Annotated in this window: 107 protein-coding genes and 2 pseudogenes (2 of these 109 only partly in view); 50 read left to right on the top strand and 59 right to left on the bottom strand. The window is 60.4% G+C overall.

Going from position 1 to position 112,994, the window contains the following annotated elements; all coding sequences use genetic code 11:
- Positions 1-297, top strand: the 3' end of a protein-coding gene (locus ACA051_RS13620; protein WP_497310273.1) for a LysR family transcriptional regulator. Its footprint begins 621 nt before the window's first position; the window shows 297 of its 918 coding nt (coding positions 622-918); the start codon falls outside the window, past its left edge; the stop codon is at positions 295-297.
- Between the two features lie 2 nt (positions 298-299).
- Here ACA051_RS13620 and ACA051_RS13615 read toward each other — a convergent pair whose 3' ends face one another.
- Both ACA051_RS13615 and ACA051_RS13610 read right to left on the bottom strand, forming a co-directional pair.
- Entirely contained in the window at positions 300-1,877 is a 1,578-nt protein-coding gene (locus ACA051_RS13615) for a sensor domain-containing diguanylate cyclase (RefSeq protein ID WP_497375224.1), read from the bottom strand.
- Between the two features lie 166 nt (positions 1,878-2,043).
- Positions 2,044-2,571 (bottom strand): DUF3087 domain-containing protein, encoded by a 528-nt coding sequence (locus tag ACA051_RS13610; RefSeq protein ID WP_497375222.1) that lies wholly within the window; start codon positions 2,569-2,571, stop codon positions 2,044-2,046.
- A 225-nt stretch (positions 2,572-2,796) separates the two neighbouring features.
- Here ACA051_RS13610 and ppnN point away from each other — a divergent pair, with 225 nt between their 5' ends.
- Positions 2,797-4,170, top strand: a complete 1,374-nt coding sequence (ppnN, locus tag ACA051_RS13605) for a nucleotide 5'-monophosphate nucleosidase PpnN (RefSeq protein WP_497375220.1) — start codon at positions 2,797-2,799, stop codon at positions 4,168-4,170.
- 178 nt (positions 4,171-4,348) lie between these two features.
- Here the strand turns inward: ppnN and ACA051_RS13600 are convergent, their stop codons facing one another.
- Positions 4,349-4,594 carry a DUF2790 domain-containing protein gene (locus ACA051_RS13600; RefSeq protein ID WP_497310269.1) on the bottom strand — a complete coding sequence of 82 codons (246 nt, stop codon included), beginning with the start codon at positions 4,592-4,594 and terminating at the stop codon, positions 4,349-4,351.
- A 229-nt stretch (positions 4,595-4,823) separates the two neighbouring features.
- Here ACA051_RS13600 and ACA051_RS13595 point away from each other — a divergent pair, with 229 nt between their 5' ends.
- The 6 genes from ACA051_RS13595 to ACA051_RS13570 all read left to right on the top strand — a co-directional run bounded on the left by ACA051_RS13595 (position 4,824) and on the right by ACA051_RS13570 (position 8,424).
- Positions 4,824-5,561: a response regulator gene (locus ACA051_RS13595; protein WP_497375218.1), complete on the top strand. Its 738-nt coding sequence runs from the start codon at positions 4,824-4,826 to the stop codon at positions 5,559-5,561.
- Between the two features lie 184 nt (positions 5,562-5,745).
- Complete coding sequence (locus tag ACA051_RS13590; protein WP_497310267.1) at positions 5,746-6,087, top strand: hypothetical protein; 342 nt, start codon at positions 5,746-5,748, stop codon at positions 6,085-6,087.
- Between the two features lie 173 nt (positions 6,088-6,260).
- Positions 6,261-6,995 carry a substrate-binding periplasmic protein gene (locus tag ACA051_RS13585; RefSeq protein ID WP_497375216.1) on the top strand — a complete coding sequence of 245 codons (735 nt, stop codon included), beginning with the start codon at positions 6,261-6,263 and terminating at the stop codon, positions 6,993-6,995.
- A gap of 108 nt (positions 6,996-7,103) precedes the next feature.
- Positions 7,104-7,328, top strand: a complete 225-nt coding sequence (locus tag ACA051_RS13580) for a hypothetical protein (RefSeq protein ID WP_497310265.1) — start codon at positions 7,104-7,106, stop codon at positions 7,326-7,328.
- 245 nt (positions 7,329-7,573) lie between these two features.
- Positions 7,574-8,008 carry a YeeE/YedE family protein gene (locus ACA051_RS13575; RefSeq protein ID WP_497310264.1) on the top strand — a complete coding sequence of 145 codons (435 nt, stop codon included), beginning with the start codon at positions 7,574-7,576 and terminating at the stop codon, positions 8,006-8,008.
- A gap of 2 nt (positions 8,009-8,010) precedes the next feature.
- Positions 8,011-8,424 carry a DUF6691 family protein gene (locus ACA051_RS13570; RefSeq protein WP_497375214.1) on the top strand — a complete coding sequence of 138 codons (414 nt, stop codon included), beginning with the start codon at positions 8,011-8,013 and terminating at the stop codon, positions 8,422-8,424.
- 64 nt (positions 8,425-8,488) lie between these two features.
- Here ACA051_RS13570 and ACA051_RS13565 read toward each other — a convergent pair whose 3' ends face one another.
- Together ACA051_RS13565 and ACA051_RS13560 are read right to left on the bottom strand one after the other, a co-directional pair.
- The gene (locus tag ACA051_RS13565; protein WP_497375213.1) at positions 8,489-9,772 is read right to left on the bottom strand and encodes a Zn-dependent hydrolase; all 1,284 of its coding nucleotides are present in this window, start codon (positions 9,770-9,772) and stop codon (positions 8,489-8,491) included.
- Between the two features lie 142 nt (positions 9,773-9,914).
- Entirely contained in the window at positions 9,915-11,399 is a 1,485-nt protein-coding gene (locus ACA051_RS13560) for an NCS1 family nucleobase:cation symporter-1 (protein ID WP_497375211.1), read from the bottom strand.
- A gap of 553 nt (positions 11,400-11,952) precedes the next feature.
- On the opposite strand from ACA051_RS13560, the gene hydA reads away from it, so the two are divergent.
- The 3 genes from hydA (at position 11,953) to preA (ending at position 16,194) form a co-directional block, all read left to right on the top strand.
- Positions 11,953-13,392, top strand: coding sequence for a dihydropyrimidinase (gene hydA / locus ACA051_RS13555; protein ID WP_219094811.1), 1,440 nt, complete (start codon positions 11,953-11,955; stop codon positions 13,390-13,392).
- Between the two features lie 159 nt (positions 13,393-13,551).
- Complete coding sequence (locus tag ACA051_RS13550; protein ID WP_497375210.1) at positions 13,552-14,919, top strand: NAD(P)-dependent oxidoreductase; 1,368 nt, start codon at positions 13,552-13,554, stop codon at positions 14,917-14,919.
- Positions 14,920-16,194, top strand: a complete 1,275-nt coding sequence (gene preA, locus ACA051_RS13545; protein ID WP_497375209.1) for an NAD-dependent dihydropyrimidine dehydrogenase subunit PreA — start codon at positions 14,920-14,922, stop codon at positions 16,192-16,194.
- A 141-nt stretch (positions 16,195-16,335) separates the two neighbouring features.
- On the opposite strand, the gene ACA051_RS13540 is transcribed toward preA, so the two are convergent.
- The 14 genes from ACA051_RS13540 to ACA051_RS13475 form a co-directional block, all read right to left on the bottom strand.
- Positions 16,336-16,956 (bottom strand): TetR/AcrR family transcriptional regulator, encoded by a 621-nt coding sequence (locus ACA051_RS13540; RefSeq protein ID WP_497310257.1) that lies wholly within the window; start codon positions 16,954-16,956, stop codon positions 16,336-16,338.
- 376 nt (positions 16,957-17,332) lie between these two features.
- Positions 17,333-19,060, bottom strand: coding sequence for a hybrid sensor histidine kinase/response regulator (locus ACA051_RS13535; RefSeq protein WP_497375208.1), 1,728 nt, complete (start codon positions 19,058-19,060; stop codon positions 17,333-17,335).
- Entirely contained in the window at positions 19,044-20,207 is a 1,164-nt protein-coding gene (ercA, locus tag ACA051_RS13530) for an alcohol dehydrogenase-like regulatory protein ErcA (protein ID WP_403098548.1), read from the bottom strand. The genes ACA051_RS13535 and ercA overlap by 17 nt, the downstream gene beginning before the upstream one ends.
- A gap of 235 nt (positions 20,208-20,442) precedes the next feature.
- A complete protein-coding gene (gene pqqE, locus ACA051_RS13525) occupies positions 20,443-21,576 on the bottom strand; it encodes a pyrroloquinoline quinone biosynthesis protein PqqE (protein WP_497375207.1) in 1,134 nt (377 codons plus the stop codon).
- Positions 21,573-22,325 carry a pyrroloquinoline-quinone synthase PqqC gene (pqqC, locus tag ACA051_RS13520; protein ID WP_497375205.1) on the bottom strand — a complete coding sequence of 251 codons (753 nt, stop codon included), beginning with the start codon at positions 22,323-22,325 and terminating at the stop codon, positions 21,573-21,575. The genes pqqE and pqqC overlap by 4 nt, the downstream gene beginning before the upstream one ends.
- A 139-nt stretch (positions 22,326-22,464) precedes the next feature.
- On the bottom strand, positions 22,465-23,379 hold the full coding sequence (gene pqqB, locus ACA051_RS13515; protein WP_497375203.1) for a pyrroloquinoline quinone biosynthesis protein PqqB: 915 nt from the start codon (positions 23,377-23,379) through the stop codon (positions 22,465-22,467).
- Between the two features lie 53 nt (positions 23,380-23,432).
- Positions 23,433-23,504, bottom strand: coding sequence for a pyrroloquinoline quinone precursor peptide PqqA (gene pqqA / locus ACA051_RS13510; protein ID WP_010455123.1), 72 nt, complete (start codon positions 23,502-23,504; stop codon positions 23,433-23,435).
- Positions 23,505-23,751: 247 nt separating this feature from the next.
- Entirely contained in the window at positions 23,752-25,272 is a 1,521-nt protein-coding gene (gene exaC, locus ACA051_RS13505; protein ID WP_497310252.1) for an acetaldehyde dehydrogenase ExaC, read from the bottom strand.
- A 296-nt stretch (positions 25,273-25,568) separates the two neighbouring features.
- A complete protein-coding gene (locus ACA051_RS13500; RefSeq protein WP_497375201.1) occupies positions 25,569-27,347 on the bottom strand; it encodes a PQQ-dependent methanol/ethanol family dehydrogenase in 1,779 nt (592 codons plus the stop codon).
- A 273-nt stretch (positions 27,348-27,620) separates the two neighbouring features.
- Positions 27,621-28,559, bottom strand: coding sequence for a quinoprotein relay system zinc metallohydrolase 1 (locus ACA051_RS13495; RefSeq protein ID WP_497375199.1), 939 nt, complete (start codon positions 28,557-28,559; stop codon positions 27,621-27,623).
- A gap of 16 nt (positions 28,560-28,575) precedes the next feature.
- Positions 28,576-29,337, bottom strand: coding sequence for a quinoprotein dehydrogenase-associated SoxYZ-like carrier (locus tag ACA051_RS13490; RefSeq protein WP_497375197.1), 762 nt, complete (start codon positions 29,335-29,337; stop codon positions 28,576-28,578).
- Positions 29,334-30,212 carry a substrate-binding periplasmic protein gene (locus tag ACA051_RS13485; RefSeq protein WP_497375195.1) on the bottom strand — a complete coding sequence of 293 codons (879 nt, stop codon included), beginning with the start codon at positions 30,210-30,212 and terminating at the stop codon, positions 29,334-29,336. The genes ACA051_RS13490 and ACA051_RS13485 overlap by 4 nt, the downstream gene beginning before the upstream one ends.
- Before the next feature lie 3 nt (positions 30,213-30,215).
- Positions 30,216-30,677 carry a cytochrome c-550 PedF gene (pedF, locus tag ACA051_RS13480; protein WP_497375193.1) on the bottom strand — a complete coding sequence of 154 codons (462 nt, stop codon included), beginning with the start codon at positions 30,675-30,677 and terminating at the stop codon, positions 30,216-30,218.
- Positions 30,678-30,878: 201 nt separating this feature from the next.
- Entirely contained in the window at positions 30,879-31,001 is a 123-nt protein-coding gene (locus tag ACA051_RS13475) for a hypothetical protein (protein WP_497375190.1), read from the bottom strand.
- A gap of 159 nt (positions 31,002-31,160) precedes the next feature.
- Between ACA051_RS13475 and ACA051_RS13470 the strand changes: the two genes are divergently transcribed.
- From ACA051_RS13470 to ACA051_RS13445, 6 genes are all read left to right on the top strand, one after another.
- On the top strand, positions 31,161-32,345 hold the full coding sequence (locus tag ACA051_RS13470; RefSeq protein ID WP_497375188.1) for an ABC transporter substrate-binding protein: 1,185 nt from the start codon (positions 31,161-31,163) through the stop codon (positions 32,343-32,345).
- 35 nt (positions 32,346-32,380) lie between these two features.
- Positions 32,381-33,340: a YVTN family beta-propeller repeat protein gene (locus ACA051_RS13465; protein WP_497375186.1), complete on the top strand. Its 960-nt coding sequence runs from the start codon at positions 32,381-32,383 to the stop codon at positions 33,338-33,340.
- Positions 33,337-34,068: an ABC transporter ATP-binding protein gene (locus tag ACA051_RS13460; RefSeq protein WP_497375184.1), complete on the top strand. Its 732-nt coding sequence runs from the start codon at positions 33,337-33,339 to the stop codon at positions 34,066-34,068. The genes ACA051_RS13465 and ACA051_RS13460 overlap by 4 nt, the downstream gene beginning before the upstream one ends.
- Positions 34,065-34,856, top strand: coding sequence for an ABC transporter permease (locus ACA051_RS13455; RefSeq protein ID WP_497375182.1), 792 nt, complete (start codon positions 34,065-34,067; stop codon positions 34,854-34,856). The genes ACA051_RS13460 and ACA051_RS13455 overlap by 4 nt, the downstream gene beginning before the upstream one ends.
- 229 nt (positions 34,857-35,085) lie before the next feature.
- Positions 35,086-35,643: a PQQ-dependent catabolism-associated CXXCW motif protein gene (locus tag ACA051_RS13450; RefSeq protein ID WP_497375180.1), complete on the top strand. Its 558-nt coding sequence runs from the start codon at positions 35,086-35,088 to the stop codon at positions 35,641-35,643.
- Positions 35,644-35,699: 56 nt separating this feature from the next.
- Positions 35,700-36,365: a response regulator transcription factor gene (locus ACA051_RS13445; protein WP_094471953.1), complete on the top strand. Its 666-nt coding sequence runs from the start codon at positions 35,700-35,702 to the stop codon at positions 36,363-36,365.
- Positions 36,366-36,497: 132 nt separating this feature from the next.
- Here the strand turns inward: ACA051_RS13445 and nahK are convergent, their stop codons facing one another.
- From nahK to ACA051_RS13425, 4 genes are all read right to left on the bottom strand, one after another.
- Complete coding sequence (gene nahK, locus ACA051_RS13440; RefSeq protein ID WP_497375551.1) at positions 36,498-39,092, bottom strand: hybrid sensor histidine kinase/response regulator NahK/ErcS'; 2,595 nt, start codon at positions 39,090-39,092, stop codon at positions 36,498-36,500.
- Complete coding sequence (nosP, locus tag ACA051_RS13435) at positions 39,061-40,224, bottom strand: nitric oxide-sensing protein NosP (RefSeq protein WP_497310236.1); 1,164 nt, start codon at positions 40,222-40,224, stop codon at positions 39,061-39,063. The genes nahK and nosP overlap by 32 nt, the downstream gene beginning before the upstream one ends.
- Before the next feature lie 275 nt (positions 40,225-40,499).
- Positions 40,500-41,684: a porin gene (locus tag ACA051_RS13430; RefSeq protein WP_497310235.1), complete on the bottom strand. Its 1,185-nt coding sequence runs from the start codon at positions 41,682-41,684 to the stop codon at positions 40,500-40,502.
- 209 nt (positions 41,685-41,893) lie between these two features.
- The gene (locus tag ACA051_RS13425; protein WP_497375178.1) at positions 41,894-42,700 is read right to left on the bottom strand and encodes a sulfite exporter TauE/SafE family protein; all 807 of its coding nucleotides are present in this window, start codon (positions 42,698-42,700) and stop codon (positions 41,894-41,896) included.
- Between the two features lie 162 nt (positions 42,701-42,862).
- On the opposite strand from ACA051_RS13425, the gene ACA051_RS13420 reads away from it, so the two are divergent.
- Positions 42,863-43,726: an MBL fold metallo-hydrolase gene (locus ACA051_RS13420; protein WP_497375176.1), complete on the top strand. Its 864-nt coding sequence runs from the start codon at positions 42,863-42,865 to the stop codon at positions 43,724-43,726.
- Positions 43,727-43,771: 45 nt separating this feature from the next.
- Here ACA051_RS13420 and bkdR read toward each other — a convergent pair whose 3' ends face one another.
- Positions 43,772-44,260 carry a Bkd operon transcriptional regulator BkdR gene (gene bkdR / locus ACA051_RS13415; RefSeq protein ID WP_008005367.1) on the bottom strand — a complete coding sequence of 163 codons (489 nt, stop codon included), beginning with the start codon at positions 44,258-44,260 and terminating at the stop codon, positions 43,772-43,774.
- Positions 44,261-44,445: 185 nt separating this feature from the next.
- On the opposite strand from bkdR, the gene ACA051_RS13410 reads away from it, so the two are divergent.
- The 5 genes from ACA051_RS13410 to ACA051_RS13390 all read left to right on the top strand — a co-directional run bounded on the left by ACA051_RS13410 (position 44,446) and on the right by ACA051_RS13390 (position 50,740).
- The gene (locus tag ACA051_RS13410) at positions 44,446-45,681 is read left to right on the top strand and encodes a 3-methyl-2-oxobutanoate dehydrogenase (2-methylpropanoyl-transferring) subunit alpha (RefSeq protein ID WP_497375174.1); all 1,236 of its coding nucleotides are present in this window, start codon (positions 44,446-44,448) and stop codon (positions 45,679-45,681) included.
- Position 45,682: 1 nt separating this feature from the next.
- Positions 45,683-46,741 carry an alpha-ketoacid dehydrogenase subunit beta gene (locus tag ACA051_RS13405; RefSeq protein WP_497310231.1) on the top strand — a complete coding sequence of 353 codons (1,059 nt, stop codon included), beginning with the start codon at positions 45,683-45,685 and terminating at the stop codon, positions 46,739-46,741.
- Positions 46,742-48,013 carry a dihydrolipoamide acetyltransferase family protein gene (locus tag ACA051_RS13400; protein WP_497375172.1) on the top strand — a complete coding sequence of 424 codons (1,272 nt, stop codon included), beginning with the start codon at positions 46,742-46,744 and terminating at the stop codon, positions 48,011-48,013.
- Positions 48,014-48,029: 16 nt separating this feature from the next.
- The gene (lpdA, locus tag ACA051_RS13395; protein WP_497375170.1) at positions 48,030-49,412 is read left to right on the top strand and encodes a dihydrolipoyl dehydrogenase; all 1,383 of its coding nucleotides are present in this window, start codon (positions 48,030-48,032) and stop codon (positions 49,410-49,412) included.
- 308 nt (positions 49,413-49,720) lie between these two features.
- A complete protein-coding gene (locus ACA051_RS13390; RefSeq protein WP_497310228.1) occupies positions 49,721-50,740 on the top strand; it encodes a branched-chain amino acid aminotransferase in 1,020 nt (339 codons plus the stop codon).
- 53 nt (positions 50,741-50,793) lie between these two features.
- On the opposite strand, the gene ACA051_RS13385 is transcribed toward ACA051_RS13390, so the two are convergent.
- The 3 genes from ACA051_RS13385 to ACA051_RS13375 form a co-directional block, all read right to left on the bottom strand.
- Complete coding sequence (locus tag ACA051_RS13385; RefSeq protein WP_497310227.1) at positions 50,794-51,630, bottom strand: TIGR03915 family putative DNA repair protein; 837 nt, start codon at positions 51,628-51,630, stop codon at positions 50,794-50,796.
- A complete protein-coding gene (locus tag ACA051_RS13380) occupies positions 51,627-52,847 on the bottom strand; it encodes a putative DNA modification/repair radical SAM protein (RefSeq protein WP_497310226.1) in 1,221 nt (406 codons plus the stop codon). Before ACA051_RS13380 ends, ACA051_RS13385 begins: the two co-directional genes overlap by 4 nt.
- An 80-nt stretch (positions 52,848-52,927) precedes the next feature.
- On the bottom strand, positions 52,928-53,683 hold the full coding sequence (locus ACA051_RS13375; RefSeq protein WP_497375168.1) for an ArsR/SmtB family transcription factor: 756 nt from the start codon (positions 53,681-53,683) through the stop codon (positions 52,928-52,930).
- Between the two features lie 82 nt (positions 53,684-53,765).
- Between ACA051_RS13375 and ACA051_RS13370 the strand changes: the two genes are divergently transcribed.
- Positions 53,766-54,878 carry a cytochrome P450 gene (locus ACA051_RS13370; RefSeq protein WP_497375166.1) on the top strand — a complete coding sequence of 371 codons (1,113 nt, stop codon included), beginning with the start codon at positions 53,766-53,768 and terminating at the stop codon, positions 54,876-54,878.
- 128 nt (positions 54,879-55,006) lie between these two features.
- Here the strand turns inward: ACA051_RS13370 and ACA051_RS13365 are convergent, their stop codons facing one another.
- Positions 55,007-55,834 (bottom strand): LysR substrate-binding domain-containing protein, encoded by an 828-nt coding sequence (locus tag ACA051_RS13365; RefSeq protein ID WP_497375164.1) that lies wholly within the window; start codon positions 55,832-55,834, stop codon positions 55,007-55,009.
- Here ACA051_RS13365 and ACA051_RS13360 point away from each other — a divergent pair.
- Together ACA051_RS13360 and ACA051_RS13355 are read left to right on the top strand one after the other, a co-directional pair.
- Positions 55,779-56,159, top strand: a pseudogene (locus tag ACA051_RS13360) (pyridoxal-phosphate dependent enzyme); the annotation flags it as partial. The gene ACA051_RS13365 and the pseudogene ACA051_RS13360 sit on opposite strands and share 56 nt — an antisense overlap.
- A gap of 150 nt (positions 56,160-56,309) precedes the next feature.
- Positions 56,310-56,657 carry a pyocin S6 family toxin immunity protein gene (locus tag ACA051_RS13355; protein WP_497375162.1) on the top strand — a complete coding sequence of 116 codons (348 nt, stop codon included), beginning with the start codon at positions 56,310-56,312 and terminating at the stop codon, positions 56,655-56,657.
- Between the two features lie 72 nt (positions 56,658-56,729).
- Here ACA051_RS13355 and ACA051_RS13350 read toward each other — a convergent pair whose 3' ends face one another.
- The gene (locus ACA051_RS13350) at positions 56,730-57,068 is read right to left on the bottom strand and encodes an FKBP-type peptidyl-prolyl cis-trans isomerase (protein WP_007895103.1); all 339 of its coding nucleotides are present in this window, start codon (positions 57,066-57,068) and stop codon (positions 56,730-56,732) included.
- Between the two features lie 164 nt (positions 57,069-57,232).
- Here ACA051_RS13350 and ACA051_RS13345 point away from each other — a divergent pair, with 164 nt between their 5' ends.
- Entirely contained in the window at positions 57,233-58,306 is a 1,074-nt protein-coding gene (locus ACA051_RS13345; protein ID WP_497310222.1) for a diguanylate cyclase domain-containing protein, read from the top strand.
- A 10-nt stretch (positions 58,307-58,316) separates the two neighbouring features.
- On the opposite strand, the gene ACA051_RS13340 is transcribed toward ACA051_RS13345, so the two are convergent.
- Complete coding sequence (locus tag ACA051_RS13340; RefSeq protein ID WP_497310221.1) at positions 58,317-58,625, bottom strand: RcnB family protein; 309 nt, start codon at positions 58,623-58,625, stop codon at positions 58,317-58,319.
- Between the two features lie 346 nt (positions 58,626-58,971).
- Between ACA051_RS13340 and ACA051_RS13335 the strand changes: the two genes are divergently transcribed.
- Complete coding sequence (locus tag ACA051_RS13335) at positions 58,972-60,783, top strand: monovalent cation:proton antiporter-2 (CPA2) family protein (protein WP_497310220.1); 1,812 nt, start codon at positions 58,972-58,974, stop codon at positions 60,781-60,783.
- A 110-nt stretch (positions 60,784-60,893) separates the two neighbouring features.
- Here ACA051_RS13335 and hcnC read toward each other — a convergent pair whose 3' ends face one another.
- From hcnC to ACA051_RS13310, 5 genes are all read right to left on the bottom strand, one after another.
- Positions 60,894-62,144 carry a cyanide-forming glycine dehydrogenase subunit HcnC gene (gene hcnC, locus ACA051_RS13330; RefSeq protein WP_497310219.1) on the bottom strand — a complete coding sequence of 417 codons (1,251 nt, stop codon included), beginning with the start codon at positions 62,142-62,144 and terminating at the stop codon, positions 60,894-60,896.
- Complete coding sequence (gene hcnB / locus ACA051_RS13325) at positions 62,137-63,546, bottom strand: cyanide-forming glycine dehydrogenase subunit HcnB (RefSeq protein ID WP_497375160.1); 1,410 nt, start codon at positions 63,544-63,546, stop codon at positions 62,137-62,139. Before hcnB ends, hcnC begins: the two co-directional genes overlap by 8 nt.
- Positions 63,543-63,857: a cyanide-forming glycine dehydrogenase subunit HcnA gene (hcnA, locus tag ACA051_RS13320; RefSeq protein WP_497310217.1), complete on the bottom strand. Its 315-nt coding sequence runs from the start codon at positions 63,855-63,857 to the stop codon at positions 63,543-63,545. The genes hcnB and hcnA overlap by 4 nt, the downstream gene beginning before the upstream one ends.
- A gap of 236 nt (positions 63,858-64,093) precedes the next feature.
- Positions 64,094-64,633, bottom strand: a complete 540-nt coding sequence (locus ACA051_RS13315) for a hypothetical protein (RefSeq protein ID WP_497310216.1) — start codon at positions 64,631-64,633, stop codon at positions 64,094-64,096.
- 304 nt (positions 64,634-64,937) lie between these two features.
- Positions 64,938-65,879, bottom strand: a complete 942-nt coding sequence (locus ACA051_RS13310) for a hypothetical protein (protein WP_497375158.1) — start codon at positions 65,877-65,879, stop codon at positions 64,938-64,940.
- A 376-nt stretch (positions 65,880-66,255) separates the two neighbouring features.
- On the opposite strand from ACA051_RS13310, the gene ACA051_RS13305 reads away from it, so the two are divergent.
- Together ACA051_RS13305 and ACA051_RS13300 are read left to right on the top strand one after the other, a co-directional pair.
- Entirely contained in the window at positions 66,256-66,939 is a 684-nt protein-coding gene (locus tag ACA051_RS13305; protein WP_010455216.1) for a response regulator transcription factor, read from the top strand.
- Complete coding sequence (locus ACA051_RS13300; RefSeq protein ID WP_497375156.1) at positions 66,917-68,311, top strand: sensor histidine kinase; 1,395 nt, start codon at positions 66,917-66,919, stop codon at positions 68,309-68,311. Before ACA051_RS13305 ends, ACA051_RS13300 begins: the two co-directional genes overlap by 23 nt.
- A gap of 179 nt (positions 68,312-68,490) precedes the next feature.
- Here the strand turns inward: ACA051_RS13300 and ACA051_RS13295 are convergent, their stop codons facing one another.
- Genes ACA051_RS13295 through ACA051_RS13285 form a run of 3 tightly spaced genes read right to left on the bottom strand, consistent with a single transcriptional unit; the run spans position 68,491 to position 70,744 of the window.
- Positions 68,491-68,901, bottom strand: coding sequence for an SRPBCC family protein (locus ACA051_RS13295; protein ID WP_497310213.1), 411 nt, complete (start codon positions 68,899-68,901; stop codon positions 68,491-68,493).
- A 26-nt stretch (positions 68,902-68,927) separates the two neighbouring features.
- On the bottom strand, positions 68,928-69,725 hold the full coding sequence (locus ACA051_RS13290; RefSeq protein ID WP_214384449.1) for an SDR family NAD(P)-dependent oxidoreductase: 798 nt from the start codon (positions 69,723-69,725) through the stop codon (positions 68,928-68,930).
- 11 nt (positions 69,726-69,736) lie between these two features.
- Complete coding sequence (locus ACA051_RS13285) at positions 69,737-70,744, bottom strand: aldo/keto reductase (RefSeq protein WP_497310212.1); 1,008 nt, start codon at positions 70,742-70,744, stop codon at positions 69,737-69,739.
- Positions 70,745-70,862: 118 nt separating this feature from the next.
- On the opposite strand from ACA051_RS13285, the gene ACA051_RS13280 reads away from it, so the two are divergent.
- From ACA051_RS13280 to ACA051_RS13270, 3 genes are all read left to right on the top strand, one after another.
- The gene (locus ACA051_RS13280) at positions 70,863-71,768 is read left to right on the top strand and encodes a LysR substrate-binding domain-containing protein (protein WP_497375154.1); all 906 of its coding nucleotides are present in this window, start codon (positions 70,863-70,865) and stop codon (positions 71,766-71,768) included.
- 599 nt (positions 71,769-72,367) lie between these two features.
- Complete coding sequence (locus tag ACA051_RS13275) at positions 72,368-72,727, top strand: DUF6124 family protein (RefSeq protein WP_094471914.1); 360 nt, start codon at positions 72,368-72,370, stop codon at positions 72,725-72,727.
- 313 nt (positions 72,728-73,040) lie between these two features.
- On the top strand, positions 73,041-73,961 hold the full coding sequence (locus tag ACA051_RS13270; protein ID WP_497375151.1) for a LysR substrate-binding domain-containing protein: 921 nt from the start codon (positions 73,041-73,043) through the stop codon (positions 73,959-73,961).
- On the opposite strand, the gene ACA051_RS13265 is transcribed toward ACA051_RS13270, so the two are convergent.
- From ACA051_RS13265 to ACA051_RS13255, 3 genes are all read right to left on the bottom strand, one after another.
- On the bottom strand, positions 73,882-74,475 hold the full coding sequence (locus tag ACA051_RS13265; RefSeq protein ID WP_497310209.1) for a DinB family protein: 594 nt from the start codon (positions 74,473-74,475) through the stop codon (positions 73,882-73,884). The genes ACA051_RS13270 and ACA051_RS13265 overlap by 80 nt on opposite strands.
- A gap of 396 nt (positions 74,476-74,871) precedes the next feature.
- Positions 74,872-75,660 (bottom strand): SDR family oxidoreductase, encoded by a 789-nt coding sequence (locus tag ACA051_RS13260; RefSeq protein WP_497310208.1) that lies wholly within the window; start codon positions 75,658-75,660, stop codon positions 74,872-74,874.
- Between the two features lie 64 nt (positions 75,661-75,724).
- Positions 75,725-76,663 (bottom strand): cyclase family protein, encoded by a 939-nt coding sequence (locus tag ACA051_RS13255; protein ID WP_497310207.1) that lies wholly within the window; start codon positions 76,661-76,663, stop codon positions 75,725-75,727.
- A 702-nt stretch (positions 76,664-77,365) separates the two neighbouring features.
- On the opposite strand from ACA051_RS13255, the gene ACA051_RS13250 reads away from it, so the two are divergent.
- The 6 genes from ACA051_RS13250 (at position 77,366) to ACA051_RS13225 (ending at position 84,250) form a co-directional block, all read left to right on the top strand.
- The gene (locus tag ACA051_RS13250; RefSeq protein ID WP_497310206.1) at positions 77,366-77,641 is read left to right on the top strand and encodes a hypothetical protein; all 276 of its coding nucleotides are present in this window, start codon (positions 77,366-77,368) and stop codon (positions 77,639-77,641) included.
- A 286-nt stretch (positions 77,642-77,927) separates the two neighbouring features.
- Complete coding sequence (gene mgtA, locus ACA051_RS13245; protein ID WP_497375149.1) at positions 77,928-80,648, top strand: magnesium-translocating P-type ATPase; 2,721 nt, start codon at positions 77,928-77,930, stop codon at positions 80,646-80,648.
- Positions 80,649-80,836: 188 nt separating this feature from the next.
- Complete coding sequence (locus ACA051_RS13240; protein ID WP_497375147.1) at positions 80,837-82,492, top strand: Na/Pi cotransporter family protein; 1,656 nt, start codon at positions 80,837-80,839, stop codon at positions 82,490-82,492.
- A complete protein-coding gene (locus ACA051_RS13235; RefSeq protein WP_497375146.1) occupies positions 82,480-82,833 on the top strand; it encodes a DUF2493 domain-containing protein in 354 nt (117 codons plus the stop codon). Before ACA051_RS13240 ends, ACA051_RS13235 begins: the two co-directional genes overlap by 13 nt.
- A 222-nt stretch (positions 82,834-83,055) precedes the next feature.
- Entirely contained in the window at positions 83,056-83,826 is a 771-nt protein-coding gene (locus tag ACA051_RS13230) for a PA4824 family protein (protein WP_497375144.1), read from the top strand.
- Positions 83,827-83,932: 106 nt separating this feature from the next.
- Positions 83,933-84,250, top strand: coding sequence for a DUF2388 domain-containing protein (locus ACA051_RS13225; RefSeq protein WP_403101891.1), 318 nt, complete (start codon positions 83,933-83,935; stop codon positions 84,248-84,250).
- A gap of 63 nt (positions 84,251-84,313) precedes the next feature.
- On the opposite strand, the gene ACA051_RS13220 is transcribed toward ACA051_RS13225, so the two are convergent.
- Complete coding sequence (locus ACA051_RS13220; protein ID WP_497375142.1) at positions 84,314-85,234, bottom strand: pyridoxal-phosphate dependent enzyme; 921 nt, start codon at positions 85,232-85,234, stop codon at positions 84,314-84,316.
- 101 nt (positions 85,235-85,335) lie between these two features.
- On the bottom strand, positions 85,336-86,127 hold the full coding sequence (locus ACA051_RS13215) for an SDR family NAD(P)-dependent oxidoreductase (protein ID WP_497375140.1): 792 nt from the start codon (positions 86,125-86,127) through the stop codon (positions 85,336-85,338).
- 124 nt (positions 86,128-86,251) lie between these two features.
- Between ACA051_RS13215 and ACA051_RS13210 the strand changes: the two genes are divergently transcribed.
- Entirely contained in the window at positions 86,252-87,199 is a 948-nt protein-coding gene (locus ACA051_RS13210) for a GlxA family transcriptional regulator (RefSeq protein ID WP_497375138.1), read from the top strand.
- 42 nt (positions 87,200-87,241) lie between these two features.
- Here the strand turns inward: ACA051_RS13210 and ACA051_RS13205 are convergent, their stop codons facing one another.
- From ACA051_RS13205 to ACA051_RS13175, 7 genes are all read right to left on the bottom strand, one after another.
- On the bottom strand, positions 87,242-87,910 hold the full coding sequence (locus ACA051_RS13205; RefSeq protein WP_497375136.1) for an HAD-IA family hydrolase: 669 nt from the start codon (positions 87,908-87,910) through the stop codon (positions 87,242-87,244).
- 47 nt (positions 87,911-87,957) lie between these two features.
- Entirely contained in the window at positions 87,958-88,365 is a 408-nt protein-coding gene (locus ACA051_RS13200; RefSeq protein ID WP_497310197.1) for a response regulator, read from the bottom strand.
- A gap of 113 nt (positions 88,366-88,478) precedes the next feature.
- Complete coding sequence (locus ACA051_RS13195; RefSeq protein WP_497375134.1) at positions 88,479-90,086, bottom strand: GMC family oxidoreductase; 1,608 nt, start codon at positions 90,084-90,086, stop codon at positions 88,479-88,481.
- 162 nt (positions 90,087-90,248) lie between these two features.
- Positions 90,249-91,466, bottom strand: a complete 1,218-nt coding sequence (locus ACA051_RS13190) for a mandelate racemase/muconate lactonizing enzyme family protein (RefSeq protein ID WP_497375132.1) — start codon at positions 91,464-91,466, stop codon at positions 90,249-90,251.
- A 1-nt stretch (position 91,467) separates the two neighbouring features.
- Positions 91,468-92,787, bottom strand: coding sequence for an MFS transporter (locus tag ACA051_RS13185; protein WP_497310194.1), 1,320 nt, complete (start codon positions 92,785-92,787; stop codon positions 91,468-91,470).
- A gap of 84 nt (positions 92,788-92,871) precedes the next feature.
- A complete protein-coding gene (gene aldA / locus ACA051_RS13180) occupies positions 92,872-94,296 on the bottom strand; it encodes an aldehyde dehydrogenase (RefSeq protein WP_497310586.1) in 1,425 nt (474 codons plus the stop codon).
- Positions 94,297-94,441: 145 nt separating this feature from the next.
- Entirely contained in the window at positions 94,442-95,374 is a 933-nt protein-coding gene (locus ACA051_RS13175; protein ID WP_497375130.1) for a LysR substrate-binding domain-containing protein, read from the bottom strand.
- A 184-nt stretch (positions 95,375-95,558) separates the two neighbouring features.
- Between ACA051_RS13175 and ACA051_RS13170 the strand changes: the two genes are divergently transcribed.
- Together ACA051_RS13170 and ACA051_RS13165 are read left to right on the top strand one after the other, a co-directional pair.
- Positions 95,559-96,737 (top strand): hypothetical protein, encoded by a 1,179-nt coding sequence (locus ACA051_RS13170; RefSeq protein WP_497310192.1) that lies wholly within the window; start codon positions 95,559-95,561, stop codon positions 96,735-96,737.
- A 214-nt stretch (positions 96,738-96,951) separates the two neighbouring features.
- Entirely contained in the window at positions 96,952-97,827 is an 876-nt protein-coding gene (locus tag ACA051_RS13165) for a LysR substrate-binding domain-containing protein (protein ID WP_497310191.1), read from the top strand.
- Positions 97,828-97,997: 170 nt separating this feature from the next.
- Here the strand turns inward: ACA051_RS13165 and ACA051_RS13160 are convergent, their stop codons facing one another.
- From ACA051_RS13160 to fae, 4 genes are all read right to left on the bottom strand, one after another.
- Entirely contained in the window at positions 97,998-99,362 is a 1,365-nt protein-coding gene (locus ACA051_RS13160; protein WP_497310190.1) for an MFS transporter, read from the bottom strand.
- Positions 99,363-99,515: 153 nt separating this feature from the next.
- Positions 99,516-100,949, bottom strand: a complete 1,434-nt coding sequence (locus tag ACA051_RS13155) for an NAD-dependent succinate-semialdehyde dehydrogenase (protein WP_497310189.1) — start codon at positions 100,947-100,949, stop codon at positions 99,516-99,518.
- On the bottom strand, positions 100,946-101,980 hold the full coding sequence (locus tag ACA051_RS13150; RefSeq protein WP_497310188.1) for an aldo/keto reductase: 1,035 nt from the start codon (positions 101,978-101,980) through the stop codon (positions 100,946-100,948). Before ACA051_RS13150 ends, ACA051_RS13155 begins: the two co-directional genes overlap by 4 nt.
- Before the next feature lie 10 nt (positions 101,981-101,990).
- A complete protein-coding gene (gene fae, locus ACA051_RS13145; RefSeq protein ID WP_403101851.1) occupies positions 101,991-102,503 on the bottom strand; it encodes a formaldehyde-activating enzyme in 513 nt (170 codons plus the stop codon).
- A gap of 293 nt (positions 102,504-102,796) precedes the next feature.
- Between fae and ACA051_RS13140 the strand changes: the two genes are divergently transcribed.
- Together ACA051_RS13140 and ACA051_RS13135 are read left to right on the top strand one after the other, a co-directional pair.
- A complete protein-coding gene (locus tag ACA051_RS13140; protein ID WP_497375128.1) occupies positions 102,797-103,738 on the top strand; it encodes a class I SAM-dependent methyltransferase in 942 nt (313 codons plus the stop codon).
- A gap of 83 nt (positions 103,739-103,821) precedes the next feature.
- Positions 103,822-104,397: pseudogene (locus ACA051_RS13135) on the top strand (P1 family peptidase); the annotation flags it as partial.
- A gap of 48 nt (positions 104,398-104,445) precedes the next feature.
- Here ACA051_RS13135 and ACA051_RS13130 read toward each other — a convergent pair.
- Positions 104,446-104,898, bottom strand: coding sequence for a cupin domain-containing protein (locus tag ACA051_RS13130; RefSeq protein WP_497310186.1), 453 nt, complete (start codon positions 104,896-104,898; stop codon positions 104,446-104,448).
- A 145-nt stretch (positions 104,899-105,043) separates the two neighbouring features.
- Entirely contained in the window at positions 105,044-105,229 is a 186-nt protein-coding gene (locus tag ACA051_RS13125) for a hypothetical protein (RefSeq protein ID WP_497375126.1), read from the bottom strand.
- 138 nt (positions 105,230-105,367) lie between these two features.
- Between ACA051_RS13125 and ACA051_RS13120 the strand changes: the two genes are divergently transcribed.
- The 5 genes from ACA051_RS13120 (at position 105,368) to msrA (ending at position 108,562) form a co-directional block, all read left to right on the top strand.
- A complete protein-coding gene (locus tag ACA051_RS13120; protein ID WP_497375124.1) occupies positions 105,368-105,730 on the top strand; it encodes an SDR family oxidoreductase in 363 nt (120 codons plus the stop codon).
- Positions 105,731-105,900: 170 nt separating this feature from the next.
- The gene (locus tag ACA051_RS13115; protein WP_497294106.1) at positions 105,901-106,320 is read left to right on the top strand and encodes an organic hydroperoxide resistance protein; all 420 of its coding nucleotides are present in this window, start codon (positions 105,901-105,903) and stop codon (positions 106,318-106,320) included.
- A 549-nt stretch (positions 106,321-106,869) separates the two neighbouring features.
- Positions 106,870-107,322 (top strand): Ohr family peroxiredoxin, encoded by a 453-nt coding sequence (locus tag ACA051_RS13110; protein ID WP_497310184.1) that lies wholly within the window; start codon positions 106,870-106,872, stop codon positions 107,320-107,322.
- A gap of 110 nt (positions 107,323-107,432) precedes the next feature.
- Complete coding sequence (locus ACA051_RS13105; protein ID WP_497310183.1) at positions 107,433-107,885, top strand: Ohr family peroxiredoxin; 453 nt, start codon at positions 107,433-107,435, stop codon at positions 107,883-107,885.
- Between the two features lie 170 nt (positions 107,886-108,055).
- Complete coding sequence (gene msrA, locus ACA051_RS13100) at positions 108,056-108,562, top strand: peptide-methionine (S)-S-oxide reductase MsrA (protein WP_497375122.1); 507 nt, start codon at positions 108,056-108,058, stop codon at positions 108,560-108,562.
- Between the two features lie 46 nt (positions 108,563-108,608).
- Here the strand turns inward: msrA and ACA051_RS13095 are convergent, their stop codons facing one another.
- Together ACA051_RS13095 and ACA051_RS13090 are read right to left on the bottom strand one after the other, a co-directional pair.
- Entirely contained in the window at positions 108,609-109,697 is a 1,089-nt protein-coding gene (locus ACA051_RS13095) for a polyamine ABC transporter substrate-binding protein (RefSeq protein WP_497375120.1), read from the bottom strand.
- A 38-nt stretch (positions 109,698-109,735) separates the two neighbouring features.
- On the bottom strand, positions 109,736-111,037 hold the full coding sequence (locus ACA051_RS13090; RefSeq protein WP_497375118.1) for an NAD(P)/FAD-dependent oxidoreductase: 1,302 nt from the start codon (positions 111,035-111,037) through the stop codon (positions 109,736-109,738).
- A gap of 148 nt (positions 111,038-111,185) precedes the next feature.
- Here ACA051_RS13090 and ACA051_RS13085 point away from each other — a divergent pair, with 148 nt between their 5' ends.
- Positions 111,186-112,070 (top strand): LysR substrate-binding domain-containing protein, encoded by an 885-nt coding sequence (locus ACA051_RS13085; protein WP_497375116.1) that lies wholly within the window; start codon positions 111,186-111,188, stop codon positions 112,068-112,070.
- A gap of 121 nt (positions 112,071-112,191) precedes the next feature.
- Here the strand turns inward: ACA051_RS13085 and ptrR are convergent, their stop codons facing one another.
- Positions 112,192-112,994, bottom strand: partial view of a putrescine utilization regulator PtrR gene (ptrR, locus tag ACA051_RS13080; protein WP_497375548.1) — the 3' portion only. Its footprint extends 76 nt past the window's final position; only the last 803 of its 879 coding nucleotides appear in the window; the start codon falls outside the window, past its right edge; it ends in the stop codon at positions 112,192-112,194.

Genomic DNA, 112,994 nt, shown 5'->3' with positions numbered 1-112,994 from the left:
AGCACGTATGGAGTCTCCGGCGGCCAACCGGTCCTCGCGGTGCCGACCATGCGCGCGAAGATTCTCGCCCAGTGCGCTGGACTGGGCGTAGGCTGGTTGCCCCGGCATCGGGTCGGCGCGTTACTAAAAGACGGAACGCTGATGGAAAAACAGATGGCTGATCCGCGAGAGCCCAACATCCTGTACGCCGGCTGGCGCGGCGATCATGACGGCCGTGCGCTGGGCTGGTGGCTGGAAAAACTCAAGCAATCGTACCTGTCCACCCAATTGGTCCAGGGCAGTGACCGCTTCGTTTGAAGTCAGTTTGCGATGACGCTCATGTTGCGCCCACTGGCCTTGGCCACATACAACGCTTTGTCCGCAGCGCTGACCAGGTCGTCGGGCTGATCCTGCGAGGCCGGGTTGTAAGCGCAAACCCCCACGCTGACGGTCACCGTACCCTCCGCGCATTCGCTGTGTTCGATCCCGGCCTGCTGGACCGCACGACGAATTTTTTCGGCGACCAGAAACGCCCCCACATAGTCGGTGCCGGGCAGCACCACCGCGAACTCCTCGCCACCATAACGGGCGGCCAGATCGCCGGGGCGTTTGATGTTGTCCTTGATGATCGCGCTGATTTTGCGCAGACACTCATCACCCGCTACGTGCCCATAACGATCGTTGAAGCTCTTGAAGTGATCGACATCGATCATCAGCATGGCGAGGTGGGTCACCGTGCGCCGGGCCCGGCCCATTTCCGCGAGAATGAACAGATCGAACTGACGCCGGTTGGAGAGCCCGGTGAGTGCGTCTTCGAGCGCCAGCAATTCAAGGCTGCGGTTGACCTCGATGAGCTTTTCCTGGGCATCGAGCAACACGCTTTGAATGTGGTTCTGCTGCTTCATGAAGCGAATGAGGCGATAGCCGAGCCCTACCAGAAACACCAGCAGCAACAGCACGATGGCGGCACTGAGGATTGACTCCTCACGCCAGCCGGCCAGGACATCATCCTTGTCCAGCGCGGCAAAGATAATCAGCGGATAACCCTCGACCCGCCGAAACCCCACCACTCGCTCGACACCATCCACATAAGACTTGACGGTTGCCGTGCCGGAACTGCCCTTGGGCAACAGTTGCGTGAACAGCGGCCCCTTCGCGACGCTGGTGCCGACTTCTGCTTCGTTGAATGGCCGGCGAACGACGATGCTGGCGTCGTCGGCGATCAGGTTGATCACGCCGTTTTTGCCCATGTCGATGCTGTCGTACAGCCCGAGGAAATGGTTGAGGTAGATCGTTGCCAGCGCCACACCGGCGAAGCTGCCATCCGGATGATTGATCCTGCGTGACACGGTCATGATCCATTCGCTGGTCGAACGACTTTTGATCGACGGACCGATATGCGGGCCGCGGTCAGGATGATCGCGATGGTAAATGAAATATTCACGGTCGGAATTGTTCGCGCCGGGTATATCCGCACCGTTGGAATTGGCGATCCACCCCCCTTTTTCGTCAAATACGAACAAGCCATGGAGCTGAGTCAGCTCACTGCGCTGGGCGGCGAGCAAACGTCTGAATCTGGGCAACTGCGCCGGGGCCACGCCCTCGTTTTCGACGCGGTCCACCAAGGCAAACAGCAGCGTATCGGCTTGTTTGATCGACGACTGCGCTTGTGACGCCAAGGTCTGGGCGAGGTTGGACATCGTCACTGCTTTGTCATGCAAGTGGTACTGACGCGAGTTCCAGACTTCCCAGATCACAATGGCCGTCAAAGACAGGCACACGGCCACGAGCAAAACAACCGCGTAACGGACCCTGAGCCTGGACTCAATCTGCTCCGGCACCCAAGGCGCGGTGGGCCGGGTGTGTTCAATACGGTCGTTGATGGACGGGTGTCCCATGACGCTCCCTGAATCGTTATGACATGGCGAATTTTCCCGTTCGCCCTTTTAGCGCCATCCAGTCGTGTTTGACACTCGGACCGCTAGGCCCCACCAGAAACAAGATAGGCGATTCGCTCGCGTTCTGACGGGTTTGTGTGGGGGTGTCGAGGCCGCCCCACGGGATTTACTTCGGCGGCTGCTTCACCGCTTCAAGCCAGGCGGGATTCAACTGCGTCTGTTCGGTGTCGAGGCCCAGCGCTTCCATCCGCGCCTTGTGTTGCTCCATTTCCCGGCTCAATTGCCCATGGTCGCTGGAGTTGCCGTCCAATTCGTGCATCTGGCTCAAGCCCAGATGGTAGAAACGCAGCAACTTCATGGCCGTCGGATCACCCGTCTCCACCGCCGCTGTCACCTGATGCATCACATTGGTGATGCTCATCAGGTTGCGCTTGAGTTGCCAGCCGTACACCGCTGGCGCCATCCAGGCCTGAGACCAGAATGTGCCGCGCATCAGCGCCGCCATCAGCAGCACCGCGACAAACACGCCGCCAACATTAAATCGCAGGTTGTCGCCCCCTGGCTCGCCAAACAACGCCACCGCCGCGGTGGACAGCACCATCGCCAGCGCCAGGAATATCAGCGCAATAATGACCGTGCTGCGCCGCGTCTGCTTTCGAAAGAGTTCGGCGTTCATCGGCTGGATTTCGAACATCGTGACGGGGTTCCTTGCATCAATGGTAAAAGGATCGGTGAGCGAAAAGACTGCGGGGCATTATCGCCCCTGTGCAGGATTTAGCTATGCTGGGTGTCTCTTCATCTTTTCATCGTCACCTTGGAACATGGCGATACAGCGCAGTTCGTGCCATCTTCTTTCATGGATACACACTATTCGGATGCCATTCGCCTGTATGAACAGCATCGTTTTAAGGATCATTGAATGACCCAACGACAAGTAATCAACGCCTCCGTCAGCCCTAAAGGCAGCCTGGAAACCCTTTCTCAACGTGAAGTACAGCAACTGAGCGAAGCCGGATCCGGCAGCACTTACACCTTATTCCGCCAGTGCGCCCTGGCCATCCTCAACACCGGCGCCCACGTTGATAACGCCAAGACCATCCTCGAAGCCTACAAAGATTTCGAAATCCGCATCCACCAGCAGGACCGCGGTGTACGCCTTGAACTGCTGAATGCCCCGGCCGACGCCTTCGTCGACGGTGAAATGATCGCCAGCACCCGGGAAATGCTGTTCAGCGCCCTGCGTGACATCGTCTACACCGAAAACGAACTCGATGCCCAGCGCATCGACCTGAGCACGTCCCAAGGCATCAGCGACTACGTCTTCCACCTGCTGCGCAACGCGCGCACCCTGCGCCCGGGTGTCGAGCCGAAGATCGTGGTGTGCTGGGGCGGTCACTCGATCAACACCGAAGAATACAAATACACCAAGAAAGTCGGCCACGAACTGGGCCTGCGCAGCCTCGACATCTGCACCGGTTGCGGCCCTGGCGTGATGAAAGGCCCGATGAAAGGCGCGACCATCGCCCACGCCAAGCAACGCATCCACGGTGGCCGCTACCTCGGCTTGACCGAGCCCGGCATCATCGCCGCCGAAGCGCCTAACCCGATCGTCAACGAACTGGTGATCCTGCCGGACATCGAGAAACGCCTGGAAGCCTTCGTCCGCGTGGGCCACGGCATCATCATTTTCCCGGGCGGCGCCGGCACGGCCGAAGAGTTCCTGTACCTGCTCGGCATCCTGATGCACCCGGACAATGCCGGCCTGCCCTTCCCCGTGGTCCTCACCGGGCCGAAACATGCCGCGCCGTATCTAGAGCAACTGGACGCGTTTGTCGGCGCAACGCTGGGTGACGCCGCGAAACAACACTACGAGATCATCATCGACGACCCGGCAGAAGTCGCGCGCCAGATGACTCAAGGCCTCAAAGCGGTCAAACAGTTCCGCCGCGAGCGCAATGACGCGTTCCATTTCAACTGGCTGCTGAAAATCGACGAAGGCTTCCAGCGCCCGTTCGACCCGACCCACGAAAACATGGCCAACCTGAAACTCAGCCGTAACCTGCCACCTCACGAACTGGCAGCCAACCTGCGCCGCGCGTTCTCCGGCATCGTCGCCGGCAACGTCAAGGACAAGGGCATCCGCCTGATCGAAGAACACGGGCCTTACCAGATCCGTGGCGATGCAGCGGTCATGCATCCTCTGGATCAACTGCTCAAGGCCTTCGTTGCGCAGCACCGGATGAAACTGCCGGGTGGCGCGGCTTATGTTCCGTGTTATCAGGTGGTTGCATAACAAAGCTAATGTGAACCGTAACCTCGCGAGCCGGCCTTGTGGGAGCGAGGCTGCTCGCGATGAGGCTGGCACATCCAACATTGATGCTGCTTGATCGACCGCCATCGCGAGCAGGCTCGCTCCCACAGGTTGACGGGTACATCGGGGGTAAACCTGGTCAGCCCGAAGGCCGCCAAGGTCAACCGCCCTGATTGCCACACGCCGCAAACTTACTGTAATCCAGTACCTTCTGCGTACCACTCGAATCCAGATACGTCATCCGCGCATTCACAATTCCGCAATTCGCCCCGCCGTCTTCTACAGTAGAAATCACCTTCTTGATATCCAGCTGGGTACTGTGGGCCTGAGCATCCGCATGGGCCGAAAACGCTGCAACGTTCAGGACAGCAAAGAAGCCAGCGGCAACCCGTTTGTTCCAGTTCATGATGATGTCCTCTAAGTCGATGGGCAGTGGAGCGAGGCAAGTCGTCCTGTCTCGATGGAACCCATTTAATCGGCCTGAGGTATCCGCCATGTGTCCTAAAATCGGGACTATTAAGGCGTAAGGTGTCACACAAGGCACCCGATACAGTGAGATACAAAGGCCGGCATGCAGGCAGGCGCGGCGCGGCGCCCTAGAATGCGCGACATGCGAATAACAAGAGGGTTGAGCAATGGAACACGTGAACCACATCCTGATCGTCGATGACGATCGCGAGATCCGCGAACTGGTCGGTAATTACCTGAAAAAGAACGGCCTGCGCACCACGGTGGTCGCCGATGGCCGACAGATGCGCAGCTTTCTTGAAACCAACACCGTGGACCTGATCGTGCTCGACATCATGATGCCCGGTGATGACGGCCTGCTGCTGTGCCGCGAACTGCGCTCGGGCAAGCACAAAGCCACGCCGATCCTGATGCTCACCGCACGCAACGACGAAACCGACCGCATCCTCGGCCTGGAAATGGGCGCCGACGACTACCTGACCAAACCGTTCGCCGCCCGCGAATTGCTGGCGCGGATCAATGCCGTGCTGCGCCGTACCCGGATGCTGCCGCCCAACCTGCTCATCACCGAAAGCGGCCGGTTGCTGGGTTTCGGCCGCTGGCGCCTGGACACCACCGCCCGCCACTTGCTGGACGAAGACGACACGATGGTTGCACTCAGTGGCGCCGAATACCGCTTGCTCCGGGTATTCCTCGATCACCCGCAGCGAGTGCTCAGTCGCGACCAGTTGCTCAACCTTACGCAGGGCCGCGACGCCGACCTGTTCGACCGCTCCATCGACTTATTGGTCAGCCGTCTGCGCCAACGGCTGATGGATGATTCCAGGGAGTCGACCTACATCAAAACCGTACGCAGCGAAGGCTACGTGTTCTCCTACCCCGTGGAGTTGCTCGGCGCGCCGTGAAATGCTCCCTTTGATGACCATAGGGGTTTTTGTATCCGTCTGTATAAGAACCCCGATCCGATACGTAGATGCCGATTTCAGCGCGTTCAAACACACATCACCGATACACCCGAGCGTTTAACTGTGTTCACCGGATAGCAGCTGCTACCGCCCCACACACACTCAAGCGCTCGGAGAATCACCCATGTTCAACTTCTCGAAAGTCTCGTCCCTGGCACTCGGTCTGGCACTGGTTGGCGGCCTCGGTCTGTCGAACCTGGCATCGGCCAATACCGTCAACGTTGCGTCCCACAGCCAGATCCAGCAACTGTTGGTGGAAGGTGGCTCGGACCGGTTGCAACAGAATCGTGTGGCTGAAGGTGGTTCCGATCGCCTGATCGAGAACCGCGTCGCGGAAGGCGGCGCTGATCGTCTGCAAGAACAGCGCGAACGTGTCGCGTCGATCAGCCCGAAGAATGCCGTACAAGGGGGTGTGGTCGTCGCGGAGAATCGCCCTGAGTTCGGTTCGAAATATCAGCGCTACTGATCAAGCTCTACGAACCGGCAGAGATCAAATGTGGGAGCAGGCTCGCTCCCGCAGTTATTTAGTGTTTACAACGCCCCTAAATCCTCAAGTTTGACGAAATGGTCCGACAAATTCTCGGGACAGTTGAATGAGCGCGTACTAAGATTTGCACCTCATTCGATCAAGGACGATTCATGAAGCGCATTGCCGGTTGCCTGCTGTCTTTCCTGACATTCACTGCGGTGGCGGCCGATTTGAACCTGCTCACCGACAACCATCCGCCCCTGCATTTCCAGCAAGGCAACACAATGGTGGGGTTTGGTGTCGATGTGGTGCAGGCGCTGGCCGAAAGCGCCGGAGACCGGGTGCATCTCCAACAAGTCCCTTTGCTGCGCGCCTTGCGTGTCGCCACCACAGAGCCTGCCACTGGCGTATTTACTGTGTTGCGCACCGCCGAGCGCGATGGCCAATACCAGTGGGTCGGCCCGTTGATGGAAGTGGAAACGGCGCTCTATTCCGCCAACGGCACCCAACAACCGGTGCACAACTTGCAGGACGCCGGCAGCCTGGGGCGCATCGTCGTCCCGCGAAAATGGCTGGTTTACAGCTATTTGCAGAAACAGGGTTTGAACAATTTATACGGCGTGGAAACGCCCGAACAAATGATGCGCCTGGCGCGCCTGGGTCGTACCGAATTCGTGGTGGCGGACACCCTCTCCATCACCACCCTGGCGCGGGAAGAAGGCCTGGCGCCCAGTCAGTTGCATTATCAAATGCCACTGATGAAGCAAGGCACCTACATTGCGTTTTCCCCGCTCACCGATGCTCATCAGGTGGCGCGCTGGCAGCAGGCGCTGGATGAGATGAGACGCGACGGACGGCTCGAACAACTCAAGCAGCGTTGGCTCAGCGACACCACACCCCGCTGACAGTGGATCAACGCGCTCGATATCAACTATGCGCAAGGGTGTTTTTTCATCGCGACGCTCCAGCACTACAGTGGCCACATCTTCTCCCCACACTACTGGAGCAACATCATGAAAAGCATCATTGGTCTTGGTTTCGCCCTGTCGGTTCTTGGCGCAGCATCCGCCATCGCTGCCCCACATGCCACCTCGCAAGTCGTTGCGGCAGCCAAAGTCAGCCAACCGGCAACACTGAACGTGAACACTGTCGGCGCTGATCACAAAGACAGCCAGGCCAGCAAACTCTACGTCGCTGAAAACCGCCCTGAGTTTGGCTCGAAGTATCAGCGTTATTGATTAACAGCTTTGCGCTGCTTGAAACAGGAAACCCCGGGTAGATCCGATCTACCCGGGGTTTCTTCGTATCAGGTAATCACCGCTACGGACGGGGGATTCAATAAGGTGACGATCCAGCACCGAGGTTTGTGACGCGCCCGCAGAAATCGGGATCTTTCGTCGTAGGGTTTTCTCGCAAGCACTGCTCTAAGCTCAAGCAAGCGTGTGCTTGCAGGCTGATTTTTTTACCGGCCAGGAGAATGGCGATGATGCTCGATACGATTAACTTCACCCCGTGGTCCGCGTTGGCCGGTGGTGCGCTGATCGGCTTGGCGGCGAGCGTGATGATCGTAGCCAATGGACGGGTTGCCGGGATCAGCGGATTGCTGGGCAGCCTGATGTCACCCGACGATTCCGGTCGAGGTGAAAAAGCCTTGTTCATCCTCGGGCTACTGGTCGCCCCCCTGCTATGGGCGTTGTTTCAGGTATGGCCGACCATTGAATTCAAGACGGGCGCCGTGGGGCTGATCATCGCTGGATTGTGTGTCGGGATCGGCACCCGATATGGCTCGGGATGCACCAGTGGCCACGGGGTGTGCGGCATCTCGCGACTGTCGCCCCGTTCCATCGTCGCGACGTTGAGCTTCATGTTCACAGGCTTTGTGACCGTGTTTGTGATGCGTCATCTGTTGGGATTTTGAGCATGAAAAAACTGACCGCTTTCCTCGCCGGCCTGGTGTTCGGCATCGGCCTGCTATTGGCCGGTATGGCCAACCCGGCGAAGGTGCTGGGGTTTCTCGATATCACCGGTCGATGGGATCCCTCCCTGGCACTGGTGATGATCGCTGCCATTGCGGTGGCCTGGGCGCCGTTTCATTGGGCGATGAAACACCCCACCTCTTTGCTGGGCGCTCCGATGCAATTGCCGGTCAGTCGTGAACTGGATCGACGCTTGATCGCTGGCAGCCTGCTGTTCGGGGTCGGTTGGGGCATTGCGGGCATCTGCCCCGGGCCCGCGCTGGTGTTATTGCCAACCGGGCATTGGCAAGCCTGGGTATTTGTCATCGCAATGTTCGCGGGGATGCTGATCTTCAAAGCGCTGCAGGCGCGCCACTGAGTCACCGTAGATCGTAGACTTTGGCGGCGCAGGTGCTGCCAAAGTCTACGATCGTGTTCGCGCTTCAGGCCGCCAACTGGCCGCTGGCAATCGCCGCCGACGCTGCCAGCATGGCTCGCAACAACACCGCACACCCGGCTGCCAGATCATCCGGCGCGGCGTTTTCGATTTCGTTGTGGCTGATGCCGCCTTCGCACGGTACGAAGATCATCCCGGCCGGGCCGAGTTCGGCGAGGAAGATCGCGTCGTGCCCTGCTCCGCTGACGATGTCCATGTGCGACAGCCCCAGGCCTTGGGCAGCCCCACGTACCGCGTCGACGCAGCCCTTGTCGAAGTACAGCGGCGGGAAGTCCGCGGTGGGTGTCAGTTCGAAGGTCAGGCCGTGTTCCTCGCAGGTGGTTTCGATGACTTCACGGACTTCGGCGATCATCGAGTCCAGGCGCGCCGGTTCCAGATGACGGAAGTCCAGAGTCATGCGCACTTCGCCGGGGATGACATTACGTGAGCCGGGATAGGCTTGCAGGCAACCAACGGTGCCGCAGGCGTGCGGTTGATGGCCGAGGGCAGCGCGGTTCACTGCGCCGACGATCACTGCGGCGCCAACCAAGGCATCCTTACGCAGGTGCATCGGCGTCGGGCCGGCGTGGGCTTCGACGCCACGCAGTTTCAGATCGAACCATTTCTGGCCGAGGGCGCCCATGACGATACCGATGGTTTTGTGTTCGTCTTCGAGGATCGGGCCTTGCTCGATGTGCGCCTCGAAATAGGCACCGACGGCATGGCCGCTGACCTTGCGTGGGCCGGCGTAGCCGATGGCATTCAACGCTTCGCCAACGGTGACGCCCTCGGCATCGACCTTGGCCAGGGTTTCTTCGAGGGTGAATTTTTCCGCGAACACGCCGGAGCCCATCATGCACGGGGCGAAGCGCGAGCCTTCTTCGTTGGTCCAGACCACCACTTCCAGCGGCGCCTCGGTTTCCACGCCGAGGTCGTTGAGGGTGCGCAGCACTTCGACGCCGGCCAGTACGCCGAAGCAGCCGTCGAACTTGCCGCCGGTGGGTTGGGTGTCGATGTGGCTGCCGGTCATTACCGGCGGCAGGTTCGGATTGCGCCCGGGGCGACGGGCGAAGATGTTGCCGACGGCGTCGATGCTGACGGTGCAACCGGCCTCTTCGCACCAGTTGACGAAGATGTCCCGAGCCTGACGGTCCAGATCGGTCAGGGCCAGGCGACAGACGCCACCCTTGACCGTGGCACCGAGTTTGGCCAGTTCCATGAGCGACTGCCACAAGCGGTCGCGGTTGATGTGCTGATGGGTGGACTGCAGAACGTCTACAGCAGCGTTCATGGTGATCTCCTCAGGCAGTTCTTAGGGATTTTTTCAGGCAATTTTTGGGGCGTCTGGAAGGCCGTCTTCGCGAGCAAGCCCGCTCCCACAGGGGAATGCATTCCAAATGTGGGAGCGGGCTTGCTCGCGAAGGGGCCATCCCTCACACCGGAGATTTCGCGATAGACGGGTTAGGCCGCATCGAGCACAACCCGTAATAAATCAGCCCCCCCAGCGCCGAACCGGTAAACCAGCCGTAACTGTAAAACCAGCTGAACGCATCGCTGCCCAATGACAGCAGCGTCAACGCCACCGGCACGCCAAACGCGATAAACCCGAACCAGTTCCACGCCGGGTACACGTCATCGCGATACAACCCAGCCAGGTCCAGTTGCTGTTTCTTGATCAGGAAATAGTCCACCACCATGATCCCGGCGATCGGGCCCAACAGGCTCGAATAGCCCAGCAGCCAATTGGAGTACACCGTCTCCAGGCTCAAATCCGAGACGATCAACCCGAGCTTCTTCAACAACTCATGGGCCATCAGCGCCAGGCCAACCAGTCCGGTGAGGATCACCGCTTTCGTGCGGTTGATAAGCTTGGGCGCAACGTTCTGGAAGTCATTGGTCGGCGACACGATGTTGGCCGCTGTGTTGGTCGACAACGTGGCAATGATGATCAGCGCCATGGCCAACGCGACCCAGACCGGGCTCTGGATATGGCCGATCAGGGTGACCGGATCGGAGACGGTAACGCCCACCAGTTTGACCGAGGCGGCCGTCATTACCACGCCCAGCGATGCGAACAGAAACATGGTCAGGGGCAAGCCGATGATCTGCCCGACGATCTGATCCTTCTGGCTTTTCGCATAACGGCTGAAGTCCGGAATATTCAGAGACAAGGTGGCCCAAAACCCGACCATCGCGGTCAGCCCGGCGGCAAAGTAACTGACCACGCTTGCCCCTTCTGTGCGCTTGGGCGGGATCGCCATCAGTTCGGTCATCGACACGTTCGGCATGGCCCACACCAGCAGCCCCACGCCCACCAGCACCAACAACGGCGCCGAGAGGGTTTCCAGCCATTTGATCGAGTCCGCACCGCGAATCACCACCCACAGGTTCAAGGCCCAGAACACCATGAAGCCAATCACTTCACCGGTCCCGCCGAGGGCTTTCCAGCCGTCGAACACCGAGCCGAGAAACAAGTGAATGGCCAGCCCGCCAAACATCGTCTGTATGCCGAACCAGCCACACGCCACCAGCGCACGAATCAGGCAAGGAACGTTGGAACCGAGGATGCCGAAGGACGAACGCAGCAGCACCGGAAACGGAATGCCGTACTTGGTTCCGGGGAAGGCGTTCAGGGTCAGCGGGATCAATACGATGATGTTGGCGAACAGAATCGCCAGCAACGCTTCGCCGACGCTCAAACCGAAATAAGCGGTGAGCACGCCGCCTAGCGTGTAGGTCGGCACGCAGATCGCCATGCCAACCCACAGGGCAGTGATGTGCCATTTGTTCCAGGTTCGTTCACGCACCTTGGTTGGTGCCATGTCGTGGTTGTAACGGGGACTGTCGAGGACGTCGCTGCCGGCTTCGAGCTCAAACAAGCCGTCGCGCTCGGTCACTTGCGATCTGATCTGTTGCATGGCCGCTCCACTGTTCTTTGAATTATTTTTTGCTCATCAGGGGCTGGTGGCATCAATAAGCGTGCCGGGCACCCCGTTTGCGCATCGGGCAGTTCCACAAAAACTTCGCAACCAACTGATGTTTATCAGTTTTTATATATCGCGCCGATAAGTCCCCGATTACTTGCCTGTTCACTCAGGCCGAATGCCAGGCAAGTTGTCCGAACCGTCAGGACTCAATCTGGTGCATGGGTCCTTTTTTCAAAGTCGCGCATCAACCATAGACCATCCTCAAGCAGCTGATTTCACATAAGAAATCTCGTTCATTTTAAGAACCTGTCAAGTGCGTCAAAATGGTTCGAGGCCACACCATTTTGGTGATTATCAGTTTTAATCGTTATTTATCAATATGTTAAAACAGAAATAAGCTTATAAAAAATATTCTTGCTCATTCCATAAACTCAGACTAGTTTCTATTCCTGACAGCGCTGACAGGAATACACCTGTTTGCGCAGGCTTCATATAAAACATTTAGAACCGACATAAGTCGGTCATTGCCTGCGAGGAACTCGGAATGTCTCTGTTGATCCGTGGCGCCACCGTTATTACCCATGATGAAAGTTATCGCGCCGACGTCTATTGCGCCGACGGCGTGATCAAAGCCATCGGCGACAATCTTGATGTACCGGCCGGAGCCGAAGTGCTCGACGGCAGCGGCCAATACCTGATGCCCGGCGGCATCGACCCGCACACGCACATGCAACTGCCCTTCATGGGCACCGTGGCCAGTGAAGACTTTTTCAGTGGCACCGCGGCAGGCCTTGCCGGTGGCACCACGTCAATCATCGACTTCGTGATTCCCAATCCGCAGCAATCCTTGATGGAAGCCTTTCATCAGTGGCGCGGCTGGGCCGAGAAGTCGGCATCGGATTACGGTTTCCATGTCGCCATTACCTGGTGGAGCGAACAGGTTCGCGAGGAAATGGCGGAGCTGGTCAGCCAGCACGGGGTCAACAGCTTCAAGCATTTCATGGCGTACAAGAACGCGATCATGGCGGCCGATGACACCTTGGTGGCGAGTTTCGAGCGCTGCCTGGAACTCGGCGCAGTGCCGACCGTGCACGCGGAGAACGGTGAGTTGGTGTATCACCTGCAACGCAAATTGATGGCCCAGGGCATGACCGGGCCCGAGGCGCATCCCCTCTCCCGGCCCTCCCAAGTGGAAGGCGAAGCCGCAAGCCGGGCGATCCGCATTGCCGAAACCCTGGGCACGCCGCTGTACCTGGTGCATGTCTCGACCAAGGAAGCGCTGGACGAAATCACTTACGCCCGCAGCAAGGGCCAGCAGGTCTACGGCGAAGTACTCGCCGGGCATCTGCTGCTGGACGACAGCGTCTACCAACACCCGGACTGGCAGACCGCCGCCGGTTACGTGATGAGCCCGCCCTTCCGTCCTCGCGGCCATCAAGAGGCGCTTTGGCATGGATTGCAATCAGGCAACCTGCACACCACCGCCACCGACCACTGCTGCTTCTGTGCCGAGCAAAAAGCCGCCGGCCGGGATGACTTCAGCAAGATCCCCAATGGCACCGCCGGTATCGAAGACCGCATGGCTGTGCTTTGGGATGAAGGGGTCAACACCGGCCGTCTGTCGATGCAGCATTTCGTAGCGCTGACCTCCACCAACACCGCAAAGATTTTCAACCTCTATCCGCGTAAAGGTGCGATCCGCGTGGGCGCGGATGCGGACCTGGTGCTGTGGGACCCAGAGGGGACGCGGACTATTTCGGCGAAGACTCACCACCAGCAGGTCGACTTCAACATCTTCGAAGGCAAGACCGTGCGCGGTGTGCCGAGCCATACCGTGAGCCAGGGTCGGGTGGTGTGGGCCGATGGTGATCTGCGCGCTGAGCGTGGCGCCGGGCGGTATGTCGAACGGCCGGCGTATCCGGCGGTATTTGATTTGCTGAGCAAGCGGGCTGAGTTGAACAGGCCGACGGCTGTGAAGCGCTGAGATCGAGGCCTTCGGCCTTCGCGGGCAAGCCTCGCTCCTACAGGGGAATGCATTCCAAAAAGTAGGAGCGAGGCTTGCCCGCGAAGAGGCCGGCCCAGACAACACGAATACCAATGCCCATCAGAGGCAGCACCTCAATAACCGTGAGGCAAAAAAACCGTGATCAAATCCCTGAACCACCTCCCGCATCCCTATGAGAATGCGGCCGCCCTCGACGGCCATTTCACCGACCTGGCACCACCACTCAATGACCGTCAGGCGCATCTGGAAGCCTCGCGCTGCCTGTATTGCTACGATGCGCCGTGCGTGAATGCCTGCCCGAGCGAGATCGATATCCCGTCGTTTATCCGCAATATCCATCAGGAAAACGTTCAGGGCGCTGCGCAGAAAATCCTCTCGGCGAACATACTCGGTGGCAGCTGCGCCCGGGTGTGTCCGACGGAAATCCTCTGCCAGCAAGCCTGCGTGCGCAACAACGACCACGAGTGCGCACCGGTATTGATCGGCCTGTTGCAACGTTACGCCGTCGACAACGCGCACTTCAGCGAACACCCCTTCCAGCGCGCCGCCGCCACCGGCAAACGCATCGCCGTGGTCGGTGCCGGCCCGGCCGGTTTGTCCTGCGCTCACCGCAGTGCGATGCATGGCCATGACGTGGTGATTTTCGAGGCCCGGGAAAAGGCTGGCGGCCTCAACGAATACGGGATCGCCAAGTACAAACTGGTGGATGACTACGCGCAAACGGAGCTTGAGTTCCTGCTGCAGATTGGCGGCATCGAAATCCGCCACGGCCAGAAACTCGGCGAGAACCTGACCCTCAGCGAACTGCATTCGCAATTCGACGCGGTGTTCCTTGGCCTCGGCCTGGCCGCCAGTAAACAACTAGGCTTGCCTCACGAAGACGCACCCGGCCTGCTCGCTGCCACCGACTACATCCGCGAACTGCGTCAGGCGGATGACCTGAGCCAACTGCCGCTGGCGGACCATTGCATCGTCCTCGGCGCCGGCAATACGGCCATCGACATGGCCGTGCAAATGGCCCGCCTGGGGGCTCACGACGTGAATCTGGTGTACCGCCGTGGTGTCGAGGAAATGGGCGCCACCGGCCACGAGCAAGACATCGCCAAGGCCAATCAAGTGCGCTTGCTGACATGGGCACAGCCCGAAGAAGTGCTGCTCAATGACCAAGGCAAGGTGCGCGGCATGCGCTTCGCCCGCACGCATCTGGTAGACGGCCGCCTGCAAACCACCGGCGAAACCTTCGAGCTGGCCGCCGACGCGATCTTCAAAGCCATCGGCCAGGCCTTCGATTCCAGCGCCCTCGCCGACCCTCTGGCACGTGAACTCAAGCGCCAGGGCGACAGGATCCAGGTCGATGAACAGCTGCGCACCAGCATCCCCGGCGTGTATGCCGGCGGCGACTGCACCAGCCTCGATCAGGACCTCACCGTGCAAGCCGTGCAGCATGGCAAACGGGCTGCCGAGGCAATCAACGCTCAACTGATGCTCAACGTGGAGGCTGCGTAAATGGCCGATCTTTCGATTGTCTTCGCCGGCATCAAGTCCCCGAATCCGTTCTGGCTGGCCTCCGCGCCGCCGACCGACAAGGCCTACAACGTGGTCCGAGCCTTCGAGGCCGGCTGGGGTGGCGTGGTCTGGAAAACCCTGGGTGAAGACCCGGCGGCGGTCAACGTGTCGTCACGTTACTCGGCGCACTTCGGTGCCAACCGTGAAGTGGTGGGTTTCAACAATATCGAGCTGATCACCGACCGCTCGCTGGAGATCAACCTGCGGGAAATCACCCAGGTCAAAAAGGACTGGCCGGACCGCGCGCTGATCGTTTCGCTGATGGTGCCGTGCGTCGAAGAGTCGTGGAAATTCATCTTGCCGCTGGTGGAAGCCACCGGCGCCGACGGCATCGAGCTGAACTTCGGTTGCCCCCACGGCATGCCGGAACGGGGCATGGGCGCGGCGGTTGGTCAGGTGCCGGAGTACGTCGAGCAGGTCACCCGCTGGTGCAAGACGTATTGCTCGCTGCCGGTGATCGTCAAGCTCACGCCGAACATCACCGACATCCGCGTCGCCGCCCGCGCGGCCCATCGCGGCGGCGCGGATGCGGTGTCGCTGATCAACACCATCAACTCGATCACCAGCGTCAATCTGGAGCGCATGGTCGCCAACCCTGCCGTCGGCAGTCAAAGCACCCATGGCGGTTATTGCGGTTCGGCGGTGAAGCCGATTGCGCTGAACATGGTCGCCGAAATCGCCCGTGATCCGCAGACTCAGGGCCTGCCGATCTCCGGCATTGGCGGCATTGGCAGCTGGCGTGATGCCGCGGAATTCATCGCCCTGGGCAGCGGCTCGGTGCAGGTGTGCACGGCGGCGATGCTGCATGGCTTCCGCATTGTCGAGGAGATGAAGGACGGTCTGTCACGCTGGATGGACAGTCAGGGTTACGCCAGCATCCCGGAATTTTCCGGCCGCGCGGTGGGCAATACCACGGACTGGAAGTACCTGGACATCAACTATCAGGTGATTGCGAAGATTGATCAGGACGCGTGCATTGGCTGCGGACGCTGCCACATTGCTTGCGAAGATACCTCGCACCAGGCAGTCGCCAGCCTGAAACAGGCGGACGGGACGCATAAGTACGAAGTGATTGAGGATGAATGCGTCGGCTGCAACCTGTGCCAGATCACCTGCCCGGTGGAGGATTGCATCGAGATGGTGCCGATGGAGAACGGCAAGCCGTTTCTGGATTGGAATCATGATCCGCGAAATCCCTACCATGTAGCCGTCTGAGATCTGCATCGCCTGAGCCTACGCCTTCGCGGGCAAGCCTCGCTTCTACAGGTTTTGTGTCGATCCACGATTAATTAATCGACGCTGGCCCTGTAGGAGCGAGGCTTGCCCGCGAAGAGGCCGTCAGCTGCACCGCAAACCTCAAGGCTCCAACCCGATCCCCCGCAATATCACACTCGTCACCGTCTGCACCGCCCGCTCGAACTGCATGTCCGACAGCGGCTGATGGTCATTAAGGATATTCACCTGATGATCAAAGTCCGCGTAATGCTGGGTCGACGCCCAGATCATGTACAGCAGGCTTGAAGGCTCCACCGGCAGGATCCGTTTGTCGTCCACCCACTGGCGGATTTTCGCTTCTTTCATCTTGGCCCAGTCGTACAGGCTCTCGTCCAGCGCCACGCCCAGGGTGGGGGCGCCGTGGATGATTTCATTGGCCCAGACTTTCGACCCATAAGGCCGGCTGCGGGAGTGGTTCATCTTGGCGCGGATGTAGCTGCTGAGCACCACGCGCGGATCGTCGAACAGCTCGAAGCACAACGCGTCCTGCTTCCAGACTTCCAGCAGATCGAACAGCACTGCGCTGTACAGTTCGGTCTTGGTGCTGAAGTAGTAATGCAGATTAGAGCGCGGCAGTTGCACTTGCGCGGCAATGTCGGCCATGGCGGTGCCGCCGAAGCCTTTTTCGGCGAAGACCTTTTCGGCCCCCAGCAGAATTTTCTCGACGTTACTGCGACGAATCTCGATCTTGTGATTGCCCATGAGGGCTCCCTGACAACAGCGTTGGCCAAGACTAGCATCCGCTCTACCACGCGGCGACAAGGGAAACGGAAACTTCGTACACCCAGGTGCTCGCAAGTAAACTGACGCGCCTTTCGACCTGCCTCCGAGGTATTTACGATGCTGCTCAAGAAAGCGCTGACCACCGCCGCCCTGCTCGGCTCGCTGCTCACCGCATCCTCGGTGTTTGCCCACGCCCATTTGAAAGACCGGACCCCGGCCACTGACAGCACAGTGGCCTGGTTTCTTTCTGCATCGAACCCGGTGAACGCACACCACATACCCGGCCGGGGTTGCGCCTGCTGGAGTAAGGTCAATCTGCCGAACTGGGTTTCAGCCTGCACTACCGCAAACTTGACTAGCCCAACATCTGACTCAGCACCGCACGCAACTTGCCGGGCTTTACCGGTTTATTCAGCAGCGGCGCGCCAAGTCGCTGCAACGAGCGCCGACATTGGTCGGTGCGGTCGGCGGTGATAATCACCGCTGGAATCGTCTGGCTGAAATGCTCGCGCAAATGCCGCACCACATCACACCCCACCACCCCGTGATCAAGGTGGTAGTCGGCCAGAATCAGTTCCGGCGCCCGTCCCTGCAAAGCCGCCAGCGCTGAGTGCTCATCCGTGGCAATGACCACCTCGCAGCCCCACTGCCCGAGCAGCGCGTTCATGCTTTCAAGAATGCTCACTTCGTTGTCCAGCACCAGCAGGCGCCGGCCCGGCAACGGATTGCCGGTGCCCGGCAGCGGCGCTGCCAGGCTGATCGGCAACGGAATCTCATTGGAAATCGGCACGTCGATGCTGAACATCGAACCGCGTCCCGGCCGCGAGAAAACTCCGATTTTATAGCCGAGGATCTGGGCGATACGCTCGACAATCGCCAGCCCGAGCCCCACGCCCTTGCGGTCGGCGGCGCGCCCGACATCCAGCTGGTTGAATTCGAGGAAGATCGAGTCCAGCCGGTCCGCCGCGATCCCGCGCCCGGTGTCCCACACTTCCAGGCGCAGCATGTCGCCGCGCCGTCTGGCCCCCAGCAGAATGCTGCCCTCATCGGTATAACGGCAGGCATTGCTGAGAAAGTTACGCAGGATGCGTGTCATCAAGCGCAAGTCGGTATGAATGGCGTAGTCGCCCATGTGAACCCGCAGGTTCAACCCGGCAGCCTCGGCCACCGACTGGAATTCCGAGACCAGCGGCGCGAGCAATTCGTCGAGGCGGTACAACGCGACGTCTGGCTTGACGGCGGCCTGGTCGAGCCGGGAAATGTCCAGCAAGTCGGTGAGCAAATCTTCCGCGCCTTCCAGGGCCTGGTGCGTGCGCTCCACCAACACCTGCTCGACATCCGGCAATTTGCGCTCGCGCAACGTCGATATCAGCAAACGGGCGGCGTTGAGTGGCTGCAGCAAGTCATGGCTGGCAGCAGCGAGGTATTTGTCCTTGCTGCGATTGGCGGCTTCGGCGGCATCCCGGGCGTCGCGCAAAGCTTCTGCGATCTGTTTACGCTGGGTGATCTGCTGTTGCAGGTTGCGATTGGCTTCCAGCAATTCGTCGGTGCGCGCGGTGACCCGCTGCTCCAGTTCGTCATTGAGTTGTAGCAGGCGCTGCTGGGCTAGTTTGCGTTCGGTGATATCGGCGACGAAGCCCTCCACCAGCCCTTCCTGATCGGGCTTGAGCAGCAGGTTCATCAGCACATCGAGGCTACTGCCGTCCTTGCGCCGCAACTGGGTTTCATAACCGTGCAGGCTGCCCTGATGCCGGAGGATCTCGCCGATGTTCTCCAACTCCCGGGCACCGCCGACAAACAGGTTGCTCGCCAGGTCCGCCAGTGAAAACAGCACCTCTTGCGGGTCCTGATAGCCAAGCATCCGCGCCAGGGCCGGGTTGGCGGCGCGCATGCCTTCCATGAGGCTGGCCTGGAAGATCCCGTGCACGGCGTTTTCGAACAGCCATTTATAGCGATTGCGCTCGGCTTCCAACTCGTCCAGCCGTGCGGCGAGTTCCGGGTAATGGCTCTTGCGCGCCGAGTGGCGGCCTAATCCCAGTAGCCCGGCGAGCGCGCGTTGCTGCTCGTCAGAGGGCTTCGCCATAGACGACCTCGACATCACGCTGGCTGGATTCGCGCGGGTTGGTGAGGATGCACGGGTCGTGCATGGCGTGTTGCGACAGGAACGGAATGTCCGCCATGCTAACCCCGTGCAAACCCAGGGTTTCATGGAAGCCGATCGCGTGTTTCAGGGCGATCAGGTGTTCGACCAGACGCCCGCAGATCTGCCGGTGATTGAGGCCACGGCAATCGATGCCGAAGGTCTCGGCGATCACCTTGAAGCGATCCGGCGCTGAACTGTAGTTGAACGCCACCACGTGTTCGACCAGCACCGCGTTACACAAGCCGTGGGGCAAATCGAGGAAGCCGCCGAGGCTATGGGACATGGCGTGCACCGCGCCCAGAATCGCGTTGGAGAACGCCAGCCCGGCCTGCATGCTGCCGAGCATGATTTTCTCGCGCAGGGCAATGTCCGTCGGGTTGGCGATCATCTGCACCAGGTTGCCGTTGATCAGGCGCATCGCTTCCAGCGCATGCGGGTCGGTCAGCGGCCCGTGACCGGTGGAAACGAACGCTTCGATGGCATGCACCAGCGCATCGATGCCGGTACAGGCCGACAGGAACGGGTCCATGCTCAGGGTGGTTTCCGGGTCGATCAACGACACGTCTGGCACCACGGCTTTGCTGACGATGGAGAACTTCATGCGTTCTTGCTGGTTGGAAATGATCACGAATTGCGAGACATCGGCCGAGGTGCCGGCGGTGGTCGGTATCAGGATCAACGGCGGGCTGGGCACGCGGATGGTATCGACGCCTTCGAACTCAAGGATGTTGCGCCCGTGGGCGACGACGATGCCGATGCCTTTGCCACAATCCATCGGGCTGCCACCGCCGACCGCGACGATCACATCGCAGTGGTTTTCCTTGTACAACTCGGCGCCGAGCATGACCTCCTCGACCCGCGGGTTGGGCGACACGTCGCTATAGAGGAAGTAATCGATGCCCTGGGCTTGCAGGCTGGCTTCGACATCGGCCACCCAACCGGCGGCAATCACACCGGGGTCGCTGACCACCAGTACCTTGCGGGCACCAAAGGTCTTGGCGCAGTTGCCGACGTTGTGCCGGCAACCGGCACCGAAGATGATTTCAGGCGAAACGAATTTACGCAGCTGGCTGAGACTCTGGCTCATTGGAAAGCCTGTTTTTATTGTTTTGAAGGTAGAACCACACTAACCCATCCCGCCGCGAATGCAATCAGACCAATGGGTAGCAATCGCCGGGGTGTACACAAATTCTTCACCAGTGAAAATCCCTGTGGGAGCGGGCTTGCTCGCGAAGGCGGTGTGTCAGGCAATAGATATGTCGAATGTGCCGGCGCCTTCGCGAGCAAGCCCGCTCCCACAGGTTTTTTTGTCAACTTTCGATTCAGCCGCGATAGATCAGCCGCGAAGCCTTCTCGTTACGTAACGTCAGGTGTTCCATGCCCTGCCCCGGCGCGTCCGCTTCGTCGCGAGCCTTGAGGATCACTCCGTGGTGCGCGGACTTGCTGCACACCGGGTCGGCGTTTTCGGCATCGCCGGTCAGCATGAACGCCTGGCAGCGGCAGCCGCCCAGGTCCTTGTGCTTTTCATCGCAGGAGCGGCACGGCTCTTTCATCCAGTCATCGCCACGAAAGCGATTGAAGCCGAAGGATTCGGTCCAGATGTGCGAGACGCTGTGCTTGCGCACATTGGGGAACTCCACCGGTAACTGGCGGGCGCTGTGACAAGGCAACGCCGTGCCGTCCGGGGTGATGTCGAGAAACAGGTTGGCCCAGCCGTTCATGCAGGTCTTGGGGCGCTCTTCGTAGTAGTCCGGGGTGACGAAAATCAGCTTGCAGGGATGCCCCTGAGCCTCAAGACGCTCGCGATACTCGTTGGTAATGCGCTCGGCACGCTGCAATTGTTCGCGGGTCGGCAGCAGGCCGACGCGGTTGAGTTCGGCCCAGCCGTAGAACTGACACGTGGCCAGTTCGACAAAATCCGCTTCAAGCTCCAGGCACAGGTCGATGATCTGCGCGATCTGGTCGATGTTGTGCCGGTGGGTGACGAAATTCAGCACCATCGGGTAACCCTGGGCTTTCACCGCCCGGGCCATGGCCAGCTTCTGGGCAAAGGCCTTGCGCGAACCGGCGAGCATGTTGTTGACCTGCTCGTCGGCGGCCTGAAAGCTGATCTGGATGTGGTCCAGCCCGGCGACCTTGAAGTCGCGGACTTTCTGCTCGGTCAGGCCGATGCCCGAGGTGATCAGGTTGGTGTAGTAACCCATTTCCCGCGCCGCTTTGATCAGCTCGGCCAGGTCTTGGCGCACCAACGGCTCACCACCGGAAAAACCCAGTTGCGCCGCGCCCATCTCCCGGGCTTCGCGGAACACCCGAATCCATTCTTCGGTGCTCAATTCCTCACCTTGCTGGGCGAAATCCAGCGGATTGGAGCAATACGGGCACTGCAACGGGCAACGATAGGTCAGCTCGGCCAATAACCACAAGGGCGGACCGGGTGGCTGTTCGATCAGGCTCACAGGGCGATCCCCCGGTGCCAGACATTCTCCGTGGTCACGGTGTGATACGGCGCACGGCCCAACTCGTAGGCCATGCTCATTGCGTCGAGCATGCTCCACAGCACGTCGAGCTTGAACTGCAAAATTTCCAGCATGCGCTGCTGGCCTTCGACGGTGACGTAGTGCGCCAGGGTGATGCGCAAACCATGCTCGACATCACGCCGCGCCTGGCTCAGGCGCGTGCGGAAATAGTCGTAACCGGCCGGGTCGATCCACGGGTAATGCGTGGGCCACGCGTCGAGACGAGACTGATGGATCTGCGGCGCGAACAGTTCGGTCAGCGAACTGCTGGCCGCTTCCTGCCAACAGGCGCGACGGGCGAAATTGACGTAGGCGTCCACGGCGAAGCGCACGCCGGGCAGCACCAGTTCCTGGGAGAGGATTTGCTCACGGTCCAACCCCACCGCTTCTCCCAGACGCAGCCAGGCTTCAATGCCGCCTTCGCTGCCGGGGACGCCGTCATGGTCGAGGATGCGTTGCAGCCATTCACGGCGCACGTCGCGGTCCGGGCAGTTCGCGAGGATGGCGGCATCCTTGAGCGGGATGTTCACCTGGTAGTAGAAGCGATTGGCGACCCAGCCCTGAATCTGCTCGCGGGTAGCGCGGCCAGCGTACATGGCTTGGTGGAACGGGTGGTGGATGTGGTAATAGGCGCCTTTGGTGCGCAGGGCTTGTTCGAATTCGGCTGTGGACATTGGTTGGTCAGTCATTGCGGTTCTCCGGATTTCGCGGTGTTACGGCTGACGCCTTCGCGGGCAAGCCTCGCTCCTACAAGGTTTCGCCGACCGCAGAAGTGGCGCACACCACAAAACCTGTAGGAACGAGGCTTGCCCGCGAAGAGGCCATGAGCTACAGCACAAGACTCATCCCATCAAAAGCCACTTCAATCCCCCGCCGCTCCAATAACGCCCGCTCAGCCGAGTCTTCATCGAGGATCGGATTGGTGTTGTTAATGTGGATCAGCACTTTGCGCTGGCGTGTAAACCCCTCCAGCACTTCAAGCATCCCGCCAGCACCGCTTTGCGGCAGATGCCCCATTTCACTGCCCAGGCTATGGCCGACTTCGCACACGCGCATTTCGTCGTCGCGCAACAAGGTGCCGTCCAGCAGCAGGCAATCGGCGCGTTGCATCCAGCTCAGCGCTTCGTCGTCGATTTGCCCAAGGCCTGGGGCATAGAACACGCTGGCGCCGCTGCGCCGGTCTTCGATAAACAAACCGATGGTGTCGCCCGGTTGCGGATTGCCGCGATTGGGCGAATACGGCGGCGCGTTGCTCACCAAGGGAATCGCGCGAAACTGCAGGTGCTCGCAGGCCGCAATGCTGAACGGTTCACGGTCCAGCCCGACGGGTTGCCACTGCAAGCCACCGTTCCAGTGCTCAAGCATGGTGAACAAGGGAAAGCCACTGCTGAGGTCTTGATGAACGCGTTCCGTGCACCAGACCGAATGCGGACACCCTTCACGCAAGCTCAACAGGCCGGTGCAATGGTCGATCTGGCTGTCCAGCAGGACGACCGCGGCGATGGCCGTATCGCGCAAGCGGCGGGCCGGTTGCATTGCCGGGAAACTTTCAAGCTGAGCACGAATGTCCGGTGACGCATTGCACAGCACCCACTCCACACCGTTGTCGCTCAGGGCAATCGACGATTGCGTGCGCCGTTGCGCCCGCAGGCTGCCATCGCGCATCCCGGCGCATTGGCGGCAGTTGCAGTTCCATTGCGGGAAACCGCCACCAGCGGCGGAACCGAGAACACGAATGTGCATGGGAGGCTCCAGAAGGCAGGCCCGGCCAACGCGACGGCTGGCCGGGTGGACAATCAACGGTTGGCGAAATACATCGTCACTTCAAAACCAATGCGCAGATCGGTAAACGCGGGTTTATTCCACATGGGTCAATCCTCTTCTTGTGCCGGGACATTCCGGTAAAGCCATTAATGCACGGGGCGCCAAGTGATCGAATGCTACTTTGGAACGAGGTGGCGGCGTGCGTTGGTAGGGGGTCTTCAAGCACACAAAAAACCAATGTGGGAGCGGGCTTGCTCGCGAAGGCGGTGTGTCAGTCAACCCATATGTTGAATGTGACGCAACCTTCGCGAGCAAGCCCGCTCCCACAGGGTTTTGCGGTGTTCTTGCGGGTTAGAAGAACCCCATCGGGTTGATGTCGTAGCTCACCAGCAGGTTTTTGGTCTGCTGATAATGGTCGAGCATCATCTTGTGGTTTTCACGGCCGACACCGGACTTCTTGTAGCCACCGAACGCCGCATGCGCCGGGTACAGGTGGTAGCAGTTGGTCCACACACGTCCGGCCTTGATCGCCCGGCCCATGCGGTAGGCACGATTGATGTCGCGGGTCCACAGACCGGCGCCGAGGCCGAATTCGCTGTCGTTGGCAATCGCCAGGGCTTCGGCTTCGTCCTTGAACGTGGTGACGCCTACTACCGGGCCAAAGATTTCCTCCTGGAACACGCGCATTTTGTTGTGGCCCTTGAGCAGGGTCGGCTGGATGTAATAACCGCTGGACAAGTCGCCCTCCAGACGCTCGGCCGCGCCGCCGGTGAGCAGCTCGGCACCCTCCTCCTGGGCAATTTTCAGGTACGAGAGGATCTTGTCGTATTGCTGCTCGGACGCCTGGGCGCCAACCATGGTTTCAGTGTCCAGCGGGTTGCCGCGCTTGATCTTGACGATCTTCGTCATCACCACTTTCATGAAGTCGTCGTAGATCGATTCCTGCACCAGAGCCCGGGATGGACAGGTACAGACTTCGCCCTGATTGAAGAACGCCAGCACCAGGCCTTCGGCGGCTTTCTCGATGAACTGCGGCTCGGCTTGCATGATGTCTTCGAAGAAGATGTTCGGCGACTTGCCGCCCAGCTCTACAGTACTTGGAATGATGTTCTCGGCCGCGCATTTCATGATGTGCGCGCCAATCGGCGTGGAACCGGTGAAGGCGATCTTGGCGATGCGCTTGCTGGTGGCCAGCGCCTCACCCGCTTCGCGACCGAAACCCTGGACGATGTTCAGCACGCCGGGTGGCAGCAAGTCGGCGATCAGCTCGGCGAAGACCATGATCGACAACGGCGTCTGTTCGGCGGGTTTGAGCACCACGCAGTTGCCGGCAGCCAGGGCCGGGGCGAGTTTCCACGCGGCCATCAGCAGCGGGAAGTTCCAAGGGATGATCTGCCCGACCACGCCCAGCGGCTCGTGAAAGTGATAGGCGGTGGTCAGCTCGTTGATCTCGGCGGCGCCGCCTTCTTGAGCGCGGATGCAACCGGCGAAGTAACGGAAGTGGTCGGCGGCCAGTGGAACGTCGGCATTCAGGGTTTCGCGCACGGCCTTGCCGTTGTCCCAGGTTTCGGTGACGGCGAGGATTTCCAGGTTCTGTTCGATGCGGTCGGCGATTTTCAGCAGCACCAACGAACGATCCTGGGCCGAGGTCTTGCCCCAGGCATCCGCCGCCGCATGGGCTGCGTCGAGGGCTTTTTCGATGTCGGCGGCGTTGGAACGAGGGAATTCGGCGATCACTTCACCGGTGACCGGCGAGGTGTTGGTGAAGTACTCGCCATTGACCGGGGCAACGAACTCGCCGCCGATGAAATTGCCGTAGCGCGCTTTGAAGGAAACGACGGCGCCGGGTGTTCCAGGTTGTGCGTAGATCATGGTGGGCCTCTGTCTGGGTCGATGCCTGTCGGGCAAACAGGCGATGAACCGATAGTAGAGAGCCCCGCGTGCCAGACGAATGCGCCGTTGGCAGGGGGATTCTCGTTATTTGGTAGTAGAAGGTGCCCCGGTATCAGCAGGCTTTTGTGGCGAGGGAGCTTGCTCCCGCTGGAGGGCGAAGCACTCCCAAACCCAGACGCTGCGGTTTATCTGTCACACCGCGCTGGCCGGTTTACGACTGCTTCGCAGCCGAGCGGGAGCAAGCTCCCTCGCCACAGGTTGTGTAGGTATTTAGATCAGTGTTTGGCCACGACCAGGTCTTTGGGCAGCTTGAAGGTCCAGAGCATCCCGCCCTGGTTGAAGTCCTTGATGCGCTTGGCCACTTCACCGCCCCACAGCGGCACAGCACCGCCCCAGCCGGACAGCACCGAGACGTACTGTTCGCCATCCATTTCCCAGGTCACAGGCGAGCCGAGGACGCCGGAACCGGTCTGGAATTCCCAGACTTTCTCGCCAGTCTTGGCGTTGAACGCCTGCAGGAAACCTTCCGGCGTACCGGTGAACACCAGGTTGCCCTTGGTGGTCAGCACGCCGCCCCACAGCGGCGCGTAGTTCTTGTGGCGCCAGACTTCCTTGCCGGTCTTAGGATCGATGGCGCGCAGCACGCCGATGTAGTCTTCGTTCAGCGGTTTGATGGTGAAACCGGCGCCGAGGAACGCCGCGCCTTTCTTGTAGGCGATGCCTTCGTTCCAGATGTCCATGCCCCACTCGTTGGACGGCACGTAGAACAGCCCGGTGTCCTTGTTGTAGGCCATCGGCATCCAGTTTTTCGCGCCGAGGAACGCAGGTGCTACGAACACCGAACTGCCTTTGGCTTCGGTGCCTGGCGCACCAGGGCGGCTGGCTTCGTTGTAGATCGGCCGGCCCTCTTTATCCAGGCCGGTGGCCCAGGTGATCTTGTCCACGAACGGGAAGCCGCGAATGAATTTGCCGTTGGTGCGGTCCAGCACGTAGAAGAAACCGTTACGGTCGGCGGTCGCAGCGGCTTTGATTTCTTTGCCGCCTTCGGTGTAGTTGAACGACACCAGCTCGTTCACGCCGTCATAGTCCCAACCGTCGTGGGGCGTGCTCTGGAAGTGCCACTTGATGGTGCCGTCGTCCGGGTTGAGCGCCAGGCGCGACGATGAGTAGAGGTTGTCGCCAGGACGCAGGTGCGAGTTCCACGGTGCCGGGTTGCCGGTGCCGAACAGCAGCAGATTGGTTTCCGGGTCGTAGTAACCGCCGAGCCAAGGTGCCGCGCCGCCGGTTTTCCACAGGTCACCCGGCCAGGTCTTGCCGGCTTCGCCGCCGGAGATGCCGTTCTCTACCGCTTTACCGTCCTTGTAGGTGTAACCCATGTGGCCTTCCACCGTGGGTCGGGTCCACAGCAGGTCGCCGTTTTTCGGGTCGTAGGCTTCGATCTTGCCGACCACGCCGAATTCACCACCGGCCACGCCAGTGATCAGTTTGCCGTTGATCACCAGCGGCGCGGCGCTGATTGAATAGCCTTCTTTGTGGTCGGCAACTTTCTTGCTCCAGACCACTTTGCCGGTGTCCTTGTTCAGGGCCACAAGCTTGGCGTCGAGGGTGCCGAAGAACACCAGGTCGCCGTACAGCGCGACGCCACGGTTGATCACGTCGCAGCAGGGACGGATGTCATCGGGCAGGCGCGCATCGTATTGCCAGAGCTTCTTGCCGGTGCGCGCATCCACCGCAAACACCCGCGAATAGGAACCGGTCATGTACATCACGCCGTCCTTGATCATCGGCTGTGCTTGCTGACCGCGCTGTTTTTCCCCGCCGAAGGAGAACGCCCAGACCGGGCGCAAGTCCTTCACGTTGTCGACGTTGAGGGTGTCCAGCGGGCTGTAGCGCTGACCCTGGACGCCCAGACCGTTGGTGACGATCTGCTCCGGGTTCTTGGGGTCCTGGAGAATGTCCTGGTCGGTGACGCCGGCCAGCGCGGTGGCGGACAACAGCATGGCGCTGAGCAGTAAGCTCAAGACGAAGGGTTGGCGACGTGCGGGTTCGGTCATGACGGCTGCCTCTGCGGTTTTTGTTATACCCGGGAAATTTTCCCGGTCTGGTGCAGATTCTTCGGCGCCGCCGCCTTTGGAACAATTGCCCGCAGTGTTGAGATTGCTAGTTCCTTAGTACCGGGTCGGAGGAGATCAACACCGAATTGGGTGATCGACACCAGTCCCCTGTGGGAGCGGGCTTGCTCGCGAAGGCGGTGTATCAGTTGATATTAATATTGCCTGACACGACGCCTTCGCGAGCAAGCCCGCTCCCACAGGGATTTGTGTGAGTCATTTGTCGGCGGTGGAATCGACTCGGGTCATCTGTGCGCGCTCATAGCGCGGATACAGATGACTGACGCTGCGAATCAGCTCATAGCGACTCAGGCTGATGCCAGCAAACCGCTCGGGAATGGGACTGCGGATCATCTCGCTCATGTCGCTGCCATTGGAGGCGCCGTCGCGCATGATCTGATCGAGCCAGCCAAGATAGTCGCGCATTTGCTCGAACGGTTGCTGATCGCTGGCCACCGGTCCATGGCCGGGCACGATCAGCGTCCACGGCAGGCCTTGAAGCGTGGCGATGTCCGCCAGCCACACCGACAGCCCCGGGCTGTTGGGCGTGGTCAGCGCCCGTTGGTAAAACACCAGGTCCCCGGCAAACAGCACGCCGGTTTTCTGGTCGAGAATAGCCAGATCCGCACCGGTGTGCCCACCCAGGCTCAGCAGGCGCAGATCGTGATTCCCAAAACTCAATACGCCGGGGTTCAGCGTCCGGGTCGGTAGCACCACTTCGGTGCCGCGCATCCAGTCCCCCACCAGTCGATACATATTCTCGGCCATGGCGTCGCCCTGCCGATGCAACAGCTCGGTGGTGCCGGCCAATGCACCGATCGGCACATCACTGAAGGCCAGGTTGCCCAGCACATGGTCCGGGTGGTGATGGGTCAGCAGAACCTCAATCACCGGCTTATCGGTGGTCGCGGCAATGGCTTTGCGCATCGCTTCGCCATAGCGTCTGGACGGCCCGGTGTCGATCACCACCACCCCGCGTTCAGTGACGATAAACGCGGTATTGACGATGTTGCCGCCGTTGGCCTTGGCGAAATTGTCGGTGTTGCCTTCTAGCAGCCAGGTATCTTGGGCGATCTTTCGGGGCTTGAGCACGTAGTCGAGGTCCGCCAGTGCCGGCAGGCTCAGGCTCATGAACAACAGCAGCATCCAGCGCATCACGCGCTCCTTGGGGTCAGGGTATGGCCGCATCGAATTGATTGCCGCTGTTGTCACGCAGCAACAGGCGCGTCTGCCCTGCCCCTTCGATGTCGAAGGCCAGGTTGGGGTTTTCGCTGACGGCGGGAAACAGCTCCAGTCGGGCCAGCAGCTGATCGTTCCCGTCGCGCAGCTCGGCATGGTTGATGAAAAATTCCGGGATGCCGCTGACCATGCCGTTGTCCATCGGGTGCGCCACTTGCAAGCGCACCCGGCTGAACTCACCGCGCGGATAACGACCGCCCAATACTTCGCCGACGTGGTCTTCCCAGCCTGGCTCGGTGCGCACGACGCTGGGCGCGGTGCATCCGCCGCCCGCCGCATCGATCAACGTAGAGCCGACATGCCAGAGCCCATCGCGGGTCAGCACCGCCGCGCGCAACGGCGTGGCTTGCTCGATACGGATGCGGATCGACAGCCACGGCAGCACGCGGTCTATCGGTTGGAAATCGACAATCTTCGGCAGCGGATTGAGTTCCGCCCAGGCGAGGATTTTCACCACTTCGCCTTTGAACGCCCGGGCGTCGATTTCCAGCGGCACTTGCCGGGCATCTTCGGCGAACGGCGGCGCCAGCAGCTTGACCCGGTTATCGAACACGAACGGCGCATTGCCAAGTATTTGCTTGTGGTAGAAGGCCCACATCACCGAGGGCACCGGGTCTTTGCCCGGTTCGATATCGCCAGCGTGCGCCGCCAGGGGCAACCAGCAGAGCAACAGGCAACTCGCTCGCCAGTTCACGGTTGGTACATCTCGGGCACGTCATAGCGCAGGCCGTAATGACCATAAATGGTCTTGACCACCTCCTCGCGGATCAAGCCCTCCAGCGCCTCTTCCACGGCGTAGGCCAGTTGCCGGTTGCTTTCGTGCACCGCCATGCCGATCTCCCAGAGTTGCTTGCCCATGTTCGGGTAGGCGTTTTCCGCCAGCGCCACTTGCGGATCGTGGGCTTCGTGCACTTGCCAGTCGATCTCGCCACGCATGGCCATCACCGCATCGACTTCACCGGCCTTCATCGCCGCGAAGGCTTGGGGTACACCGGGATAGTGGTGGGTTTTGCCGGCGAGCATGCCGTTGAACACCGAGGTCAGGTAGAACGACGGCACGCTGTCGACTTCGACGCCAATCGGGTGGTGCTCGAACACCGCGACGCTGCCCACCTTGTCGAGACGGCGGCGATCATAGGCGACTTGCCATTGTTCGTTCTGGTACGGCCCGAACATCACCACATGACCGTTTTCCAGCTCACCCAGTTCGTTGCGTTTTTGCGCGTAATCGCGATCGTAGGGCACGCGCATCATCAGGTCGGCCAACTGCAAATCGTGCAGCTGACTGGCCCGCCAGATGTAGTCCCGCAGGTCGTCATCGAGCTTCTCGCCGGCGGGCGCCCAGATCAGCGTCAGGCGCACGCCAAGCGCTTTGGCCAAGGCTTCGGCGAGTTCGACATCAACCCCGCGAGGCCGGCCGGCATCTTCAAAACTGTAGGGAGCGAAGTCCTTGTAGACCGCCACTTTCAGCTCCCCGGCAGCGATCATTTCGTCATAGGTACGGACCTGCGCCTGCACCGTTTGGCAGCACAGCAACACAGCGCTGATCAACACAGCGAGCAGGCGCATGGATTACTCCTCGACGTGAACGCTGTCCAGGTAGGTGCGCACAGCCCATAACGCTTCCTGGCTCAAGTAATCCGCCATCTTCGGCATGTAGACCCGGCCATCTCGTACCGCACCGTTACGCACGCGCTCGACAAACCATTCATCGCCCGCGTCACCGACATCGAGCATGCGCAGATCGGGGGCGATGCCGCCGGACTTGGCTTCCAGGCCATGACACGCGGCGCAGTTCTGGTTGTAGGCCGAAGAGCCGATTTCCACGGCCTTATCGTGTTCCGGGGTGGAGCGGTAAGGGTTCACCGCTGCCCAGCCATCTGCATCGACCTTGACGCCTGCGTCCTTGATCGGGGTCAGGCCAGACGTTTCGACAGCCTGGGGGACCACGTTGCCGTGGGCCCAGACCGAACCTGCACTGATGAAACCTGCCAGCACTCCGGCAACGAGTAAGGCGTTGCGTTTTGTTGTCATTGTTATGCCCTCAAGATTGCACGCAAAACCTCGTTGAAGAGGCTATGGCACCCATCTTGGTACCGGCCTCGCACAATCCCCATACTGCTTTGGTGGCCGCCGTCTAATCCCTTGGTAGTAGGGCTTGTGACGCACCACCCGCATGATCACGGCGAAAAAACCGCAGACTCGCAGGTTGATCCACCACAGTGACTGACACGCCTAGCGCTCCGGTGTCGCGGGCAAGACCAGCAACGGCGCCGGGCGGGGGCCCTGGAGCTTGTCGACACCGATCAGGGTCAGGATCAACAACAACGGCAGGAGCAGCGCTTTGAGAATTCGCATGGTCGATCTCCTCCAGTGTGATGCCCGTGATTGCCCATGCTAGAACCGCGCCGCCCCGGGCGAGCTACTACCTTGGTACTGCCTGACTGGTACTTTCTGCATATTTCATTCTGCCTCGCAGGCTTCCTATGCTGGCGCTACCTGTAATGGAGTGCCGTTATGCGAAAGCTTGCCCCTTACGCCCTGATCTACCTGCTGGCGATTGCCTGCGCCGCCGGGCTCGCGACGCAGAGCCAGGCCGCGGATGCGCCGTTGCAGGTGCAGATCGGCTACCTGGGCTATCGGCCTGACCCCGGCCCGCTGCTGTCGAACGTGATTCCCGAACCGGTCGATGCCGGGCTTCGCGGCGCCGAACTGGCGATCACCGACAGCAACAGCACCGGGCGTTTTCTCAACCAGAGTTACAGCCTCGTCACCGCCAATGCCGACAGCCCGGATGCCCTGATCGAAGCGGCCAAGGCCCAGCACGCACGGGGTCTGCGCCTGTTTGTGGTGAATGCGCCGGTGGAGACACTGCGCCGGCTCAGCGCCGTGCTGACCGACAGTTTGCTGTTCAACGCCGGTAGCCCGGATGACAGCCTGCGCACCACCGACTGCTTGCCAAACGTGCTGCACAGCCTGCCGAGCCGGGCGATGCTCGCCGATGCCCTGGCGCAGTTTCTGGTGGTGCGTAAATGGCAACGGGCGCTGCTGATCGTCGGCCCGACCCCGGACGATCAGGCCTATGCCGCCGCCCTGCGCCGCGCCGCCAAACGCTTCGGCCTGAAACTGGTTGCGGAAAAAGCCTGGAGTTTCGACAACGATCAGCGTCGCAGCGCCCAGGCCGACATGCCGCTGTTCACCCAGACCGCCGAATACGATGTGGTGCTGGTGGCGGACGAACGCGGCGATTTCGGCGAGTACGTGCCCTACCAGACCTGGTACCCACGGCCGGTCGCCGGCACACAGGGCCTGACCCCGGTGGGATGGCACAAAACCGTGGAAACCTACGGCGCCGCCCAATTGCAGAAACGCTTCGAAGCCCTGGCCGGGCGCTGGATGAATGACCGCGACTTCGCCGCCTGGATCGCCGTGCGCAGCATCGCCAGTGCGGTGAGCAAACTGCGGCAGGTCGATCCGGTGGCGATCCGCACGCTGGAAATCAGCGATCAATTGCCGCTGGACGGATTCAAGGGTCGCAAGCTCAGTTATCGCCCGTGGAACGGCCAGTTGCGCCAACCGATTCCCATCGTCCAGCCCCGGGCCTTGGTCAGCACGTCGCCGCAAGACGGTTTCCTGCACCCCGTCAACGAAATGGACAGCCTCGGCTACGACAAGCCCGAGGTCAGCTGCCGCTTCCCCTGATCCGCCACAACAACTACAACAAAAAGGAATCCATCATGCGCCGCACCCTGCTCTCTTGCGCCTTGCTGCTCGCCGCCGGGCACGCCGTCGCCTCTACCGCCTGGGTCTCCAACGAAAAAGACAACAGCCTGAGCCTGATCGACCTGCAAACCCTGCAAGTCACCGACACCCTGCCCGTCGGCCAGCGCCCGCGCGGTTTGCTGCTGTCCCACGACAACAAGCTGCTGTACATCTGCGCCAGTGACTCGGACCGGGTCCAGGTGATGGACGTCGCCACGCGCAAGATCATCAAGGAATTGCCATCGGGCAAGGACCCCGAGCAGTTCGCCCTGCATCCCAACAATCGCTGGTTGTACGTTTCCAACGAGGACGATGCGCTGGTGACCGTGATCGACACCGAAACTTCCAAGGTGCTGGGCCAGATCAGCGTCGGCGTCGAACCCGAAGGCATGGCCGTCAGCCCCGACGGCAAGTGGGCGGTGAACACCAGCGAAACCACCAACATGCTGCACTGGATCGACACCAGCACCCAGACCCTGGCTGACAGCACCCTGGTCGATCAGCGGCCGCGTTTCGTCGAGTTTTCACCTGAAGGTTCGCAACTCTGGGCCTCGGCGGAAATTGGCGGGACAGTGACGATTCTCGACGTCGCCACCCGCAAGGTCCTCAAGACCCTGACCTTCCAGATCAAGGGCGTGCACCCAGACAAAGTCCAACCGGTGGGGATCAAGCTCAGCGCCGACGGCAAGTACGGTTTCGTCGCGCTCGGGCCGGCCAATCATGTGGCGGTGATTGACGCCAAGACCTTCGAGATTCTTGATTACCTTTTGGTTGGCCGGCGCGTCTGGCAGATGTCGTTTACCCCCGATCAAAAGCAGTTGCTGGCCACCAACGGCGTCAGTGGCGATGTGTCGGTGATTGATGTCGACAGCCTCAAGGTCACCAAATCGGTAAAAGTCGGGCGCTATCCGTGGGGCGTGGTGGTGACGCCATGAACGCACTGGAAGTCAGCGAACTGAGCTTCGCCTATGGCGCGCGGGAGGCCTTGCGGCAGGTGAGTTTCAGCCTGGCTCCCGGGCGATTCGCGGCGTTGCTGGGGCCGAACGGCGCGGGCAAATCGACGCTGATTGCCCTGCTCACTCGGCTCTATGATTTGCAGCGCGGAGACATCCGGGTTGGCGGCTGTTCGTTGCGCAACGCGGCACGTCCGGCGCTCAAGCAATTGGGCGTGGTGTTTCAGCAAAGCACGTTGGACCTGGACCTCAGCGTCGAGCAGAACCTGCGTTATCACGCCGCGCTGCATGGCATGTCCCGGCGTCAGACTGGCCTGCGGGTCGACGCCGAGTTGGCCCGCCAGGCGCTGACCGATCGCCGTCGCGAACGGGTCCGCGAACTCAATGGCGGCCACCGTCGCCGGGTGGAAATTGCCCGTGCCTTGCTGCATGAGCCACGGCTGTTGCTGCTCGACGAGGCCAGCGTAGGCCTCGACCCGGCCAGCCGCCTGGCGCTCAATCAACACATCCGAGGTCTGTGCCGCGAGCAGCACATCAGCGTGCTCTGGACCACCCATTTGCTGGATGAAGTGCAGCCGAGCGACGACTTGCTGATTCTTCATCAGGGCCGTCTTGTGGCCAGCGGGCGGGCTGATGCCTTGAGCCAGGCGCATGGCGGCGACCTCGGTTCGGCCTTCACCCGTTTGACGACATCAGGAGCCGTCCGATGAATGCGTATTGGCAATGCTTCAGCGGCATCGTGCTGCGTGAATGGCTGCGTTTTGTGTTGCAGCGCACGCGGTTTCTCAGTGCGCTGGTGCGGCCACTGCTGTGGCTGCTGGTGTTCGCCGCCGGTTTTCGCGCGGCCCTCGGGATCGCGATCATCGAGCCCTACGACACTTACATTCCCTATGAGGTCTACATCATCCCGGGGCTGGCCTGCATGATCCTGTTGTTCAACGGCATGCAGGGTTCGCTGTCGATGGTCTACGACCGGGAGATGGGCAGCATGCGCGTGCTGCTGACCAGCCCCTTGCCCCGGACTTTCCTGCTGTGCAGCAAACTGCTGGCCACTTCGCTGATTTCGCTGTTGCAGGTGTATGCCTTTCTGGCGATTGCCTGGGTGTACGGCGTGCAGCCACCGGCCATGGGGCTGTTGCTCGCCTTGCCGGCGTTGTTGCTGGTGGCGTTGATGCTCAGTGCGCTGGGCCTGCTGCTGTCCAATGCGATCCGGCAACTGGAGAACTTTGCCGGGGTGATGAATTTCGTGATCTTCCCGTTGTTTTTCCTGTCGTCGGCGTTGTATCCGCTGTGGAAGATGCGCGAGTCCAGCGAGTGGCTGTACTGGCTGTGCGCGCTGAACCCGTTTACCCACGCGGTGGAGCTGGTGCGGTTTGCCTTGTATGAACGCTTCAATCCGCTGGCGCTGGCGGTGTCCGCGGGGCTGACGTTGCTGTTCGCCCTGCTTGCCGTCCTCACCTTCAACCCGCAACACGCCGCCCTGCGCAAAACCAACTGACACCACAACTCCCCCTGTGGGAGCGGGCTTGCTCGCGAAAGCGGTGTGTCAGACACATCGTTGTCGACTGAATGGACGCTTTCGCGAGCAAGCCCGCTCCCACAGGGGATTTGTGTTGGACAGGCAGGGTGAAATTACTACTTTAGTACTGGTTTTCCTGTCTATCGTCGCATTCCCAATGCCCCGAGACTGGCATGTAATGGGTTCATAACTATAAGGATTGAACCCCATGCCGCGTGCCCAACGTTGTCTGTTGCGCCCTTCCCTTGCTGTGCTGTCGCTGAGCCTGTTGCTGGGCGCCGCGCACGCCGATACGCCGCTGTTCTCCGCCGACGGCTATCGCATCGGCCTTTACCGCAGCCCGACCCCGAATCAGCTTCAAGGCGCGGCCATCATCGACACCGCCGCCCTGCAAACCCTGCTCACCCAGACACCGCGTCCGGTGCTGATCGACGTCTACCGCCGCCAATGGCTGCAAGGACGTTTCATCGAAGACCAACCCCACGAGAACCTGCCCGGCAGCCATTGGCTGGCCAATACCGGCGACGGCGACCTGACACCTGACTGGCAGGGCTATTTTGCGCGTAACCTGAACGCATTGACCGCAGGAGACCTCGCGCAACCGCTGGTCTTCTACTGCCGCGCCGACTGCTGGCTGAGCTGGAATGCGGTAAAACGCGCCGCGGCCATGGGCTATAAGACACTGTATTGGTATCGCGACGGTCTGGATGCCTGGCAAGCCGCCAATCTGCCCGTGACGCCCGCCCAGCCCGAGCCCTTCCCCTGACCTTTACGCGTGCGTGTTGTTGCCACACCCTAATCAAAATAATGAGGTGAAAGGCTATGTACAAAATTCTGATTGCCGACGATCACCCGCTGTTTCGCGAAGCCATTCATAACGTCATCAGCGATGGTTTTCCGGGCAGCGAGGTGATGGAAACCGCTGACCTGGACAGCGCCCTGCTGCTGACTCAGGAACACGACGACCTGGACCTGATCCTGCTCGACCTGAACATGCCCGGCATGCACGGCCTCAATGGCCTGATCAACCTGCGCAACGAGGCGCCGACCATTCCGGTGGTGATCGTTTCAGCCGAGCAGGACAAGCAGATCGTGCTGCAAGCCATCACCTATGGCGCGGTGGGGTTCATCACCAAATCCTCGCCCCGGGTGCAGATGACCGAGGCCATCCAGCAGATCCTCAATGGTAATGTGTACTTGCCGCCGGACATCATCCGCACGCAAAAATGCGGCACCCACCGGCGCATGAATGACAACCCGAGTTTCCCGCCGGAACTGCTACAGGCCTTGACCCGCAAGCAGTTGCTGGTGCTCGAACGCATGACCAAGGGCGAATCGAACAAGCAGATCGCCTACACCCTGGAAATCGCCGAAACCACGGTCAAGGCGCATGTTTCGGCGATTCTGCGCAAACTCAACGTGCACAACCGGGTGCAGGCGATTCTGAGTGCCGGGGATATTGATTTCGGGTCTTATCTGCGGCGTTGAAACCGCGTCGATTTCATCGCGAGCAGGCTCGCTCCCACATTGAACTGCATCGGTCACAGAATCTGTGTACGACGCAGATCCACTGTGGGAGCGAGCCTGCTCGCGATGAGGCCAGCACAATCACCAGAAAATTCAGGGCCGGCCTAGCAGATGACTCATCGCGGTCTTGAGCTTCATCGGCCTTACCGGTTTGTGCATCAACGTGTGCCCCAACTCACGAATCTGCTGCTTCAGCTCATTGCTGTAGTTGGCGGTAATCATCATCGCCGGGATTGCTGAACCGCGCCGGGCGTTGATCCGGGCCACAGCATCGACGCCGTTCTGCTCGTCATCCAGGTGATAGTCGGCGATCAGCAGGTCGGCTTCCTCGTGATAGTTGTCCACCTGCCGCGCCAAGTCTTGCTCCGACAGGGCCGTGACCACCCGGCATCCCCACCCTTCCAGCAACGTGCGCATGCCCGCGCATATTGCCGCGTCGTTATCCAGCACCCACACCCGCGCCCCGCGCAGGCGTTCCAGCATCGGCTCACTCATCAGCAATGCCGGTTGAGCCTTGGGTGCCGTGGCGCTCAAGGGTACTTCGACGGAAAACATCGAACCCCTGCCCGGCCACGAACGCACATGAATGCGGTGACCGAGAATCCCGGCAATCTTCTCGACAATGGCCAGCCCCAGACCCAACCCACGGTCCTGGTCCGGGCGCTGCACATCGCCGCGCTTGAACTCCTGGAAAATCTCTTCCAGTCGATTTTCGGCAATGCCCATCCCGCTGTCCCAGACCTCGATCGTCAACCGCTGATGATGACGCCGACACCCGAGCACCACGCGACCGCTGTAGGTATAACGAATGGCGTTGCTCAACAGATTGCGCAGGATCCGCGCGAGCAACTGGATGTCGCTGCGCACCAGCGCCGAACACGGGATGAAATGCAGCTCCAGCCCTTCACTGCGGGCCACCTGGGTGTACTCGGCCGCAAGGTTTTCCAGCAGTTCGCTCAGGGCGAACGGCGCAATGTCGGCCTTGATCACCCCAGCATCCAGTTTGGAAATGTCCACCAGCGTGCCTAGCAGGTTCTCCACGTCCTCCAGCGAATTGCTGACATTGCGCACCAAAATCGCATTGGCCACCGGCTCGCGCCGTTCCAGCAAAGCGCTGGTGAACAGTCGAGCCGCGTTGAGCGGTTGCAGCAGGTCGTGACTCACGGCGGCAAGAAACTTGGTCTTCGACAGGTTGGCCTGCTCCGCCTCAAGCTTGGCCTCTCGCAAACGCGATTCCACGCGTCGGCGCTCGTCGATTTCGCGCAGCAATTGGTCATTGAGGGTGGTCAGTTCGGTGGTGCGTTCGCGCACCCGCAACTCGAGATTCTGATAGGCCTGGTGCAGCGCCTCGGCCGTGCGGCGGCGCTCGGTGATGTCGCGGATCAACACGAAAATCCCCACCACTTCCCCGGTGGCCAGGCGATTGGGCACGTAGGAGCGCAGCATGTAGCGTTCCTGATTGTTGATGTTGGTTTCGGCGAACTCGAACGTCACGCTCTCACCGGCCAAGGCCCGGGCCACGTAGGCCTCAAGTCGCTGGTAATGCTGCTCGCTGTGAACTTCGCGCAGGCTCTGCCCGAGCATCACGCCGCGAGGCCAGCAGTACCATTCTTCGTAGACCTTGTTGGTGAATTCGTAGACCAGATCGGCATTGAGGTAGGCGATCAGCGCGGGGACATGGTCGGTGATCAGGCGAATCCAGCGCTCGCTTTCGCTGAGGGCTTCGGCGTGCTGGTAGCGTTCGGTGATGTCGGTGAAGGTGTTGACGAAGCCGCCAGTGGGCAACGGATGCGTGCGAATTTCCAGCACCCGGCCATCGTAGAGGCGCTGCTCGCATTCCTGCACGTGCCGCCCGTTGGCATCGCGACTGGCCGGGGTCAGCAGGTTCAACTCGCTGTCGGCAATCACTTCGGCAAACGGCCGATGGGCCGCCACCGGAGCCAGCCCGCTGAGTTCGAGGAAACGCCGGTTCCACAGTTCCAGGATGCCTTCGGCATTGACCATGGCCACGCCTTGGGACAGGTTGTCGACCGCCCGTTGCAGCAAGTGCGATTTCTGCGCCACGGCTTGCTCGCGGCGCATGGTTTCGCTGAGTTTGACGTCGGTTATGTCGGTAAAGAGGATCACCCGCCCACCTTCCTGGGTGGGCCGTTCGCTGACTTGCAGCCAGCGGCCGTCCTGCAAGCGATAGATGAGGTTTTCGTCAGCATGCCCGCGCGGTTCTTCAGTGAACAACCCGGTGACGGACATCAGGCGCTTGACCTCGACCAGGCGCATGCCGGCGTTGATGCGCACCCGGCTGTTGCTCCAGAACGCCTTGAAACGGCTGTTGAACAAGACGATGCGCTGGTCGGCATCGAACAGCACAAAGGCATCGGAGATGCTCTCGATGGCATCGATCAAATGCTGATGCGCGGTTTCCGCCCGCAGGCGCGCTTCGCTGAGCAAGTGATTGCCCGACTTGAGTTCGGCCATGGCCTGGTTCAAGGCGTCGGTGCGCTCACGCACCTGTTCGGCCAGCACCACCGAATGCTGGAAGGCCGCGTAGGGATCATTGCCGCGCGTGACGCCGGATTCGATCCGTTCGATCAGCGCGCCGTTGATGCGCTGCAGTTTCTGATTGTCGTGGCGCAGGCTGGCGAGCTGCGCCTGGAGCTCAGCGATGTCCAGGGGACCGGCCTCGGGCAATGGCAACCCCGGTGAAGGTCTGGTTGATGTGCATGCCATTGAACTGTTCTCCGTAGGTGTTGAAACCCATCACCCGTTGGTCACGCAAAAACGTGCCGATCTGCTCCAGGCTGCCGCCGTCTTCCAGTTCCAGACGCCTGAGAAAGCAGTCGCAGCCGATGGTCAGCAGTAGATCGCCAAGACGCTCCTGCAAGCCTTCAAACAGGGTTTGCAGGTTCGGCAGCATCGGGCCGGGAGTCATGACGGTGAGGACGATGCCGTTTTCCACGGCGCAGTAGAAACTCAGGCTCAGGTCTGGATGGACCTGCTGGATCGCCCGCACGTAATACTGATCGTTGATCCGCACCGCCAAGGGGTGTGCGGCAAAGACCCGGTGATCGAGTTCGGCCACCGGCACGCCGATGTGTCGGGCGTACTCCTCGGCAGCCGGCTCGGCGTTCAGTTCAAAGACCCGGCGCGAGGCGCTGTCGGCTCCGGTGACCACCAATTTTTCTGCTCGGGGCAGAATGTGATGGGTAGTGAAAACTTCGAAATCCAGCCAGGTGTTAACCAGCACCACCACCGCCGCGCCGCTGTGGAACTCGCCATTAAAATAGACGTGGGTGTGGGTCAGGTAGTTGTCGTCGCCGGCCGAACCGCCGAAATGCGGGATGTCGCCCAACGCCGCGCTCAACGCAGCGAGGACCATTTCTTCACGGCTGGACAGACCATCGAGCAAGGTCAGGGCAAAGCTGTTGCCCTTGATCGGCGCCAGGGTGTTGCTGCGACAGCCACTGACCAGGCGCTCGACCATTTGCTGGGCGTCGATCAGGCTGAAGCGTTCCATCTCGCAGATCAGTTCAGCGTCGATGGAAAAATGCCGATGGTCGAACCCCACCGCCGTCACGCAATTGCGGCCGTAGCCCAAGGGCGTGATTTCCCCGGCGCTGGTGCAACCCACCAGGCGAATGCCGCCGAAGCTCTGTTGCAAGGCCTGGCCCAGCGCCTGCAAGTCGTACTCGGCGGAGCAGAAGAACAGCACGAAACCCAGATGCGGGTGCAATAACTGCCGCGCGAGCTCCTGAGCCACTTCCTGGGCATCGGTGGCCTGGGACATGCCGCTGACCACCCCTTCACTCTGGACCTGCTGCATGACCACCCCCGCAGGTGCGCGTGTATGAGACACGAGTGTACGAAGCCTGCGGGCTGCGACGTATGCTACTTGGGTAGCGGTCAGGCGCTTCGATGGGATGAGAGTCGGCGGGGCGGGCGCTTGATGGCTGATGCTTTTGTGGCGAGGGAGCTTGCTCCCGCTGGACTGCGCAGCAGTCCCCCAACCGGCCGATGCGCGACCAGAATAGGGACCGCTACGCGCTCCAGCGGGAGCAAGCTCCCTCGCCACAGGGGTAGGGTTCGCAGATCAGCTTGTTACCAGTTCAACACCGCCCCCACCGCAAAGGTATCGGTGTCTTCGTTCTGGGCGCTGGTGTCGTGGCCGTTGATTTCGAACTGGTTGTACTCGGCCACGAGTTTGAGGTTGTCATTGACGTCATGGAACAACGCAATGCCGCGGGTTTCATAGTCCGCGCCGCTGCCGACCACACCATTGCCGTCGTCATTGGTCTTGCCGTAAGACAAGGCCAGGCGGTTTTTGCCCAGTTTGTACGAGCCCTGCAGCAAGTAACCGTCGCTGTCGACGTTGCGCAGGGTCGGTTCGCCGGCGTTGTTGGTGAAGAACGGATTGATGCCCTTGGCCTGGAAACCGGAGCCGGTCAGCGACAACCCACCCATCTTCGCCTGCACACCGTAGCCGACGCCTTTGGAGGTGACGGACTGGACGGTGGAGTCGGTATTGTCCGAGGTCTGGTAGCTGCCGTTGACCCAGCTGTAAATCTTCGCTCCGGCGACGTCGAACTGATAGGTGACCTCGCTCTCGGTACGCGGGTTCTCCTGGTACGCCTTGCCCAACGAGCTGCTGTCGTTGGTGTCCACCGGGTCGAGAATCCCCACGGCCACCCGCAAACCCTCCATCACCGGGGTGCGATAGGTGATCTGCGAGGTCGGGAACGGGTACGGATAACCGGTGCCGATATTGCCGAACGACACGCCGCCACCATCTACCAACCCCAGGGTATCGCTGACCTGGCCGTAACCGGCGAGCATTTCATCGAGCAGAATGTTGGAGCGGGCGAATAGGCCAAAGTCCTTGCCGATCAGCACCTCGCCCCATTGCGGATTGGCCACGGTGCCGTAGAACTGCCGCACGTCGATGGCGGTGTCGGTGCCGTTGGTCTGGCTGTCGTTGATGGTCACCCAGAAGGAGGCCCGGGCACCGAGCTTGAGGTCATCGACCTGCTTGCCCATGTTGAAGCCCAGGTAGTTGGGCAGATAGCCCATTTTCACCCGTGCCTGACGACGATCGTACTGGTCGCCGGCACGGTCTACATCGCTGTTCACGTAGAAGGCGTTGATGTAACCGTCGGTCGAGAACGTGGTCTGGTCCTTGTCGTACAGCACGATCTCGGCCTCGGCCATCGTGCTCAAACCGAGGGTCGACAGGCTGACGATAAAGGCAGGCAAGTAACGATGCTTGAAGTTCTTATTGTTGTGCATGACGCGCTCCGCAGCGGGGGACTGGATGTCGGAGGCGATTATCGAAAGGTGACCGGCGGCGGCATACGCTGCCTTGGGGGCGGTTTTGAAGTGCTTTGGAGTGGCCGGTGATGCGCGGAAAATTCGGTGTAAGACCGGGTCGCGCCAAGACCCGGAACTTAGGATGTACGCCTGCCCGGCAGACTGGCGGCCACAGGAACCGGTACTCCCTAGGCGCCCGCTCTGAACAGCATGTAAGCGGCGACCACGACACACACGCTGGCGAAACCGACTTGCAGGGACCGCGCCGGGACGCGCGCGCTCAGTTGTCGGCCGACGATCATGCCGATCACGCTGGCAACAATGAACGTCGCACCCAATGCATCAATCCTGACCCCGGCATGAAACGCGCCGATCACCCCGATGGCGGAAATCAGGCTGATCACCATCAAGGACGTGGCGACGATGCCGCGCATCTGCACATCGGTCAGTTGCTTGAACGCCGGGACGATCAGGAAGCCGCCGCCCACCCCGAGCAGCCCGGAGACCACACCGGTCACCGCGCCTAATGCCGCGAGGGTCGCGGTGCATTTGGCGGTCCAGGAAAAGCGCCCGGTCTGCTGATCGAGCATGCAGTTCTTCTGGCCCCAGTTGGCGTGGCCGTGGTCGCTCGGTCCTTCTTCCTGGCGCTCGCGACGCAACATCCGCCAGGCCACCATGACCATCAGCAGACTGAACAGAATCATCAGGATTTTTTCCGGCAACTGATGAGCGAAGTAGATGCCCACCGGCGAAAAAATCGCCCCCAGCAGTGCGATCAACAACGCGGCGCGATAGCGCACCAGGCCATGGCGCAAACCATCAATGGCCCCGACCGCCGCCGCACTGCCCACCGCAAACAACGCCACCGGAGCGGCCTGAGTCATGGTCAAACCCAGCCCCAGCACCAGGGCCGGCACCGCCAGAATGCCACCCCCTGCCCCGGTCAATCCCAGGACCAGGCCCATCACCACCCCAAAAAAACTAGCCAACAACATAAAACGCTCGAGATCTGTGAAAAATAGCCGGGAACGCCCGGTATCGATGACTGACAGGATAGAGCCCGTGCGGCTTTTTTCCTTCATCAATTAACACGGGGGCTGGTCAGCGCAGGGAAAATGACACTACCCTCATGCCTTGTCCTGAAAGAAGCGGCCACCATGCCTGCCTTGATTGAAGCTTTTTTAGACCCTGCCTCGTCGACCTACAGCTACGTGATTTACGAAGGTGACGGCGGCCCATGCGCCATCGTCGACCCGGTCCTCGACTACGACCCCGCTGCCGGGCGCACCGCCACCACACAGGCGGATAAAATCATCGCCTTCGTTCGCGAGCATCAGCTGCAGGTGCAATGGCTGCTGGAAACCCACGCCCATGCCGATCACCTGTCCGCCGCACCGTGTTTGCGTCGGGAACTGGGTGGGAAAATCGCTATTGGCCAGTCGATCAGCAAGGTTCAGGGCGTGTTTAAGACCCTGTTCAACCTTGAGCCGGAATTTCGCAGCGACGGTTCGCAGTTCGACCATCTGTTCGCGCCGGACGAATCGTTCATGATCGGCAACCTCAAGGCCACGGCCCTGCATGTGCCCGGCCACACTCCGGCGGACATGGCTTATCTGATCGACGGTGATGTGATTCTGGCGGGCGATACCTTGTTCATGCCGGACGTGGGCACTGCCCGTTGCGACTTCCCCGGCGGCAACGCCCACCAGATGTTCGCCTCGATCCACAAACTGCTGGCCTTCCCCGCCAGCGTTCGGCTCTACGTCTGCCACGACTACCCGCCCGAAGGCCGCGAATCCCGCTGCATGACCACGGTGGGCGAGCAACGCAAAAGCAATATCCACGTCCATGACGGCATCGATGAAACGGCATTCGTCGCCATGCGCACCCAGCGCGATGCCGGGCTGGGCATGCCGACGCTGCTGCTGCCGGCGATTCAGGTGAATGTACGGGCGGGGAATCTGCCGCCGGCCGAGGACAATGGCGTGACCTACCTGAAAATCCCTCTGAATAAACTCTGACTTCCCCCTCTGCAGCAGCTGTCGTTGTGGTGAGGGGGATTTCGCTTAGTTGTTGAGGGTTAGGCCGTTGGCGGGTAATGGCAGCGCGGTTTTGTAGCGCACCTGCTTGAGCGCAAAGCTCGAGCGGATGTTGGCCACACCTGGCACTTTGGTCAGGAAGTCCATCATGAAGCGTTCCAGCGACTGAATGGTCGGCACCAGCACCCGGATCAGATAGTCCGGGTCGCCCGCCATCAAATAGCATTCCATCACTTCCGGGCGATCCGAAATCGCTTCCTCGAAATGCTGAAGCGCCTCCTCTACCTGTTTCTCCAGGCTGACATGAATAAACACGTTCACGTGCAGCCCCAGCAGGTCGGCGTCCAGCAGCGTCACTTGCTCGCGAATCAGGCCCAATTCTTCCATTGCCTTGACCCGGTTGAAGCACGGCGTTGGCGACAGGTTCACCGAGCGTGCGAGGTCGGCATTGGTGATACGGGCGTTCTCCTGAAGGCTGTTCAAAATGCCGATATCGGTACGGTCCAGTTTGCGCATGAGACAAAACCACCTGTTTTTTATGTTTATGCAGGTTTTTTATCCTCAAATGATCTCCGGCGCAACGAAACAGAGATAAATATTCTTCTGCGCCGGGCCTATGATTGTTGTAGGACAAGATTTCTTTTATCGAAGAATGACGGTCAGCTCACTACAAGAAATTCACAAGATCGAGCGTAGAAGCCATGAACCAAGCGTATGAACCGCTGCACCTGCACGTTCCCGAACCTTCGGGCCGTCCTGGCTGCAAAACCGACTTCTCCTACCTGCGTCTGACCGATGCAGGCACGGTGCGCAAACCCCCAATCGACGTTGAACCCGCCGACACCGCCGACCTGGCCAAGGGCCTGATTCGCGTGCTCGACGACCAGGGCAATGCCCTCGGCCCATGGGCTGAAGGCGTGCCGGCCGAGATCCTGCGTAAAGGCATGCGCGCCATGCTCAAGACGCGGATCTACGACAACCGCATGGTCGTCGCCCAGCGTCAGAAAAAAATGTCGTTCTACATGCAGAGCCTTGGCGAAGAAGCCATCGGCAGCGGCCAGGCCCTGGCCCTGAACGTCGATGACATGTGCTTCCCGACCTACCGTCAGCAAAGCATCCTGATGGCACGCGATGTACCGCTGGTAGACCTGATCTACCAACTGCTGTCCAACGAGCGCGATCCGCTCAAGGGACGTCAATTGCCGATCATGTATTCGGTCAAGGACTATGGCTTCTTCACCATTTCCGGCAACCTCGCCACCCAATTCGTACAAGGTGTGGGCTGGGGCATGGCCTCGGCGATCAAGGGCGACACCAAAATCGCCTCGGCCTGGATCGGCGATGGCGCCACCGCTGAATCCGACTTCCACACCGCCCTCACCTTCGCTCACGTTTACCGTGCGCCAGTGATCCTCAACGTGGTCAACAACCAGTGGGCGATCTCGACCTTCCAGGCGATTGCCGGTGGTGAAGCCACCACGTTCGCCGGTCGTGGCGTCGGTTGCGGCATTGCCTCCCTGCGGGTCGACGGCAACGATTTCGTCGCGGTCTACGCCGCCTCTGCCTGGGCCGCCGAACGCGCCCGCCGCAACCTCGGCCCGACCATGATCGAATGGGTCACCTACCGCGCCGGTCCTCACTCCACTTCCGATGATCCGTCCAAATACCGTCCTGCCGACGACTGGAGCTACTTCCCGTTGGGCGACCCGATTGCGCGCCTCAAGCAGCACCTGATCAAGATCGGTCACTGGTCCGAAGAGGAACACGTCGCCGTCAGCGCCGAACTGGAAGCCGAAGTGATTGCCGCGCAAAAAGAAGCCGAGCAGTACGGCACCTTGGCCGGTGGCCAGATTCCAAGCGCCGCGACCATGTTCGAAGACGTCTATAAAGAGATGCCGGAGCACTTGAAGCGCCAGCGTCAAGAGTTGGGGATCTGACATGAACGACCACAACACTAATATTGAGCTGGAAACCGCCATGACCACGACCACCATGACCATGATCCAGGCCCTGCGCTCGGCCATGGATGTGATGCTTGAGCGTGACGACAACGTGGTGGTGTTCGGCCAGGACGTCGGTTACTTCGGCGGCGTGTTCCGCTGCACCGAAGGCCTGCAGACCAAGTACGGCACTTCCCGGGTGTTCGACGCACCGATCTCAGAAAGCGGCATCGTCGGCGTTGCCGTGGGCATGGGTGCCTACGGTCTGCGTCCGGTGGCCGAGATTCAGTTCGCGGATTACGTTTACCCGGCCTCGGACCAGATTATTTCCGAAGCTGCGCGCCTGCGCTATCGCTCGGCCGGCGAGTTCACCGCACCGATGACCCTGCGCATGCCTTGCGGCGGCGGCATCTACGGCGGCCAGACCCACAGCCAAAGTATCGAAGCGATGTTCACCCAGGTCTGCGGCTTGCGCACGGTCATGCCGTCCAACCCTTACGACGCCAAAGGCTTGTTGATCGCCTCCATCGAAAACGATGACCCGGTGATCTTCCTCGAGCCAAAACGCCTGTACAACGGCCCGTTCGACGGCCACCACGACCGCCCGGTAACCCCGTGGTCGAAACACCCGGCCGCCCAGGTCCCGGACGGTTACTACACCGTGCCGCTGGACGTTGCCGCCATCGCCCGTCCCGGCAAGGACGTGACCATCCTGACCTACGGCACCACCGTTTACGTGTCGCAAGTCGCGGCGGAAGAAACCGGGATCGACGCTGAAGTCATCGACCTGCGCAGCCTTTGGCCGCTGGACCTGGACACCATCGTCAAGTCGGTAAAGAAAACCGGCCGCTGCGTGATCGTTCACGAAGCGACCCGCACTTGCGGCTTCGGCGCCGAACTGGTCGCCCTGGTGCAAGAGCATTGCTTCCATCACCTGGAAGCGCCGATCGAACGCGTCACCGGTTGGGACACCCCCTACCCGCACGCGCAAGAGTGGGCGTATTTCCCTGGTCCGTCCCGAGTGGGCGCGGCGTTGAAACGGGTTATGGAGGTCTGAATGGGCACGCACGTTATTAAAATGCCGGACATTGGTGAAGGCATTGCAGAAGTTGAATTGTCGGTGTGGCACGTCAAGGTCGGCGACATGGTCGTCGAAGATCAGGTGCTGGCCGATGTGATGACCGACAAGGCGATGGTCGACATCCCTTCGCCGGTGCATGGCAAGGTGATTGCGCTGGGCGGACAGCCAGGCGAAGTCATGGCGGTGGGCAGCATCCTGATCAGCATTGAAGTCGAAGGCGCAGGCAACGTTAAAGAGTCGGCTCAGCCGGCACCTGTTAAAGAAGCACCGGTTGCGACGCCGAAGGTTGCAGCGGTGGTGGAAAGCAAGCCAGTCGCTGCTGCAGCGCCACGAGCTGCCGTTTGCCAAGGCCCAATGGTGGCTCGCGAGGCCGACGAGCGCCCGCTGGCCTCCCCGGCCGTGCGCAAACATGCGCTGGACCTCGGCATCCAGTTGCGTCTGGTCCGTGGCACCGGCCCTGCCGGTCGCGTACTGCACGAAGACCTCGATGCTTATGTGGCCCAGGCTCAGCAGCCGCAATCGACCGTGGCCGCCGCTTACGCCCAGCGTAACGACGAAGAGCAAATCCAGGTGATCGGCATGCGCCGCAAGATCGCCCAGCGCATGCAGGACGCTACGCAACGCGCCGCTCACTTCAGTTATGTCGAAGAAATCGACGTCACCGCCGTAGAAGAACTGCGCGCACACCTCAACGAAAAACACGGTGCAACCCGTGGCAAGCTGACGTTGCTGCCGTTCCTGGTCCGTGCCCTGGTTGTCGCCCTGCGCGACTTCCCGCAGATCAATGCCCGTTACGACGACGAAGCTCAGGTCATCACCCGCCTCGGCGCGGTTCACGTGGGCATCGCCACCCAAGCCGACATCGGCTTGATGGTGCCGGTGGTGCGTCACGCCGAAGCCCGCAGCCTGTGGGACAACGCTGCCGAAATCTCCCGTTTGGCCACGGCCGCACGGAATGGCAAGGCCGCCCGTGATGAACTGTCCGGCTCGAGCATCACCCTGACCAGCCTCGGCGCCTTGGGCGGCATCGTCAGCACCCCGGTGCTGAACCTGCCGGAAGTGGCGATCGTCGGCGTCAACAAAATCGTCGAACGCCCGATGGTGGTCAAAGGCCAGATCGTGATTCGCAAGATGATGAACCTCTCCAGCTCCTTCGATCACCGCGTGGTCGATGGCATGGACGCGGCGCAATTCATCCAGGCCGTTCGTGGCCTGCTCGAACAACCCGCCACCCTGTTTGTGGACTAATTTTAATGGAGCAGGCATGCAAACCTTGAACACCACGCTGCTGATCATTGGCGGCGGCCCTGGCGGTTATGTGACGGCGATCCGTGCTGGCCAGCTGGGCATCTCGACCATTCTGGTGGAAGGCGAATCGTTGGGCGGTACGTGCCTGAACATCGGCTGCATTCCGTCGAAGGCGTTGATCCATGTCGCCGAACAGTTTCACCAGACACAACACCACAGCCAGCACTCGGCGCTGGGCATCAGCGTCTCCGCGCCAACCCTCGACATCAGCAAGAGCGTCGAGTGGAAGGACGGCATCGTTGATCGCCTGACCACCGGCGTCGCGGCGCTGCTGAAAAAGAACAAAGTCCAGGTCATTCAAGGCTGGGCGAAAGTGATCGACGGCAAAACCGTTGATGTGGGCGACACGCGAATCCAGTGCGAGCACCTGGTGCTGGCCACGGGCTCGAAAAGCGTGAACCTGCCGATGCTGCCGATTGGCGGACCGATCATCTCCTCCACCGAAGCCCTCGCGCCAACATCCGTGCCGAAACGCCTGGTCGTGGTCGGTGGCGGTTACATCGGCCTGGAGCTGGGGATTGCCTATCGCAAACTCGGCGCTGACGTGAGCGTGGTCGAGGCGCAAGAGCGCATTCTGCCGGCCTACGATGCTGAACTGACCCAGCCTGTGCACGACGAACTGAAAAAGCTCGGCGTGAAGCTTTACTTGAAGCACAGCGTCCAAGGCTTTGATTCTGCTAGTAATACTTTGCAAGTTCTGCAGCCGGGTGGCGATACCCTGAACCTGGAAACGGATCAGGTGCTGGTGGCCGTCGGTCGCAAGCCGAACACCCAGGGCTGGAACCTTGAAGCGCTGAATCTGGACATGAACGGCTCGGCGATCAAGATCGACAACCGCTGCCAGACCAGCATGCGCAACGTGTACGCCATCGGCGACCTGAGCGGCGAACCGATGCTCGCGCACCGGGCCATGGCTCAGGGCGAGATGGTGGCCGAACTGATCAGCGGCAAATCCCGCGAGTTCAACCCGACCGCCATCGCTGCCGTATGCTTCACCGACCCGGAACTGGTGGTCGTCGGCAAGACCCCGGACGACGTCAAGGCGGCGGGCCTGGACTGCATCGTTTCCAGCTTCCCGTTCGCCGCCAATGGCCGGGCGATGACGCTGGAATCCAAAAGCGGCTTCGTGCGCGTCGTGGCGCGGCGTGACAATCATGTGATTGTCGGCTGGCAGGCGGTGGGGGTGGGCGTGTCGGAGTTGTCGACGGCGTTTGGCCAGAGCCTGGAAATGGGCGCTCGGCTGGAAGACATTGCCGGCACTATCCATGCGCATCCGACGTTGGGTGAAGCGGTGCAGGAAGCGGCGTTGCGTGCCCTTGGCCATGCGCTGCACTTGTAACTGCGATCAACTGTGGCGAGGGAGCTTGCTCCCGCTGGGTCGCGAAGCGGCCCCTCGCTGACTTCCTGACACACCGCGTCGTCCGGATTTGCGGCTGCTTCGCAGCCGAACGGGAGCAAGCTCCCTCGCCACAGGATTTCGAACAATGAAGGATCGGAGGCAAACTTCATGAGCAAGCTAAGAAATCTGCCAATGATCCGATAGTCCGGGCTGCGAAACAGGCCCGGAATGAAGTATTGTTGTCCCCATCCAGAAAAACGTCAGAAGCCTTGAACCGTTTCGGCGGTTGTTAAGTGATAGAGGGTGTCATGGGTAACGAAAGCATCAATTGGGACAAGTTGGGTTTTGACTACATCAAGACAGACAAGCGCTATCTGTCGCACTGGCGTAATGGCGAGTGGGACGCAGGCACCCTGACCGAAGACAACGTGCTGCACATCAGCGAAGGCTCCACTGCCCTTCACTATGGCCAGCAATGCTTCGAGGGCCTGAAGGCCTATCGTTGCAAGGACGGTTCGATCAATCTGTTCCGCCCGGATCAGAACGCCGCCCGCATGCAACGCAGCTGCGCCCGCCTGCTGATGCCGCAGGTGTCCACCGAGCAGTTCGTCGAAGCGTGCAAGGAAGTAGTTCGTGCCAACGAGCGTTTCATCCCGCCTTACGGCACCGGCGGCGCGCTGTACCTGCGGCCATTCGTGATCGGCGTGGGTGACAACATCGGCGTGCGTACTGCGCCCGAGTTCATCTTCTCGATCTTCGCCATTCCGGTCGGCGCCTACTTCAAGGGTGGCCTGACCCCGCACAACTTCCTGATCTCCAGCTACGACCGCGCGGCCCCACAAGGCACCGGTGCAGCCAAGGTCGGTGGCAACTACGCGGCCAGCCTGATGCCAGGTTCCCAGGCCAAGAAAGCCCACTTCGCCGACTGCATCTACCTGGACCCGATGACCCACACCAAAATCGAAGAAGTCGGCTCGGCCAACTTCTTCGGGATCACCCACGACAACAAGTTCGTCACGCCGAACTCGCCGTCGGTACTGCCGGGCATCACCCGTCTGTCGTTGATCGAACTGGCCAAATCGCGTCTGGGCCTGGAAGTGGTTGAAGGTGACGTGTTCATCGACAAGCTGTCCGACTTCAAGGAAGCCGGCGCTTGCGGTACCGCTGCCGTAATCACGCCGATCGGCGGCATCAGCTACAACGACCACCTGCACGTGTTCCATAGCGAAACCGAAGTCGGCCCGGTCACCCAGAAGCTCTACAAAGAGCTGACCGGTGTGCAGACGGGTGACGTCGAAGCGCCAGCGGGCTGGATCGTCAAGGTTTGATCTGACATCCGTGGCATCGAAGCCCTCCATTGCCTTGGCGATGGGGGGCTTTTCTATGAACGATCCCCGGCTTCTCCCCGCGCAATACGTTTGCCTCCCCTGCCCTTGATTCCGCTCGCCTGGCCGTCCTGTTGCTTACCCGTGCGTGCCTGGGTGATCAGCCCCGGAATCAGCGCGCCTTCCGGCAGGTTTTTCCAGAACCGTGCCGGCAAGTGACCTTGCATGACCTTCGGATTCAGACGCGCAGGATTGAAGATGTGGCTGTAATAGGTCAACCACATCTCGCTGTGTGGGTCGTCGACGTTCTGTGCCAGCTGCTGCCATCCCACCGGGCACTGGCGTTGGTGGATCAACTGCTCACCGTCGTAGTAGACCCCGTCCCTGGGCGTCGCAATCAGCCAGCGATGCCGGCCCATGCGCCCGATAAAATGTTCACTGGCACTGTGCAGGATGTCGTGGGCCGGTTCATGCCAGGCGACGTATTGAGGGCCCTCACTTTCAGGCATCGCTACAAAACGCACAAATGCATGTAAGTGATGAGCCTCACGCTGTACCTGTTTGACTCTTCTATGAAATTCACTGCCTAGCTTATCGCCGGCCAGCATCGCGGTACGGTCACCATGACTGACCCGCCACAGCACTTCGTACAGCAGACTCCAGCGTTGATCACCCCGATAACGAGCGGCGCGCTCAAGGGTGTCCAACAGCGTTCGCGGTATTCGGGCGTGAAACGGACCCTGGGTTTGAGGTGGCGCATCGTCGCTGACGAACAGATCGGAGACGCCTTCACTGGCCCAACTCACGCGGCTCGGGTCGACCTCATGACTGAGCAGCCAGCGTGCCTGCTGACGCCAGGTGTCGAACAGGTCATCGCAATCCAGACTGATCATCCCCATAACCCCATTTGTTGCGGCTGCGGCCGGTCGCGCAATTGCTGATACAGCAAATGACTGGTGACCTCGGCCTGCTGCGGGTGGTAATCGCTGGTGATGAAGAACGGCTTGGCTTTGGCCAGCACGCAGCGCATTCGGGCCAGGTCTTCGTAGCGAATACGGCGCTGACGGCGCAACTCCACCAGCCGCTCGGTGGTGCGCAGGCCGATACCGGGAATGCGCGCGATCAACGAGGCCTCGGCGCGATTGAGGTCGAGCGGGAAGACCTCGCGGTTCTCCAGTGCCCACGCCAGTTTCGGGTCGATGTCGAGCGCCAGGTGCCCGGGCCCCTTGAACAACTCGCCTGCGGTGAAGCCGTAGCTGCGCAACAGGAAGTCCGCCTGGTACAAACGGTGCTCGCGCATCAGCGGCGGCGCGGCCAGCGGCACACTTTTCGGGCTGTTGGGGATAGGGCTGAATGCCGAGTAATAGACTCGCCGCAAACTGAAATTGCCATACAGCGCCTGGGCGCTGTGGAGAATAGTGCTGTCATCGGTGTCATCGGCGCCGACAATCATCTGCGTGCTCTGCCCGGCCGGGGCAAATTTCGGTGCGCGGGGCTCATTGAGCACGGTCTGGACACCGGTGTAGATGGTTTTCATCGCTTGTTTGATCGAGCCCAACTGTTTCTCCGGCGCCAGGGTTTGCAGGCTGGCGTCAGTGGGCAGTTCAATATTCACGCTCAAGCGATCGGCGTAGCGCCCTGCTTCTTCGATCAACGCCGGATCGGCTTCGGGAATGGTCTTGAGATGGATATAACCCCGGAACTCATGGTCTTCGCGCAGCAGTTTGGCCACGCGGATCATCTGCTCCATCGTGTAATCGGCCGAGCGAATGATCCCGGAACTGAGAAACAACCCGCTGACACAGTTGCGTCGGTAGAAATCCAGGGTCAGCGTCACCACTTCTTCCGGCGTGAAGCGTGCGCGCGGCACGTCGCTGGAACGTCGATTGACGCAATACTGGCAGTCATAGAGACAGAAATTGGTCAGCAGAACCTTCAGCAACGACACGCAGCGCCCGTCTGGTGTGTAGCTGTGGCAAATGCCCATGCCGTCGGTCGAGCCCAGTCCGCTCTTGCCCTCGGAACTACGCTTCGGCGCGCCACTGCTGGCGCACGACGCGTCATACTTGGCGGCGTCGGCGAGAATGCTGAGCTTATCGATGAGTTCCATGGGTCACGCCTTTTACTGTGTGGATATACAGTATAGGGTCGACCTTCAAGGCACAAGCTGTCAACGAACCCTTGGTCGGGTCAGATCACATCCTGTGCAGGCAGCGGTTGGCGTTGATCGCGGACGGGTTGCACGGTTGGCTGTGCCAGCGTCAGGTCGAACCGTGCACCAAATTCCTTGCTCCCCAGCGCCGTCAATGCCAGCGCCCGGCTGTCCAGATCCTGCGTCACCCATTTGCGCTTGATCGCCGTTTGCAGCACCGCCGCCCCCAGCGAACCGCCCAGATGCGGGCGGCGCATGCTCCAGTCCAGGCACGGGCAAGCAAAGCGGCGACGCAAGGTGCTCAGGTCGTTGACTTCGATACCCAGCCCTTGCATCAACATCTCGCCACTCTCACTCAGGCGATAAGCCTGCTCGTCGGTTTCCAGCAACCAGCCTTTTTCAAGCATCCGGTCATGCAGCAACACCGCCAGCGCCCCGGCCATGTGATCGTAGCAAGTGCGGGCGAATTGCAGCCGATCCGGTGTACGCGAGTTGAACGTCGGGGCAGTGTTCTGGCCGATCACCATCAGCGCCTCCAGCGCTTGGGCCACTCGCTTGTCGGCGAGGCTGTAATAGCGATGGCGGCCCTGCACGTGCAAACGCAGCAGCGCCAGCTCCTTGAGCTTGGCCAGGTGCGCGCTGGCGGTGGAAGCGCTGACTTCAGCAATCGCCGCCAGCTCGGTGCTGGTGCGCGCGTGGCCATCCATCAGCGAACAGAGGATTTTCGTCCGGGCCGGTTCCGCGATGGCCGCGGCCACTTGAGAGACGCCGATGTCGTGTTGTTCTACGTTCATATTTCGCTCCCGGACGAATCGAGGCCCTGTCGAGCGGGAGATAGTAGCAACACTTTCCCCACCACGAACAAGGCTGCGACCCATGGACCCGATCATCGCTGCGACTCATGCCGATCCCTATCCCTATTACGCCCGGCTGCGCGCCGAGGGTGGGCTGGTTTTTCACCAAGCACTGAAACTGTGGGTAGCGAGCAGCGCCGAGGCAGTTGCGGCGGTGCTGGCGCACCCGGATTGCCATGTTCGGCCGGCCACCGAGCCGGTGCCCAAAGCGATTGCCGACGGCATGGCCGGCAAGGTATTTGGGCAATTGATGCGGATGAATGAGGGCGAGCGTCAGCGTTGCCCAAGGTCGGCGATTGAGCCGGGTTTGGCGATGATTGATGTGGACGAGGTCAATGCGCTGGTGAGCGCGCGGCTGATCACGCCGGATGCCGATGGACTGTACAACGCCATGTTCCGCGGGCCGGTTTGCGTGGTGGCGGCGTTGTTGGGGTTTTCACCGGCGCAGGGCCGGACGATCAGCGAATTGACGGCGGATTTTGTCGCGTGCCTGTCGCCGCTCAGCGATTCGCTGCAATTGGAGACTGCCCACGCTGCAGCGGAGCAGTTAAGGGGGTGTTTCATTGAGTTGCTGGATAATTCGGGCAATAAAAGCTCACTGTTCGCCGGGATTCGGGCGCGCTTCGAAGGCGATCCGCAAACGTTGATTGCCAATCTGATTGGACTGTTTTCCCAGACATATGAAGCCACTGCGGGGCTGATTGGCAATGCGATATTGACACTGATTCGAAACACATCGTTATTACGCGATTCGACGTGCGTTGACGACTTGATCGCCGAAGTTCAGCGTTTCGACCCTCCGATTCAGAACACCCGACGGTTTGTTGCGGCATCGTGTGAGATCGCGGGTGTGAGCCTCAGTTCAAGCGATGTAATTTTGGTGTTGTTGGCCTCGGCGAACCGGGATCCGCAGCTCAATGATGATCCCGACGCGTTCATTCTGGATCGCCCGCAACGGCGCAGCTTTACCTTTGGCGCCGGACGGCATCAATGTCCGGGGCGGCAGTTGGCGTCAAGCATTGCCAGCGCTACGTTACGGGAGATCCTGGCGCATCACCCTGCGCTGGATCGATTGACCTGGGAGTACCGGCCTTCGCTGAATGGGCGTATTCCGGTCTTTCGCGACTTGCCGTAAGACCGCGTCATCGTTCTTCGCGAGCAAGCCCGCGCCCACAGGATTCTCTGTCGATCACAACTATTGAGTCACCGGAGATCCCCTGTGGGAGCGAGCCTGCTCGCGATGAGGGCCTAAAAACCGCTACATCATCTGGATCCGCAGTTCACCACCCTGTCACCCAATCGATCCGCAACAAATTCGACAAACGCCTTCAGCTTCGGCAGTGACTTCCTCGAGCGTGGATACACCATCTGCACCGGCTTGGGCGGCGGAACATAGGCGCCCATGATTCGAACCAACTCACCGCTCGCCAACGCCGCCGCCACCAGAAAATCAGGCTGCATCAAAATCCCCTCCCCGGCCAGGGCCGCCTGCAACAACACCTGACCGTCATTGCTCTTCAACACCGCGCCTTCAGGCCAGGGCACTTCGCTGGTGCCGTTCCTCAGGGGCCAGGCAAACCGGTTGTTCCAGGACGTATGAGTGAGAATTCGGTTCCGGTGCAAGTCCTCGGGGGACTTCGGTTCCTGCCATTTTTCCAGGTACCGGGGCGAGGCGCAGATCACCATGCGATACGGCGGCAACGGCGTGGCCAGCAGGTTGACGCCAATCAGCTCGGAAATCCTGAACGCCAGATCGAATGACGTCTCGTACAGATCGATCACTTCATTGCTCAAAATCAACTCGACCTGAATCTGCGGATAACGCTGCATGAATTCGGCCACCAGCGGCCCGACCAGGGAAACGCCGAGACTCATCGGCGCGGTGATGCGCAGCAGGCCGCTGGGCTCCGGATTGGACGCTTCCACCCGACTGAACGCGTACTTCACCTGTTCCAGGGCCAGTTTGGCTTCTTCGTAAAACAGCCGCCCTTCGGCCGTGATGGATTGCCGCTGGGTGGTGCGTTTAATCAGCTGGGTAGGCCGGGGAACGTCGATCGTCAAATCGTATTCGGTCTTGTCTGATCGGGACACGTCAGCGGACAGAACCGTACGATTGACCCAGGATGCACTGACGTTATTGGGCAGCAGCGCCGTCGTTCACGCGTCAGAGATTGTGATTGACGGCAGTCAGCTGGGCGAAGGTTACGGCCTGCCGACCCCCACCATGCTCGACGCGATGCGTCTGATGGCTCGCGCTGAAGGTCTATTGATTGACCCGGTGTATTCCGGGAAGGCGTTTGCCGGGCTGTTGGGTGATCTCAGGCAAGGACGCTTCCAGCGCGGTGACAATCTGCTGTTTGTGATGACCGGAGGAACGCCAGGTTTGTATGTGTATCGGGAGACGTTTCAGCTCTGATCCGAAACGCTAGCGGGAATCTGTGGTGAGGGAGCCCTCCCTCATCATAATTTGCAACACCAATCCAATATTTCAGAGAAAACCTACATCCATTTAATGCCCATTGCTATAGCGTCCGCATCGTTTACAAAAGTTGAAACAAGGACGCTCATGACTAGCAAGACAGACACACCTGCAGCTCAACTCCCAGCGTCAGGCGACGGGCACCAGGCTTGCAACACCTGCCAGGACCCATCGGGAATAGATCAGCAGACCCACTATGTTTTTTGGATCAGTGGATTTTCAAAAGGTGATGATGAGGGTGACTTCTTAAGGTACGAACTGACCGTTCTGCCTGAATTTGAAGACGTGATAATGAGTGTACTTGGCTGGAACAATCTTGATGAAAGCGCCTATGGGGATTGTTTACTGACTGCCGAACAAATTATAAAAATCGCCATAGCCATTGATGTGCAGCTACCGACTGACCTGGACCTGTTCATAGGCGTGCGGGAATAGTGGGGAAAGCTGTTTGATTGCGGCGAGGGGCTTGCCTCCTCGCTGCACATGCCATTTCTGCCCACGCGCCAATCAATCATCCCGCGTCAGCACTTCCAGCAATTCGATCTCAAAAATCAAATTCGAATTCGGCGTGATCGCCCCCATCGTCCGCTCGCCGTAGGCCAAATGCGCCGGCACCAGCAACTTGCGCTTGCCGCCGACCTGCATGCCCATGATTCCCTGATCCCAGCCTTTGATCACCCTCCCCGTGCCAATCACGCACTGGAACGGTTTGCCACGGCTGTAGGACGAATCGAATTCGGTGCCGTCTTCCAGCCAGCCGCGGTATTGGGTGGTTATCAGTGCGCCTTTGACGGCGGCTTTGCCGTCGCCCACTTCAAGATCGATTACCTGCAATTCATCATTCATCACGTTCACTCTATTGTTCCCTCACCCGACAGGGTGTAATGGGCGCCGTTTTCCCAGAATTGTGCGCCATTGGCAACCCATACGAGCGGTTCCCGGCATTAACCTCAACTAAGATAAGCAACACCACGGCACAAGGACCAATACGACACGATGGCAATTTTTGAATGAATGACGTCTGGCCCAGTGCGGCCATCGGCTCAGTGATGCTTGCCCTGATCATTGCGCTGATCTGCCGCGAGCGCTCGCTGCGAAAGCAGTTGGCCGAGCATCGCGCGCTGATTGCCAGCCTGTCCGAAGGCCTGCACATCCGCCAGGACGGCGACGCCGAGCGTTTCAAGCGCAGCCAATACTTCGCCCGCATCGGCACCTGGGACTGGGATGTCGACACCGACAAACTCTACTGGTCGGACGCGATCTACGGAATGTTCGGTTTCAAGATCGGCGAGGTGACGCCCTCCTACGCACTGTTCTGCGCCTGCGTACACCCGGACGACCGGGCCAACGTCCGGGCCGGGGAGTTGCGATGCCTGGAAACCGGTGAAAACCATGACGAGGAATACCGCGTGGTCTGGCCCGACGGCAGCATTCGCTGGCTGCGGGAAACCGGCAACGTGGTCAAGAACGACCATGACGCCACCATCAAGATGATGGGTGTGGTACGCGACATCACCGAGGAAAAAGCCTCGGCCAGTTACCTGCAACACCTCGCTCATTACGACCCGTTGACCGGCCTGCCCAATCGCCTGGTGCTTGAAGAGCGCCTGTGCGAAGCGCTCGAACAGGCACGCGTCAGCGCCACACGGGTGGCGTTGGTGTTTGTCGATCTCAACGGGTTCAAGGCAATCAACGACCACTACGGTCATGCGGCCGGCGACCGGGTGCTGATCACTACCGCTACGCGGTTGAAGAAAATCCTGCGCTCAACCGACACCGTCGCCCGGATCGGCGGCGATGAATTCGTGGTCATTCTGCAAGGGTTGCCCCAAGGCGTCAGCCTGCAAGACGAGGCTCGCACCATCTGCCAGAAAATCTTCGTTGAACTGTCACCGCCGATCACCATCGGCAACGACCAGCGCCACATCGGCACCAGCCTGGGGGTCGCGGTGTTCCCGGACCACGCGCCGAGCATGGACCGGTTGATTCATATTGCCGATCTGGCGATGTATGAGGCTAAGCGGAGCGGGAATAATCAGTACCGGTTGGGCACTGAAAGCCCGGTGCGCGCTCACAGCGAATAGTCCGTTCGACCTAACGCTCCACCGGCGTGATGTCCACAATCGTGCCGTTGGTGACCATCACCATCATGTATTTGTCATTGATCTGCACCCACTGCGCCTGTTCCTTCGGTGCTTTCAGGCCTTTCGCTTTCCAGTTACGCAGTGCTTTTTCAGTGCGTTGGTAGACGTCCGGCGCGCGGTCGCCGACCACCAGTTCGCGGGTGTTATTCACACCGGGCTGGACGGTTTTTGCGGGTGGGTCATCCGCCTGAACGAGGGGGCTGATACCGGCGAGGCCTGCGACAAGGGCGAGGCTGGCGATAAGGGTCTTGTTGTTCATCGATGAACCTCCAGTAAATTCGTGGCACCTGTACTCCGACTGCGCCTGTGTTGAATCATTCCTTACTGTCCGGATGATTCTGCAGTGGAGTGAGCGTATGTGGCTCGGGGGATGGCGCATATTGAGGGGTTTATCTGAGTCACTGGTTGTCCATTGGGCCGCTTTCGCGAGCGAGCCCGCTCCCACAGTCGACCGAGTTGTCCAGACGAACACGGTCAAAATGTGGGAGAGGGCTTGCTCGCGAAAGCGACCTATCAGTCAACATCAATTCATGCCCATGGCTGACGCCCGAAGCCTCACCCTTTATCCTTGGCACTCCGCCGTACCGAGTAGATGGAGTTTTGTCATGCCCCATGAAGGCAACCTGTTGCAAGCCGCTGTCGTGTTTCTGTTCGCAGCAGTGCTCACCGTGCCCTTGGCCAAACGTCTGCAATTGGGAGCCGTGCTGGGTTATCTGTTTGCCGGGGTCATTATCGGGCCGTCCGTACTGGGTTTGATCGGCAATCCACAAAGCGTCAGCCACATCTCCGAGCTCGGCGTGGTGTTGCTGCTATTCATCATCGGCCTGGAATTGTCGCCGCGTCGCTTGTGGGTGATGCGTAAATCGGTGTTTGGCGTGGGCCTGGCGCAGGTGTTGCTGACCGCTTCGGTGATCGGCGTGCTGGCGCTGTTTGTCTTCGGCCAGCCGCTGAACAGCGCCATCGTCCTCGGCCTTGGCCTGGCGCTGTCGTCCACCGCGTTTGGCCTGCAAAGCCTGGCCGAGCGCAAGGAACTGACCAGCCCTCATGGACGCTTGGCGTTCGCGATTCTGCTGTTCCAGGACATCGCCGCGATCCCGTTGATTGCCATGGTGCCGCTGCTGGCGGGCGGCGATCACACCACCACGGCGGCCGAGGATTTGAATCACGGCCTGCGGGTGTTGGGCAGCATCGCGGTGGTGGTGATCGGCGGGCGGTATCTGCTGCGTCCGGTGTTTCGCGTGGTGGCCAAGACCGGTTTGCCCGAAGTGTCCACTGCCACTGCGTTGCTGGTGGTGATCGGCACGGCGTGGCTGATGGACCTGGTGGGCGTGTCGATGGCGCTCGGGGCGTTCCTCGCCGGGTTGCTGCTGGCGGACTCTGAATACCGTCACGAACTGGAAGCGCAGATCGAACCGTTCAAGGGCCTGTTGCTGGGGCTGTTTTTCATCAGCGTCGGCATGGGCGCCAACCTGAGCCTGCTGCTCAGCGCGCCGATCACGGTGCTGGGCCTGACCCTGTTGCTGATCGCAATCAAACTGCCGCTGCTGTTTGTAGTGGGCCGATTGGCCGGCGGGTTGGGCAAAGTCAGCGCAATACGCCTGGGCATTGTGCTGGCGGCCGGTGGTGAATTCGCGTTTGTGGTGTTCAAGATTGGTCGCGACCAGGGTTTGTTCGAGGCGCGCCTGTACGATTTGCTGGTGCTGACGATCACCCTGTCCATGGCCGTCACACCGCTGTTGCTGCTGCTGTGCGCCCGCCTGTATTCGCCGAAGGTGCAGCCCGTGGTGGTGCCGGAGAAATTCCGCGAAATCGACACCGACACCCCGCGCGTGGTGATCGCCGGCATGGGCCGGATGGGGCAGATCGTGGCGCGGATTCTGCGGGCACAAAACATCAAGTTCGTGGCGCTGGACACCTCGGTGGAAACCATCGAACTGTCCCGCAGCTTCGGCGGCGTGCCGGTGTTCTACGGCGATCCGATGCGCCCGGAAATCCTCAGCGCGGCCAAGGTCGAGCAGGCGGAATACTTTGTCATCGCCACCGATGACCCGGACACCAACATCAAGACCGCCGAGGTGGTGCACAAGCTCTATCCGCACATCAAAATCATCGCCCGGGCCCGTAACCGTCAGCATGTGCACCGGTTGGTGGACCTCGGCGCCGAGGCGATTCGCGAAACCTATTATTCGAGCCTGGAAATGAGCCGCCGCACCCTGGTCGGACTGGGCCTGACCCAGGCGCAAGCCGACGCGCGGATCAAGCGCTTCAAGCATCACGATGAACAGGTGCTGGAGGCTCAGCATGCGGTTTATGACGATGCGGCGAAGGTGCTGCAGACCGCCCAGGAAGCCCGGGCGGAGTTGGCGCGGTTGTTTGAGGCGGATCAGATGGAGGAGCGGGAAGCGGGTAAGGTTTGAGTTATTGGGTGATGGTGATGTCGCCTTCGCGGGCAAGCCTCGCTCCTACAGGGGGCACCGGACCTGTAGGAACGAGGCTTTCCCGCGAAGAACGATAACGCGGTCTAATGTCAGGCCAACTTCTTCAGCTCAACGGTCTGCACCTCAAACCGATCCGCCAAAAACGGTGAGATATCCAGCGGCAGCGATTCGTTGTTAACCAGCTTATCCAGCAACACCCCGGTAATCGCCGACGTCAGAATCCCCGTGCGGAAATGCCCACAGGCATTGAGATACCCCTCCACCCCGTTCATCGGACCCAAGATCGGCAACTCATCCGGCGACCCCGGCCGCAGCCCTGCCCAGGTCCGTTTGAGGTTGACGTCCGCCAACTCGGGAATACACCGCACCGCCCCCTGCACCAGCCCGGCAATTTCCGGGTAGGTGGTGGTCACGTCGAAGCCTTTATCTTCCGTGGTGCTACCGATCAGGATCTCGCCATTGTCCTTCTGCGCCACATAACAATCGCTGGTGGTCAGGCAGCCGTTGAGGATTTTCGGCAGGCGCTCGGTCAGCAGAATCTGCCCCTTCACCGGTTTCACCGGAATCCGGATGCCGGTGGCCTGCTCACTCAAATCCGCCGCCCAGGCGCCCGCTGCGTTAATCAGGGTGTTGCAGTGAAACACCCCGGCCTCGGCCGTTTGCACACCGCTGACCCGGGATCCATGGTGCAAGACCCCAGTGACGTTGGTGTTGAAATACAGGTCCACGCCGTTCTGCCGCGCGCCTTCGGTGTAGGCATCGGCCAGTCGGAACGGACTGACTTGGTGGTCGCAGAGAAATTCCAGCGCCCCGCTCGCCTCATGGCTGACACTCGGCTCGGCCTCGCGCAGCGCCGCCTGATCGAGCCAGCGCACCTGATCGGCCAGGTGCGGAATGCAGGCGACGATGTGCTCGGCGTAGAGGCGGTCCTCTTCGTCATAGATGACGAATTTCAGGCCGGTCTTTTCGAACTTGAAATCCATCCCGTGATGGTCTTTCAACTCCTGGTGCAGCGCCGGGTACATCGCGTTGGACTGCAAGGCAAAATCGAAGAACGACGGCGGCAGGATGTGCGGCGTGTTGGAATCCACCACCACCGCCGAACCCTGGGCTTCGCGCTTGCGGCTGGCCGACATCATGCGAAAGAAAATCACCCCGCAGCCCAGCCCCACTGACTCGCCAATCGCCCATAAGCCGCCGGCTGATGCGCGGGTTGCGTTGCCCGGGCGCTTGCAGTCGATCAAGGCGACCTTGAGGTTTTGGCGCTTGGACAACTGATAGGCGCAGGACGCCCCGATCACACCGCCACCGGCGATGACCACGTCATAAAACTTACTCATGATTGGCGGCCTCCATGCCGACGCAGGTGAATGCAGAAAAGGGAATCGGATCGATCGGGAAGCGCGGCCGCAACCAGCCCACATCCTGGCGGCCAGTGACTTCGCGCAAGCGGTCGGTGCAATAGCCGACGCACATCCGCCCCTGGCAATCGCCCATGCTCACCCGAGTGCGCATTTTCAGGCTGGCCAGGTCTTGCACGCCCTGCTCCAACGCCCGGTCGATGTCGGCGCGGGTCGCGTGTTCGCAACGGCAAATCACCGTGTCGGCGGCTGGCAGCGCGGTTTGCCCGGCGCCGCGCTCGGTGTAGCGATCGACCGCCGCGCGAAAGCGCACGATGGCCTTGAGTTTCGACAAATAACGATTGCGCCGTACCAGGGCCAATTCCGCGTCCAGCACGTCCCGTTGAAGCAGGATCGATGTGGCCGCAATCCGTCCCGCGAGCATCGCCGCTTCGCCACCGCGAATCCCGCCCATGTCACCGGCCAAGTGCACGTGAGGCTCACTGCTTTGCTGCCAGATATTGGCACTGGCCCGCAGGTAACCGTCATCGCTGAAGCCATGGTTCAGGCCCATCTGCTGACTGAGTTGGGTGCGAGGAATGAAACCGTAACCGACCGCCAGGGTTTGCGCAGCAACCTGCTCGGCACGGCTCAGGTCTGGCACCCAGGTGCTGGAGTACGGCGCCACGGTCACACCATTCAGCTCTCCTTCGCCCTGCGCCGCCACCACGCCCCAGCCGTAATGCATCGGTATGCCATGCAGTTTGAGGAACGCAAGCATGCTCAAGCCATCGAGGAACAACTGCGGTTTGTTCAGCAGTGACAGGCTTTCCCGAGCGATCTTGCCGAACGCGCAGGCCTCGTAAACACCGGCGACGGTCACGCCGGACGCGTGCAACTGACAGGCCACCAACGGCAATAAAGGCCCCGTGCCGGCAATCACCACCGGGCCCTGAGGCTTGACCACCCCGCTCTTGATTTGTAATTGCAGGCCGCCCAGCAGGATCACGCCGGGCAAGGTCCAGCCAGGAAACGGCACGCTGCGCTCATGGCAACCGGCGGCGAGCAGCAATTGCGGATATTCGACTTCCTGCAGCTGGTCCTCGCTGTCCAGCACCACCAACGCGCGCGTACCTTCGGCGCCGACCACGCGGTGATTCAGGCGCACATCGATCAGCGATGCGTGCGCCTGAAATTCCCCATGCAAACTGGCCAGTGCTTCTGAGTAGCGCGGCCCCAGATAGTCGAGTTGCACGCCATCGCGCAACGGTCCGCGATAGACCACGCCGCCCAGCCGCGACGCTTCTTCAAGCAACGTGCAACGCACGCCGTGCCGGGCCAGTTCAATGGCCGCCGCCATCCCTGCCGGCCCACCGCCGACGATCACCGGAAGCAGGCTCATACACCCTCCTGCTCAACGAGGCGGTTGACTTGGGTTTCGACCCGCATGCCGTCACGCACCACGGTCTGGCAGGCGCGACGTTTGTGCCGGCCATTGATTTTCACCAGGCAGCATTGGCACACGCCCATGCCGCAATAGGCGCCGCTGATTTGATCGTGATCGTTTCGGGCCACCTGGCGCAGGCCAAGGGATTGAATGACCGTGAGAACGGTTTCACCGAGGGCGGCGCTGACCGGCTGGCCATTGATGTGCACAGTCATATCCGCACGCGACAGCGGCTGGATATCGAAGGTTCTTTCTAAACGTGGCATTGCGATGTTCATCCATGAGAGTTCAGGTGAGGTTCCACAGCTCCTTGCTGCACTACACCTTGCGGGCCAACGGCTAGGCAAAAAGCTCGCTCCGGTACTTCGACAGCGCAACAGGGTGCGCGTCAAAGCAATGTAGTCGAAGCCGCAGAAGGGGCTTGGATCTTTTACGGTAGGAGATATCGCGCAAGAGAATATTGATCCAGGCCAGTGAAATACGCCGCACCCCAACCTGTCGATCAGTTGGAGAACACGTACTCGCCCTTGACCTTTTTCGAGCCCACGAAGCCCAGGTCCGGGAACAACAGGTTTTTCACCCAGGCGACGAAGATCACCATGCCCAGGGTGATTGCGACGCTGACCACCGTCATCACCGGGTCTTCTTCATAGCCTTTGAACATCCGCGAAATCTGGCTGACGGTTAGAATCGCGTAAATGGTGTAGGCCTGTGCCACGTTCTTGTGGAAACCCCAGGCAAACGCCAGCGGCACCAACGCCGCAAACAGGGTAAAGAACACCACGGCACCGGGGCCGATCATCGCGCCCAGGTAAAACCCGGAGACCGCACCCAGCAATGCCTGAATGCAGGTCAGCGCGATCAGAAGGGTGACCTTGCGTGAATGCTTTTCCCGCAGGGCCGGATCCGGCCGGGCACCAATCCAGTAAGCCAGCACCCGATCCTTGACTGCCCCACCTGAGAACGCCTTGAACGTCTCGGTTTTGGAGCGCCCGGCGTCGAGCATCGCCAGCAGTTGCCGTTTGATTTCCTTCTTGTCCAACGTCCTTCTCCCCTTCTTGAATCAATGCAAAATAAATGTGGGAGCGAGCCTGCTCACGAAAGCGGTGCATCAGGCGACATCATCATCGACTGAAAGTCCGCTATCGCGAGCAGGCTCGCTCTCACAGTGGTGCATCTTCGCTTTATTGGACGCCAGAAAGCAAAACGCCGCTTCCACCAGAGGCGGAAGCGGCAGAGGCATGAGCCTCAGTCGATCAATGCATGAACAGGGCGATCAGGATGATGATCGGGATGGGCACGCCAAGAAAGAACAGCAGTAATGAGCGCATGGTAATTCTCCTGGGTTAGCGAACAGGGGGCACCGAGGTGGTGGTCACATAAGCGTCAGTTTCCACATACTCCACGGCATCCCGACGACGACCGCCGAAGGTCGCGGCAAGGCTGGCGAAAAACGCGCCGATCAGCAGCGCAATGAACATCCACAACGAAGTCCAGGCAGCAACTTTGGCGGCGGTGTCAGCCGCTTGTTGCGCAGCGAGCTTGGCGTCGGCCACGGCTTTCTGGGTGCGCATATAGACTTCATCGACACGGCGTTCGGCATCGGCCTGGGTCAGGTTGGTGCGCTGGGCGACCAATTGCGCCAGGTAAGTCCGGTCTTCGGCAGACAGTTGACCGTCGTTGCTCAGGGAGCGGACGAAGATGCGAGTCACGGTGCTACGGGCGGCGTCATCACTGACGGCAGCCGGACGATCATCGCGGAACAGGCTGTCAACGAAGTAGCCATATTGGTCGCTGTCCGTGCTGCCCGCAGCGGTGCCAGCGGCCTGAGTCGCGGCACTCGCCGCGCCACCGACCACACTCGCCCCGGCTTGCACGCCGCCGCTGACAATGCTGCTGACCGAGCCGACGACCAGCGTTGCGGTCACCAGCGTGGCCACGCACCAGGCCAGGAAGCCATGGGCCGTGTCACGGAAATAAACTTCATCGCCGTGCATGTTGGCCCACTTCACCCGCAGTCGACCGGCAATGTAACCACCGAGCCCGGACGCCACGATTTGCGTCACCGCCAGCCACACGATCGTTGAAATGCCCAGGCCCTTGGCACTCACGCCTTCGTTGGCCCACGGAGAAACGGCCGAGAATCCCAGGCCAAATCCCAGCAGCACCAGAATCAGCGACAACGCCGCCGCTGCAGCGGCACCGGCGAAGATCGCGCCCCAGGACACACCCGAGAGCGTGCTTGATTCTTCTGCGGCAGGATAGAAACCATCAGAGGATCTATTCATTGTTGTATCGCTCCAGGCAGGAAAGATGGTGTTACAACTCTTCGAAGGAGGAAGTGCAGTCACCGTGCCAGTCGCGACAATCCAATAAATTGTTTAATTTCAATGCCTTACAAAGTTTGAACTTCCAGTTTTCATGCAAATTGCAAGGAACGGGCAATAGCAGCGGGTTTTCTGCATTGAAGATCAAAAGCTCGCAGCCTCGTTTCACTCGACAGCTGCCACATAGAAATGCGTATCCCTTGTAGCAGCTGTCGAGTGAAACGAGGCTGCGATCTCTTGTCTTTCCTTTACGTGAAGTTTTATTTAGAAAGTCGGCAAGCATTTATGGGCAAAATGCCCCCTCACTCCGCCATGAACTGACTATCAGGCACGCCCTATGACCCGCATCTTGACCATCGAAGACGACGCCGTGACCGCCCGGGAAATCGTCGCCGAACTCAGTAGCCACGGCCTCGACGTCGATTGGGTCAACAACGGACGCGAAGGCCTGGAGCGTGCGGTCAGCGGCAACTATGACCTGATCACCCTCGACCGCATGCTGCCGGAGCTCGATGGCCTGGCGATTGTCACCACCCTGCGGACCATGGGCGTGGCCACGCCGATCCTGATGATCAGCGCCCTCTCCGACGTCGATGAGCGGGTGCGCGGCTTGCGCGCTGGCGGCGATGATTACCTGACCAAGCCGTTCGCCACCGATGAAATGGCCGCCCGGGTCGAAGTGCTGCTACGTCGCCAGAACACCGTGACCGCTCAGGCGACTACGCTGCGAGTCGCCGATCTTGAGTTGAACCTGATCAGCCACGAAGCCAGCCGCGACGATCAGCTGCTGACGCTGTTGCCCACCGAATACAAGCTGCTGGAATTCCTCATGCGCAACACCGGGCAGATTCTGTCGCGGATGATGATTTTCGAAGAGGTCTGGGGGTATCACTTCGACCCCGGCACCAACCTCATCGATGTGCACATCGGCCGGCTGCGCAAGAAGATCGACCCGCCAGGCAAAGTCCCATTGATTCGGACCGTGCGAGGCTCGGGTTATGTCATTGCTGAACCCCTCTAACGGCTGGCGTTCATCCAGCAGCCGCCTGCTCGCGCTCTACAGTTCGCTGTTCGTGATCTGGAGCGGGATTCTGATGGGGGTCATGTACTACGAGGTGTCCGCCTACCTGGACAACCTGGCCAAGCACTCGCTGATGCAGCGTCAGCACCTGTTTTCGCACTTTCAGGGCGAACAATTGGCCGACGCCCTCGCCGTCAGCATGACCTTCGATATTCGCGGTATCGACGCCTATGGCCTGTTCGACGCTCAACACCGCTACCTCAGCGGTGCGCTGCAGCGCATGCCCGAGGGCTTGCCGCTGGATGGCAAGATCCACATGCTCGGCGACTGTGCTGAATCTGACAGCCCGAGCCTGCCCGCCGACAGTTGCGACGCGGTCGCGACCCAGACCAAGGACGGTCGCTGGCTGGTGCTGGTGCGCGATAACGGTTCGTTGTTTGCGGTGACCCGGATCATTCTGCACGCGTTGTTCTGGGGCGTGACGCTGACCATCCTGCCCGGCATCGCCGGTTGGCATTTGCTGCGACGGCGCCCATTGCGGCGGATTCGTGCGATTCAGGCGAGCGCCGAAGCCATCGTCGCGGGTGACCTGACCCGGCGTTTGCCGCTGTCCAACCGCCGCGATGAACTGGACATGCTCGCCGCCATCGTCAACGCCATGCTCGAACGCATTGAACGGTTGATGAACGAGGTCAAGGGCGTGTGCGACAACATCGCCCATGACCTGCGCACACCGCTGACGCGCTTGCGGGCGCAGTTGTACCGGATCCAGCAGCAGGCGGATGACGGCTCGACGCTGGCCGTGCAGCTGGACTCGGTGCTCGGTGAAGCCGATACCTTGATGGCGCGGTTTCGTGGATTGCTGCGGATTTCCGAACTGGAGGATCGCCAGCGGCGTTCGGGTTTTGTGCAGCTGGATCCGGTGCCGTTGTTGCAGGAGCTGCATGACTTTTACCTGCCGCTGGCGGAGGAAGGCGAGCTGGTGTTCAAGCTGCAATTGCCGGCATCGTTACCGATGTTGAACGGCGATCGGGCGCTGTTGTTTGAAGCCGTGGCGAACCTGCTGAGCAACTCGATCAAATTTACCCCGCCCGGTGGCGAGGTGATCTTGCGCGGGGTCAATGACGCTGGGCACTCGCGAATCGAAGTGCTCGACTCAGGACCCGGCATCCCGGAAAGCGAACGTGAAGCGGTGTTCCAGCGTTTTTACCGTGCCGAAGGTGGTAATCAGAAAAGCGGGTTCGGCTTGGGCCTGTCGATCGTCGCGGCGATTGTCAGCCTGCACGGGTTTGCGCTGGAAGTGGGCACCAGTGAACTGGGCGGCGCGAAGTTGGTACTCGATTGTGGGGAGAACCTGATTCCACAGACCTGAAGCCCCGCACCATTGCGTAGCAGCTGCCGAGCCTGCGAGGCTGCGTTCGGCGACGCAGTCGTCGTGAAATCAAACCCTGCGGTGTATCAGGAAAACCGCGTTCGCAGGTTTTACGACGACTGCGTCGCCGAACGCAGCCTCGCAGGCTCGGCAGCTGCTACAAAGGTTGCGTTGTACTGCTAGGTTGGGTAGTTCGCCCGCAGGGCCTCGAGCCCGCCCTGATAAATCCCGGCAAACAACGCCTCAACCTCTGCCTCACTGACACCGACGGGCGCAAACCGCCCCGACCACGTCACCCGAGCCCCCTGCCCTTGTGCCTCGACCTTGATCGTCGCCAGGTACTCCGTCGCCGGAAACGGCGCCTGCAAAATCGAGTAGCTGTAAGTCTTTCCGGCGTTATCAAACGTCTCCAACCGCTCAACCACCACCGCCCCGTCGGACGTTTGCAGGCTGCGCACCCGCCCGCCTTCACTCAGTTCGCTTTTCGGGATAAACGGCAGCCAGTCCGGTAGCGTGTCGAAGCCGCCAATCAATTGCCACACCTCATCGGCCGAAGCCGGAATGTCGATAAACGCTGATGCCTTTGCCATGTAACCCTCTCTCTCAATCAATAAATTCAGATAGCCATGCTGTCGACGACGCCGCCGTCGACCCGCAATGCCGCGCCCGTCGTGGCCGAGGACAGCGGTGAGGCGATGTAGGCCACCAGGTTCGCGACTTCCTCGACATTCGCCACACGCTGGATGATCGACGTCGGCCGGGCCTTGCGCACAAACGCATCGGCTTCTTCCCGGACGCTGCGCCCCGATTCGGCGGTGGCGTCCTTGAGCATCTGCTCCAGGCCATCGGTCAGCGTCGGGCCGGGCAGGATCGCGTTGACCGTCACGCCAGTCCCCGCCAGCCGCTTGGCAAGGCCGTGGGACACCGCGAGGTTGGCGCTTTTGGTCACGCCATAATTGAGCATGTCGGCCGGGATTGCGATGCCGGATTCCGAGGACAGGAAAATCACCCGGCCCCAGCCCTGCTTGACCATGTCCGGCACGTAATGCCGGGACAGGCGCACGCCGGAGATCACGTTGACCTCATAGAAACGCGTCCACTCACTGTCTGGCGTGTCGAAAAAATCCACCTCGTTGAAGATCCCGAGGTTGTTCACCAGGATGTCCGCTCGCGGTTCAGCGGCGAACAACTGCTCGGCACCTTCGGCCGTGCCGAGGTCGGCGGTCAGGCCACGCAGTTGCGCGCCCGGCACGCTCTGGCGAATGCTCGCCAGCGCCTGTTCGACCTTGGCCGTCTCGCGGCCGATCACCACCACCGTGGCGCCGGATTCGGCCAGCGCCTTGCTGATGCCCAAGCCAATGCCGGCGGTGCTGCCGCTGACAATGGCGAGTTTTCCAGTCAGATCGATCTTCATGCTCAAACTCCTCAGATTGGCAATGGAGCGCGTTCGCTCACCAGTTTCGCATCGCGCATCGCCTGCCAGAACGCAGTGGGAATCACCGCCGTCAGAGCGGCAACGTCTTCAGCAATCCGGTCCGGACGGCTGGAGCCCGGAATCACTGCCGCCACGGCCGGGTTGGCCAACGAGAATTGCAAAGCGGCGGCCTTGATGTCGACACCGTGGGCAGCCGCAATGCGTTTGATCTGCTCGACTTTGTTGACGATTGCCGGGCTGGCTTTCTGGTACTCGAAATGGGTGCCACCGGCCAGAATGCCCGAGCTGTAAGGACCGCCAACCACGATTTCGACATTCTGCGCCAGGGCCGCGTCCATCAGACGTTGCAAGGCCCGGTCGTGGTCGAGAAGAGTGTAGCGACCCGCGAGCAGAAAACCGTCCGGCTGCGCTTCGGTCAGATCAAGAGTCAGTTCGCAAGGTTCGACCTTGTTCACGCCCAGCCCCCAGCCCTTGATCACGCCTTCTTCGCGCAAACGGGTCAGCACTTTGAAGGCGCCAGTGCGGGCCTGGTTGAAGTATTCAAGCCACTGGTCGCCGTAGAAATCCTGGGCGATGTCGTGCACCCAGACGATGTCCAGGCGATCGGTCTGAAGGCGCTTGAGGCTGTCTTCGATGGAGCGCATCGTCGCGTCGGCGCTGTAGTCGTTGACGATCTTGTTCGGGCGGCCGTGTTCGAACACCCCACTCTTCTCGCCCAGGTCACGGGCCGAGGCGTCTTCTATTTCGTCCAGGATGACGCGGCCGACTTTGCTGCTCAGCACGTAGTCGTCGCGGTTGTAGCGGGCCAGCGCGGCGCCCAGGCGAATCTCCGACAGGCCCGAACCGTAAAACGGCGCGGTGTCGAAGTAACGCACGCCAGCCTCCCAGGCCGCGTGCACGGTGGCCTGAGCCTCATCTTCAGGAATGGCGCGAAACATGTTGCCCAACGGGGCGGTACCGAAACCCAGCGCGCCGGGCAGTTTGTCTTTCAAGCTCATGGTTCAAATCCTCGTCAGTTTCAGAGGTCAGTTGAGTGACCGTTGGGCAGATCCTAGATTGCGATGATCGGACCGTCCAAGACATAATGTGCAGCACTTAAGTCCTGACAGGTCTGACATGATCGACATCCGCCAATTGCGCTACTTCGTCGCCGTCGCCGAAGAAGAACACGTCGGTCGCGCCGCCGAACGTTTGCACATTTCCCAATCGCCCCTGAGCCGGCAGATCGCCCAGCTCGAAGAACGCCTGGGCCTGACCCTGTTCGAACGCAGCCAGCAGCGCATCCGCCTGACCCGCGACGGCCAGACCTTCCTCGCCGAAACCCACGCCCTGCTGACCCATGCCAGCCGCCTCGAATCCCTGGGCAAACGCCTCGGTCGCGGCGAAGAAGGCGGCCTGTGCATCGGCTACATCGAAAACGCCATGCACGCCGGCGTGCTGCCCAATGCCCTGCGGGTGCTGCGCGTCGACCGGCCGAACGTGCACGTTGCGTTGTACAACCTGCGCTCCGCCGAACAGCTCGAAGGCTTGCGCCAGCGTAGTCTGGACATCGCTCTGGTCAGTGAGCCGCCTGTCGCCGACGATCCGGATTTGTTGGGTTTCCAGGTACTGGATGACCCGATGTTGCTGGCATTGCCTGAGCATCATCCACTGGCTAACCAGACAATATTGACCCCGGCCGACCTCGCCAATCAGGAGTGGATCGGTGTGCAGCACCACCAGAATGTCACCAACCGCCAAGACTTCGTCAGCGCCTGCATCCGCGCCGGCTTCACCCCGGACATCCGCATGGAAGCCACCGGCCCCTTCACTGCATTGGCTCTGGTGGCCTCGGGACTGGGCATCGCCATGATTCAGAAAGGCTTGAGCCGCAATGCACCGCCGGGCGTGGTCCTGCGGGAAGTGCCGTGGATTTGCTTCACAAGACCGCTGTGGGCGGCGTGGCACCGGATCAATCTGCGGCCGCTGGTGGAGACGTTCAGGAAGGTGCTGACGGAATCGGGGCCGGTTCACAGCAGCTAAATTTGCGCTGGGTCGACGGGCCTCTTCGCGAGCAAGCCCGCTCCCACATTTGGAATGCGTCCCCCTGTGGGAGCGGGCTTGCTCGCGAAGGGTCCGGCCCGAACAGCGCAAATCCCACGCATGAGATTTGTTCATCGCGGTTTTGTGCTTTGACCCACAGATGAAGTGGTGGTGACCTCTCAATCTGTGCAACCCACAAAGCTGGGTGGATGAATAGATGCTGTCGCGTTCGTCTGTTTAAGCCTGAAACGGTGCTTGTTTAAACACCCTCACAGATACTTCCTGAAAGCTACAAAACCTTGCGCCGTTGCCTACGGCTACGCCAGAATCCGCCGGCTTGTGCGCCTAGGGGCCGCTCGGTAACTTGATTCCCGTCACTGCTCATCAGTGATCGGGTTTAGTCGCCCGGCTAAGGTAAAGCGGTCGCACGAGCATCGTCAGTCAGGTATTCGCCTGTACTTTATGGCAGCTGTGCGCAAGGCGTCTTCGGACGCGCCGGATTTTTGCTTTTCCTTGCCGGTCGACTAACTTGCGCACGGCTGCCACCCTCCGTTTAGTCGCGAGATGGTTGCGGTCCCTACTACATAAGGGAAGCACCTATGTTCAAAGTTACGCCCAACCCACCTGAAACCGACCCGGTCTCCCCCTACGAACCCGATTCAAAAAAACTCAACGAGGCCGCCGAGCGCGCGCTCGACTTCCATTTCCCATCAAACGCCGACATCAAAGCCACCCCGCGAACCCGCAGCACTTTGTTCTCCGTAGACCCCGAGGCCACGGCCGAAACCCTGGCGGTTTATCTGGTCGAAATACTCGCCTCGGTCGACGTGATGGTCCACCAGTTGGTGGATCACTTGGAGGGAGAGTCGCGCTACGCCCTGCTGGGTATTTCCAACAGCATCATGATGGCCGAGATCACGGCGAATCGGGTGTTGGATACGATTGATCTGCCCAAATAAGTGCCGCTTGCTGTGGTGAGTGAATAACTGACGTTGAATTGTGCAGCGGTCCCTTTTTTTGGGACCGCTTCGCGGCCCAGCGGACAGATAAATAGATGCGTCCCCTTTTCTCGTGGAACTCACAAAACCCTGTGGCGAGGGAGCTTGCTCCCGCTGGGTCGCGAAGCGGCCCCAAAACCTGTAACCGCGATCAATCAGGTACACAGCATGCACAGGATTTGCGACTGCTGCGCATTCGAGCGGGAGCAAGCTCCCTCGCCCCAGGCTTTGGTGCTTTACTGAAAAGACCCCAAAACCCTGCGAGTAACCCCACATGAACCGCAACGACCTGCGCCGCGTGGACATGAACCTGCTGGTGATTTTCGAAACGTTGATGTTCGAGAAGAACCTGACCCGGGCCGGGGAGAAACTGTTCCTCGGTCAGCCTGCGGTCAGTGCTTCGCTGGCCAAGTTGCGCGATCTGTTCGACGACCCGTTGCTGGTGCGCAATGGCCGGGTGTTGGAGCCGACGCAGCGCGCCCTGGTGATTCTCAAGGAATTGCAGCCGGCGATGGACACCATCTCCGGCGCGGTCAGCCGGGCCAAGGATTTCGATCCATCCACCAGCCGCGATGTGTTTCGTATCGGCTTGTCCGACGACGCCGAATTCGGCCTGTTTCCGCCGCTGCTCAAGCAAATCCGCGAAGAGGCGCAGAACGTCGTGGTGGTGGTGCGACGGGTGAATTACCTGCTGATGTCGCCGATGCTCGCCTCCGGGGAAATTTCCGTCGGGATCAGCTACACGACGGAACTGCCGGCCAATGCCAAGCGCAAGAAACTGCGGGACCTGAGCGTGAAGATTCTGCGTGGCGATAACCGTCCCGGTCCCCTGACCCTGGATGCGTATTGCGAACGCCCTCACGCGCTGGTGTCGTTTTCCGGGGATTTGACCGGTGCCATCGACAACGATCTTGCGCGCATCGGCCGTTTGCGGCGCGTGGTGCTGGCGGTGCCGCAGTTCGCCGGGCTGCGCGCCTTGCTGGCCGGCACCGATATGCTGGCCACAGTGCCAGATTACGCGGCGTGTGCGCTGATCGAAGGCAGCAACCAGTTGCGGGCCGATGACCCGCCGTTTGACATGGTGCTGTCCGAACTGTCCATGGTCTGGAACGGGGTCAACGATAACGATCCGGCAGAACGTTGGTTGCGCTCGCGAATTGCGCAACACATGTCGGCTGAACTGCCGGTGCTCTGAGCGCGTTGAAATCCGGGTCGGTCTCGCGCAGGAAGATCGGCATGTCGGTCATCGGTGGCATCGCCGGGATGTCGAAATACATCTGGATCACCCAGCCACGGTGGTAACTGGCGTGATTGACCACGTGCAGCAGCATCGCGCCGGCGCTCATGGTGCCGCTCTCGCCCGAGACAAACGTGAACTCGACGGGCTTATCCAGCGACCTCTCGGTCTGTCGGGCACTCCAGTTGCAATACCAGTGATCGATCTCCTTTTGCGCCATGCGCAAACCAGCCAGGTCGGGATGCAGCAGATCGTGTGAGGTTTTGAAGCCGTGCCCTCGGCCTTCGAGGTGAGCCTGCCAGATGCAGTCCACGACGTAGATGTGGTTCAGGGTGCCGATCATGTTTTTGAACACCGACACCCGCTCTTTGTTGACCTCCCCCGGCGGCAGCGCGGCCAGGCTGTCAAAGAGGCGCTGATCGGCCCATTGCTGGTAATCGGCAAGCATGCGGGCAGTGCGTATGTTGATCATCAGAGTTCTCCCATTACGATGGGCGCACTGGCAAGCATAGACCGCTCGGCGGGTGGCAGCGTGAACGCTGATAACCGGCACTTCACCGCAACGCGGCGGGTGTAGCAGTTGCTGCGTTCGACTTGTAGCAGCTGTCGAGCCCCGGCGAGGCTGCGTTCGGCAGCGCAGCTGTCGTGAAATCAGGCGACGCGGTTTTTCAGGAAGTCCCCATTCGCAGGTTTTACGACGACTTCGTCGCCGAACGCAGCCTCGCCGGGGCTCGACAGCTGCTACAAGGATTGCGGTGTCAGGCGTTGCACCAGCCGATCAGCCAGCGCCAGGCCGACCACTCCGGTGCCGACCACCAAGCATTCGATATCGACGCTCACCTGCTTGCGCTCCTTTCAAGCCAAACAATCAGAACGTTCCCGGGTAACTGCCGCCGTCCAGCAACAGGTTTTGCCCGGTGAGGAAACCGGCCTGGGCGCTGCAAATGAACGCGCAATACGCACCGAACTCATCAGGCTGGCCGAAGCGCTGGGCTGGTACGTTTTTGCGCCGCTGTTCGCTAACGCTCTCGACGCTGGCGCCATTGGCCTCGGCGGCCGCGCTCAAGGTCTTGTGCAAACGCTCGGTCTCGAACGGTCCGGGTAGCAGGTTGTTGAGGGTCACGTTGTGCCCGGCCAGCCGCGACTGCCGTGCGAGCCCGGCGATGAATCCGGTCAATCCGCTACGGGCGCCATTGGACAGCCCCAGCACATCAATAGGCGCTTTGACGGCGCCCGAGGTGATGTTGACGATGCGTCCGAACCCGCGCTCGGCCATGCCGTCGACGCACGCTTTGATCAGCTCAATGGGCGTGAGCATGTTGGCATCCAGCGCCTTCAGCCAGTCTTCGCGCTGCCAGTCGCGGAAGTCCCCCGGCGGCGGGCCACCGGCGTTGTTGATCAGGATGTCGACCTGCGGGCACGCCGCCAGCACCTGTTTTCGCACCTGCGGATCACTGATGTCGCCGGTCACCGTGCGCACGTCAATGGACGGCGCCAGGCTGCGCAATTGTTCGGCGGCGACCTGCAAGGCTTCGCTGCCGCGCGCGTTAATCACCAGGTTGACGCCCTCCTTCGCCAAGGCGCGCGCGCAAGCCAGACCCAGCCCTTTGCTGGAAGCGCAGACAATCGCCCAGCGCCCCGATATAGCCAAATCCATGAGGGTGCTCCTGTGGTGTTGAGTGAATAAGTTGGTGGACGTTTCTACGTTACCACTGCTGATGTCAGTGAATTGCGACCGGGTTGATGTTGACCTGGGTCGAGCCTTTGTACAGTGGCTGTCCGAGGACGAACATGAATTCCCAGGCCTTGTCCTTCACTAGCGCGCGGCTGTCGATCAGCTCAAGGTTGTAGATGCCGTTCTTGGCCAGCATGAACTGGTTGACCGGGAATTCCTGGCCGTCTTTCGCCGGATAGATTTCCGAAGCCCAGGTGTCGCCGCCGAACGCAACGATCTGTTTGTCCGCCAGCCATTTTGCCGCCGCCATGCCGATGCCCGGCTCCACGGCGAGGAATTTCTCGTTGTCCTTGCCCAGCAGTTCAAGCCAACCGGTGTTGAACAGCACCACGTCGCCTTTCTGGATGCTGATGCCTTGCAGGTCCAGTGCCTTCTGAATGTCGGCCACGCTGAACTCGGTTTTCTCCGGCACGATGGCGCTGCCGTATACGGCGGTCATGTCCAGCACCACGCCACGGGTGACGATGGGCGGGACTTTTTCGATGCCGAGTTTTTTCACGCCTTCAACGGTGACGAAGTCCGCAGCACGGTTGCCGTTGTAGTAGACGTTGTCGATGCCGATGTGGCCGATACCGTTGAGTTGGGTACCGACACCGGTCCAGCCGACCACCAGTTCATCGTTGAAGGTGAATTTGTTCGGCCCCATCGTGGTGCCGCCCGCTTCGCCCGGCTGGATGTTGGTCAGGTGGAAGCTGCGATGACGGAAGGCTGGCAGGGTTTTGTCGATGGGCACGGCCAGCGGATAGGTTTTGCCGGTCTTGATCAGTTTGGAGGCGTTGATCACCGACTCGGCGTTCAGCAGGTTCAGCGCGCCGATTTCGTCGTTGGCGCCGTATTTCGAGGGATACCATTTTTCGCTATCCGCCGCGTGGGCGGCATGGAGGGTGAACAACAGGGCAAACGGCAGTACCAATCGGGTGAGCATGAGCGGGTCCTTGTGAGGTTGCAGTGGACCCAAGGTACGCAGCCCGTCTGCGCCGAAACAGACAGCTATCGACAATACAATTGTTCTGGATAGTCACGAGTGACACCTGTGGGAGTGAGCCTGCTCGCGATAGCGGTGGGTCATTCAGCATCGACGTTGGCTGACCGATCGCTATCGCGAGCAGGCTCACTCCTACAGGGAATGTTGTAAGCAGGAGGGCATTTAGGGGGTTGGTGGCCATTTCGTCGTTTGAAGGTTGAACTCAGTGCGGATTTGGCGATGAAGAACGCATGCGTTTTACCTTTCAGCGCAATCTCGGAATTTCGCCGAGGGATTATCGCAAACGTTTCTCTCGTTAATCACAGGTTGCAACTAACTGTCATTTAGCTGAACCGCTTTCAACTTCAATATAAAGATTCGACGTTTTTCCATTCAACTCGGCATTTAGCGGGCATTGAAGGTTGACTTCACCGACCTCCCTGAGTAAATTGCCCGGGCCTTCGACGAAGGCCTTTTTTCAACTCACAAAAGAATCCAATGGACACAGTATCTAGTCGCTGTCGGGTCACTGCGAATTCGCGGAACCTGGCACATAATCCGGTCAATGACGGGACTCGACTTATCGGTCGGGTGAGCTGCGCCAGAGCTTGATGCTCCTCCGTAACTTGCCTCACCGGCGTCCGTCCGGTCCAGAGGCATGTTATGAACTTCAAAACCACCGTAATGCCGGGCGTGCGCGCCTTTGCATCGACCATGCGGGTCAAGCTGTGCCGTGAGCGTCTGTTGACGACACGGGTCAATGCCCCGTTTTCCACCCCTTCTGCCCCTGCCAAGGCACACCCTCGTGCCAACTGGCGCGTCTGCCCGATGACGGGCCGGCTTCAGCAACGCTGGAACTTCGACGACAGCCAGGAACCACCGAGTCGGCGCATTGCGCGAATGCTCGGCCTGACCCGCGGAGCCCGCACATTCAGTTGACCTGAAGGCACTTCAAAGTCCTTCCAACAACGTTTTCCTTAATAGGGAATTCGGCAACTTCTTATTGCCTGTTAAAACACTAAGTTATCGGAGTTAGTTATGGATGAAGCCAGTAGACGGTTCGCTGCGTATCAACTTTCCATTGATACGCAGCGAACGTTAAAACACAAGAAAACAACACTTTCGAAATTGATCGCCTGTTTGCGACTCGACATACATTCGCTCGCCTATGAATAGATGAGCGGCCCGTGTGTCGTGCCGCAAGACGGCGGCAGGAGCACACACAATGACGACTGTAAAAACGCCGGATACTCGCGCCAAAGGCGCCAGCAGCGACAACGCCAAACTGTCGATGCGCGCCGCTCGGGAAGCGCAAAACGGCCTGGCCGTGACCCTCTCCAATCTCAACGCCACCCCTGACGGTTTGACTGAACTCGAGGCCGAAGGCCGGCTGGCCCGCGCAGGCTTCAACGAAGTCGCCCACGACAAGCCGCCTCACGCCCTCGTCCAACTGCTCAAAGCCCTGAACAATCCCTTCATCTATGTCCTGCTGACCCTGGCCGGCATCAGTTTCTTCACCGATTACTGGCTGCCGATCAGCCAGGGCGAAGGTGACGAGGCGGACCTGACCAAGGTCATCATTATCATGACCATGGTCACCCTGAGCAGCCTGCTGCGGTTCTGGCAGGAATACCGCTCGGCCAAATCCGCCGAAGCCCTCAAAGCCATGGTCCGCACCACCGCGACCGTGCTGCGGCGCGGACAAAAAGGCAACGGCCCGGTGCTGCGCGAAGTGCCGATGCGCGAACTGGTGGCCGGCGACATCGTCCAGCTCAGCGCCGGCGACATGATCCCGGCGGACATCCGCCTGATCGAATCCCGCGACCTGTTCATCAGTCAGGCGGTGCTGACCGGCGAAGCCTTGCCCGTCGAGAAGTACGACACCCTGGGCGACGTCGCACAGAAGTCGGCGACCCGCAGCGCCGCCGATCAATCCAACCTGCTGGACCTGCCGAACATCTGCTTCATGGGCACCAACGTGGTCAGCGGCACCGCCAAAGCGGTGGTGGTCGCGACCGGTCCACGCACCTACTTTGGCTCGCTGGCCAAAGCGATTGTCGGGTCGCGGGTGCAAACGGCCTTCGACCGCGGGGTGAACAGCGTCAGCTGGTTGTTGATCCGCTTCATGCTGGTCATGGTGCCGATCGTGTTCCTGCTCAACGGCTTTTCCAAGGGCGACTGGAGTGACGCGTTCCTGTTTGCGCTGGCAGTCGCGGTCGGCCTGACCCCGGAAATGCTGCCGATGATTGTCAGCGCTAACCTGGCCAAAGGCGCGATGGCCATGGCCAAGCGCAAAGTGGTGGTCAAGCGCCTCAATGCGATCCAGAACTTCGGTTCGATGGATGTGCTGTGCACCGACAAGACCGGCACCCTGACTCAGGACAAGATCATTCTTGAGCACCACGTCGACAGCAACGGCCGGCGCGACGACACGATCCTCGAACTGGCGTGGCTCAACAGCCATCACCAGAGCGGTCTGAAAAACCTGATGGACCAGGCCGTGGTGCAGTTCGCCAACGCCAATCCAAAATTCAGAGTGCCGTTCGCCTACAGCAAGGTCGATGAGTTGCCGTTCGACTTCGTCCGTCGGCGCCTGTCGATCATCGTCAAGGACAGCCGCGACGATCACCTGATGGTGTGCAAAGGCGCGGTCGAGGAAATGCTCAGCATCGCCAGCCACATTCACGAAAACGGCACGGTCGTGGCACTCGATGCACAGCGCCGCAAAGACCTGCTGGCCCTGGCCAACGAGTACAACGAGGACGGTTTCCGGGTGCTGCTGGTCGCCACCCGCGAGATCCCGAAAGCACAGAGCAAAAACCAGTACAACACCGCGGATGAGCGCGAGCTGGTGATTCGTGGCTTCCTGACCTTTCTCGATCCACCGAAGGAAACCGCGGGCCCGGCGATTGCCGCGCTGCGCGACATGGGCGTGACCGTCAAGGTGCTGACCGGCGACAACGCCGTGGTGACTTGCAAGATCTGCCGCGAAGTCGGGCTGGAACCCGGCACGCCGCTGCTCGGGCCAGACATCGAGAACATGGACGACACCACCCTCAAGCTGCGGGTCGAGGAGCGCACGGTGTTCGCCAAGCTGACGCCGCTGCAAAAGTCCCGGGTGCTCAAGGCGTTGCAGGCCAACGGTCACACCGTGGGTTTCCTCGGTGACGGCATCAATGACGCCCCTGCCCTGCGCGATGCCGATGTCGGCATTTCGGTGGACAGCGGCACCGACATCGCCAAGGAATCGGCCGACATCATTCTGCTGGAGAAGAGCCTGATGGTGCTGGAGGAAGGCGTGCTCAAAGGCCGCGAGACCTTCGGCAATATCATGAAGTACCTGAACATGACCGCCAGCTCGAACTTCGGCAACGTGTTCTCGGTGCTGGTGGCCAGTGCGTTCATTCCGTTCCTGCCGATGCTGTCGATCCACTTGCTGCTGCAAAACCTCATGTACGACATCTCTCAGCTGTCGTTGCCGTGGGACAAGATGGACAAGGAATTCCTGCGCAAACCGCGTAAGTGGGACGCGAAAAACATTGGCCGTTTCATGCTGTGGATCGGGCCGACCTCGTCGGTGTTCGACATCACCACCTTCGCCCTGATGTGGTACGTGTTCGCCGCCAACAGCGTGGAAATGCAGAGCCTGTTCCAGTCCGGCTGGTTCATCGAAGGGCTGCTGTCGCAGACATTGGTGGTGCACATGTTGCGCACCCAGAAGATTCCGTTCTTCCAGAGCACGGCGGCGTTGCCGGTGATCCTGATGACTGGATTGGTGATGGCGCTGGGTATCTACATTCCGTTCTCGCCACTGGGCACTTTGGTCGGCCTGCAACCGCTGCCGTGGGCGTACTTCCCTTGGCTGGTGGGCACCCTGCTCAGCTACTGCGTGTTCGCGCAGATCATGAAGACGATCTACATCCGCCGCTTCAAGCAGTGGTTCTGAAGGCCTGAGCCCCCGAAGTGCGGGGGCAAACCCAAATCACCTGAACACCACAATCCCATTGTGGGAGCGGGCTTGCTCGCGAATGCGGACTGTCAGTCAACATCGATGCTGAATGACCCACCGCATTCGCGAGCAAGCCCGCTCCCACAGGGAGACGCGCTTAACCCTACTGATAAGGGAGAGTCCTGATGTCGGGAACGACTCTACTGATCAACCTCGCAGGCTCCATCGCACTATTGCTCTGGGGCACTCACATGATTTCTTCGGCGTTGTTGCGCGGCTTCGGCACGCCACTGCGTCAGTGGCTGGGCCACAACTTGAACAACCGCTGGATGGCGCTGCTTTCGGGTATCGGCATCACCGGCATCCTGCAAAGCAGCACCGCCGTCAGCCTGATGGCGACGTCGTTCACGGCCGCCGGCACCCTGGGTCTGGCGCCCGCGCTGGCGGTGATGCTCGGCGCCAATATCGGTTCGACCCTGGTGGTGCAACTGCTCAGCGTCGACGTTTCAATCCTCACACCCATCGTGTTGCTCGCGGGTTTGATGGTGTTCCGGCTGCGCGATGACTCACGCTACGAAAGCGTCGGTTGTGCGCTGATCGGTCTGGGGCTGATGTTGTTGGCCCTGCGCATGCTCGGTTCAACACTGGCGGATGTCGAAGGCACATCGGTCTTCCAACTGATCATGCAGAGCCTGGACGGCGATCTGCTGATTGCATTGCTGGTGGCGCTGATCCTCACCTGGCTGTGCCATTCCAGCGTCGCCGTGGTGTTGCTGATTGTCTCGCTGGCCGCCACCGGCCTGCTGTCGGCAACTACCCTCGTCGCGCTGGTGCTCGGGGTGAACATTGGCGGTGCGCTGCCTTCGGTGATCAATGCCGGTTCCAGCGTCGGCCGACGCTTGCCGCTGGGCAATCTGCTGGTGCGTGCGGTGGGTGCCCTGGTGGTGTTGCCGTTTGCCGGGCTGCTGGCCGAGTTGAAGCTGGAGCCGTCGGTGCTGGTGGTGTCACTGCACACGGGGTTCAATCTGCTGCTGGCGCTGGTGTTCATCGGCCTGACCGATGTGCTCGCCAAAGGGCTCACCCATCTGCTGCCGGCACCTGAGCGGGATGTCGATCCGGGCATGCCGCACTACCTGGACGAAGCGGGCCTGGAAGTGGCCAACATCGGCCTGTCCAACGCGGCTCGGGAAGCGCTGCGCATGGCCGACATGCTCTCGGCGATGCTCGGCCGACTGGTGCAGCTGTTCCACACCTCGGCGCCCGCCTGTGCCGATGAAGTGCGGCGCATCGATCAGTCCCTGGACCTGCTGGGCGCAGCCATTCGCGCTTACCTGGCGGACATCGGCAAGGAAGGCATCAGTGACAGCGATGCCGATCGCTCCCAGGAAATCCTGCTGTTCGTGATCAACCTCGAACATGCAGCGGACATTCTTTCCAGCAGCCTGACGCAGTTGGCCATGCGCCGCTTGCGCCGTGGCGAACAGTTCTCGGCGTTCGAACTGGGCAACATCGCGCCGCTGCACGACGCGTTGCTGGAAAGCCTGAGCCTGGCGATCACCGTGTTCCTGCGTGAAGACATTGCCACCGCGCACCACTTGATCCATCGCAAGGAGACCGTCAGAAGGCTCGAAGCCCACGCCAGCCGCGAGCACTTTCGCAAGTTGCAGGAGGACAAAAATACCTGGGCCGAATCCGGCGACATCTTCCAGCGGGTCTTGCGCGATTACCGCCGCGTGCATCACCACATCGCCGCCTTGGGCTATCCGCTGCTGGAGCGTGCCGGCGAGCAACCGGTCGAGAGCACCGACCTGACCAAGGAGAATCCCTCATGCGCCTCTTGATCTGCGCGGGCCGCTATTACGCCGACAGCCGTCTGTGCCGACGGGTCCTCGACGCCTTCCAGCGCCTGCACCCGGTGCGGGTGCTGATCCATGGCGGCAATCAATACCTGGGCGGTGACATCGAGGAATGGGCCCGGGAACACGGCGCCGACATCGTGCGCTACCCGCCCAACTGGCAGCGCCACGGCAAGTCGGCTGAACGCCTGCGCAACCACTTCATGTTGCTCGACAGCCGACCTGACGTGGTGATCGCCCTGCCCGGCGGCGAAGACACCGAGGAACTGGTCGCCCAGGCCCGGATGGCCGGTTTGCAAACCTTATCGGTAGCGGATCGGGGCTGACCATTCTCAGCCACAACGCGATCGTGTCGCAGCTGCCGAGCTGCGCGAGGCTGCGTTCGGCGACGAAGTCGTCGTGAAATCAGCCCCCGCGGTGCGCCAGTAAAACCGCGTCCGCAGGGTTTACGACGACTTCGTCGCCGAACGCAGCCTCGCGCAGCTCGGCAGCTGCTACACGATCGCGTCAGGGGCTGGACACATTCAAAAAACTTCGAGGTAACACTCATGCAAAAACCCACTCGTCTATTCGCGTCCTTCGTGCGCAGTCTGCCAGCCGCCCAAGGCCGGCGCCTGCGACGCAATTTGTTGTTCGTCAGCGTCACCCTGGGCCTGATTGCGGTGCTCAGCTTCATCTCCCGCGCCAACGCTGCCGGCGGTGCGTATGCGGTGGATGACGCCGGAATCAACGCGCCCGGAGAATGCAACATCGATGCTTGGTATCAAAACGGTCGGCACGGTTCATCCAGCACCAGCGTGGTGTCACAGGATTGCACGTTCAAGGGCCTGCCCAACGTGCAACTCGGCGCCGCCGTGCAGCACAGCCGCGATGACGGGGACTCGGAAACCCAGTTGAGCCCGCAATTCAAGGCGCAAATATTCTCACGGGAAGACCTTGGCCTTGCATTGGCGCTGGCGGGTTCGACTCACTTTGCCTTCAATCGGGCCCACGCCTTCGATGGCGCCGACCTGAACCTGCCCTTCACCTACCAACCGATCGAAACCCTGCGCCTGAACCTCAATGCCGGCTGGACCCATGCCTATGACGATGGCGAGCACAACCATCGCTGGACCTGGGGCACCGGCGTCGAATACGACCTGGCCCGTTCCCTGACGCTGATTGCTGAACGCTACGGCCAGCAAGGCGGCGAACAGGCGTGGCAGGCCGGGCCGAGGCTGCATGTCGGTGAACGCATCGACGTGGATCTGATCGTGGGCCGCAACCTGACCGGGGAACGAGATCAGTGGCTGACCACCGGAGCAACGCTGCGTTTTTGAACGATAGGGCGCGCAGAACGGATCGACAGGGAACTCCTGACGATCGCCGGGCATCCTAAATGATGAGGTACTTCCTTTTTTGCTTCACGCTTCAGAGGACATCGCTATGCGCCGTCTGATTATCATCTCCTCATTCATGTTGTGTTTGCCCGTCGGTTCGGCCTTCGCCAAAGTGGACGCAGGCGATGTCGCCACCTCTGCCGGGGTTTCCGCATCGCTGTATTCGACGTTCAAGGATAACAAACTGGCGATTCCCGCCCGTGATGACGCCTCCAGCTTCGTGGCCAGTGGCGGTACGATTCGCGGTGTGTACTTGGAGTCGGTGTTGAATCAGATTCGCCAGGAAAATCCCGGACTCAAAGCCAGCGACGAAGAGCTGGCCAGAGCCATCCTCATCCAGGAAGGCGCTGCTGCGGGCCAATGAAGGTTGAAAAGGTAACGGTGGGGCTCGCGACAGCCGGATAGTCTCCAGCCCTACCCCTTTGCTTCACCCAGCGGACAAGCGCGCCCACCCGGCCACAAGCTGCGCGCTGATGCTGACCCCGCCACACACCACAATCACCACGTCATGGGCTTCGGCGATCGCCGGATGGTCCAGGTACGCCACCGCCAATGAGACACCGCACGCCGGTTCGACCAACTGGCGCAGGTCGTTGGCGTAACGCACCACGCCCATGATCGCCTCGTCATCACTGAGCACCACACATTCGTGAGGAAAGTCGAGGAGGTGCTGCACCGGCCACGCGGCCACTTCGGCAGCGCCCAGGGATGTTGCGACGGTGTCGATACGCGGCAGCCTGACGGGATGTCCGGCCTCGATGGCGGCTGCAAAGGATGCCGCGCCCTGGGTTTCGCAGGTGATGATCCGACAATCCATGCGATGGTGCCGGATCAAACCTGTCAGCAAGCCCGCAAGCAATCCACCACCGCCCACCGACGTCACCAAAGCATCGACTTCAGGACAATCCTCGAGGACTTCATCGATCAGGGTGCTGTGCCCTTCCCACAGCACAGGATGATCGAAGGCAGGCACATACTCGGTATCCGCATCCTGTGAAAGCGCTTTGGCCCGTTGATTGGCCTCGTCCCAGACCTTGCCGTGAACGATCACCTCGGCACCGGTTTTACTGATTCTGGCGCGGGTGGTTTCCGGGGTGGTGTGCGGCACAATAATGCAGGCTTTCAGGCCTAGGGCAGCAGCAGCCATGGCGGTGGCAAAACCGGCGTTGCCACCGGACGGACAGACGACTTTGCGTTTGCCTTGGGCCTTTGCCTGACTGCACAAAAGGCCCATGCCGCGCAATTTGAACGAGCCGCTGGGTTGCAGGTTTTCCAGCTTGAGCCAGATGCGCCGGGTCGGCGTTGACAAGCCTGGGTGCAGAATCAAAGGCGTTCTGATGTGAAGCATTGTGTGCTCCCTTTGGCAGCACCGGCTTGTCGAGGTTTCGACGAGCCGGTGATGAACGATCCTTATCCAAGCTTAGTTCACCCTGCCCCAGGGTTATCGGTTTACCGGTAACGCGGTGCCGCCGATGAGTGGCCGAACGAGCCTGACAGCACTTGGCGCTGGGCCTCGTAAGCGTCCCATTTGTCGCCTTCGTGCAGGCCCGGAATGGTCACCACTTCACCCTTCGCCAGGCCGACCAGCGCGGCATCGACCATGTCCTCGGCGGACATCACGATCTCTTGCGGCAGGTTTTCCACCGGGTTGCCCGCCTCGTTCCAGAAATCGGTGGCGGTTGCGCCGGGCAATACCGCCTGAACGCGAATGCCCTTGTCGGCCAGTTCGTGATGCATCGACTGACTCAGGCCCAGCACGAAGGCTTTGGTCCCGCCGTAAACGCCGTTGAGGATTTCCGGAGCGACGGCGACGATGGAGGAAATGTTGATCACAGTCCCGGTGCCCCGGTCGACGAAACCAGGCACCACGGCATAGGACAGACGCATCAGCGCGGTGACGTTGAGGGTGATCATGTCTTCCATGTCGTCCACCGGGCTGCCGAGCAACGGCATCACGCCGCCAACACCGGCGTTGTTGACCAACAAGGTGATGCTCGCGTCGTTGCGCAGAATGCTTTCAACCCGCTGCAGGTCGGCCTTGTCTTTGAGGTCGGCAGCGACCACTTCCACGGCGTGGCCGGTTTCGTTGCTCAGGTGGTTGGCCAGGGCGTTGAGTTTGCCCTGGCTGCGGGCGACCAGAATCAGGTCGTAACCCTGCCGGGCGAGACGGTCGGCGTACACTGCGCCGATACCCGAAGAGGCGCCCGTGATCAGGGCAGTGCCTTTGGTTGAGAGAGCCATGTTCAATTTCCTTCACAGTGAGGCGATAAGGTCGCCGGGTGTGATCATTTATAAATGGACTGACACTCGTCTCAAATGACGTTTAAAGTACGTTTTTCGGACATAGGCTTTTGAGGGCACCAACATGACTTCCGTGGCGTTCGTGGTTTTCGAGGGGTTCCAGTCCATGGCGCTGGCGGCGATGCCGGTGTTCGAATACGCCAACTTCAGCGCTGGCGAAGCGCTTTACGAGGTCAGCGTGATCTCTGAGGAGGGGCGCTCCCTGCAGGCTTCCGGCGGTTTGAGTGTCGGCACCCAGGCGTTCGATGAGCGGGTGTTCGACACGGTGATCGTGGTCGGCGGCGATTCGATCCTCGAGCAGGCGCCCGAGGCGGTGCTGGCGTACTTGCGCGACAACGTGAAAACCGCCCGGCGCACGGCGTCGATCTGTTCGGGGGCATTCGTGCTGGCCCAGGCCGGTCTGCTCGACGGACGGCGGGCGACCACGCATTGGGCCTATGCGCGAGATCTGCAAGCGCGGTTTCCATCGATCAAAGTGGAAGAGGACCGTATTTACGTGGTCGACGGTTCCATCTGGACCTCCGCCGGCATGACCGCTGGCATCGACCTGGCGCTGGCCATGGTTGAAAAGGACCACGGCGCCGACCTGGCCCGTGCCGTGGCGCAGAAACTGGTGATGTACCAGCGCCGCGCGGGCGGCCAGTCGCAGCATTCGGCCTTGCTGGAACTGGAGCCCAAATCCGACCGCATTCAGACCGTCCTCGGCTACGCCCGGGAACACCTGACATCGGCGTTATCGGTGGAGCAACTGGCGGAAGTGGCACGCCTCAGCCCACGGCAATTCAGCAGGACCTTTCGCGCCGAGACCGGGCAGTCCCCGGCCAAGGCCATCGAAAACCTGCGCCTGGAGGCGGCGCGGCAAATGCTCGAGCGCGGACGGCTGACCCTCGACCAGATCGCCGCCGAGGCCGGCTTCACCGACCGTCGCCGCATGCGCGAAGCCTTCCTCCGGGCGTTCGGCCAACCGCCGCAGGTGATTCGGCGTAATGCCAGGTCGCCGATGACGGCGTGAGCATTAGCGGTCAGGGGGCGGACGAGGGATTTCTTGAACCCTTTAAATGGTGTTGAGGCGGATTTGACAGCCGGAATCTACGTGCACGGTCATCAAGTCATAGCTGACCAGCGTGGCATGCACCGTCTGAATCGGATGGTCATGAGTCGATGTCATTATCACAAGATCCGCCCCCGCCGCCTCTGCCGCAAGAATCCCAACGGCGGCATCTTCAAAGATCAGGCAGTCAGTCACCTCGACACCTAACCGTTGAGCCGCCAGTCGGTAGCCTGCAGGATCCGGTTTGCCGGCACTGACATCTTCGGCGGTGACCATGACATCAGGCTCGGGAATCCCCGCCGCCGCCATTCGCCGCAACGCCAGCGCCTTCGGTGCAGAGGTCACGATCGCCCATTGCTTGGCTGGCAAGGATCTGAGGAAGTTCGCCGCGCCGGACACCTCGACAATCCCTTCCACGTCTTCGATTTCCGCTTCGGTAATCCAGTTGGCTTCTGCCTCGGCATCCACCCCGGGCAACGCCAGACGGTTGATGGTGTCGATGGCGCGGGCGCCGTGAATGGTCGGCAGGAAGGACTCGACATCCACGCCGTGGCGCAGGGCCCAGGTGGTCCAGATCCGCTCGGCGGCGGCAATGGAGTTGAGGACGGTGCCGTCCATGTCGAACAGGAACGCGCGATACGGCGTACTAAAAACGGATTCGTGGGCAGACAAGGATGAGCTTCCTTTGTGTGTCAGGCAGGTCCGTCAATGTACACGACCTACACCGACCGCCGCGACTTGAAGGCCCCTTCAACACAATCCAGCAGTTGCCCCAACGCCCAGGGTTTCTTGATGAACGACACCGCATGCCGCACCCCGGCGGATTCGGGGGTTTCAAAACCGGACATGATCATGATCGGCTTCTCGGGCCATCGATCGCCAAACTCATTGGCCAGATCCGCGCCGTTCCGCTTTCCGGGCATGGTGATGTCCGTGAGCAACAAACCCACCTCGTTCGCGTGCAACTCCAGGTAAACCGATGCGGCGTCCGCGCTAGCGTGCGGTTCAACCTTGAAACCTTCCTCCTGAAGAATTTCGCAGAGAAATTCCAGAATCAGCGGGTCATCTTCAACCACCAGAATCAACCCATCAGGAAGCTGCTCGCCCGCCATCGATATTGGACACATGACCTTGCCACTCCCTGATCGCATAAATGATTTCGCGGGCTCAAATCCGCTGCCTACAGGTATGAGCAGCGGACTCGGCGGAAATTCATTTTTGATACAGGAAGGTGATGAAATCAGGTGTCCTGCAGAATCAGATCGGCTCCTTTCTCCGCCACCATCAACACCGCCGCGTGGGTATTGCCGGAGGTTACGTTGGGGAAAATCGATGCATCGACAATGCGCAAACCGTCCAGACCATGGACCTTGAGACGCTTGTCGACCACCGACCGCTGCTCGTCCGCGCCCATCGCGCAGGAGCCGCACAGGTGATAAATCGAACCGCTGTTCTCCCGAAAATACTGCAGCATCTGTTCATCGCTTTCGATGGCCGGGCCGGGCAGCACCTCATCGACGGTGATGCGTTTGAGCGCCGGCGCCTGCATGATCTTGCGCATCAGGCGGCTGCCCTGGATCACTTCGTCGATGTCCTTTTGCGTGCTCAGGTAATTGGGGTCAATCAGTGCGGCGTCCCGCGGGTTTTTCGAGGCGATCTCGATGTGCCCGCGACTGGTTGGCCGGCACGGGTTGAAGCACAGCAGGAAGCCTGAGTACGGTTCGGGCTTGAGGCTGGCTTTGTTGTTTTTCGGGATCTGGTAAGACAGCGGGTTGAAGTAAAGCTGCAGGTTCGGATGGTGCTGCTGCTCGTTACCCCGGAAGAACCCGCCGGCCTGGTTGACGCTCATCGCCAGTGCGCCCTTGCGGGTGAACAGGTATTTGAGGCCCAGTTTGAACTGACCGAACAGCGAGCTGAGTTGGTCATTGAGCGTCGGGATGTTGGCCTTGTAGTAATAACTGGCGCACAGGTGGTCTTGCAGGTTCTGCCCCACCGCCGGCAGGTGTTTGACCAACGGGATGCTGTGCCTGGCCAGCAGCGCCTGATCGGCGACACCGGACAATTGCAGAATCTTTGGCGTGTCCACGGCACCGGCACACAGAATGACTTCCTTGCTCGCGGCGAAGGTGCGCACCACGCCGTGCTGGGTGATGGAGATCCCGGTCGCACGACCATTGTCGAACAGCACCCGGTCCACCAGCGCGTAGTGCTCGACCGTCAGGTTCGGCCGGCTCAATGCCGGATGCAGGTGCGCAAAGCTGCTGGAACAGCGTTGGCCGTTGCGGGTGTTGACATCGTAGATCCCCGAACCTTCGAATTTCGGCCCGTTGAAGTCGTCGCTGTGCGGGTAGCCGAGTTCGTCGCAGCCTTTGAGGAACACATCGCAGATCGGATGGGTCTGGCCCTTCATCGGCGTGATGCTGATCGGGCCGCTGCCGCCGTGGTATTCGCTGTCGCCCAGCGGATGGTTTTCCAGTTTGCGGAAGTACGGCAGCACATCCTTGAAACCCCAGCCATCGTTGCCGTTGGCCGCCCAATCGTCGAAGTCATGGGCCTGGCCGCGAACGTAGATCATCGCGTTGATCGAACCCGAACCGCCCTGGACCTTGCCACGCGGGGCATAGATTTCGCGGTTGCCCAGCTGCTTTTGCGGCTGGCTGTAGTACATCCAGTTGAAGGTCGGGTTGTAATACATTTTGGCAAAGCCGACCGGGATCTTGAACCACAGGGAACTGTCCTTGCCACCCGCCTCCAGCAGCAGCACCGAGTACTTCCCGGATGCCGAGAGCCGATTGGCGAGAATGCAGCCCGCGGCGCCAGCGCCAGCGATGATGTAGTCGTAAGTCATGCACGGTTACCGCGTAAGTCGTTGTACAAAAAAAACCGAGCGCCCCTCCTGTAGGAGCGAAGCTTGCTCGCGAAGGCGTCGCATCAGTCAACATTGATATTGGCTGACCCACCGCTTCCGCGAGCAAGCTTCGCTCCTACAGAGGGATTGAGCCCTCTCCCGTCAGCCTCTGGCTGGCGATGTGTCTTTGACGTCTGCCGGGGTCGGTGTCATTTGCAAATGCAAACGCTCACCGGTGTACGGCGAATGCCGGCGCACCACGTCCATATTCAGCTCTACACCCAGACCCGGTTCGGCGGACGGAATGATGTAGCCGTCCTCCCATTGCAACGGTTTTGTCAGGACTTCGGCATGGAAACCGCCCCAGGTCATGATGCTTTCCTGAATCAGGAAATTCGGCGTGCAGGTGGCCAATTGGAAACTCGCCGCCGCGCCAATCGGCCCGTTGTAGAGATGCGGCGCGATCTGCGCGTAATAAGCCTCGGCCATGCTGGCGATTTTTTTCGCCTCCAGCAGACCACCGCAACGAGCGACGTTCATTTGCAGAATCGACGCGCCGCCAGCCTGCAGTAATTTGAAAAATTCGTACTTTGTGGTCAGCCGTTCGCCGGTGGCAATCGGGATGCTGGTCTTGGCCGCGACTTGCGCCATGGCTTCTTCCTGTCCCGGCGGCACCGGTTCTTCGAACCACAACGGATCGTATTTCTCCAGGCGTTTGGCCAGGCGAATCGCCGAGGACGGCACCATCTGCCCGTGCGTGCCAAACAGCAAATCGCACTTGTCGCCCACCGCTTCGCGGATCTTGCGGCAGAAGGTTTCGCAACGCTCCAGCACTTCCAGGGAAATCTGGTGCCCGGAGTACGCGGTGTACGGCCCGGCCGGGTCGAACTTCACGGCGGTGAAGCCTTTGTTCATGTTCTCGATGGCGCACTCGGCCGCCAGGTCCGGGTCGTCGTAGTCGTACTCCCCCTTGCTGTTGACCGGGTACAAATAGGTGTAGGAACGCAGGCGTTCATTGACCTTGCCGCCGAGCAATTCGTAGACCGGCTTGTTCGCCGCTTTGCCGATGATGTCCCAGCAGGCCATCTCCAGGCCGCTGACCACGCCCATCATGGTCAGGTCCGGACGCTGGGTGAAACCGCTCGAATAGGCCTGACGGAAGAAGCGTTCGATGTGGTGCGGGTCGTGGTTGAGCAGGTAGCGTTCGAACACGTCTTCGATGATCGGCAGCATGGCTTTGGGGCCGAAGGTCGCGGCGTAGATCTCGCCCACGCCTTCGATGCCGCAATCGGTCTTGAGCTTGACGAACAGCCAGTACATGCCGCCGATGTGCGGTGGCGGTACGGCAACGATATGGGTTTCAAGGGCGACGATTTTCATCTCAGGCACCTGTCTTGTTCAAAGATTGACGATTGATTCGAGCGCGCAGGGTCAGGGCCGCCAGGGTCCCGAGCAGGCCGACGAAAGCGATGTAACCGAAATACAGCTTGTAACCAAAGGCCCCCGGGAAATGTTCGGTGAGGTAGCCGTTGATCAAGGGAATGAAAGCGTCCGGCAGGTACCCGACGACCGAGACAATGCCGATGGCCAGGCCGGTGATGCGCAGCGGAATGTTGCAGGTGTCGAGGATCGCCCAGTACAAGCCGCGAATGGCATAAGTCATCAAACCAATGAAAATCACCGTGCCGATCAACAAGCCCATGCTGTTGAGTGCCGGGAACACGATCAGGCCGACCATCGCCAATGTTGCCAGGAACAGCGCCACGATCAGCACCGAGATGTTCGAGAACTTGTCACCGAGCCAGCCACCGCCGATCCCGCCAATCGGGCGCATCCACAACTTGATGGTGGTGATGGTGCCGGCCATGACCGCGGTCATGCCACCGCCCTGCAAGTAATCGGAGAAGCTGTAAGTGGCCCAGAAGATGTGATAACCGCAGAACACAATGGCCGTCACCAGCCACAGTTCAGGGATTTTCACCAAGGTGGTCAGGTCGCTGAGCAGGTTGTACTTGCCCTTCTCCACCGCCGCCGTGTCTTCCATCGACTTCGGGTCCTTGATCAGCACCAGCACACAGCCGATGGCGATACAGGTGAAGGCGTAGAGGTAGACCACGTGCTTGAAGCCTTCAGCGGCGGACTCGCCACGGGTTTCGGTGGCGAAGGCAAACAGCCCCAGCGCGACGGTCGCCAGCAAGGCTTCGACCAGTCCGCGACCGCCATCGAGGATGCCGAAGAAACGCCCTTGTTCAGTGTGATGAGCGATCATTTTCACGCGTTTGAGCACCGAGGCCCAGAACGTCAGGCCGGTGGTCAGGCCCCAGCAACCGAAGATGATCATCAAACCGGTCATCGACGGCGCGGTGGAATACCAAAGGCCCAGGGCGCCAGTGGCGACCAGCGAGAAGAAAATCAGGAATCGTGGGGCAATGCGATCCGCCAACCAACCGCTGGGCAGATACGACAACAGGAAAATCGTGCCGAGCATCGAGTACAGATAACCCAGTTCGCTGTGGTTGATCTGGAACACTTCGAGCATGGTGGTCTGGTAGACCTGGCGCAGGTACAGGATCGGATAGATCGCACCGGCGGCCAGCACTAATAGCATCAGTTGGAAATAGCGACTTCCCTTGTCACTGTGGACTTTTGAACCCGCGTTCGAACCCTGAACAGCGGCAGCAGTGGATGCATGCTTGGACATCTAGGAGACCTCGGGCAGCCCGGTGGTCCGGGCGCCCCTGATAATTGTTTTTATGGGTGCAGCGTGAGGCGTGTTGCGGGTGGATCAATACTTCATCACCACAAGACGGGTCTGGGTGAATTCGAGCATGCCGTGCTTGCCGTCATCGCCGCCCAGGCCCGAGCGTTTCCAGCCGGCGTGGAAGCCTTGGTACGGGTCCGCCGGGGTGCGATTGACGTACAACTCGCCGGCCTCGATGGCGTTGGCGACTTTCATCGTGGTGCGGTAGTTCTCGGTGTACAGCACCGAAGACAGGCCGAACTGATGGTCGTTGGCCATGGCCAGCGCTTCGTCGATGTCGCGGTACTTGAGTACCGGCAACACGGGGCCGAAGATTTCTTCCTGGATGATTTCCATGTCCTGACGGCAACCGCTGAGCAGGGTCGGCGGGTAAAAATGGCCGGGGCCTTGCGGGATAAAGCCGCCTGTTTCCAGTACAGCACCGTCGGCGACGGCGCGCTCGACCATGGCGTGGATGTTCTGTTGCGAGCTGGCGTTGACCAACGGCCCCATCAGGCCGGCATCGGTGGCCCGGTCGCCGAATTTCACAGCGCTGATTTTGGCTTTGAGCAGGGCGAGGAATTTTTCGTAGACGCTTTCCTGAACATAGACCCGCTCCACCGCCGTGCACAACTGGCCACAGTGGGTGGTCTTGGAGGCGACTATCGCGCTGGCGGCGGCTTCAAGATCGGCATCGGCCTCGATGATTGCCGGGGTTTTTCCGCCCAGTTCCAGCGACGGCTTGGCGATGTTGGCCTTGCAGTAGTCGAGCACGATGCGCCCGGCGTTGACGCTGCCGGTCAGGGTGATCAAGCCGACGGCTTTGTGAGTGCACACCGCAGCGGCGGTGGCGTGGTCCATGGTCAGGATGTTGACCACGCCGGCCGGCAAACCGGATTGCTGCACGGCTTTGGCGATTTCGAACGCAGAGGTCGGGGTGTTGTTGCTCGGTCGCACCACCACGGTGTTGCCGGCAATCAGCGCCGGGGCGATTTTGCGCAGCAACGTGTAAACCGGGTAATTGAACGGAATCAGGCACGCGACCACGCCAATCGGTTCACGGTGCAGAAACAGGTTTTCGTTCGGGCTGTCGCTGGGAATGATCTCGCCTTCGATCCGGCGCGCCCATTCGGCGTGATATCGGGTGATCTGCGCCGCGTAGCGGGCTTCGTTGCTGGCATCAGCCACGCTCTTGCCGGATTCGGCGGCGAGGGCTGCACCGATACGATCGGCACAGGCATCGAGGGCGTCGGCGAAGGAGCGCAGGTGTTCGGCGCGTTCGATACTGGTGAGTTTGCCCCAGACTTTCTGGGCTGCGGCGGCGGCTTCGACCGCATTGACCGCTTCATCGGCGGTCGCGGCCGAGACGTGGCCTACCAGCGCTTCGGTCGCCGGGTTGAAGACTGCGATCAGCGCTTCGCCGGCAGGTTCTATGAAGTGACCATTAACAAAATTTCGCTCGAGTCGCATGTGCATCGCCCATCGTTGTTTTTATCCAGTGAGACGCAGTCTTGGCATCTGGCATGAGTTGAACAAACGATTTATTGAGCGATGTAACATTCGAAAAATACAGGTTACCCCTGCAGCGTCATGATCAAATGTGGGTTGGGCGTGGTCAGTTGGCGGCGGTCGAGGGCTCTAGCTGCCGTTGCGCCAGCCAGATCTCTTCCTGCAACCACTGACTGAACACCTGCAACTGCGGCATCAATGTCTGCTCCGGCCGGGTCACCAGCCAATAGGATTGATGCCCTTCGACATGTACGTTCAGCACTTGGGTCAACTGCCCGCTGGCCAGTTCCGACGCGACCATGTGCCAGTCGGCGATGGTGATGCCCAACCCGTCGACGGCCGCACGGATCGCCAGGTCCAGCAGGTCGAACTCGTAGCCGCCCTGGGTATCGACGCCGGTGATGCGCGCCGCGCCCAGCCAGTGTTTCCAGGTCAGGTAGCGCTGGTCTTCCCGGGCCAGGACGTGCAACAACGTCAGGCGATTGAGATCTATGCCCTGCCCGCTCCACTCCCGCGCATACAAGGACGGCGCGCACACCGCAATGTGCCGTTCCTGGATCAGCAGCGAACTGTCCAGCCCGTCCCATTCGCCGTCGCCGAAACGGATCGCGCAATCGAGCGTGCTGGTTTCGGCCAGGCTGTCCTGCAACCGTGTGGTGATGCTCAGTTCCAGTTCCGGATGCTTTTCCCGCAATCGCCCCAGCCGCGGCATCAGCCAGCGATTGGTGAAGGTCGGCGGCGCGTTGATGTGCAGGCGATTGGAATGGGTTTTCTGCTGGATGCTGCGCACAGTCAGTTCGATCTTGTCGAAGGATTGATGCAGTGCCCGCAGCAGAATTCGCCCGGCGCTGGTCAGTTCGAGGTGATGGTGGCGGCGTTCCAGCAGCGTCTCGTCGAGCTGTTCTTCCAGCTGACGCACCTGGCGGCTGACGGCGCTCTGGGTCACGTTCAACAACTCGGCAGCGCGGGTGAAGCTGCCCGTGCTGCCAGCCACTTCAAAGGCTTTCAGCGCGTTGAGGCCGGGCATTTTGCGTTTCATGGAGGGCTCTCAATAGGGGTTACAAGGCACAAAGCATCCCACGCTCGCCGTGTATTGTCCTACAGGATTTTCTAACTAACATGCATTTGACGAAGGTTCTATCGCGCTTTTTATCGTTTGTTCAACGCATCGCTGATCGCAAGACTGGCCGGCATCTCTAATAAAAATAACCGAGAGCTGCCCCATGCACTTCCCTGCTTCCCTGCGCCTTAGTCCGTCTTGCCTCGCTTTACTCTGCACCTTCGCAGCGCCTGCCATGGCGGTACAAGTGACCGACAACCTGGACCTCGGCGGTGCCATTCGTGCCCGCTGGGATTACGATCCGGACCGTGACATCCAGAAGTTCGGCCTGGACACCGTGTTCCTCAGCGCCAAGTACAACTCCGACACGTGGATCGGTGAGGCTCAATACCGTTTCTACGGGCGGTCCTACCCTTACCAGTACACCAAGAACTACGGTGACATCCAGTTCGCCAAGTTCGCGTGGGCCGGCTACAAGTTCAACACCGATCAGCAGGTGCAAGTGGGCCTGAACACGGTGCCATTTGGTTTGCAGCCGTACTTCGGCAGCACGTTCTACGAAACCCTGGGCAACGTCATCGGCCTGGAAGATGTGCAACAGGTTGGCGCCAAGTACATCCAGCAATCGGGCGACTGGAACCTCCAGGCCGGTTACTACCTGCGCCCGGCGTGGCAAGGCAAAGGCACCAGCAACGGGGTCACCTACTCCAGTGTGGTGTCCGAAGCCGACAGTTACGTCGCCGACGGCAGCGACAACCAGGAGCGCAACACCGTGGTGCTGCGCGTGGCCAAGGCGCTGGACCTGGGACCATGGAAGTCTGAAATCGGCCTTTCTGGCCTGACGTCGTCGCTTCAGAACAGGGACACCAATGACGATGGCCGGCGTAACGCCGTGGCCGTTCACTATTTGGGCAAGAACGGTCCCTGGGGTGTTCAGCTGCAAGCGGCGCGGCAACAGATGTCGCCGCGCAACGCCGGCACTGATGAACTGGTGACGCTGGGCGGTTACGACGGCACGTACAACGTCGCCAGTCGCGGCAATCTGTATGTGGCGGATGTGAGTTATGACGTGGCCGGCAAATACCTGTTCGATCAGGTCAGCGGCGTGAAGCTGTACGTCAACTACAGCGCCTTCGATAAATCCGCCAACGACTTCAAGACCTCGCAACGGATGATCCTCGGCACCTCGTTCTCGTTGAGCAAACTGTGGATCGCGACAGAATGGATCTACGGCAAGAACGATCCGTACATCGGCGGGAGCAGCTATACCCAGAGTCTGGGTGCGGGTGGTAGTGACCAGTGGGAAAACCAGTTGTATATGAACATCGGCTATTACTTCTGATCCGGCATTTTTGGCGTCCTTGAGGACGCCATCGCGGGCAAGCTCGCTCCCACAGGATCACCGAACCTGTGGGAGCGGGTTGCCCGCGAAGACGCCCGTCCAGACAACACTTGCATCAGCCCCTTCCTGATAGTCAGATAGGCACCACAAACCCATCCAAAAACAATAAGCCGACCCGACGCAACACCCGAGGCCGGTGCGGAGCCATCCTCCCATGCGTCAACTGCCCTCGCTCAACATGCTGCGTGTCTTCGAGGAAGTCGCGCGGCATCGCAGCTTCAGCCAGGCCGCCCTGGGCCTGAACGTCACTCAGGGTGCCGTCAGTCGCCAGATCAAACAGCTCGAAGACTACCTCGGCGTGGCGCTCTTCATACGGACGCCCCAAGGCTTGTCACTGACCGAAACCGGCACCGCCCTCTCCCCGCATCTGGCGGAGGCCTTCGACCACATCGAACGCGCCCTGCAAGCCGTGCGCGTGCCGAACCTGCGTCAGCGCCTGCGCATTCTCGCGCCACCAACCTGGGCCACGCGCTGGTTGTCGGCGCACTTGCGCGTGTTCTGCCAACGTTACCCGGACATCAGCCTGAGCGTGACCAACCAGGCCAGCCACGACAACCTCGCGGAAATTGATTGCCACATCCGCTTCGGCCTCGAAGCCGCCAGCCATTGCAGCAGTCAGTTACTGGTGATGGAACGGCACATCGCGGTGGCCAGTCCGGAACTGTTCAACGATGGGCAACCACCGGACCTGAGGCAGTTTCCGTTGCTGCACATTTTGCACGACGGCAAGCGCTTGAAAGTCTGGGAAAACTGGCTGGCGGCGATGGACCGCGACGATGTGGATGCCGGGCAAGGGTTGGAATTCAGCACACTGGATCAGGTGATCCATACCGCGCTGGCGGGGGGTGGATTGGCAGTGATTGATCGGCAGATGATCGAGAAGGAACTGGCCAATGGCAGTTTGTTGCCGATCACCCCGGTGGAAGTGATCGGACCGTATGGCTATTGGCTGGATGTGGCGAACGACAAGCAAGGGTTGTCGAAAGTGCGGTTGTTTACCGATTGGTTGGCATTGGTCAGTAATCCCTGATCACCCGCACCTGTAGCAGCTGCCGAGCCCGCGAGGCTGCGTTCGGCTGCGAAGCAGTCGTAAGATCAGGTTACTCGGTCCTTCAGGTTGACCGGGTTGTCTGGACTACGACTGCTGCGCAGCCGAACGCAGCCACGGCAGCTGCTACAGAAGACGGTGGTGAGGCTTGATTAGATCGGTGCCGCGACTTTTACTGCCCCCGTTGCACTCCCCTCCACCGGACTCTGCGCCTTGCACGCCTGGCTCAACGTCAACGATTTAGTCTCCGGCGCCCAGGCCCAGGACAGCAACGCCCCCAGCGCCAGGATCGCCGCCAGAATGCCCATGGTCGGGCTCAAGCCGATACCCGCCACGCTCACCGGCAACAGAAACGTACTCACCGCCGAGCCCAAGCGACTGACGGCTGTCGCCAGGCCAATCCCGCTGGCCCGCACTTCGGTCGGGAAGCTCTCGGCCGGGAATACCCCCACCAGGTTGCTCACCGCCGACAACACCAGGGTAAACAAACCAAACACCAACACCATCAGGAACGCCGCGCTGCTCGGCAACACGGCCAACATGAACAACGCGACCGCCAGAATGATGAACGAGTTGATCAAGAACCCGCGGCGGGAGAATTTAATCGTGCACCAGATGCCGATCAGCGCCCCGAGGATCAGCAGCATGTTCAGCATCAGCTCCGTGCCAAAGCCTTCGGCCAAACCCATCTTTTGCAGGATCGACGGCAGGAAGGTGTAAATGGCGAAGTACGGCATCACGATGCAGACGAAGAACAGGCAATTGAACGCGGTGCGTTTGCGGTATTCACGGCTGAACAGCACGGCGTAGCCGGAACGGGTTTCGGTGGATTGGGTTTCGTCGAGCTCGACGTTGTCACCCAGGTGTTTCTTGACGATCGCTCGCGCCTCGGCGATTCGACCCTGGTTCACCAGCCAACGCGGCGACTCCGGCGTGCCAATGCGGGCAATCAGGATCAGCGCCGCCGGGATGGCCGACGAGGCCAGCATCCAGCGCCAGGCATCGTCGCCGAGGCTGAGCATGGCGGTGCCGACGAACGTAGCGGCAACGTAGCCGAAGGTCCAGATCACGCTGAACGAACCGAGCAGCACACCGCGATGTTTCTTCGGTGCAAACTCGGCCAGCATGGCGTGACCGACGCTGAAATCACCGCCCAACCCGATACCGATCAACACTCGGCACAGGAACAGTCCCATGGCTGTCTCGGCGTAGAACTGCATCACCGAGGCAATGGTAATCAGCACGAAGCTGACCAGGAAGATTTTCTGCCGGCCGACCTTATCGGAGATCCAGCCAAAAAACAGACTGCCGAGAAACAGGCCGATCAGTGCCGAAGCGCCAATCAAACCTTGCCAGAACGCATCCAGCTGCATTTGCGGACTGAGCAACGTGAACGCGATACCGATCAGGCCGAGGATGTAGCCGTCGGTGAAGTGTGCGCCGAAGGTCAGTCCGGCGATTTTGAGGTGAAAGCGCCCGATGGGCAGGTCGTCGATTTTTACCGGTTGTACGGACATGTAAGTCTCCAATTGTTGTTATTGACGGAGAAATGAAACCGATAGCTTTTTGTGGGAGCGGGCTTGCTCGCGAAGAGGAAGTGTCAGTCGACATTTATGTTGCCTGACACGCCGCTGTCGCGAGCAAGCCTTCCCCCACAAGGTTTGGCGCCGTTACAGGCCGCCCATTAACAGGTATTTGATTTCCAGGTAGTCATCCAGACCGTACTTCGAACCCTCACGACCGAGGCCCGATTCCTTGATGCCACCGAACGGTGCCACTTCCGTGGAAATGATCCCTTCGTTGATTCCGACCATGCCTGCTTCCAGGCCCTCGGCCATGCGCCAGACACGGCCGATGTCACGACTGTAAAAGTAAGCAGACAAACCGTAGGGCGTGTCGTTGGCCTTTTGCAGCACTTCGGCTTCGTCCTTGAAGCGGAAGCACGCCGCCACCGGCCCGAAGGTTTCGTCCTGGGCGATCAGCATGTCGCTGGTGGCTTCGGCGAGGATGGTCGGTTCATAAAACGTACCGCCGAGTGCGTGGCGACGACCACCGCACAACAGCTTGGCGCCCTTCTCCAGCGCATCGCCGACATGCAGTTCAACCTTGGCCAGCGCCGCCGCGTTGATCAGCGGACCTTGCTCGGTTTCACCGTCCAGCGCACTGCCGACGCGCATCGCCGCCACGGCTTCAGCGAGCTTGCCGGTGAATGCTTCGTACACGCCGTCCTGGATAAAGAAGCGGTTCACGCAGACGCAGGTTTGCCCGGTGTTGCGGAATTTCGAGGCCATGGCGCCTTTGACCGCAGCGTCCAGATCGGCGTCGTCGAAGACAATGAACGGCGCGTTGCCGCCCAGTTCCAGCGAGACTTTTTTCAGGGTGTCGGCGGCCTGACGCATCAGCAATTTGCCGGTGCGCGTGGAACCGGTGAACGACAGTTTGCGCACGATGCCCGAGGCTTGTAGCGCCCCGCCAATCGCCACGGCATCACCGGAAACGATGTTGAACACACCGGCCGGAATGCCCGCCTGCTCGGCCAGCACCGCCAAGGCGAACGCGGACAACGGCGTCTCTTCCGAAGGTTTGAGAATCATCGTACAACCGGCCGCCAGCGCCGGGCCGACCTTGCGGGTAACCATCGCCAGCGGGAAGTTCCAAGGGGTGATCGCCGCAACGACACCGATGGCTTCCTTGACCACGATGATCCGCGCGTCAGCCTTGTGGCTTGGGATCACGTCGCCGTAAGCGCGCTTGGCTTCTTCGGCGAACCACTCCAGAAAACTCGCGGCATAAACCACTTCGCCCATGGCTTCGGCCAGTGGCTTGCCCTGCTCGCGGCTGAGCAGCGTCGCCAGATCCTTCTGGTTGCTCAGCATCAGCTCGCTCCAGCGCTTGAGCTTCTGGCTGCGTTCCTTGGCGGTCAACTTGCGCCAGGATGGCAATGCACGGTTGGCGGCATCGATGGCGCGGTTGGTTTCTTCGGCGCCTGCCTTTTGCACGTCGGTAATCAACTCACCGTTAGCCGGGTTGAACACCGGGTAGGTCGAGCCGGCGCAGGACCACTGACCATCGATGAAATTGCCATTGCGGATCAGCGCGCTCATGCCACAGCCTCGGTCAGGTTGAAGCGTTCAAGACCTGGACGGGCCGAACGCAAGATTCGTTTGCCGGCGGTGTAATCGTTGATCACGTCGCACGGGGTGTAATTGCGTTCCAGTTCATGCAGTTCTTCGGCATCGAGTCGGGTTTCCAGCGCCGCCAGCGCACTGTCGAATTGCTCGGTGGTGTCAGCGCCGACCAGCATGCAATCCACGCCCGGATGATTGGCGACCCAGGCCTGGGCGATCTGCGCATTCGACACACCACGGGCACGGGCCACGCGCTGTACCGAATGCGCGATCTGGAACGAGGCTTCGTCGCTGTACATCTGCTGGGTAAAGAAGTCGGTCTGGTTGCGGGTCGACTGCACGTCACCGGTCAACAAGCCACGGGCCAGCGGGCTGAACACCGAGACGCCCAAACCCTGGTCGCGGCAGAACGGAATCATCTCGCGCTCTTCTTCGCGGTAGGCGCAGTTCAGTTGCAGCTGCATGTTGATCGGCTTGACCCAACCATTGCGTTCGCAGGCCATGAGAATCTTCGCCAACTGCCCGGTGAGCATGGTCGACACGCCAATGTAACGGGCCTTGCCGGAACGCACGATGTCGTTCATGGCGCTCATGGTTTCTTCAACCGGCGTGTTCACGTCGAAGTAATGCAGCATGAACACATCGACGTACTCCATGTTCAGGCGCTTCAGCGAGGCGTCGATGCTGTCCATGATGTGCTTGCGCGAATGGCCGCTGGCGTTGATCCCGGTGCGGGTGCCGTAGCCGACCTTGGTGGTGATCACCAGGTCCTCGCGACGGGCCAGGCGCTTGACGATGCGCCCGACCACTTCCTCGCCGACGCCGGCGGAATAGAAGTCGGCGAGGTCGATGAAGTTCACACCGTTATCCAACGCGTGCGCGACGATCGGCTCGCTCTTCTTCTCATTGAAGATCCACGGTTTCCAGTCCGGGGTGCCCATGTTCATGGTGCCCAGGCACAAGCGGGAGACTTGCAGGCCGGAGTGGCCAAGACGAATGTATTGCATGGCGCGGACCTCAGGCTTTTGGCGTGTAGAAAGGGTTGCTGATGTGATCGACCACATCTGCCAGTTGCGCGGTTTCCGGTTTGCCGGTCAGCGCGGCACGGATGGCCGTGCGGCAGGCGTTGTAGTTGTTCAGGTAGACCGCATCCAGGTCATCGCAGGCCGGGTTGACCCAGTTCGCGGTGACGATCGCCCACTCGTCTTCGGCTTCCGGCGGCAAGGTGCCGTCGAGCAGCGCTTCCAGAACAGCCTTGGCGATCCCGGCCTGCGACGCGCCCCAGGTAGCGTTGCCATGCAAGTCGCTGCTGATCGCAGCCTTGTTGACATAAAGGGTCATCGGCTTCACCGGAATGTTCGGCTGGGCGATCACCATGAACGGACAATGGCCCTGGCTCGGCGACGCCAGGCTATTGGCAAACGCCTGCCCCGCCGGACCGTTACGCGGGCCGATCAGAATGTTGATATGCGCGGCGTTTATGCCCGGGCCTTCGAAACCTTCACCGATGTACAGGTCGAGTTCTTTCATGGGTCATTACTCTTCAGTGATTTTTTGGATGATCAGAAATGCACGCAGACTGTGGAGGTCGCATGGCAAATGTCAGGGGGCGAAGAGCGCGGGTCGTGGCGTAGAGAATCAGTCATAGGTGCAAACGCTCTTTTTTGTTGTTGATGAGCTGTGTTTGCAATTTTTTAACATTGAGGGATTGAGGGGCTGTAACCATTAAATGTCATGGGGGCATGAGGTTTGGTAATGCCCCGCAGAAACCCGGCGCAATTGTGTTTAAAATGCCGCCCCCATCAAACTGCTGGCCCTGCCCGATGAACGCTGACGCTCTCTCCACCCTTCACGACCATTTGCTGAAAGCCCTGGCCGATGCACCCGCAGAAACCCGTCGGTTGTTCCATGGCCGGGGCCGGTGCTGGCCTGGGCTGGAGCAGTTGACCGTCGACTGGCTACAGGGTGTGGTGCTGGTGTCGCTGTTCAAGGAACCTGAAGCGGCGCAGCTGGAAGATTTGAAGCGGTTGCTGATGGCGGTCACTGAATCGGCGCAGTGGCAACAGTCAGGGGCGCAGACGCTGTTGCTGCAACACCGCTACCTGCTGCAAAGCACCACCGAATGGCTGCTTGGGGAAGCGATCGAGGAATTGATCATCACCGAGGGCGGCCTGCGTTATCGGGTGGATCTGGGCCGTAAGCAGAACACCGGGTTGTTCCTTGACATGCGCTACGGTCGCGACTGGGTACGGGCCAATGCCGACGGCAAGCGCGTGTTGAATCTGTTCGCCTACACCTGCGGCTTTTCGGTCGCCGCCATCGAAGGTGGCGCCGAACACGTGGTCAACCTGGACATGTCCAGCCCGGCGCTGAACCGTGGTCGTGACAACCATCGGCTCAATGGCCATGACATGAGCAAGGTGAGTTTTCTTGGCCATGACTTGTTCAAGTCCTGGGGCAAGGTGATCGGCAAGGGCCCTTACGACCTGGTGATCATCGATCCGCCGTCCTTTCAGAAAGGCAGTTTTCTGCTGACCAAGGATTACCAGCGCGTGTTGCGTCGGCTGCCGGAGTTGCTCAGTCCCCAAGGGACGGTGCTGGCGTGCATGAACGATCCGGCGTTCGGGGCGGACTTCCTGATTGATGGCGTGATGCGTGAAGCGCCGGGTTTGCGGTTCGAGCGGCGGCTGGAGAATCCGCCGGAGTTTCCGGATGCTGATGTTGAATGCGGGTTGAAGGCGTTGGTGTTCACGCTGAAGGACTGAGTGCTCCTACAAGGGTTCTGGTGTGTGACCACTGTTTGGGTCAACGCGGCTGCAACCGTGTTTTGCCGGCGTCCATGTGCTCAACGGCAACACGCCAATTGAGCAAGGCCCAGGGCGGTTGGACCGTCGGTGCGATCGTCCAGGCCAACCATGGCATTCGCAATGAACTGCGCGTCGACGGTTACCCGGTCGGTCGCTATATGGAACAGGCTGACTCACCGTTCCTCAGGGCATCGCTGCCTTATCCGGGGATGGGCTCGATCGTCGTTTGCCTGGCCACCGATGCGCCGCTGCTGCCGCATCAATGCACGCGCCTCGCACAGCGTGCCAGCCTCGGGCTTGCCCGTACCGGCGGCGGCAACGAAGACCACAGCGGCGACATTTTCATCGCCTTCGCCACCGGCAACCAACACGTGCCACCGGCCGCTTACGAAGGGAAAGGTGCGCCCACCTGCAACAACCTGAGCATGGTCAACAACGACCACATCAGCGAGTTGTTTTTGGCCGCGACTGAAGCGGTGGAGGAAGCGATCATCAACGCCCTGTTGGCGGCTGAAACGACGGAAGGTAACGGCCATACCGTGCCGGGTCTGGACGCGAAAACACTGCTCAAGGCATTGCGTCAGGCCGGTTGGCCGGGGGAAACAGTCGGGATCTGAATACGCTTTAACGAAGACGCCCGATGCAGTGCATCGGGCGGCTATCGCTTATTTTTCCAGGATCAACAGCGGTGTGTCTTTTTTCACGAGGTACGTCGCCAGCTCCGAGGCTTTGCCGTCACCGACGTTCTTCGCGACATGCGCAGTGCCTGCGGGGATGTACAAGGAGTCGCCGGCTTTGAGAGTGATCGGCGCCCGCCCTTCGAGTTGATACTCAAACGTGCCCGAGATGACGTAAGCGACTTCCACGCCAGGATGTGAATGCTTGGGGGAAGTGACGCCCGGGTCGAAATCGACACGCACCTGAATCACCTCACCCTTGGAAATATCGAGGTCCTGGCGCACCAGGTCCGTGCGGTGCAGGCCTGTCTGCCAGCTTTTTGCCGGAGTGGCTTGCGCCGGCGCTTTGGCTTCTTCAGCCGCGAATGCGTTAAGTGATACGGCGGCAGCCAGGGCGATGCCAAGCAGGCCTGCGGTGTGACGGGATTTGATACGGGACATCGCAATTCTCCAATGATTGCCGCGGTTGCGGTGGCTTCATTAAGAGGTCGCGGTGTATCGCGCAAGTGTCGAGAACAGCATGGTTTTGTATGCCCAGGTAACTACCGGCGCCGGGGATACGTTCAGATACAAGCACGTGGGTGCTTCAGTGCGATACGCCCAGTTTGGTCACGATGTCTTCTGGCTTGAGACGTCGTCCGTCTGTTGAAACCAACTGCAGTTTCTGGATCGGCTGACGATCCTGCGCGTCGACCATGACGGATCCCGCTTCGCCGGGTTCGTACAAAAACTCGTTGCCCCACTGCGACAAAGCAATCAGGACGGTTTGCAAGGCCCTGCCCTTTTCAGTCAGGACGTATTACTTGTAGATGCTTCCATCAGCCGCAGGCGCCATCCGCATCACACCTTCTGCCACCAGTCCCTTGAGGCCGGTGCCTCGATTATTTTGAACGGATCGGTGCATGCGGTCATGGGATGGCCGGGTTACAGCGCCTACGCAGCAAGCAAGGGCGCCGTTCGTTCCATGACACGGGTGATGGCCGCAGAATTTGCGCCGTGTGGCATTCGCGTCAACCAGATTACCCCTGGCGCTGCACGCACACCGGTATGGAACCCCCACACGGTGAAAGTAGGAATGGATGCGCTGGAGGAAAAACTGAACACCACGATCCCGCTCGGTCGCATTGGCGAAGCTGAAGAAGTGGCCACCGTCGCCTTGTTCCTCGCCTCCAGCGACTCCTCAAACGTCGTGGGTGCGGAGATTGTCGTCGACGGCGGTGCAACCAGTTCGCCATTGGGCGCACCGGATCACCGAAAAAACTGGCAGGCGTAACGGGTTTGTATCGATGTGTATGTTCGCTGGCGATCTTACACAGCGATACACAACCACCGGATCAGGACACACAGGCACTACATTAAGGTGGAAAAGTGGGGCCTCTCCCGCTCGTCCGTAACGCGGCGACATAAACGGTGAGGCCCCCAACCCTTTAGCAGGAACCCGTCATGATCAATGAAATCGACACCGTGCTGTATACCGGCAAGACCCACACCACCGGCGGCCGCGACGGCGAATCGAAGAGTTCGGATGGACGTCTGGACATCAAGCTTTCCCCGCCTGGCTCTTCAGGGGCTGGGACCAACCCGGAACAGCTGCTGGCTGCTGGCTGGTCGGCCTGTTTCATCGGCGCGATAGGTAAAGCGGCTGCTGCGCTGAAGGTGACCTTGCCAAGCGGCGTCGCCGTTGATGCCGAAGTGGACCTGGGCAAGTCCGACAACGCTTTTTTCCTCCAGGCACGCCTCAATGTCAGCCTTCCTGGTCTCGATCCTGTCGTCGCACGGGCGTTAGTGGATGCCGCGCATCAAACCTGCCCGTACTCCAAAGCGACCCGTGGCAACATCGACGTCACCCTCAATCTGGTTTAAGCCAGGCCCACATTACGGCCTGCCTTCCCAGCAGGCCGTACCGGGTTGTTCGCTATAGCATTTATCCATCCTGCCGCCCTTGACCAAGGACGAAATCGGTCTAAAAAGTCCGGTTTGCGTTTCGCAGGCTTTGCTATTCTAAAACCTGTAGGTGAAGACGCAGACTGATGCGCAAGAGGATAGCGAGGAAGCGTGGGGCGCGCTCCTAAGGGTACACGGTTAGAAAGATCTCCGAGGTGAGGTCCAGCCCTTATGCCGTGTGAAGCAGGACAGCACAAAACTGTTCTGTCAGAAGCCTGATAAACCTTGTAAGCCAGAGACCAGCGCTGGCCACCTACTCGATTTCGAAGCCCGCCCTGTGCGGGCTTTTTCGTTGTGCGCAGAACCGGGAGCCAATACCACTTCCTTCCCATCCGACCGTTCGTCGCCAAGCAGGCCTCTCCCCTATTGACTTCAATGGGCGGCTGCGCGAGTATTATTTCAATCGCATACGATACAAACGTATACGCCATACAATCAAACCCTACTGCACCTTTGAGGATTCATCCCATGAGCAAGATCGAAAAAGTCCTGGCCTCCGGCAAAACCCACACCACCATGAGCAGCACCGGTACCACTTCGCGCGGCCATAACGGCAGCCTCGACATCGTGCTTTCGTCGCCCGGCAGCGACAAGCCCGTTCATGAATTCAAAGGCACCCAGCCACACCCGAAAGCCGAGCAACTGTTTGCCGGTGCCTGGTCGGCCTGCTACATCGCCGCCGTCGGTCTTGCCGCCAAGCAGCGCAACGTTGAGCTTCCCTCCGATTTGTCCGTCGATATCGAAGTCGACCTGGGTCAGACCGGCGACGCTTACTTCCTCCAGGCACGCCTGACGCTGCGCGCTCCAGGTCTGGATCAGGCCGTCGCGACAGAAATCGCCCACGCCGCCGACCAAATCTGTCCGTACTCCAAAGCAACACGCGGCAACATTGACGTGGCCCTGAACGTTCTCACGGCCTGATACAGCGGGAAGCGTTGATAACAATTGGCTTTCTAGAAACACCATATATGTCGTATGCGACTAAAGCGCATACGAATACAAACCTTATTGAAACATTCAGGTAATCATCCATGAGCAAGATCGAAAAAGTACTGGCCACCGGCAAAACCCACACCACCGCCAGCAGCACCGGCAACACCTCGCGCGGTCACAACGGCAGCCTCGACATCGCCCTCTCGTCGCCCGGCAACGCCCAGCCTGCGCACGTGTTCGCCGCCACCCAGCCGCACCCGGCCGCCGAGCAATTGTTCGCCGGCGCATGGTCGGCCTGCTACACCGCCGCTGTCGGGCTGGTGGCCAATGACCTGAACGTGGTGCTGCCGGCGGACATGTCCGTCGACATCGAAGTCGACGTCGGTCAGACCGGTGCGGAATACTTCCTTCAAGCTCGTTTGACCCTGCGCGTGCCCGGCCTGGCGGACGACGTTGCAAAGACATTGGCGCACACCGCCGACCAGATCTGCCCGTACTCGAAGGCAACCCGTGGCAACATCGACGTGGACTTGAACGTCCTCACGGCGTGATGCACCGCACGGCGGGTTCGACGTTGCCCCGCACGTCGACCCGCCGGAAGGCAGAAACGAGGTTCTCGGGCGCGACCGGTCTGATGCAGAATGAGTTCACGCCACTGCAGACCTCGATCGAGCCCCTGCGCACCAACCTGATCACATCAATGAACACTGAGGAGTAAGCGATGACCACGCAAACTGAAACCGCCCTTCTGGCCGGCGGCTGCTTCTGGGGCATGCAGGATCTGCTGAGGAAACAACAAGGCGTGCTGTCGACGCGCGTGGGTTACTCCGGCGGCGACGTGCCCAATGCCACGTACCGCAACCATGGCACCCACGCCGAAGCGATCGAGATCGTATTTGACCCGGCCATCACCAGCTTCCGCCAGATCCTTGAGTTTTTCTTTCAGATTCACGATCCGTCGACCGCCAATCGCCAAGGTAACGACATAGGCCTCAGCTACCGCTCGGCGATTTTCTATCTGAACGAAGAACAGAAGGCAGTGGCCAAGGACACCGTGGCCGATGTGGATGCATCCGGTCTCTGGCCCGGCAAGGCAGTCACCGAAATCGCGCCCGCCGGCCCATTCTGGGAAGCAGAGCCGGAGCATCAGGACTACCTCGAAAGACTGCCCACCGGTTACACCTGCCACTTCATTCGGCCGAACTGGACACTGCCCAAGCGCGCATGACGCGGTAAAGCCAGGGTTCCGGCAGCGGAACCCTGGCAGCGGGCCGTCAGGTATTGGTTTTCAGCTTGGTCCACAACCGTGTGCTCAACCGTGCAATCGCGGCGGGCAGGTCCTCGACGGTGAACAACTTGTCCATCACGTTTTTCGGCGGGTAAATCGCCAGGTCCTGCTTCACCGCCGGATTGACCAGCTCATCCGCTACCAGGTTCGGGTTGGCGTAGTGGATGCTGTTGCTGATGTTGGCGATGACGTCAGGCTTCAACAGATAGTTCATGTAGGCGTAGCCATTTTTCTCGTGGGGCGCACTCTTGGGCATGACTACCATATCGAGCCACAGGGTCGAGCCTTCGTCCGGGATCGAATAGGCGATCTCGATGCCGTTGTTGGCTTCCTTGGCACTGGCGGCCGCTTGCACCACATCACCGTTAAAGCCGATCACTGCACAGACATTGCCATTGGCCAGGTCGCTGACGTACTTGGACGCATGGAAATACTGGACGTAAGGCCGGATCTTGAGCAGCGCCTGCTCGGCTTTCTTGTAATCCGCCGGCTCGTGGCTATGCGGCGGTAATCCGAGGTAGTTGAGAGTGATCGGCAGGATTTGCGTCGGGTTATCGATAATCGCCACGCCACATTCACTCAGCTTTTTGATGTTGTTCTCATCAAAAATCAGGCTCCAGGAATGGGTGACGTCGGTGGTGCCGAAGATCGCCTTGATCTTCTCGACGTTGTAACCAATTCCCGCCGTGCCCCACATGTACGGATAGCCGTACTGGTTGCCCGGGTCATTGACCTCGAGTTTTTTCAGCAGCGCCGGATCGAGGTTTTTCCAGTTGGGCAGTTGGCTTTTGTCGAGTTTCTGAATCGCACCGGCCTTGATCAAGCGCGACAGAAAATGGTTCGAAGGGCTGACCACGTCATAACCGGTATTGCCGGTCATCAGTTTTGATTCCAGGACTTCGTTGCTGTCGTGAATGTCGTAAGTCGCCTTGATCCCGGTTGACTGGGTGAAGTTGCTCAAGGTGTCGTCGGCGATGTAGCCGTTCCAGTTGGAAATATTGACCTCTTCAGCCGCGTAGCTGGCGGCCGAAAACGTCGTGAGCGCAACCATCAGGAAAATAGTAGGGGCCTGCATGTTCAATCACCTTTTTGTTCTTTTGGGGTAACCGGAATCTAGATTTCTGTCCTGGCCCGGATGGCTTCGACGCGCATGCGAAACATCGCGCCGATGTCGAGCAACGGGCGCGGCGGGAGCCAGCCGGGTTGGGCTCTCTCCATCACGGAATCGAGCAACGGCGAGCCAGCACCCGAGGCCAGTTCGGCGAGCAGTCGGCCCCAAAGGGTGCCGCGCGCCACGCCCGAGCCGTTGCAGCCGGCCACGGCAAACACGCCCTCTTCCACCCTGGAAAAAAACGGCTGCCCGGAGCGTGACGCACTCAGGTGTCCGGTCCAGGTGTGCTGGATATCCTGCTCGGTCAGCCACGGGAAACGTCGCTGCAAACCCAGCACATGGTGCTGGCGACGGATAGCCAGTTCATGGCCGGACAAATCCCGCGAACGGTATTCTGCGGTGTTGCGGATCATCACCCGGCGATCGGGTGTCAGGCGCACCGTGGCACCGAGCGGACGGGTGGACAGCACGCCCCAGGGCTCGACACTGCCGATGTTGCGAAACTCTTCGTCACTCAACGGCCGCGTAAGGCTGGCGCTGAGTTCCATGGCAAAGGTGCCACTGTCCTGGATACCCGCGCGCGGCACAAAGGCGTTGAGGCAGATCAGCACCTGCTTCGCCTCAATGCTGCCATCGATGCCGCTGGCCCGCACACGCCCTTTACCCAGACGATCGAGGCCGGTGATGTCGGTGTTTTCGTAGACGGTCACGGTCTCTGGCAGCGCTTCCAGCAAGCCCTTCACATATTTCGCCGGTTGCAGCAACGCGTTGCCCTTGCCGCACCAGATCGCGGCGCGGTAATGCCGGGTGCCGAGTTTCTGCTTCAGCTGCTCGCCTTCGAAAAACTCCGCCGATGCGCCGAGCGCCCGCAGGGTGTGCAGCTTGGCGTCGATGTGGGTGAGCTTGGCGGGATCGCTGACGGCGAAGAAATAGCCCGAGTCCCGGAAATCGCATTCGATGCTGTGCCGGGCAATTACCTTGCGCACTTCCGCACTGGCGGCACGGGAAATCGTGGTGTCCACTTCAAACCCGGCAAACCCGGAGTTGCCGATCAATTCATCGTTGGCGGGGTGTTCGTGGGCCACCACAAATCCGGAATTACGCGCCGAAGCGCCTTGCGCCGCGCGTTGCCTGTCGACCACCACGATGCGCGCCTGAGGGTGCATCTGCGCCAGTGCATGGGCGGCACTGAGGCCGGTAATGCCGGCACCGATGATCAGCCAATCGGCTTTTTGCGCGCCGATCAGACCATCACGCGCCGGGGCACTTCCTGCTTGCGCGATCCAGCCACATTCATTATTCATGCGTCACCTGCCTAGACTGTCGTTCTGCTCGCCGGCACATGCGGTAATTGCATAGGCAATGTCTGATGGCGGCGGCTAGGGCTAGAATCTATTAGGTCTTCGGTGCTACAACCAACGTTATAAACTCATCGAGCCATTCAGAAAACGCATGGATAAGATTCGTCACGTTCCTTCCCTGCAAGCCATGCAGGCCTTGGTGGAAGTTGCTGATTCGGGCAGCTTCACCCAAGCGGCGCATAAGCTCTGCCTGACCCAAAGCGCCGTCAGCCGGCAAATACAGCAGCTGGAAAGCCACTTTGGTGTGCCAATGTTTGTCAGGAGCAGCCGCAGCATTCGCCTGACACCGGAGGGCGAACAGGTGTTGGCCTGCGCACGCACTATTCTCGATCAACTGAAAACCCTTGAGGATCGGCTGTCTCCGCAAAAACGCCCGTTCCGCATCCGCATGCATGTGTCGCTGGCGGTGCGTTGGTTGTTGCCGAAACTGAGCGATTTCTATCGCTGTCACCCGGACATTTCCCTGTCGATCGAAACCGTTGCGACCGAGATTGTCGAGCCGGCCAGCGACAGCGACGCCTACATCCTCTACCTGCCCGAACCGTCCAGCGATTCCGCCTGCCTGACCCTGTTCGAGGAAGCGCTGGTGCCGGTGTGTGCACCCGGCCTGGCCAGCGCAACCCGGCCGCTGGCGTCGGTGGAGGACCTTGTGCGCTTCCCGCTGCTGCACCGTTCGGCTGACCAACAGGCCTGGATCGAATGGCTGGCCGCCAATGACGGCAAGCCGCTGGAGGACTATCGGCACATTCCCTTCAACCTCGACGAGTTGGCGCTTGATGCGGCAGCGCGTGGGCTTGGGGTGGCGGTGACCGATCTGACCCTGGCGCAAGAATCGATTGATCGCGGGGTGCTGGTCGTTCCGTTCGGCAGCCCGTTGAAGACCCGAGGCGCCTATTCGCTATGCCTGCAACCTTCGGCGGCGACTCATCCGGCGTGCGCGCAGGTCATGCAGTGGTTCGCAACTCAGGCTGAATGATGCAGGTATGGATACCTGTGGGAGCCAACCTGCAGGCGATGAGGGTGTGTCAGTCAAAGAATTGGTGACTGTCAGACCGCTATCGCGAGCAGGCTCACTCCCACAGGGTTTTTGTGTTTATTCAGGTTTCTGGCTGTACTACACCGCGCTCTTCCAGCAAGCGCACAAACATGGTCAGGCTCTGGGACACCGTCCCTCTGCGCCACACCAACCAAGTGCGCAAATACCGGAAGGACGGCGACAACGGCCAGACGCTCACCGTGGTGCAGCCCGGCATGCTTTCGAGCATGCTGCGCGGCATCAGCGCCAGGCCGGCTCCGGCGCTGACGCAGGCCAGCATGCCGTGATACGACTCCATTTCGAAGATTTTGCCGGGTACTGCCGAGTCCTTGGCGAACCAGCTTTCGAAGTGGTGGCGGTAGGAGCAATTGGAGCGGAACGCATAGATGTTTTCGCCGTTGACCTCCCGCGCGCGGTGGATCGGGGCATGGTTGAGCGGCGCGATCAGCACCATTTCTTCCTCAAATGCCGGCACGCCTTCCAGTGCCGGATGCAACACCGGTCCGTCGACAAACGCAGCGGCCAGTCGGCCCGACAGCACACCGTCGATCATGGTCCCGGACGGTCCGGTGGACAGGTCCAGCTCGACCTTGGCGTGCTTTTGGTTATACGCGGCCAGCAGCTCGGGGATGCGCACCGCCGCCGTGCTTTCCAGCGACCCTAGCGCAAAGGTGCCCTGGGGTTCCTCACCGGCCACCGTCGCCCGGGCTTCCTGCACCAGATCGAGAATCCGCCGGGCGTAATCGAGAAAACTCCAGCCCGCCGGCGACAGGCGCAGGCGGCTTTTCTCGCGGATAAACAGGTCCACGCCCAAATCTTGCTCCAATTGCTTGATCCGTGTCGTCAGGTTCGACGGCACTCGGT

The sequence above is a fragment of the Pseudomonas sp. LBUM1669 genome (assembly GCF_059695705.1).
The sequence above is the reverse complement of the archived record's forward strand: the minus strand, read 5'-3'. Positions and strand labels throughout refer to the sequence as shown.

Bases quoted from the DNA above. Each gene is read 5' to 3' on its own strand.
- ACA051_RS13560 (WP_497375211.1), bottom strand. From the start codon at position 11,399: ATGCAACAGATCAGATCGCAAGTGACCGAGCGCGACGGCTTGTTTGAG.
- ACA051_RS13450 (WP_497375180.1), top strand. From the start codon at position 35,086: ATGCCGCGTGCCCAACGTTGTCTGTTGCGCCCTTCCCTTGCTGTGCTG.
- ACA051_RS13465 (WP_497375186.1), top strand. From the start codon at position 32,381: ATGCGCCGCACCCTGCTCTCTTGCGCCTTGCTGCTCGCCGCCGGGCAC.
- ACA051_RS13280 (WP_497375154.1), top strand. From the start codon at position 70,863: ATGATCGACATCCGCCAATTGCGCTACTTCGTCGCCGTCGCCGAAGAA.
- ACA051_RS13335 (WP_497310220.1), top strand. From the start codon at position 58,972: ATGCCCCATGAAGGCAACCTGTTGCAAGCCGCTGTCGTGTTTCTGTTC.
- ACA051_RS13595 (WP_497375218.1), top strand. From the start codon at position 4,824: ATGGAACACGTGAACCACATCCTGATCGTCGATGACGATCGCGAGATC.
- ACA051_RS13290 (WP_214384449.1), bottom strand. From the start codon at position 69,725: ATGAAGATCGATCTGACTGGAAAACTCGCCATTGTCAGCGGCAGCACC.
- ACA051_RS13265 (WP_497310209.1), bottom strand. From the start codon at position 74,475: ATGATCAACATACGCACTGCCCGCATGCTTGCCGATTACCAGCAATGG.
- ACA051_RS13085 (WP_497375116.1), top strand. From the start codon at position 111,186: ATGGATAAGATTCGTCACGTTCCTTCCCTGCAAGCCATGCAGGCCTTG.
- ACA051_RS13105 (WP_497310183.1), top strand. From the start codon at position 107,433: ATGAGCAAGATCGAAAAAGTACTGGCCACCGGCAAAACCCACACCACC.
- pqqC (WP_497375205.1), bottom strand. From the start codon at position 22,325: ATGACTGACCAACCAATGTCCACAGCCGAATTCGAACAAGCCCTGCGC.
- ACA051_RS13535 (WP_497375208.1), bottom strand. From the start codon at position 19,060: ATGGCGAAGCCCTCTGACGAGCAGCAACGCGCGCTCGCCGGGCTACTG.
- ACA051_RS13350 (WP_007895103.1), bottom strand. From the start codon at position 57,068: ATGAATGATGAATTGCAGGTAATCGATCTTGAAGTGGGCGACGGCAAA.
- ACA051_RS13540 (WP_497310257.1), bottom strand. From the start codon at position 16,956: ATGGGCAATCACAAGATCGAGATTCGTCGCAGTAACGTCGAGAAAATT.
- hydA (WP_219094811.1), top strand. From the start codon at position 11,953: ATGTCTCTGTTGATCCGTGGCGCCACCGTTATTACCCATGATGAAAGT.
- ACA051_RS13475 (WP_497375190.1), bottom strand. From the start codon at position 31,001: ATGCGAATTCTCAAAGCGCTGCTCCTGCCGTTGTTGTTGATCCTGACC.
- ACA051_RS13400 (WP_497375172.1), top strand. From the start codon at position 46,742: ATGGGCACGCACGTTATTAAAATGCCGGACATTGGTGAAGGCATTGCA.
- pqqB (WP_497375203.1), bottom strand. From the start codon at position 23,379: ATGCACATTCGTGTTCTCGGTTCCGCCGCTGGTGGCGGTTTCCCGCAA.
- ACA051_RS13600 (WP_497310269.1), bottom strand. From the start codon at position 4,594: ATGAACTGGAACAAACGGGTTGCCGCTGGCTTCTTTGCTGTCCTGAAC.
- ACA051_RS13220 (WP_497375142.1), bottom strand. From the start codon at position 85,234: ATGCTTCACATCAGAACGCCTTTGATTCTGCACCCAGGCTTGTCAACG.
- ACA051_RS13190 (WP_497375132.1), bottom strand. From the start codon at position 91,466: ATGAAAATCGTCGCCCTTGAAACCCATATCGTTGCCGTACCGCCACCG.
- hcnB (WP_497375160.1), bottom strand. From the start codon at position 63,546: ATGAGCCTGCTTCCGGTGATCGTCGGCGGTGGGCCGGCAGGGATGGCG.
- ACA051_RS13155 (WP_497310189.1), bottom strand. From the start codon at position 100,949: ATGAGCGCGCTGATCCGCAATGGCAATTTCATCGATGGTCAGTGGTCC.
- ACA051_RS13165 (WP_497310191.1), top strand. From the start codon at position 96,952: ATGCGTCAACTGCCCTCGCTCAACATGCTGCGTGTCTTCGAGGAAGTC.
- ACA051_RS13150 (WP_497310188.1), bottom strand. From the start codon at position 101,980: ATGCAATACATTCGTCTTGGCCACTCCGGCCTGCAAGTCTCCCGCTTG.
- hcnA (WP_497310217.1), bottom strand. From the start codon at position 63,857: ATGCCACGTTTAGAAAGAACCTTCGATATCCAGCCGCTGTCGCGTGCG.
- ACA051_RS13565 (WP_497375213.1), bottom strand. From the start codon at position 9,772: ATGAACGCTGCTGTAGACGTTCTGCAGTCCACCCATCAGCACATCAAC.
- ACA051_RS13310 (WP_497375158.1), bottom strand. From the start codon at position 65,879: ATGAATAGATCCTCTGATGGTTTCTATCCTGCCGCAGAAGAATCAAGC.
- pedF (WP_497375193.1), bottom strand. From the start codon at position 30,677: ATGACAACAAAACGCAACGCCTTACTCGTTGCCGGAGTGCTGGCAGGT.
- ACA051_RS13470 (WP_497375188.1), top strand. From the start codon at position 31,161: ATGCGAAAGCTTGCCCCTTACGCCCTGATCTACCTGCTGGCGATTGCC.
- ACA051_RS13235 (WP_497375146.1), top strand. From the start codon at position 82,480: ATGCGCCTCTTGATCTGCGCGGGCCGCTATTACGCCGACAGCCGTCTG.
- aldA (WP_497310586.1), bottom strand. From the start codon at position 94,296: ATGCGACTCGAGCGAAATTTTGTTAATGGTCACTTCATAGAACCTGCC.
- ACA051_RS13110 (WP_497310184.1), top strand. From the start codon at position 106,870: ATGAGCAAGATCGAAAAAGTCCTGGCCTCCGGCAAAACCCACACCACC.
- ACA051_RS13225 (WP_403101891.1), top strand. From the start codon at position 83,933: ATGCGCCGTCTGATTATCATCTCCTCATTCATGTTGTGTTTGCCCGTC.
- ACA051_RS13445 (WP_094471953.1), top strand. From the start codon at position 35,700: ATGTACAAAATTCTGATTGCCGACGATCACCCGCTGTTTCGCGAAGCC.
- ercA (WP_403098548.1), bottom strand. From the start codon at position 20,207: ATGAGCCAGAGTCTCAGCCAGCTGCGTAAATTCGTTTCGCCTGAAATC.
- ACA051_RS13200 (WP_497310197.1), bottom strand. From the start codon at position 88,365: ATGTGTCCAATATCGATGGCGGGCGAGCAGCTTCCTGATGGGTTGATT.
- ppnN (WP_497375220.1), top strand. From the start codon at position 2,797: ATGACCCAACGACAAGTAATCAACGCCTCCGTCAGCCCTAAAGGCAGC.
- ACA051_RS13175 (WP_497375130.1), bottom strand. From the start codon at position 95,374: ATGAAACGCAAAATGCCCGGCCTCAACGCGCTGAAAGCCTTTGAAGTG.
- ACA051_RS13420 (WP_497375176.1), top strand. From the start codon at position 42,863: ATGCCTGCCTTGATTGAAGCTTTTTTAGACCCTGCCTCGTCGACCTAC.
- bkdR (WP_008005367.1), bottom strand. From the start codon at position 44,260: ATGCGCAAACTGGACCGTACCGATATCGGCATTTTGAACAGCCTTCAG.
- hcnC (WP_497310219.1), bottom strand. From the start codon at position 62,144: ATGAGTAAGTTTTATGACGTGGTCATCGCCGGTGGCGGTGTGATCGGG.
- ACA051_RS13285 (WP_497310212.1), bottom strand. From the start codon at position 70,744: ATGAGCTTGAAAGACAAACTGCCCGGCGCGCTGGGTTTCGGTACCGCC.
- lpdA (WP_497375170.1), top strand. From the start codon at position 48,030: ATGCAAACCTTGAACACCACGCTGCTGATCATTGGCGGCGGCCCTGGC.
- ACA051_RS13615 (WP_497375224.1), bottom strand. From the start codon at position 1,877: ATGGGACACCCGTCCATCAACGACCGTATTGAACACACCCGGCCCACC.
- exaC (WP_497310252.1), bottom strand. From the start codon at position 25,272: ATGATCTACGCACAACCTGGAACACCCGGCGCCGTCGTTTCCTTCAAA.
- ACA051_RS13405 (WP_497310231.1), top strand. From the start codon at position 45,683: ATGAACGACCACAACACTAATATTGAGCTGGAAACCGCCATGACCACG.
- ACA051_RS13095 (WP_497375120.1), bottom strand. From the start codon at position 109,697: ATGCAGGCCCCTACTATTTTCCTGATGGTTGCGCTCACGACGTTTTCG.
- ACA051_RS13260 (WP_497310208.1), bottom strand. From the start codon at position 75,660: ATGGATTTGGCTATATCGGGGCGCTGGGCGATTGTCTGCGCTTCCAGC.
- ACA051_RS13485 (WP_497375195.1), bottom strand. From the start codon at position 30,212: ATGCGCCTGCTCGCTGTGTTGATCAGCGCTGTGTTGCTGTGCTGCCAA.
- ACA051_RS13270 (WP_497375151.1), top strand. From the start codon at position 73,041: ATGAACCGCAACGACCTGCGCCGCGTGGACATGAACCTGCTGGTGATT.
- ACA051_RS13575 (WP_497310264.1), top strand. From the start codon at position 7,574: ATGATGCTCGATACGATTAACTTCACCCCGTGGTCCGCGTTGGCCGGT.
- ACA051_RS13375 (WP_497375168.1), bottom strand. From the start codon at position 53,683: ATGAACGTAGAACAACACGACATCGGCGTCTCTCAAGTGGCCGCGGCC.
- ACA051_RS13090 (WP_497375118.1), bottom strand. From the start codon at position 111,037: ATGAATAATGAATGTGGCTGGATCGCGCAAGCAGGAAGTGCCCCGGCG.
- ACA051_RS13300 (WP_497375156.1), top strand. From the start codon at position 66,917: ATGTCATTGCTGAACCCCTCTAACGGCTGGCGTTCATCCAGCAGCCGC.
- ACA051_RS13255 (WP_497310207.1), bottom strand. From the start codon at position 76,663: ATGCTCACCCGATTGGTACTGCCGTTTGCCCTGTTGTTCACCCTCCAT.
- ACA051_RS13460 (WP_497375184.1), top strand. From the start codon at position 33,337: ATGAACGCACTGGAAGTCAGCGAACTGAGCTTCGCCTATGGCGCGCGG.
- ACA051_RS13455 (WP_497375182.1), top strand. From the start codon at position 34,065: ATGAATGCGTATTGGCAATGCTTCAGCGGCATCGTGCTGCGTGAATGG.
- ACA051_RS13370 (WP_497375166.1), top strand. From the start codon at position 53,766: ATGGACCCGATCATCGCTGCGACTCATGCCGATCCCTATCCCTATTAC.
- ACA051_RS13570 (WP_497375214.1), top strand. From the start codon at position 8,011: ATGAAAAAACTGACCGCTTTCCTCGCCGGCCTGGTGTTCGGCATCGGC.
- ACA051_RS13585 (WP_497375216.1), top strand. From the start codon at position 6,261: ATGAAGCGCATTGCCGGTTGCCTGCTGTCTTTCCTGACATTCACTGCG.
- ACA051_RS13240 (WP_497375147.1), top strand. From the start codon at position 80,837: ATGTCGGGAACGACTCTACTGATCAACCTCGCAGGCTCCATCGCACTA.
- ACA051_RS13160 (WP_497310190.1), bottom strand. From the start codon at position 99,362: ATGTCCGTACAACCGGTAAAAATCGACGACCTGCCCATCGGGCGCTTT.
- ACA051_RS13430 (WP_497310235.1), bottom strand. From the start codon at position 41,684: ATGCACAACAATAAGAACTTCAAGCATCGTTACTTGCCTGCCTTTATC.
- nosP (WP_497310236.1), bottom strand. From the start codon at position 40,224: ATGCAGCAGGTCCAGAGTGAAGGGGTGGTCAGCGGCATGTCCCAGGCC.
- ACA051_RS13390 (WP_497310228.1), top strand. From the start codon at position 49,721: ATGGGTAACGAAAGCATCAATTGGGACAAGTTGGGTTTTGACTACATC.
- ACA051_RS13345 (WP_497310222.1), top strand. From the start codon at position 57,233: ATGAATGACGTCTGGCCCAGTGCGGCCATCGGCTCAGTGATGCTTGCC.
- ACA051_RS13590 (WP_497310267.1), top strand. From the start codon at position 5,746: ATGTTCAACTTCTCGAAAGTCTCGTCCCTGGCACTCGGTCTGGCACTG.
- ACA051_RS13210 (WP_497375138.1), top strand. From the start codon at position 86,252: ATGACTTCCGTGGCGTTCGTGGTTTTCGAGGGGTTCCAGTCCATGGCG.
- fae (WP_403101851.1), bottom strand. From the start codon at position 102,503: ATGAAAGAACTCGACCTGTACATCGGTGAAGGTTTCGAAGGCCCGGGC.
- ACA051_RS13340 (WP_497310221.1), bottom strand. From the start codon at position 58,625: ATGAACAACAAGACCCTTATCGCCAGCCTCGCCCTTGTCGCAGGCCTC.
- ACA051_RS13610 (WP_497375222.1), bottom strand. From the start codon at position 2,571: ATGTTCGAAATCCAGCCGATGAACGCCGAACTCTTTCGAAAGCAGACG.
- ACA051_RS13250 (WP_497310206.1), top strand. From the start codon at position 77,366: ATGAACTTCAAAACCACCGTAATGCCGGGCGTGCGCGCCTTTGCATCG.
- ACA051_RS13275 (WP_094471914.1), top strand. From the start codon at position 72,368: ATGTTCAAAGTTACGCCCAACCCACCTGAAACCGACCCGGTCTCCCCC.
- ACA051_RS13305 (WP_010455216.1), top strand. From the start codon at position 66,256: ATGACCCGCATCTTGACCATCGAAGACGACGCCGTGACCGCCCGGGAA.
- ACA051_RS13580 (WP_497310265.1), top strand. From the start codon at position 7,104: ATGAAAAGCATCATTGGTCTTGGTTTCGCCCTGTCGGTTCTTGGCGCA.
- ACA051_RS13120 (WP_497375124.1), top strand. From the start codon at position 105,368: ATGGGATGGCCGGGTTACAGCGCCTACGCAGCAAGCAAGGGCGCCGTT.
- ACA051_RS13425 (WP_497375178.1), bottom strand. From the start codon at position 42,700: ATGTTGTTGGCTAGTTTTTTTGGGGTGGTGATGGGCCTGGTCCTGGGA.
- ACA051_RS13380 (WP_497310226.1), bottom strand. From the start codon at position 52,847: ATGGAACTCATCGATAAGCTCAGCATTCTCGCCGACGCCGCCAAGTAT.
- ACA051_RS13170 (WP_497310192.1), top strand. From the start codon at position 95,559: ATGCACTTCCCTGCTTCCCTGCGCCTTAGTCCGTCTTGCCTCGCTTTA.
- ACA051_RS13495 (WP_497375199.1), bottom strand. From the start codon at position 28,559: ATGCGCTGGATGCTGCTGTTGTTCATGAGCCTGAGCCTGCCGGCACTG.
- msrA (WP_497375122.1), top strand. From the start codon at position 108,056: ATGACCACGCAAACTGAAACCGCCCTTCTGGCCGGCGGCTGCTTCTGG.
- preA (WP_497375209.1), top strand. From the start codon at position 14,920: ATGGCCGATCTTTCGATTGTCTTCGCCGGCATCAAGTCCCCGAATCCG.
- ACA051_RS13355 (WP_497375162.1), top strand. From the start codon at position 56,310: ATGACTAGCAAGACAGACACACCTGCAGCTCAACTCCCAGCGTCAGGC.
- ACA051_RS13500 (WP_497375201.1), bottom strand. From the start codon at position 27,347: ATGACCGAACCCGCACGTCGCCAACCCTTCGTCTTGAGCTTACTGCTC.
- ACA051_RS13295 (WP_497310213.1), bottom strand. From the start codon at position 68,901: ATGGCAAAGGCATCAGCGTTTATCGACATTCCGGCTTCGGCCGATGAG.
- mgtA (WP_497375149.1), top strand. From the start codon at position 77,928: ATGACGACTGTAAAAACGCCGGATACTCGCGCCAAAGGCGCCAGCAGC.
- ACA051_RS13140 (WP_497375128.1), top strand. From the start codon at position 102,797: ATGAACGCTGACGCTCTCTCCACCCTTCACGACCATTTGCTGAAAGCC.
- ACA051_RS13215 (WP_497375140.1), bottom strand. From the start codon at position 86,127: ATGGCTCTCTCAACCAAAGGCACTGCCCTGATCACGGGCGCCTCTTCG.
- ACA051_RS13195 (WP_497375134.1), bottom strand. From the start codon at position 90,086: ATGACTTACGACTACATCATCGCTGGCGCTGGCGCCGCGGGCTGCATT.
- ACA051_RS13385 (WP_497310227.1), bottom strand. From the start codon at position 51,630: ATGATCAGTCTGGATTGCGATGACCTGTTCGACACCTGGCGTCAGCAG.
- ACA051_RS13115 (WP_497294106.1), top strand. From the start codon at position 105,901: ATGATCAATGAAATCGACACCGTGCTGTATACCGGCAAGACCCACACC.
- ACA051_RS13185 (WP_497310194.1), bottom strand. From the start codon at position 92,787: ATGTCCAAGCATGCATCCACTGCTGCCGCTGTTCAGGGTTCGAACGCG.
- ACA051_RS13410 (WP_497375174.1), top strand. From the start codon at position 44,446: ATGAACCAAGCGTATGAACCGCTGCACCTGCACGTTCCCGAACCTTCG.
- ACA051_RS13130 (WP_497310186.1), bottom strand. From the start codon at position 104,898: ATGTCCCGTATCAAATCCCGTCACACCGCAGGCCTGCTTGGCATCGCC.
- ACA051_RS13230 (WP_497375144.1), top strand. From the start codon at position 83,056: ATGCAAAAACCCACTCGTCTATTCGCGTCCTTCGTGCGCAGTCTGCCA.